Origin of the sequence: Actinotalea sp. Marseille-Q4924, from assembly GCF_916618755.1 — a bacterium.
In the GTDB taxonomy this organism is placed as follows: Bacteria; Actinomycetota; Actinomycetes; order Actinomycetales; family Cellulomonadaceae; genus Actinotalea.
Genome location: NZ_CAKAKB010000004.1, coordinates 54,736 through 168,937 on the forward strand (window position 1 = coordinate 54,736; position 114,202 = coordinate 168,937).

At 75.3% G+C, this 114,202-nt stretch carries 106 protein-coding genes and 1 tRNA gene (2 of these 107 running past the window's edge); 66 read left to right on the forward strand and 41 right to left on the reverse strand.

The genetic code is table 11. The annotated features are described in order from the left end of the window. The 3 genes from LG379_RS13025 to acs all read right to left on the reverse strand — a co-directional run. On the reverse strand, positions 1-1,264 hold the 5' portion of the coding sequence (locus LG379_RS13025; RefSeq protein WP_225755027.1) for an RNA degradosome polyphosphate kinase. The gene continues 956 nt to the left of window position 1, outside the view; the window shows 1,264 of its 2,220 coding nt (coding positions 1-1,264); it begins with the start codon at positions 1,262-1,264; its stop codon lies beyond the left edge, outside the window. 43 nt (positions 1,265-1,307) lie between these two features. Next, entirely contained in the window at positions 1,308-2,291 is a 984-nt protein-coding gene (mshD, locus tag LG379_RS13030; RefSeq protein ID WP_225755028.1) for a mycothiol synthase, read from the reverse strand. Positions 2,292-2,377: 86 nt separating this feature from the next. Next, the gene (gene acs, locus LG379_RS13035; protein ID WP_225755029.1) at positions 2,378-4,408 is read right to left on the reverse strand and encodes an acetate--CoA ligase; all 2,031 of its coding nucleotides are present in this window, start codon (positions 4,406-4,408) and stop codon (positions 2,378-2,380) included. Between the two features lie 254 nt (positions 4,409-4,662). On the opposite strand from acs, the gene LG379_RS13040 reads away from it, so the two are divergent. From LG379_RS13040 to LG379_RS13050, 3 genes are all read left to right on the forward strand, one after another. Beyond that, entirely contained in the window at positions 4,663-6,075 is a 1,413-nt protein-coding gene (locus LG379_RS13040; protein WP_225755030.1) for an OFA family MFS transporter, read from the forward strand. Between the two features lies 1 nt (position 6,076). After that, complete coding sequence (locus LG379_RS13045; protein ID WP_225755031.1) at positions 6,077-6,262, forward strand: hypothetical protein; 186 nt, start codon at positions 6,077-6,079, stop codon at positions 6,260-6,262. A gap of 100 nt (positions 6,263-6,362) precedes the next feature. After that, complete coding sequence (locus LG379_RS13050) at positions 6,363-7,487, forward strand: NADH:flavin oxidoreductase/NADH oxidase (RefSeq protein WP_225755032.1); 1,125 nt, start codon at positions 6,363-6,365, stop codon at positions 7,485-7,487. A gap of 40 nt (positions 7,488-7,527) precedes the next feature. On the opposite strand, the gene LG379_RS13055 is transcribed toward LG379_RS13050, so the two are convergent. Further along, positions 7,528-8,967 (reverse strand): NAD-dependent malic enzyme, encoded by a 1,440-nt coding sequence (locus LG379_RS13055; RefSeq protein WP_225755033.1) that lies wholly within the window; start codon positions 8,965-8,967, stop codon positions 7,528-7,530. A gap of 58 nt (positions 8,968-9,025) precedes the next feature. Here LG379_RS13055 and LG379_RS13060 point away from each other — a divergent pair, with 58 nt between their 5' ends. Continuing rightward, complete coding sequence (locus LG379_RS13060; protein WP_225755034.1) at positions 9,026-9,934, forward strand: Fic family protein; 909 nt, start codon at positions 9,026-9,028, stop codon at positions 9,932-9,934. 295 nt (positions 9,935-10,229) lie between these two features. Here LG379_RS13060 and LG379_RS13065 read toward each other — a convergent pair whose 3' ends face one another. Then, positions 10,230-11,015, reverse strand: a complete 786-nt coding sequence (locus LG379_RS13065; RefSeq protein WP_225755035.1) for an HAD family phosphatase — start codon at positions 11,013-11,015, stop codon at positions 10,230-10,232. 222 nt (positions 11,016-11,237) lie between these two features. On the opposite strand from LG379_RS13065, the gene LG379_RS13070 reads away from it, so the two are divergent. From LG379_RS13070 to LG379_RS13095, 6 genes are all read left to right on the forward strand, one after another. After that, on the forward strand, positions 11,238-11,987 hold the full coding sequence (locus LG379_RS13070; protein ID WP_225755036.1) for a hypothetical protein: 750 nt from the start codon (positions 11,238-11,240) through the stop codon (positions 11,985-11,987). Continuing rightward, positions 11,984-13,183, forward strand: coding sequence for a TadA family conjugal transfer-associated ATPase (locus LG379_RS13075; RefSeq protein WP_225755037.1), 1,200 nt, complete (start codon positions 11,984-11,986; stop codon positions 13,181-13,183). Before LG379_RS13070 ends, LG379_RS13075 begins: the two co-directional genes overlap by 4 nt. A 125-nt stretch (positions 13,184-13,308) precedes the next feature. Next, complete coding sequence (locus tag LG379_RS13080; protein WP_225755038.1) at positions 13,309-14,475, forward strand: type II secretion system F family protein; 1,167 nt, start codon at positions 13,309-13,311, stop codon at positions 14,473-14,475. 158 nt (positions 14,476-14,633) lie between these two features. Then, complete coding sequence (locus LG379_RS13085; protein WP_225755039.1) at positions 14,634-15,005, forward strand: DUF4244 domain-containing protein; 372 nt, start codon at positions 14,634-14,636, stop codon at positions 15,003-15,005. Beyond that, complete coding sequence (locus tag LG379_RS13090) at positions 15,002-15,472, forward strand: TadE family type IV pilus minor pilin (protein ID WP_225755040.1); 471 nt, start codon at positions 15,002-15,004, stop codon at positions 15,470-15,472. Before LG379_RS13085 ends, LG379_RS13090 begins: the two co-directional genes overlap by 4 nt. Continuing rightward, positions 15,469-15,873 carry an Rv3654c family TadE-like protein gene (locus LG379_RS13095; protein WP_225755041.1) on the forward strand — a complete coding sequence of 135 codons (405 nt, stop codon included), beginning with the start codon at positions 15,469-15,471 and terminating at the stop codon, positions 15,871-15,873. The genes LG379_RS13090 and LG379_RS13095 overlap by 4 nt, the downstream gene beginning before the upstream one ends. 5 nt (positions 15,874-15,878) lie before the next feature. On the opposite strand, the gene LG379_RS13100 is transcribed toward LG379_RS13095, so the two are convergent. Continuing rightward, on the reverse strand, positions 15,879-18,512 hold the full coding sequence (locus tag LG379_RS13100) for a DEAD/DEAH box helicase (RefSeq protein WP_225755042.1): 2,634 nt from the start codon (positions 18,510-18,512) through the stop codon (positions 15,879-15,881). A gap of 116 nt (positions 18,513-18,628) precedes the next feature. Here LG379_RS13100 and LG379_RS13105 point away from each other — a divergent pair, with 116 nt between their 5' ends. Continuing rightward, positions 18,629-18,964, forward strand: a complete 336-nt coding sequence (locus LG379_RS13105) for an STAS domain-containing protein (RefSeq protein ID WP_225755043.1) — start codon at positions 18,629-18,631, stop codon at positions 18,962-18,964. 85 nt (positions 18,965-19,049) lie between these two features. Here the strand turns inward: LG379_RS13105 and LG379_RS13110 are convergent, their stop codons facing one another. Then, positions 19,050-19,937 carry an SDR family oxidoreductase gene (locus tag LG379_RS13110; RefSeq protein ID WP_370634520.1) on the reverse strand — a complete coding sequence of 296 codons (888 nt, stop codon included), beginning with the start codon at positions 19,935-19,937 and terminating at the stop codon, positions 19,050-19,052. A gap of 46 nt (positions 19,938-19,983) precedes the next feature. Further along, the gene (locus tag LG379_RS13115) at positions 19,984-20,667 is read right to left on the reverse strand and encodes an HAD family hydrolase (RefSeq protein ID WP_225755044.1); all 684 of its coding nucleotides are present in this window, start codon (positions 20,665-20,667) and stop codon (positions 19,984-19,986) included. Positions 20,668-21,051: 384 nt separating this feature from the next. On the opposite strand from LG379_RS13115, the gene LG379_RS13120 reads away from it, so the two are divergent. Then, positions 21,052-23,349, forward strand: coding sequence for a sodium-translocating pyrophosphatase (locus tag LG379_RS13120; protein WP_225755045.1), 2,298 nt, complete (start codon positions 21,052-21,054; stop codon positions 23,347-23,349). An 87-nt stretch (positions 23,350-23,436) separates the two neighbouring features. Here LG379_RS13120 and LG379_RS13125 read toward each other — a convergent pair whose 3' ends face one another. Further along, a complete protein-coding gene (locus LG379_RS13125; protein WP_225755046.1) occupies positions 23,437-24,231 on the reverse strand; it encodes a hypothetical protein in 795 nt (264 codons plus the stop codon). A gap of 202 nt (positions 24,232-24,433) precedes the next feature. Between LG379_RS13125 and LG379_RS13130 the strand changes: the two genes are divergently transcribed. The 4 genes from LG379_RS13130 (at position 24,434) to topA (ending at position 30,902) form a co-directional block, all read left to right on the forward strand. Further along, positions 24,434-25,093, forward strand: a complete 660-nt coding sequence (locus LG379_RS13130; protein ID WP_225755047.1) for an endonuclease/exonuclease/phosphatase family protein — start codon at positions 24,434-24,436, stop codon at positions 25,091-25,093. Next, a complete protein-coding gene (locus tag LG379_RS13135) occupies positions 25,090-26,724 on the forward strand; it encodes a methyltransferase (protein ID WP_225755048.1) in 1,635 nt (544 codons plus the stop codon). The genes LG379_RS13130 and LG379_RS13135 overlap by 4 nt, the downstream gene beginning before the upstream one ends. 76 nt (positions 26,725-26,800) lie before the next feature. After that, on the forward strand, positions 26,801-27,994 hold the full coding sequence (locus tag LG379_RS13140) for a phosphatase PAP2 family protein (protein WP_225755049.1): 1,194 nt from the start codon (positions 26,801-26,803) through the stop codon (positions 27,992-27,994). Between the two features lie 118 nt (positions 27,995-28,112). Further along, positions 28,113-30,902 (forward strand): type I DNA topoisomerase, encoded by a 2,790-nt coding sequence (gene topA / locus LG379_RS13145; protein WP_225755050.1) that lies wholly within the window; start codon positions 28,113-28,115, stop codon positions 30,900-30,902. A 100-nt stretch (positions 30,903-31,002) separates the two neighbouring features. On the opposite strand, the gene LG379_RS13150 is transcribed toward topA, so the two are convergent. Continuing rightward, complete coding sequence (locus LG379_RS13150; protein ID WP_370634521.1) at positions 31,003-31,341, reverse strand: CDGSH iron-sulfur domain-containing protein; 339 nt, start codon at positions 31,339-31,341, stop codon at positions 31,003-31,005. A gap of 210 nt (positions 31,342-31,551) precedes the next feature. On the opposite strand from LG379_RS13150, the gene LG379_RS13155 reads away from it, so the two are divergent. Continuing rightward, positions 31,552-32,574: an iron-containing redox enzyme family protein gene (locus tag LG379_RS13155; RefSeq protein WP_225755051.1), complete on the forward strand. Its 1,023-nt coding sequence runs from the start codon at positions 31,552-31,554 to the stop codon at positions 32,572-32,574. A gap of 25 nt (positions 32,575-32,599) precedes the next feature. Here LG379_RS13155 and LG379_RS13160 read toward each other — a convergent pair whose 3' ends face one another. Next, complete coding sequence (locus tag LG379_RS13160; RefSeq protein WP_225755052.1) at positions 32,600-33,577, reverse strand: PfkB family carbohydrate kinase; 978 nt, start codon at positions 33,575-33,577, stop codon at positions 32,600-32,602. Positions 33,578-33,644: 67 nt separating this feature from the next. Here LG379_RS13160 and LG379_RS13165 point away from each other — a divergent pair, with 67 nt between their 5' ends. The 6 genes from LG379_RS13165 to LG379_RS13190 all read left to right on the forward strand — a co-directional run bounded on the left by LG379_RS13165 (position 33,645) and on the right by LG379_RS13190 (position 39,714). After that, on the forward strand, positions 33,645-34,652 hold the full coding sequence (locus tag LG379_RS13165) for a Gfo/Idh/MocA family protein (protein ID WP_225755053.1): 1,008 nt from the start codon (positions 33,645-33,647) through the stop codon (positions 34,650-34,652). Between the two features lie 39 nt (positions 34,653-34,691). Continuing rightward, positions 34,692-35,402, forward strand: coding sequence for a dTMP kinase (tmk, locus tag LG379_RS13170; protein WP_225755054.1), 711 nt, complete (start codon positions 34,692-34,694; stop codon positions 35,400-35,402). Further along, positions 35,399-36,535, forward strand: coding sequence for a DNA polymerase III subunit delta' (locus LG379_RS13175; RefSeq protein ID WP_225755055.1), 1,137 nt, complete (start codon positions 35,399-35,401; stop codon positions 36,533-36,535). The genes tmk and LG379_RS13175 overlap by 4 nt, the downstream gene beginning before the upstream one ends. 121 nt (positions 36,536-36,656) lie before the next feature. After that, on the forward strand, positions 36,657-38,246 hold the full coding sequence (locus tag LG379_RS13180) for an alpha/beta hydrolase (protein WP_225755056.1): 1,590 nt from the start codon (positions 36,657-36,659) through the stop codon (positions 38,244-38,246). Between the two features lie 83 nt (positions 38,247-38,329). Continuing rightward, entirely contained in the window at positions 38,330-38,584 is a 255-nt protein-coding gene (locus LG379_RS13185) for a hypothetical protein (protein WP_225755057.1), read from the forward strand. A 107-nt stretch (positions 38,585-38,691) separates the two neighbouring features. Further along, entirely contained in the window at positions 38,692-39,714 is a 1,023-nt protein-coding gene (locus LG379_RS13190) for a GNAT family N-acetyltransferase (protein ID WP_225755058.1), read from the forward strand. Here the strand turns inward: LG379_RS13190 and LG379_RS13195 are convergent. The 9 genes from LG379_RS13195 to LG379_RS13240 all read right to left on the reverse strand — a co-directional run bounded on the left by LG379_RS13195 (position 39,701) and on the right by LG379_RS13240 (position 47,601). Continuing rightward, a complete protein-coding gene (locus tag LG379_RS13195; protein ID WP_225755059.1) occupies positions 39,701-40,468 on the reverse strand; it encodes an ATP-binding cassette domain-containing protein in 768 nt (255 codons plus the stop codon). The two genes, LG379_RS13190 and LG379_RS13195, sit on opposite strands and share 14 nt — an antisense overlap. A 63-nt stretch (positions 40,469-40,531) precedes the next feature. Further along, positions 40,532-41,344: a heliorhodopsin HeR gene (gene heR, locus LG379_RS13200; protein ID WP_225755060.1), complete on the reverse strand. Its 813-nt coding sequence runs from the start codon at positions 41,342-41,344 to the stop codon at positions 40,532-40,534. A 162-nt stretch (positions 41,345-41,506) separates the two neighbouring features. Continuing rightward, a tRNA-Thr gene (locus LG379_RS13205) sits at positions 41,507-41,579 on the reverse strand. A gap of 108 nt (positions 41,580-41,687) precedes the next feature. Beyond that, positions 41,688-42,344 carry an alpha/beta fold hydrolase gene (locus LG379_RS13210; protein WP_225755061.1) on the reverse strand — a complete coding sequence of 219 codons (657 nt, stop codon included), beginning with the start codon at positions 42,342-42,344 and terminating at the stop codon, positions 41,688-41,690. A 108-nt stretch (positions 42,345-42,452) separates the two neighbouring features. After that, complete coding sequence (ligD, locus tag LG379_RS13215; RefSeq protein WP_225755062.1) at positions 42,453-43,535, reverse strand: non-homologous end-joining DNA ligase; 1,083 nt, start codon at positions 43,533-43,535, stop codon at positions 42,453-42,455. Between the two features lie 40 nt (positions 43,536-43,575). After that, on the reverse strand, positions 43,576-46,614 hold the full coding sequence (locus tag LG379_RS17015; RefSeq protein WP_304522472.1) for a helix-turn-helix transcriptional regulator: 3,039 nt from the start codon (positions 46,612-46,614) through the stop codon (positions 43,576-43,578). Continuing rightward, positions 46,611-46,883 carry a hypothetical protein gene (locus LG379_RS13230; protein ID WP_225755063.1) on the reverse strand — a complete coding sequence of 91 codons (273 nt, stop codon included), beginning with the start codon at positions 46,881-46,883 and terminating at the stop codon, positions 46,611-46,613. Before LG379_RS13230 ends, LG379_RS17015 begins: the two co-directional genes overlap by 4 nt. Before the next feature lie 102 nt (positions 46,884-46,985). Further along, positions 46,986-47,279, reverse strand: coding sequence for a DUF2277 domain-containing protein (locus tag LG379_RS13235; protein WP_225755064.1), 294 nt, complete (start codon positions 47,277-47,279; stop codon positions 46,986-46,988). Between the two features lie 49 nt (positions 47,280-47,328). Next, positions 47,329-47,601, reverse strand: coding sequence for a L,D-transpeptidase (locus LG379_RS13240; protein ID WP_225755065.1), 273 nt, complete (start codon positions 47,599-47,601; stop codon positions 47,329-47,331). 439 nt (positions 47,602-48,040) lie between these two features. Between LG379_RS13240 and LG379_RS13245 the strand changes: the two genes are divergently transcribed. Together LG379_RS13245 and LG379_RS13250 are read left to right on the forward strand one after the other, a co-directional pair. After that, on the forward strand, positions 48,041-48,328 hold the full coding sequence (locus LG379_RS13245) for a hypothetical protein (protein ID WP_225755066.1): 288 nt from the start codon (positions 48,041-48,043) through the stop codon (positions 48,326-48,328). Between the two features lie 173 nt (positions 48,329-48,501). Then, on the forward strand, positions 48,502-49,017 hold the full coding sequence (locus LG379_RS13250) for an ATP-binding protein (protein WP_225755067.1): 516 nt from the start codon (positions 48,502-48,504) through the stop codon (positions 49,015-49,017). 597 nt (positions 49,018-49,614) lie between these two features. On the opposite strand, the gene LG379_RS13255 is transcribed toward LG379_RS13250, so the two are convergent. Further along, positions 49,615-49,875 (reverse strand): hypothetical protein, encoded by a 261-nt coding sequence (locus LG379_RS13255; protein ID WP_225755068.1) that lies wholly within the window; start codon positions 49,873-49,875, stop codon positions 49,615-49,617. Positions 49,876-50,075: 200 nt separating this feature from the next. Between LG379_RS13255 and LG379_RS13260 the strand changes: the two genes are divergently transcribed. Then, on the forward strand, positions 50,076-50,609 hold the full coding sequence (locus LG379_RS13260; protein WP_225755069.1) for a hypothetical protein: 534 nt from the start codon (positions 50,076-50,078) through the stop codon (positions 50,607-50,609). Between the two features lie 160 nt (positions 50,610-50,769). Continuing rightward, on the forward strand, positions 50,770-51,018 hold the full coding sequence (locus LG379_RS13265) for a PspC domain-containing protein (RefSeq protein ID WP_225755070.1): 249 nt from the start codon (positions 50,770-50,772) through the stop codon (positions 51,016-51,018). 3 nt (positions 51,019-51,021) lie between these two features. Here the strand turns inward: LG379_RS13265 and LG379_RS13270 are convergent, their stop codons facing one another. Then, positions 51,022-51,252 (reverse strand): hypothetical protein, encoded by a 231-nt coding sequence (locus tag LG379_RS13270; RefSeq protein WP_225755071.1) that lies wholly within the window; start codon positions 51,250-51,252, stop codon positions 51,022-51,024. A 116-nt stretch (positions 51,253-51,368) separates the two neighbouring features. Continuing rightward, the gene (locus LG379_RS13275) at positions 51,369-52,826 is read right to left on the reverse strand and encodes an MFS transporter (RefSeq protein WP_225755072.1); all 1,458 of its coding nucleotides are present in this window, start codon (positions 52,824-52,826) and stop codon (positions 51,369-51,371) included. A gap of 137 nt (positions 52,827-52,963) precedes the next feature. Here LG379_RS13275 and LG379_RS13280 point away from each other — a divergent pair, with 137 nt between their 5' ends. Next, positions 52,964-53,377 carry a GntR family transcriptional regulator gene (locus LG379_RS13280; protein ID WP_225755073.1) on the forward strand — a complete coding sequence of 138 codons (414 nt, stop codon included), beginning with the start codon at positions 52,964-52,966 and terminating at the stop codon, positions 53,375-53,377. A 22-nt stretch (positions 53,378-53,399) separates the two neighbouring features. On the opposite strand, the gene LG379_RS13285 is transcribed toward LG379_RS13280, so the two are convergent. After that, the gene (locus LG379_RS13285) at positions 53,400-54,134 is read right to left on the reverse strand and encodes a glutamine amidotransferase (RefSeq protein ID WP_225755074.1); all 735 of its coding nucleotides are present in this window, start codon (positions 54,132-54,134) and stop codon (positions 53,400-53,402) included. A 246-nt stretch (positions 54,135-54,380) separates the two neighbouring features. On the opposite strand from LG379_RS13285, the gene LG379_RS13290 reads away from it, so the two are divergent. From LG379_RS13290 to LG379_RS13315, 6 genes are all read left to right on the forward strand, one after another. Further along, positions 54,381-54,584, forward strand: coding sequence for a cold-shock protein (locus tag LG379_RS13290; protein ID WP_034228060.1), 204 nt, complete (start codon positions 54,381-54,383; stop codon positions 54,582-54,584). A 219-nt stretch (positions 54,585-54,803) separates the two neighbouring features. Continuing rightward, complete coding sequence (locus LG379_RS13295; protein ID WP_225755075.1) at positions 54,804-55,403, forward strand: RNA polymerase sigma factor; 600 nt, start codon at positions 54,804-54,806, stop codon at positions 55,401-55,403. Further along, positions 55,400-56,905 (forward strand): hypothetical protein, encoded by a 1,506-nt coding sequence (locus tag LG379_RS13300; RefSeq protein WP_225755076.1) that lies wholly within the window; start codon positions 55,400-55,402, stop codon positions 56,903-56,905. Before LG379_RS13295 ends, LG379_RS13300 begins: the two co-directional genes overlap by 4 nt. Positions 56,906-56,910: 5 nt before the next feature. Then, entirely contained in the window at positions 56,911-57,099 is a 189-nt protein-coding gene (locus LG379_RS13305; RefSeq protein ID WP_225755077.1) for a hypothetical protein, read from the forward strand. Between the two features lie 157 nt (positions 57,100-57,256). Further along, positions 57,257-59,734 (forward strand): hypothetical protein, encoded by a 2,478-nt coding sequence (locus LG379_RS13310; protein WP_225755078.1) that lies wholly within the window; start codon positions 57,257-57,259, stop codon positions 59,732-59,734. After that, a complete protein-coding gene (locus tag LG379_RS13315; protein WP_225755079.1) occupies positions 59,731-60,315 on the forward strand; it encodes a GNAT family N-acetyltransferase in 585 nt (194 codons plus the stop codon). The genes LG379_RS13310 and LG379_RS13315 overlap by 4 nt, the downstream gene beginning before the upstream one ends. A 28-nt stretch (positions 60,316-60,343) precedes the next feature. Here LG379_RS13315 and LG379_RS13320 read toward each other — a convergent pair whose 3' ends face one another. Next, on the reverse strand, positions 60,344-61,342 hold the full coding sequence (locus LG379_RS13320) for a polysaccharide deacetylase family protein (protein ID WP_225755080.1): 999 nt from the start codon (positions 61,340-61,342) through the stop codon (positions 60,344-60,346). A 120-nt stretch (positions 61,343-61,462) separates the two neighbouring features. Here LG379_RS13320 and LG379_RS13325 point away from each other — a divergent pair, with 120 nt between their 5' ends. Further along, on the forward strand, positions 61,463-62,317 hold the full coding sequence (locus LG379_RS13325; protein ID WP_225755081.1) for an SDR family NAD(P)-dependent oxidoreductase: 855 nt from the start codon (positions 61,463-61,465) through the stop codon (positions 62,315-62,317). Positions 62,318-62,323: 6 nt separating this feature from the next. On the opposite strand, the gene LG379_RS13330 is transcribed toward LG379_RS13325, so the two are convergent. Both LG379_RS13330 and LG379_RS13335 read right to left on the reverse strand, forming a co-directional pair. After that, a complete protein-coding gene (locus LG379_RS13330) occupies positions 62,324-63,397 on the reverse strand; it encodes a glycosyltransferase family 1 protein (RefSeq protein WP_225755082.1) in 1,074 nt (357 codons plus the stop codon). Further along, complete coding sequence (locus tag LG379_RS13335; protein WP_225755083.1) at positions 63,394-65,967, reverse strand: sodium-translocating pyrophosphatase; 2,574 nt, start codon at positions 65,965-65,967, stop codon at positions 63,394-63,396. The genes LG379_RS13330 and LG379_RS13335 overlap by 4 nt, the downstream gene beginning before the upstream one ends. A 354-nt stretch (positions 65,968-66,321) precedes the next feature. On the opposite strand from LG379_RS13335, the gene ppdK reads away from it, so the two are divergent. From ppdK to LG379_RS13350, 3 genes are all read left to right on the forward strand, one after another. After that, complete coding sequence (gene ppdK, locus LG379_RS13340; protein ID WP_225755084.1) at positions 66,322-69,042, forward strand: pyruvate, phosphate dikinase; 2,721 nt, start codon at positions 66,322-66,324, stop codon at positions 69,040-69,042. A 124-nt stretch (positions 69,043-69,166) separates the two neighbouring features. Next, complete coding sequence (locus tag LG379_RS13345; protein WP_225755085.1) at positions 69,167-70,201, forward strand: DUF368 domain-containing protein; 1,035 nt, start codon at positions 69,167-69,169, stop codon at positions 70,199-70,201. Between the two features lie 148 nt (positions 70,202-70,349). After that, the gene (locus LG379_RS13350; RefSeq protein WP_225755086.1) at positions 70,350-70,787 is read left to right on the forward strand and encodes an OsmC family peroxiredoxin; all 438 of its coding nucleotides are present in this window, start codon (positions 70,350-70,352) and stop codon (positions 70,785-70,787) included. Between the two features lie 75 nt (positions 70,788-70,862). Here the strand turns inward: LG379_RS13350 and LG379_RS13355 are convergent, their stop codons facing one another. Beyond that, positions 70,863-72,068 (reverse strand): zinc-dependent alcohol dehydrogenase, encoded by a 1,206-nt coding sequence (locus LG379_RS13355; protein WP_225755087.1) that lies wholly within the window; start codon positions 72,066-72,068, stop codon positions 70,863-70,865. 189 nt (positions 72,069-72,257) lie between these two features. Between LG379_RS13355 and LG379_RS13360 the strand changes: the two genes are divergently transcribed. Together LG379_RS13360 and LG379_RS13365 are read left to right on the forward strand one after the other, a co-directional pair. Next, positions 72,258-75,209, forward strand: coding sequence for an FAD-binding and (Fe-S)-binding domain-containing protein (locus tag LG379_RS13360; RefSeq protein ID WP_225755088.1), 2,952 nt, complete (start codon positions 72,258-72,260; stop codon positions 75,207-75,209). A gap of 118 nt (positions 75,210-75,327) precedes the next feature. Further along, entirely contained in the window at positions 75,328-76,482 is a 1,155-nt protein-coding gene (locus tag LG379_RS13365) for a hypothetical protein (protein WP_225755089.1), read from the forward strand. 3 nt (positions 76,483-76,485) lie between these two features. On the opposite strand, the gene LG379_RS13370 is transcribed toward LG379_RS13365, so the two are convergent. Genes LG379_RS13370 through LG379_RS13390 form a run of 5 tightly spaced genes read right to left on the reverse strand, consistent with a single transcriptional unit; the run spans position 76,486 to position 81,911 of the window. Further along, positions 76,486-77,526, reverse strand: coding sequence for an alpha/beta hydrolase (locus LG379_RS13370; RefSeq protein WP_225755090.1), 1,041 nt, complete (start codon positions 77,524-77,526; stop codon positions 76,486-76,488). 12 nt (positions 77,527-77,538) lie between these two features. Next, complete coding sequence (locus LG379_RS13375) at positions 77,539-78,510, reverse strand: zinc-binding dehydrogenase (RefSeq protein ID WP_225755358.1); 972 nt, start codon at positions 78,508-78,510, stop codon at positions 77,539-77,541. 38 nt (positions 78,511-78,548) lie between these two features. Next, a complete protein-coding gene (locus LG379_RS13380; protein ID WP_225755091.1) occupies positions 78,549-79,253 on the reverse strand; it encodes a maleylpyruvate isomerase N-terminal domain-containing protein in 705 nt (234 codons plus the stop codon). 49 nt (positions 79,254-79,302) lie between these two features. Beyond that, on the reverse strand, positions 79,303-80,595 hold the full coding sequence (locus LG379_RS13385) for a homoserine O-acetyltransferase (RefSeq protein WP_225755092.1): 1,293 nt from the start codon (positions 80,593-80,595) through the stop codon (positions 79,303-79,305). Beyond that, positions 80,595-81,911 carry a bifunctional o-acetylhomoserine/o-acetylserine sulfhydrylase gene (locus LG379_RS13390; protein ID WP_225755093.1) on the reverse strand — a complete coding sequence of 439 codons (1,317 nt, stop codon included), beginning with the start codon at positions 81,909-81,911 and terminating at the stop codon, positions 80,595-80,597. The genes LG379_RS13385 and LG379_RS13390 overlap by 1 nt, the downstream gene beginning before the upstream one ends. Before the next feature lie 419 nt (positions 81,912-82,330). On the opposite strand from LG379_RS13390, the gene LG379_RS13395 reads away from it, so the two are divergent. Beyond that, positions 82,331-83,680 carry a hypothetical protein gene (locus tag LG379_RS13395; protein ID WP_225755094.1) on the forward strand — a complete coding sequence of 450 codons (1,350 nt, stop codon included), beginning with the start codon at positions 82,331-82,333 and terminating at the stop codon, positions 83,678-83,680. Next, on the forward strand, positions 83,599-83,943 hold the full coding sequence (locus tag LG379_RS13400) for a C40 family peptidase (protein WP_225755095.1): 345 nt from the start codon (positions 83,599-83,601) through the stop codon (positions 83,941-83,943). The genes LG379_RS13395 and LG379_RS13400 overlap by 82 nt, the downstream gene beginning before the upstream one ends. Positions 83,944-84,027: 84 nt before the next feature. Here LG379_RS13400 and LG379_RS13405 read toward each other — a convergent pair whose 3' ends face one another. Next, positions 84,028-84,525 carry an inorganic diphosphatase gene (locus LG379_RS13405; RefSeq protein ID WP_225755096.1) on the reverse strand — a complete coding sequence of 166 codons (498 nt, stop codon included), beginning with the start codon at positions 84,523-84,525 and terminating at the stop codon, positions 84,028-84,030. A 181-nt stretch (positions 84,526-84,706) separates the two neighbouring features. Between LG379_RS13405 and dacB the strand changes: the two genes are divergently transcribed. From dacB to LG379_RS13480, 15 genes are all read left to right on the forward strand, one after another. After that, on the forward strand, positions 84,707-86,113 hold the full coding sequence (gene dacB, locus LG379_RS13410; protein WP_225755097.1) for a D-alanyl-D-alanine carboxypeptidase/D-alanyl-D-alanine-endopeptidase: 1,407 nt from the start codon (positions 84,707-84,709) through the stop codon (positions 86,111-86,113). A 4-nt stretch (positions 86,114-86,117) separates the two neighbouring features. Further along, entirely contained in the window at positions 86,118-87,191 is a 1,074-nt protein-coding gene (locus tag LG379_RS13415; RefSeq protein WP_225755098.1) for a zinc-dependent metalloprotease, read from the forward strand. Positions 87,192-87,245: 54 nt separating this feature from the next. Then, on the forward strand, positions 87,246-88,346 hold the full coding sequence (tilS, locus tag LG379_RS13420; RefSeq protein WP_225755099.1) for a tRNA lysidine(34) synthetase TilS: 1,101 nt from the start codon (positions 87,246-87,248) through the stop codon (positions 88,344-88,346). Continuing rightward, positions 88,333-88,887 carry a hypoxanthine phosphoribosyltransferase gene (gene hpt / locus LG379_RS13425; RefSeq protein WP_225755100.1) on the forward strand — a complete coding sequence of 185 codons (555 nt, stop codon included), beginning with the start codon at positions 88,333-88,335 and terminating at the stop codon, positions 88,885-88,887. Before tilS ends, hpt begins: the two co-directional genes overlap by 14 nt. A gap of 203 nt (positions 88,888-89,090) precedes the next feature. Further along, positions 89,091-91,118, forward strand: coding sequence for an ATP-dependent zinc metalloprotease FtsH (ftsH, locus tag LG379_RS13430; RefSeq protein ID WP_225755101.1), 2,028 nt, complete (start codon positions 89,091-89,093; stop codon positions 91,116-91,118). A 61-nt stretch (positions 91,119-91,179) separates the two neighbouring features. Next, positions 91,180-91,758 carry a GTP cyclohydrolase I FolE gene (folE, locus tag LG379_RS13435; protein ID WP_225755102.1) on the forward strand — a complete coding sequence of 193 codons (579 nt, stop codon included), beginning with the start codon at positions 91,180-91,182 and terminating at the stop codon, positions 91,756-91,758. Between the two features lie 20 nt (positions 91,759-91,778). After that, positions 91,779-92,696 (forward strand): dihydropteroate synthase, encoded by a 918-nt coding sequence (gene folP, locus LG379_RS13440; RefSeq protein WP_370634524.1) that lies wholly within the window; start codon positions 91,779-91,781, stop codon positions 92,694-92,696. A gap of 44 nt (positions 92,697-92,740) precedes the next feature. Continuing rightward, positions 92,741-93,919, forward strand: a complete 1,179-nt coding sequence (gene folK, locus LG379_RS13445; protein WP_225755103.1) for a 2-amino-4-hydroxy-6-hydroxymethyldihydropteridine diphosphokinase — start codon at positions 92,741-92,743, stop codon at positions 93,917-93,919. Next, on the forward strand, positions 93,919-94,407 hold the full coding sequence (locus tag LG379_RS13450) for a DUF3180 domain-containing protein (protein WP_225755104.1): 489 nt from the start codon (positions 93,919-93,921) through the stop codon (positions 94,405-94,407). Before folK ends, LG379_RS13450 begins: the two co-directional genes overlap by 1 nt. 80 nt (positions 94,408-94,487) lie before the next feature. Further along, on the forward strand, positions 94,488-94,976 hold the full coding sequence (locus tag LG379_RS13455; protein ID WP_225755105.1) for a PH domain-containing protein: 489 nt from the start codon (positions 94,488-94,490) through the stop codon (positions 94,974-94,976). Positions 94,977-94,981: 5 nt separating this feature from the next. After that, positions 94,982-96,652: a PH domain-containing protein gene (locus LG379_RS13460; protein WP_225755106.1), complete on the forward strand. Its 1,671-nt coding sequence runs from the start codon at positions 94,982-94,984 to the stop codon at positions 96,650-96,652. Beyond that, positions 96,649-97,611, forward strand: coding sequence for a Rossmann-like and DUF2520 domain-containing protein (locus tag LG379_RS13465; protein WP_225755107.1), 963 nt, complete (start codon positions 96,649-96,651; stop codon positions 97,609-97,611). Before LG379_RS13460 ends, LG379_RS13465 begins: the two co-directional genes overlap by 4 nt. Next, positions 97,608-98,591 carry a pantoate--beta-alanine ligase gene (gene panC, locus LG379_RS13470; protein ID WP_225755108.1) on the forward strand — a complete coding sequence of 328 codons (984 nt, stop codon included), beginning with the start codon at positions 97,608-97,610 and terminating at the stop codon, positions 98,589-98,591. The genes LG379_RS13465 and panC overlap by 4 nt, the downstream gene beginning before the upstream one ends. A 50-nt stretch (positions 98,592-98,641) precedes the next feature. Next, positions 98,642-99,073 carry an aspartate 1-decarboxylase gene (gene panD / locus LG379_RS13475; RefSeq protein WP_225755360.1) on the forward strand — a complete coding sequence of 144 codons (432 nt, stop codon included), beginning with the start codon at positions 98,642-98,644 and terminating at the stop codon, positions 99,071-99,073. Then, a complete protein-coding gene (locus LG379_RS13480; RefSeq protein ID WP_225755109.1) occupies positions 99,070-100,767 on the forward strand; it encodes an L-aspartate oxidase in 1,698 nt (565 codons plus the stop codon). The genes panD and LG379_RS13480 overlap by 4 nt, the downstream gene beginning before the upstream one ends. 15 nt (positions 100,768-100,782) lie before the next feature. On the opposite strand, the gene LG379_RS13485 is transcribed toward LG379_RS13480, so the two are convergent. The 4 genes from LG379_RS13485 to LG379_RS13500 form a co-directional block, all read right to left on the reverse strand. Next, positions 100,783-101,097: a rhodanese-like domain-containing protein gene (locus LG379_RS13485; protein WP_225755110.1), complete on the reverse strand. Its 315-nt coding sequence runs from the start codon at positions 101,095-101,097 to the stop codon at positions 100,783-100,785. A 26-nt stretch (positions 101,098-101,123) separates the two neighbouring features. Beyond that, complete coding sequence (locus LG379_RS13490) at positions 101,124-101,261, reverse strand: hypothetical protein (protein ID WP_225755111.1); 138 nt, start codon at positions 101,259-101,261, stop codon at positions 101,124-101,126. A 94-nt stretch (positions 101,262-101,355) separates the two neighbouring features. Continuing rightward, positions 101,356-101,619 carry a metal-sensitive transcriptional regulator gene (locus tag LG379_RS13495; RefSeq protein ID WP_225755112.1) on the reverse strand — a complete coding sequence of 88 codons (264 nt, stop codon included), beginning with the start codon at positions 101,617-101,619 and terminating at the stop codon, positions 101,356-101,358. Positions 101,620-101,633: 14 nt separating this feature from the next. Continuing rightward, positions 101,634-101,984 (reverse strand): rhodanese-like domain-containing protein, encoded by a 351-nt coding sequence (locus tag LG379_RS13500; RefSeq protein WP_225755113.1) that lies wholly within the window; start codon positions 101,982-101,984, stop codon positions 101,634-101,636. 102 nt (positions 101,985-102,086) lie between these two features. Here LG379_RS13500 and nadC point away from each other — a divergent pair, with 102 nt between their 5' ends. The 4 genes from nadC to LG379_RS13520 all read left to right on the forward strand — a co-directional run bounded on the left by nadC (position 102,087) and on the right by LG379_RS13520 (position 105,386). Then, entirely contained in the window at positions 102,087-102,998 is a 912-nt protein-coding gene (nadC, locus tag LG379_RS13505; RefSeq protein ID WP_225755361.1) for a carboxylating nicotinate-nucleotide diphosphorylase, read from the forward strand. Between the two features lie 117 nt (positions 102,999-103,115). After that, a complete protein-coding gene (gene lysS / locus LG379_RS13510; RefSeq protein WP_225755362.1) occupies positions 103,116-104,576 on the forward strand; it encodes a lysine--tRNA ligase in 1,461 nt (486 codons plus the stop codon). A gap of 53 nt (positions 104,577-104,629) precedes the next feature. Further along, complete coding sequence (locus tag LG379_RS13515; protein WP_225755114.1) at positions 104,630-104,821, forward strand: hypothetical protein; 192 nt, start codon at positions 104,630-104,632, stop codon at positions 104,819-104,821. A gap of 229 nt (positions 104,822-105,050) precedes the next feature. Further along, a complete protein-coding gene (locus LG379_RS13520; RefSeq protein ID WP_225755115.1) occupies positions 105,051-105,386 on the forward strand; it encodes an Lsr2 family protein in 336 nt (111 codons plus the stop codon). A 175-nt stretch (positions 105,387-105,561) separates the two neighbouring features. Here the strand turns inward: LG379_RS13520 and xylB are convergent, their stop codons facing one another. Both xylB and xylA read right to left on the reverse strand, forming a co-directional pair. Further along, on the reverse strand, positions 105,562-107,025 hold the full coding sequence (xylB, locus tag LG379_RS13525; RefSeq protein WP_225755116.1) for a xylulokinase: 1,464 nt from the start codon (positions 107,023-107,025) through the stop codon (positions 105,562-105,564). Positions 107,026-107,094: 69 nt separating this feature from the next. Continuing rightward, positions 107,095-108,282: a xylose isomerase gene (xylA, locus tag LG379_RS13530; protein ID WP_225755117.1), complete on the reverse strand. Its 1,188-nt coding sequence runs from the start codon at positions 108,280-108,282 to the stop codon at positions 107,095-107,097. A gap of 91 nt (positions 108,283-108,373) precedes the next feature. Here xylA and LG379_RS13535 point away from each other — a divergent pair, with 91 nt between their 5' ends. The 3 genes from LG379_RS13535 (at position 108,374) to LG379_RS13545 (ending at position 111,804) form a co-directional block, all read left to right on the forward strand. Further along, positions 108,374-109,567: an ROK family transcriptional regulator gene (locus LG379_RS13535; RefSeq protein ID WP_225755118.1), complete on the forward strand. Its 1,194-nt coding sequence runs from the start codon at positions 108,374-108,376 to the stop codon at positions 109,565-109,567. Positions 109,568-109,685: 118 nt separating this feature from the next. Continuing rightward, the gene (gene mshA / locus LG379_RS13540; RefSeq protein ID WP_225755119.1) at positions 109,686-110,999 is read left to right on the forward strand and encodes a D-inositol-3-phosphate glycosyltransferase; all 1,314 of its coding nucleotides are present in this window, start codon (positions 109,686-109,688) and stop codon (positions 110,997-110,999) included. Positions 111,000-111,063: 64 nt separating this feature from the next. After that, on the forward strand, positions 111,064-111,804 hold the full coding sequence (locus LG379_RS13545) for a phosphoglyceromutase (protein WP_225755120.1): 741 nt from the start codon (positions 111,064-111,066) through the stop codon (positions 111,802-111,804). A 92-nt stretch (positions 111,805-111,896) separates the two neighbouring features. On the opposite strand, the gene phoU is transcribed toward LG379_RS13545, so the two are convergent. Then, a complete protein-coding gene (gene phoU, locus LG379_RS13550; protein WP_225755121.1) occupies positions 111,897-112,553 on the reverse strand; it encodes a phosphate signaling complex protein PhoU in 657 nt (218 codons plus the stop codon). Positions 112,554-112,697: 144 nt separating this feature from the next. On the opposite strand from phoU, the gene LG379_RS13555 reads away from it, so the two are divergent. Continuing rightward, on the forward strand, positions 112,698-113,918 hold the full coding sequence (locus LG379_RS13555; protein WP_225755122.1) for a cell wall metabolism sensor histidine kinase WalK: 1,221 nt from the start codon (positions 112,698-112,700) through the stop codon (positions 113,916-113,918). Further along, a protein-coding gene (locus LG379_RS13560) for a response regulator transcription factor (protein ID WP_225755123.1) crosses the window boundary here: on the forward strand, positions 113,915-114,202 show its start. Its footprint extends 411 nt past the window's final position; only the first 288 of its 699 coding nucleotides appear in the window; its start codon is at positions 113,915-113,917; its stop codon lies off the right edge, out of view. Before LG379_RS13555 ends, LG379_RS13560 begins: the two co-directional genes overlap by 4 nt.

Sequence of the window (114,202 nt, forward strand, 5' to 3'; positions counted from 1 at the left end):
ACAGCGTCTGCTTGATGGCCAGCACCGACGGGTCGGCCGCCGCCTGCGCGAGGAACGTCTGCACCGACGTGGCGAACGAGTCGTACGGGTGGTGCAGCAGGACGTCCCGCCGGCGGATCGCGGCGAAGACGTCGGTCGGCTTGGCGGACTCCACCTCGGCCAGGTGCCGGTGCGTGCCGCCTACGAACCGGCGGAACCGCAGGTCCGGCCGGTCCAGGTCGGCGATGAGGTTGAGGCCCGTGAGGTCCAGCGGCGCGGGCAGCGCGTAGACCTCGGACTCCTCGACGCCCAGCTCGCGGACCAGCAGCTCACGGACGCGCGGGGCGATGTCCTCGGCGACCTCGAGCCGCACGGGCGGGCCGAAGCGGCGGCGCAGGAGCTCCTTCTCCATCGCCTGGAGGATGTTCTCCGCGTCGTCCTCCTCGACCTCCACGTCCTCGTTGCGCGTGACGCGGAAGGTGTGGTGCTCGCGCACCTCCATGCCGGGGAAGAGCGCGCCGAGGTGCACGGCGATGACGTCCTCGAGCGGCACGAACGACGTCGGGCCGCGCTCGGGGTCCGCGGCCTGGGTGCCCGGAGCGCTCGGCCGGCCGAGCGCGTCGACGGCGATGAACCGGGGCAGCAGCGGCGGCACCTTGACCCGGGCGAAGTGCTCCTTGCCCGTCGCGGGGTTGCCGACGACCACGGCGAGGTTGAGCGACAGCCCGGAGATGTACGGGAACGGGTGCGCCGGGTCCACGGCGAGCGGCGTGAGCACCGGGAAGATCTGCCGGCGGAAGAACTTGTGCAGCCGGTCCTGCTCGTCCTGCCCGAGCTCGTCCCAGTGGACGATCGTGATGCCCTCGGACGCCAGGGCGGGCCGCACGTCCTCGATGAACACCGTGGCGTGCCGCGCCATGAGCTCCTGGGACCGGCCGGCGATGCCCTCCAGCACCTGGCGCGGGCTCAGCCCCGACGCGGCCGTCACGGCCATCCCCGTGGCGATGCGCCGCTTGAGGCCCGCGACACGGACCATGAAGAACTCGTCGAGGTTGGAGGCGAAGATCGCCAGGTACCGGGCGCGCTCCAGGAGCGGCAGGGACGCGTCCTCCGCGAGCTCGAGGACGCGCTCGTTGAAGGCGAGCCAGGACAGCTCGCGGTCGGCGAAGCGGTCCTCGGGCAGGTCGGCGGCGTCGTGCCCCGCGGCGCCCTGGTCGGGGAGGTCCGGTGCCGGTGCCGGGGTCGCGACGATCTCCGCGGCCGAGGCCTCGGGGTGAGCGGTCATGTCGACCATCGTGGCATCCCGGTCCGCTGTGCGGGAGGTGCGGTCACGAGCCGGAAGACGCGTGCGCGGCAGCGCCGGGGGCCGACCCGTGGGGGTCGGCGCCGTACTGCACGTCCAGGCGGGACTGCGTGAAGCCGGCGCGGGCGTACGTGCGCACCGCCGGCTCGTTGTCGCCCTCGACGTACAGCTCCGCACGCGCGAGACCCTGGGCCGCCAGGTGGCGCACGACGAGGCCGGTGAGGAACCGGCCGAGGCCGGTGCCCTGCTCGTCCGGGTCGACGCCGAGCGCGTAGAGCTCGCCGGCGGACGCACCGGGCTCGACCTTCATCCACACCGACGCCACGAGCCGTCCGTCGCGCTCGGCGAGCAGGAGGTCGGCCGCGTCGAACCAGGGCTCCCGCTCGCGGGCCTCGAGGTCGGCCCGGGTGAGGCGGCCCTGCTCGGGGTGGCTCGCGAACGCCCTGGCGTTGACGGCGACCCACGCGTCCTCGTCCCGGCCGACGACGAAGGGCCGGATGGTCACGCCCTCCGGGGGCGTCGGCGGGTCCCCCTCGGCGTCGGCCACCGTGAGCGGGCGGGCCATCTGCCAGAGCTCGCGCGTGATCCCGAGCCCCGCGGACCGCGCGAGCCCGCGGGCACCGGGCAGGTCGCCGTGGGCCCACACGACCACGTCGCGGCCGCCCGCGTCGCGCGCCACCGCTGTGGCGGCGTCCAGGAGCGCCCGGCCGACCCCGCGGCGGCGCTGCTCCGGGGCGACGACCAGCTCCGCCGAGGCGGGCGTCGTCGTCGGCCCGCCGAGGTCGACCTGGGCGTACCCGACGACGGCGTCCGCCGCCTCGACCTGACCAGGGGGAGGCGCGCCCCACGCGACGACGTGCGTGACCGGGGCGTGGGGGTCGGTCAGCCACAGGAGCGTCTGCTCGCCCAGCGCCTCGATCCCGTCGTGCTCGCGCGCGCCCCCGGCCATGGCCCGGACGGCCGTGACGACGTCGTCGGGCAGGGACGAGGCGGTCTCCAGGCGCGGCATCCCGCCATCCCACCACAGCGACCGCTCCGCGGCCGGGGGTGCCCCGACGGCCACCCCCGGCCCGCGTCGGTCGGCAGGGTGCCGCCTCAGGGCTCCGTCGGCTTGTCCAGGCCCGACGCGATGAGGTCCATGACCGTGGAGTCGGCGAGCGTCGTGACGTCACCGACCGGTCTGTGCTCGGCCACGTCACGCAGCAGCCGCCGCATGATCTTGCCCGACCGGGTCTTGGGCAGCTCCGTGACGACGAGGATCGACCGCGGCTTGGCGATGGGGCCGATCTCCCGTGTGACGTGCGCCCGCAGCGTGGTCGCGACGTCGGCGCCCTCGCCGGGCCCGTCGACGCGGTCCGTGTACTCCGCGCGCAGGATGACGAACGCCACCACGGCCTGACCCGTCGTCTCGTCGCTCGCACCGACGACGGCGGCCTCGGCCACCATGGGGTGCGACACGAGCGCCGACTCGATCTCGGTGGTCGACAGGCGGTGACCCGAGACGTTCATGACGTCGTCGACGCGCCCGAGCAGCCAGATGTCGCCGTCGGCGTCCCTCTTGGCCCCGTCGCCGGCGAAGTACAGGCCGGGGAAGCGCGACCAGTAGGTGTCCTTGAAGCGCTGCTCGTCGCCCCAGATCCCGCGGAGCATGGACGGCCACGGCTGGGTCACCACGAGGTAGCCGCCGGAGCCGTTCGGGACCGACTTCGCCTCCTCGTCGACCACGTCGATGCTGATGCCCGGCATGGGGGTCTGGGCCGAGCCGGGCTTCGTCGCGGTGACGCCGGGCAGCGGCGAGATCATGGTGGCGCCGGTCTCCGTCTGCCACCACGTGTCCACCACGGGCGTCCGGTCGCCGCCGATCACCCGGCGGTACCACATCCACGCCTCGGGGTTGATGGGCTCACCGACCGATCCGAGGACCCGCAGGCTCGACAGGTCGAACTGCCCGGGGATCTCCTCGCCCCACTTCATGCAGGTGCGGATCGCCGTCGGCGCCGTGTAGAGGATCGTCACGCCGTACTTCTCGACGATCTCCCACCACCGGCCCTTGTGCGGCGTGTCCGGCGTCCCCTCGTAGATCACCTGCGTGGCCCCGTTGACGAGCGGCCCGTAGACCACGTACGTGTGGCCGGTCACCCAGCCGACGTCGGCCGTGCACCAGTAGACGTCCGTCTCCGGCTTGAGGTCGAAGACGTTGAGGTGCGTGAACGCCGACTGCGTGAGGTAGCCGCCGGTGGTGTGGAAGATGCCCTTCGGCTTCCCCGTCGTGCCGGAGGTGTAGAGGATGAACAGCGGGTGCTCCGCCTCGACCCACACCGGCTCGTGCTGCTCCGAGGCCGCCTCGAGCGCCTCGTGCCACCACACGTCCCGGCCCTCGACCCACGCGACGTCCTGGCCGGTGCGGCGCACGACGAGGACGTTGCGGACCGACGTCGGCCCGGCCTCCTCGTCCAGGTGGCCGTGGGGGTGGTGGTGCGGGTCCAGGGCTTCGTCGACCGCCGGCTTGAGCGCGCTCGCGGCGCCCCGCCGGTAGCCGCCGTCGGCCGTGATGACGAGGACCGCCTCGGCGTCCTCCACGCGTGACCGCAGGGCCTCGGCCGAGAAGCCGCCGAAGACGACGGAGTGCACCGCGCCGATGCGCGCGCAGGCCAGCATCGCGACGACCGCCTCCGGGATCATCGGCAGGTAGATCGCCACCCGGTCGCCCGTCCGCACGCCCAGTGCGACGAGGGCGTTCGCCGCCCGGGACACCTGCTGCTGCAGCTCGGCATAGGTGAGGGTGCTCGTGTCGCCCGGCTCGCCCTCGAAGGACAGCGCCACGCGGTCGCCGTGACCCGCCTCGACGTGCCGGTCGACGGCGTTGTGGCACGCGTTGAGCCGGCCGTCCGCGAACCAGCGGGCGTGGGGTGCGCCGGACCAGTCGAGCACCTCCGTGAACGGCGTCTGCCAGGTCAGCAGCTCGCGGGCCTGGTCCGCCCAGAACGACTCCGGGTCCGCCGCCGCCCACGCGCCGAGGTCGCCGTGGGCGTTGGCCTGGGCGGCGAACTCGGGGCTCGGCGGGAAGTGGCGGTCCTCGGTGAGCAGGTTCTCCAGCGGCGTGGAGCTCGGCGCGTCGTGGGTCACGGGTCCTCCGGTCGCAGCAGCGGTGGTGCGTCGGGCCGATGCTATTCCCCTGTCATCCCACCGGTCGCGCCGGGTCCGGCCCCAGCCGTGCTCCGCACGGCCCCGTCCGCGACCAAGGTCCCGCAGCCGGCCGCCATCGGCCGGGAACCATGGGACGACCGCAAGCGCGACCTCGCGGCCGAGGCCCTCCTCGTCGAGCGCGCACCTGCGGCGCCGCAGGCACCGCCATCCGGGCCCGACCGGGAAGGACCCCCATGAACCTGCTCGACCGCCGCCGCACCGTGGCGCCCCCCGGCTACAACCGGTGGCTCGTCCCGCCCGCCGCGCTCGCCGTGCACCTGTCCATCGGCCAGATCTACGCGTTCAGCGTGCTCAAGGAGGCGCTGATCGACCGGTTCGACGCGAGCCACACCCAGGTCGCGATCATCTTCTCGATCGCGATCGTCATGCTCGGGCTCTCCGCGGCCTTCGGCGGGAAGTGGATGGAGCGCAACGGGCCGCGCAAGGCCATGGCGCTCTCGGCGACCTTCTGGGTGTCGGGCTTCCTCATCGGGTCGCTGGGCATCGAGCTGGGCTCGCTGTGGATCGTCTACCTCGGGTACGGGTTCATCGGCGGCATCGGCCTCGGCATCGGCTACATCTCGCCGGTCAGCACGCTCATCAAGTGGTTCCCGGACCGGCCGGGCCTCGCGACCGGCCTGGCGATCATGGGCTTCGGCGGCGGCGCGATGGTCGCCGGACCGCTCACCAACGCGCTCCTCGGCAGCTACGCGGACACCCCGGCCGACGCGCTCGTGCCGACGCTCCTGACGCTCGCGGCGATCTACGCGGTGCTCATGACGGCCGGTGCCGCCGTCATCCGCGTGCCCGCGCCGGGCTGGCGTCCGGAAGGCTGGACGCCCTCGCCCAGGAAGAACGCCATGCAGACGCACGCGGACGTGCGGGTCTCCCGGGCCGTCCGCACGCCGCAGTTCTACCTCCTGTGGGTCGTGCTGTTCACGAACGTCACCGCGGGCATCGGCATCCTCGAGCAGGCCTCGCCGATGATCCAGGACTTCTTCTCCAGCGTGACCCCGGCCACCGCGGCCGGGTTCGTCGGGCTGCTGTCGCTGGCGAACATGGCCGGGCGCTTCGTGTGGTCGTCGACGTCGGACGTCGTCGGCCGCAAGCGCATCTACGTCATGTACCTCGGCGTGGGTGCGGTCCTCTACGGGACGCTCGCCTCCGTGGCGGGCAACGCCGTCGGGCTGTTCGTGGTCGTCGCGTTCCTCATCGTCAGCTTCTACGGGGGCGGCTTCGCGACCGTCCCGGCCTACCTCAAGGACCTCTTCGGCTCCCTCGAGGTCGGCGCCATCCACGGCCGCCTGCTCACCGCGTGGTCCGCCGCCGGCATCGCCGGACCGCTCATCGTCAACGGCTTCGCGGACGCCCGCGCGGCACGGGGGATCGAGGGCGCCGCGCTGTACACCCCGTCGCTCATCACCATGACGGCGGTGCTCGTCGTCGGCTTCGCCGCCAACCTCCTCATCCGCCCCGTCCACGAGCGGCACCACGAGCCGGTGCTCACCGCCGCTGCGCAGGCCCTGTCGCCCGAGCCGGTGACGCTGCCCGCTCCCGTCCCGTCCACCGACGAGCGTCCGCTCGCCCCTGCCACCAAGGAGTCCTGACATGGCCGTGCTCGAGACCTCCACCGACGACGTCGCCCTCGCCACCGAGGTCCGCCCGGCCGACCCGCCGGCCGATCCGGGCGCCACGATCCGCGTCGCCGCCATCGCGCTGTGGGGCGTCGTCGGGAGCCTGCTCGGCTACGGGGTGCTCCAGACGGTCCTCAAGGCCTCCGCGCTGTTCGCCTGACGCCGTGCGACGCCTGCCCGTCGGCGTCGTGCCGGGGCGCCGGCACACCCGGTCCGGCCACGAGGAATGGTGGCCGGACCGGCGCTGTTGGTCGCCTGACGTGACACCGCACCTCTTCCAGCCGCTGACGCTGCGCGGCACCACCGCCCGCAACCGCGCCTGGCTCGCGCCCATGTGCCAGTACTCCTCGACCGACGGGTTCGTCGACGACTGGCACCTCGTCCACCTCGCCTCGCGGGCCGTCGGGGGGTTCGGGCTCGTCATGTCCGAGGCGACGGCGGTCGTGCCCGAGGGCCGCATCACGCCGCACGACGCCGGCCTGTGGACCGACGAGCACGTCGAGCCGTGGGCCCGGGTCGTCCGGGCGGTGCAGGGCGCCGGGGCGCTCGCCGGCGTCCAGCTGGCGCACGCCGGCCGGAAGGCGTCGACGCACCGCCCGTGGTCGCCGGCTCGTGGCTCGGTCGACCCCGCCGACGGCGGCTGGGCGACCGTCGCGCCGTCTTCCGTCCCCTTCGACGGGCTGGCCGTCCCGCACGAGCTCTCGGCGTCCGACGTCAGCGCCATGGTGGACGCCTTCGCCGCGGCGGCGGTCCGGGCCGACCGGGCCGGCTTCGACGTGGCCGAGATCCACGCGGCGCACGGGTACCTGCTGCACCAGTTCCTCTCGCCCCTGTCCAACCACCGGACCGACGCCTACGGCGGGACCGCCGGGAACCGGGCGCGATTCCTGCGCGAGGTCGTCACGGCCGTCCGTGACGCGTGGCCGGACCACAAGCCGCTGCTCGTGCGGCTCTCCGCGACGGACTGGGTCGAGGGCGGGCTCACGGTCGAGGACACCGCCGCGGTCGCGGCCGACCTCGCACTGCTCGGCGCGGACCTCGTCGACGTCTCCAGCGGGGGGAACGTGCTCGCCGACATCCCCGTGGGGCCCGGCTACCAGGTGCCGCTCGCCCACCGGGTGCGCGAGGTGAGCGGGCTGCCCGTCTCCGCCGTCGGGATGGTCCTCGACGGTCCCCAGGCCGAGCAGGTGCTGCGCGACGGCGGCGTCGACGCCGTCATGGTGGGACGCGCCGCGCTGCGCGACCCGTACTGGGTGCTGCGTGCGGCGCACGAGCTCGGCCTGCCGGCTCCCGTCGGGGTGCCTGCGCCCGTCGGGGTGCACGGCGACGCCGACGGGGGAGGGCCGTTGTGGCCCGCGCAGTACCTGCGCGGGACGTGGGGCTGACGGGTCCTGACCGCCTGACGGGTCGTGACCGCCTGAGGGGTCAGAACGCGGCGACGGCGTCGACGGGCTCCTGCGTCGCGGCCGTCCGGGCCGCGCCCGCCCGCGCCGCGTGCTCGACCGCCGCGGCGACGCGCGTGGTGACCTCGGGGTTGAAGACGCTCGGGATGATGTAGGTCGGGTTCAGCTCGTCGTCGGTGACGACCTCGGCGAGTGCGCGCGCCGCGGCGAGCAGGAGCTCGGTCGTCACCTCGTGCGACTGCGCGTCCAGCAGACCCCGGAAGACGCCCGGGAACGCGAGCACGTTGTTGATCTGGTTCGCGAAGTCCGAGCGCCCCGTGCCGACGACCGCTGCGTGCTGCGCCGCCTCGTCCGGGTCCACCTCGGGACGCGGGTTGGCCATCGCGAACACGATCGAGCCCGGCGCCATCCGGGCGATGTCGTCGCCCGTGAGCACGTCCGGCGCGGAGAGCCCGATGAAGACGTCCGCGCCGACCACGGCCTCCTTGAGCGACCCGGCCAGGCCCCGCGGGTTGGTGTTCTGGGCCGTCCACAGCAGCGACTCGTGCAGCGCCGGGCGGGTCACGTGCACGACGCCCTCGATGTCGCAGACCACGACGTCCCGCGCGCCGGCGGCCAGCATGAGCTTGAGGACCGCGGTCCCGGCCGCGCCCGCGCCGGACATGACGATGCGCACGTCGGCGAGGTCCTTCTCCACGACCTTGAGGGCGTTCGTCAGGGCGGCCAGGGCGACGATCGCCGTGCCGTGCTGGTCGTCGTGGAACACCGGGATGTCCAGGCGCTCGCGCAGGCGGCGCTCGACCTCGAAGCAGCGCGGCGCGGAGATGTCCTCGAGGTTGATGCCCGCGAAGACGGGGGCGATCGCGCAGACGGTGGCGACGATCTCGTCCACGTCGGTGGTGTCGAGCGCGATGGGGAAGGCGTCGATACCGGCGAACCGCTTGAAGAGGACCGCCTTGCCCTCCATGACCGGCAGCGCGGCGAGCGGACCGATGTCGCCGAGCCCGAGGACGGCGGTGCCGTCCGTGACGACGGCGATCGTGTTCCGCTTGATGGTGAGGTTGCGGGCGTCCTCGGGCCGGGCGGCGATCGCCTCGCACACCCGCGCGACGCCGGGCGTGTAGGCCATCGAGAGGTCGTCGCGGTTGCGCAGCGGCACCTTGGACTCGATCGAGAGCTTGCCGCCGAGGTGCATGAGGAACGTGCGGTCGCTGACCCGCTCGACGGTGATGCCGACCAGGCCGCGCAGGGCCTCGACGATCTCCTGGGCGTGGTCCTCGCCGCGCGTCGCGCAGGTGACGTCCACCCCGATCCGCTCGTGCTCGGAGCGCGTGATGTCCAGGGCGGTCACCATGCCGCCGGCCTGCTCGATGGCGGTGGTGAGGTCGCTGATCGCCGTCGGGCGCGCCCGGACCTGCAGGCGGACGGTGATGGAGGAGGAGACACTCGGCGCTGAGCTCATGCGCGCCATTGTGCTACGGGCCCGGAGGTGGCCGGCGCCGCCCACCTAGGCTGGCACGGTGCCCGCCCCACACCCGCTGACCGGCCTCGCCATGCTCCCCGTCGGCGACGAGGTGGAGGCCGCCCGTCGCGCGTGCGAGGAGCTGCGGTGGCACCGGGCGCTGCGCCGGCAGTGGGCGGTCGCGCGCGCCGAGGCAGGGGTCCGCGCCGCCCACGCCGGCGCGGTCCTGGAGGGTGTCCGGGTGCCGCTCGAGCACGTGCGCGACCTCGCGCGCGGTGCGGGCACGGCACCCGACGGCGCGGCCGGCACGGTCCTGCTCGGGGCCGTCCGGGCACAGGCCGTCGTCGAGGGGCTCATGGCCGCGCCCGGCTCGACGGCTCGGCGCGCCCCCGTCCCGTTCCGGCAGCTCCTGGCCCGGCTGCACGTGGCCGTCGTCGGTGGCGCAGCGGGTGGGGCGGGTGAGCACGGTCGCAGGCCCGGGGGTGCCGTCGGCCGACCGCGCCGCGGGGAGCCGCTCGACCTGCGCGGCCTCGGCCCGGCACCGGCGCCCGAGGAGGTCGACGCGCGCCTCGACGTGCTGGCTGCGGTCGTCGACGCGGCGTCGTCGCCGGCGGTCCCCGGCGTGGTCCTGGCGGCCGTCGCCCACGGCGAGCTCCTCGCGCTGCGGCCGTTCGAGCACGGCAACGGGCTGGTGGCGCGCGCGGTCTTCCGGCACCTGCTGGTGCGGGAGGGCGTGGACGCGGTCGGCGTCGTCGTGCCCGAGGTGCGGTGGGTGGCGGAGCCGCTGCCCTACGTCGCGACGGCGGCGCGCTTCGCGACCGGGACCGCCGACGGCGTCGCGGCGTGGGTCCGGTGGTGCGCCGGGTCGGTCGTGCGCGGGGCGGAGGAGGGCACCGCCCTCGCGGACGCCGTGCTGGCGGGACGGCTGGACCGGGGTCGAGCCGGGGCGGGCGGCGCACGGACGTAGACGAACGACGGCGGCGCCCCGGGGGACGCCGCCGTCGACAGCACGGGTGACGAGGTATCAGGCGCTGCAGGTACTGCCGCAACGGGACAAGCCCGGTCGGCAGGTCCTCTCGAGGACTGGTCGCGCGTGGGTTCTCGTCGCCCGCTGTGCTGTTGTGAGTCCTTTCTACGCCTCCCGCGCGCGCAGCGGAAGGGCCGTTCTGCCCTGGACACGTCGGCACGGGGGGCGGTGTCAGACCGTGGATGATCACGTCCGCGGGCTGGGACGCGCAGCGCGGTCGTCCCATGACGGGGCGTCAGGCGCCGGTGCCGGCCCGGCGGCGGCGCAGGACGAGGAGGACCGCCGCGGCGAGCACGAGGACGGCTCCCACGGGCACGGTCCGGCGCGGCCGCAGACGGCGCAGCGCGACGGGTCGCGCGAACGTGAGCGAGGCCCAGCCGCGCTCGGCGGCCAGGCGGCGCAGCGCCCGGTCGGGGTTCACCACCGCCGCGTGCCCGACGGCCTCGAGGAGGGGCACGTCCGTGACGGAGTCGGAGTAGGCGAAGCTCTCCGCGAGGTCGTAGCCCTCGTGGTCGGCCAGCTCCCGCACACCCTCCGCCTTCGCCGCGCCGTACGCGTAGGACGTGAACCCACCGGTGTAGCGGCCGCCCTCCACCTCCAGGCGCGAGGCGATGACGTGGTCGGCGCCCAGCATCGCGGCGACCGGCTCGACGATCTCGGTGCTCGAGGCCGAGACGACGACGACGTCCCGGCCCTCCGCGTGGTGACGGGCGATGAGCTCGAGGGCCTCCGCGTAGACCATCGGCTCGATCGACTCGCGCACCGTCTCGGCGACGATCGCGGACACCGTGGCGACGTCCCAGCCGGTGACCATGGTCGACAGGCTGCGGCGCAGGCGCTCCGTCGTGACCTCGTCCGCAGGGCCGAGATGGAAGGCGGCGTGCGCGAACGCGGCGCGCAGCGCGGCCCGGCGGGACAGCAGGCCGCCGGTGTGGAAAGGACGGGCGAAGGCCACCGACGACGACGTCGCGATGATCGTCTTGTCGAGGTCGAAGAACGCCGCTGACCGGCTGCCAGCCATCGTCTCCGTCCGGGGTGGGTGCCGAGCGGGCCCGTGGGACCGCGGCGTCGCGGGTGACGCTGTCCGTGAGGGTAACGACCGACGGCGCCGCGGGACCGTCCCCAGCCCCCGTGGCGCGTCGTCCGTCCCCACCCGCGCCGTCCCGGTCCGGGGCCCCGCGGTGGGCGTCGACCAGGCTCACCCGGCGTGGAGGTGGACGGGGGAGCGGTGCGAGGACAGGTGGTGGCCGTGGTCGGCGCTGCGGGCGGGGTGGGCTCCTCGACGCTGGCGTGCCTGCTCGCGCAGCGGCGAGCGGCTGACGGTGACCGGGTGGTGCTCGTCGACCTCGATCCGGGCGGCGGTGGCCTCGACGTGCTGCTGGGCGTGGAGCAGCTCGCCGGAGCGCGATGGTCCGACCTGCGGCACACCGGCAGCGGTGTCGACGCGGCGGCGCTCGTGCGTGCCCTGCCGCACTGGCGTGGCGTGGCGGTGGTGTCGGGGGACGTCCACCGGACCGGGGAGCGGCGGGACCTCGCCGGTCCGGCCCCCGTTGTCGTCGCGTCGGTCGTCGACGCGGTCGTGGCCGGCGGCGGACTGGTCGTCCTCGACGTCTCCGCCCGCGGCGCAGGCGTCGTGCCCGCGTGGGAGGCCGCGGCGAGGCGTACCGACGCGAGCGTCCTGGTCACGGCGCAGGACGTCGTCGGTGTCGCGGCCGGCCTGGTGGCGCGACCCCTGCTGCCCGGAGACCGGGGCGCCCTCGTGCTGCGGGCGCGACGGGCGCCGGTGGTCGCGCCGCTGGAGGCGTCGCAGGCGCTCGGCCTGCGCCACGTCGCCACCCTCCCGCTCGACCGCTCGGTGGGGCCGAGCACGGACCGCGGGCTCGGGCCGCTCGCGGGCCGGGCGCTGGCACGCGCCGTCGGCCGCGTCGAGGCGTCCTGCCTCACGACCCTGCCGCCCCGTCGTCCGCACGGGCGTCGCGCGAGGTCGGCATGACCCGGGGCGAGGTCGGCCCGCACCCCGACCGGACCGGGGCCGCGGCCACGCCCGAGCTCGTCGCCGCGGTCCGCGACCGCCTCGCCGCCACCGGGCAGGACCCGGACCCGCCCGGGGTCGCGCGCGCGGTCCGGGACGTCGGTGGCGTCCTCGGGCGCGAGGAGCTGGGCCGGGTCGTCCGTGCCGTCCGCGACGAGCTGCTGGGGGCGGGTCCGCTCCAGCCGCTGCTCGAGGCGCCGGACGTCACCGACGTGCTGGTCGAGGGCGGCCGGGTGTGGGTGGACCGCGGCTGCGGGCTCGAGCGCGTCCCCGTCGACGTCGGCGGTCCGGAGCGTGTGCGCGCGCTCGCGGTGCGGCTCGCCGCTGCGGGCGGTCAGCGCCTCGACGACGCGGCGCCCGTCGTCGACGCCCGCCTGCCCGACGGCACCCGGCTGCACGCGGTGCTGCCGCCGGTCGCGGAGCCCGGCACCCTCCTGAGCCTGCGGGTGCACCGACCAGGTGGGTACTCGCTCGGCGACCTCGTGCGGCTCGGCGCCGTCGCGCCCGTGGTCGAGCAGGTCCTGCGGGCGCTCGTCGCACGTCGGGCGAACCTCGTGGTCAGCGGGGCCACGGGGACGGGCAAGACGACGCTCCTCGCCGCGCTCCTGTCCCTCGTGCCCGGCGACGAGCGCATCGTCTGCATCGAGGAGGCGGCCGAGCTGCGCCCCGACCACCCGCACGTCGTCCGGCTCGTCGCTCGGCGCCCCAACGTCGAGGGAGCCGGGGAGATCGACCTGGCGGCCCTCGTCCGCCACGCGCTGCGGATGCGCCCGGACCGCGTGGTCCTCGGCGAGTGCCGGGGGGCGGACGTGCGGGAGGTGCTCAGCGCCCTCAACACCGGCCACGACGGGGGCTGCGTCACGCTGCACGCCAACGCCGTCGCGGACGTCCCCGCGCGGCTGGAGGCGCTCGGCGCCCTCGCCGGCATGACGCCGCGCGCCGTGGCGGCGCAGGCGGCGAGCGCGCTGGACGCCGTCGTCCACCTGCGTCGCACGGCCGGCATCCGGCACGTGGCCGAGGTCGCGGCCGTGTCCGGCGGGGCGGACGGGCTCGTGGTCGACCGCGTCCTCGCGTGCGGCCCCCGCGGCGAGCTGGAGGTCGGGGCCGCCTGGCCGGTCGTCGCCCGGCGGTGGGGTCTCGACCCCGTCGTGACGTGAGGCCCCTCGGACGGTCGCGAGGAGCCGGAAGGGCCCGGCCCCCGTGGAGCGGCTCGGGCTCCGTCGCCCGTCGCCGGCGAACCGGCACCGTCGGCACGGCGTCGTTCGTCGCGGCGGTCGGCACCGTGGCGGCTGCCCTGCGCGTGGGCGCCGGGCCGGAGGCGGCGTGGCGCCGGGTCGGCGTCGGCACCGACGACGGCGTCCCCCGCGCCGCGGACCTCCTCGGCCTCGGCGGCGCCGGCGCGCGCCATGTCTCGTCCGTGTGCGCGGCCGTTCGCCTGTCCCTCCAGGTGGGGACGCCGGCGGCAGCCCTGCTCGAGCGGGTGACCCTCGCCGTCGCGCGCGACGACGAGGCCGAGGGCCGGCGGCGGGCGGCGCTGGCCGGTCCGCGCGCGCCGGCGCGTCTGCTCGCCTGGCTGCCGGCCGTGGGTCTCCTGCTCGGGGCGTCGCTCGGCGCGCGACCGTGGGAGCAGCTCCTCGGCGGCGGTGCGGGGAGCCTGAGCGGCCTCCTCGGCCTGGTGCTGCTCGTAGCCGGCAGGCGGTGGACGACCTGGGAGATCCGCTCCGCGGAACGCGCGGGCTCCCCGGAGGCGTCCGGTGACGAGCGGGCGGGCAGGTCGCGGCCGTGCGCGTCCGGACGCCGGTCGAGGCGGCGCCGTCGAGCGACGGCGCTGCGCGAGCCGCTCCCGGCGGCGTGGGTGCGGTCGACGGCCGAGCGGGCTGCCCGCGGGCCGGGCTTCCCACCAGGCAGCGGCGGGGCGGGGTGGTGGCGGCCGCGAGGCGCACGGCGCGCAGGTCGGGTGGGCCGCCTCGGCGACCGGCCCGGCCCGCGCTCGCCGGTGCGCCGCACGCTCACGGCCCCGGGGGTGGAGGAGGCGGTCCTCCTCGACCTGGTGGAGGGGGCGTGCCTGGCGGGTGTGGGTGTCCCGCAGGCGATCGACGCGGTGGGTGCCGCGGTCGGCGGTCCCGCGGGCGCGGGCCTGCGGCGCACCGCCCGCGCCCTGGGACTCGGGGCGCCCTGGGACGCGGCGTGGCGGGGGACCGGACCCGAGGTCGGCGCGGTCGCACGAGCCCTCCGCCCCGCCTGGGAGGACGGGGTTCCCCCCGCGGGTCTGCTCCGGAGCGCGGCGGAGGCCTCGCGACGTGACAGGGACGCGCGGGCGTCCGAGGCGGCGGCCCGGCTCGGGGTCCGGCTCGTCGTCCCGCTCGGGCTGTGCCACCTGCCGGCCTTCGTGCTCGTCGGTCTGGTCCCGGTGCTCGGGTCGATGGCGGCGACGACGCTGGGTGGCTGAGGAGCGTGCGCGGTCCACAGGCAGGGTCGGCCCCGGCCCCTCCACCGGCCGGTCCGTCCCCGCTGAGGGCCCGACCCGCCGCCCACGCAGTCTCGTCGCACGGCGTCGGACCACGACGCCGCCGGGCCCGCGGACCGGGCGACGAGGGAGGTGGTCCCATGGTGACGACGACGGACAGGCCGAGCCGCAGGGCGGCGCGGCGAGCGAGATCGACGGTGCAGCGGGGTGCGCCGGGTGCGGCCGCGGACGGGCGGACCCGAGAGCCGGCGGAGCGTGGTGCAGTCCACGAGGCGACCGAGGTGGCGGTCGGTCCGCGGGCCGACCGGGTCGTGTCGTCGATCGCACCCCGGGGGCGCGGCGCGACGGCCCCGCGTCCGGCGCGGTGGGACGACGCCGGGATGGCCACCGCGGAGTACGCGATCGCCACCGTCGCCGCCGCGGGCTTCGCGGGCCTGCTCATCGCCATCCTGCGCAGCGACGAGGTGCGGGGCCTGCTCCTGGGCATCGTGCGCGGTGCGCTGTCCCCGTGACCGTCGTGCACGCGCCGCTGCGCGGCCCCCGGCCCGGCGCCCTCGCGCGCCGGGCCGGTGCTGCGGTGCATCGGCCGGGGCTGTCCACCGGTCGGGGCGGCACGGGGCGTCCTGGCGGGCCGCACCCGTCCGACAGCGAGCGCGGCGCCGTGACCGCCGAGCTGGCCCTGGCACTGCCTGCGGTCGTCCTCGTGCTCGCCGTGGTGCTCGCCACCGTCGCGGCCGGCGCGGCGCAGCTGCGGTGCGCCGACGCGGCACGCGCGGGTGCGCGGGCCGCCGCGATCGGCGAGGACCACGCCGAGGTGCGCGCCGTCGCCCGACGGGTGGCGGGTGATCGGGCGGTCGTCGAGGTCGGGCAGGAGGCCGAGTGGGTGACGGTGGTCGTCAGCACCACGGTCCCGGGGGCGTGGTTCACCGGCGGACGACTGACCGTCCGGGGGTCCGCGACCGCCTGGGTCGAGCCATGACGACGGTCCCTGCGGACGACGGAGGTCGGGCAGGGCGTCCTGACGAGGGGGCGGGGTCCGTGCTCGTCGTGGCGGTGGTCGCCGTCACGCTCGTGCTCGCCGGGACGCTCGCGGTCGCCCTCCGCGCGCACGTCGCCAGGACGCACGTCCAGGCGGCCGCCGACCTCGCCGCGCTGGCGGCGGCGCAGTCCCTCGTCGTGCCGACGGGCCTCACCACGGAGACGACGGGTCGGGCGTGCCCCCTCGCGGTCGAGGTCGCCGATCGGCACGGCGCCCGCGTGGTGACGTGCGTGGTGGGGCAGGGCGGAGTGGTCGAGGTCGTTCTCGAGACCGCCACCTCCCTGGGCGCTGCCCGTGCGACGGCGCGTGCGGGGCCGGTTGACGCGTCGGGACCTCGGTGAACCGGTCAGGCCTCGTGGGCGAGGACCGCGTCGAGGAGCCGCACGGCGGCGTCCTTCTCCAGGGGGCTGTTGCCGTTGCCGCACTTCGGCGACTGCACGCACGCCGGGCACCCGCCGGTGCAGCCGCACGTGGCGATGGCGTCGCGGGTCGCCCGCAACCACCGCGCGCCCAGGTCGAACCCGCGCTCCGCGAACCCCGCACCGCCGGGGTAGGCGTCGTGGACGAAGACCGTCGCGCACTCCGTGTCGACGTGCATCGCGGTCGACACCCCGCCGAGGTCCCACCGGTCGCAGGTCGCCAGCAGAGGCAGGAGGCCGATGGAGGCGTGCTCGGCGGCGTGCAGCGCCCCCGGGACGTCGCCGTCGTCGACGCCGGCCGCCGCCAGCACCTCGATGGGTGCGGTCCACCAGACCGCGGTGGTCGGGAGCGTCCGTGCGGGCAGGTCCAGCGGCTCCTGACCGAGCACGGTCATCTCGGGCAGGCGGCGCTTCTGGTAGCTCACGACCTGGGTCGTGACGTCCACGGGGCCGAAGCCCCACTGCACGGGGCCGGCGCGGCGCCCGGCGCGGACGCCGCGGATCTCGATCGACGTGAGCCAGCGCGACCACGTCCCGTAGTCGACCCGCCCGGCCGTCACCATCGCGACGGACTGCTCCAGGTCGAGCTCGTCGACGAGGAAGGTCGCGCCCTGGTGCACGTACACCGCGCCCGCATGCACCGTGGCGTCGGCGGAGCCGGCGTCCACCGTCCCCAGGAGGCGCCCCGTCGCCGACTCGACCACCCGGACCGGTTCCCCGCCGGAGCCCCGCAGGTCCGTGAGGCGGGTCGCGGGCTCCGGGTGCGTCCAGTACCACCCGGACGCGCGACGACGCAGCGCACCGCGGTCCACGAGCACGTCGAGGAGCTCCAGGGTCCCTGGGCCGAACAGCGCCAGCTCGTCGGACCGCAGGGGGACCTCGGCGGCGGCAGCGCACAGGTGCGGGCCCAGGACGTACGGGTTCCCGGGGTCGAACACGGTGGCCTCGACGGGGGCGCCGAAGACCGCCTGCGGGTGGTGCACGAGGTAGGTGTCGAGCGGGTCCTCGCGGGCGATGAGCGCGACGAGACCCTCCGAGCCCGCGCGGCCCGCGCGGCCCGCCTGCTGCCACAGCGACATGCGCGTCCCCGGCCAGCCGGCGATGAGCACGGCGTCCAGCCCCGCGATGTCCACCCCGAGCTCGAGCGCGTTGGTGGTGGCCAGCGCCTGCAGGTCCCCGGAGCGGATCGCCTGCTCGAGGGCCCGGCGCTCCTCGGGCAGGTAGCCGCCCCGGTACGCGGCCACCGTGCGCCCCAGTCCGGGGCGGACGTGGTCCAGGTGGTCCTGCGCGGCGGCAGCGACCGACTCGGCGGCGCGTCGCGAGCGCGCGAAGGCGAGCGTGCGCGCCCCGGCGAGGACGAGGTCGGCCAGCAGGTCCGCCATCTCGGCGGTGGCGGTGCGGTGGGCGGGGGCGGTCGGGGCGTCCTCGTGGTGCGCCTCGACCGGCGCCCCGGCGGACGGCGCCGGCGCGCCGTCCGCCGCCGTGCCCGCCGTGCCCACCGTGCCGGAGGAGTCCTCAGGCGTGCCGTGGTCGTCCACCGGCTCCGCCCCGTGGGACTCGCCCGCCGCGGACAGCAGCGCGTCGTCGTCCGTGCCCGTGACCGCGCGCGGCAGGGTCGCCACCTCCGCGGGCTCCGGCTCGCCGAGGACGACCGCCTGCCCCGGCAGCTCCGGGGGCTGCCACAGCGCGAACGTCTTGCGACCCTGGGGCGAGGCGTCCTCGGTGACGGCGACGACGTCGTCGGCGGCGACGCCCACGAGGCGGGCGGCGCTCGCGGCAGGGTCGGCCGTGGTCGCGGAGGCGAGGACGAACGTGGGCGCGCTGCCGTAGTGGACGGCCACGCGCCGCAGCCGCCGCAGGACCGCCGCGACGTGGGCGCCGAAGACCCCGCGGTAGGCGTGGCTCTCGTCGACGACGACGTAGCGCAGCCCGCGGAGCAGCCGAGCCCACCTGCGGTGGCCCGGCAGCAGGGAGAAGTGCAGGAAGTCCGGGTTGGTCAGCACCACGTCGGCGTACTCGTGGACCCAGCGACGCTCCGTCCGGTCCGTGTCCCCGTCGCACGTCGCGGGGCGCAGGTCGCGGTGGTCCGCGGCGCGGACCAGGCGTTCCAGGCCGGCGAGCTGGTCCGCGGCCAGCGCCTTCGTGGGGCACAGGTACAGCACCGTGCCCCGCCGGGGGCCGAAGGAGCCTGGCGACGGCGCCGACAGCGCCCGCGCTCGTTCGCCGGGCGGCTCGCCGTGCACCGCGGTGAGCGCGGGCAACCAGAACGCCAGGGACTTGCCCGAGCCCGTCGACGTCGCCAGCACGGTGTGGCGGCCCGACCACGCCGCCTCCGCGGCCTGCACCTGGTGCTCCCACGGCTCGGCGACGCCGAGCACCCCGTAGCCCGCCACGAGGCGCGGGTCCGCCCAGACCGGCCACGGTGCCGTCCGGCCCTCACGGGCGGGGAGGCGTTCGACGTGGGTGGCGCGCTCGGCGCGACGGCCACCCGCGAGCAGCACGTCGAGCAGGTGTGCGCTGTCGACCACGGGCGCATCCTCGCACCGGCCCCCGACACCCATCGCAGCGTGCCCCCGCGTCACCCGCGTGCGCGGCCTGTGCGTGGTCTGCGCGTGCTCCGGGCCGGTCTTTGGTTGAATGGCCGGGTTCGGTAGGCCGAGAGTTCAAGGAGGTCGGTGTGGACGTCACCGTCACGAGCCGTGCCAACGGTGACCGCACCGTCGTCGAGGTCACCGGGGAGATCGACGTCTACACGGCGCCGGCCCTCCGCGAGGAGCTGTCCTCCCTCATCGACGCGGAGAGCACCAACCTGGTCGTCGACCTCACCCAGGTCAGCTTCATGGACTCCACCGGCCTGGGTGTGCTGGTCGGCGCGCTGAAGAAGGTCCGTACCCTCGGCGGGGACCTCCAGCTGGTCATCTCGCAGGAGAAGATCCTCAAGGTCTTCCGCATCACCGCGCTGACCCAGGTCTTCACGATCCACCCGACGCTCGAGGAGTCCCTGCAGGGCTGACGGACGAGCGCCGGACGGGCACCCGCACGGCACGAGCCCCGGACCGCGACGGTCCGGGGCTCGTCCCGTGGTCGCCCGGAAGGCGTCAGGGCATCATCTTCCCGCCCGCCACGCCGAGGCGCTGGCCGGTGGTGTAGCTGGACTCCTGCGACGCGAAGAACACGTACGCGGGCGCGAGCTCTGCGGGCTGACCGGGGCGGCCCTCGGGTGTGTCCTCACCGAAGCTCTCCACCTTGCCCTCCGGCATGGTCGCCGGGATGAGCGGCGTCCAGATCGGGCCCGGCGCGACCGTGTTGACCCGGATGCCGCGCTCGGCGAGCTGCTGCGCCAGTCCACGGGTGAAGTTGATGATCCCTGCCTTGGTCACCGCGTAGTCGAGCAGCTCGGGGCTCGGCTGGTACCCCTGGACCGACGACGTGTTGATGATCGTGCCGCCCTCACCCATGTGCTCGAGCGCCGCCCTGGTGAGCCAGAACATCGCGTAGATGTTCGTCTTCATCACCCGGTCGAGCTGCTCCGTCGTGATGTCGAAGATCCCGTTCTCCTGCGCCATCTGGTACGCGGCGTTGTTGACGAGGACGTCGATCCCGCCCAGCTCCGCGACGGCGCGGTCGACGATCTCCTGGCATGCCTCCTCCGAGCGGATGTCACCGGGGACGAGCACGGCCTTGCGGCCCGCGTCACGGACCCAGCGCGCCGTCTCGTCCGCGTCCTCCTGCTCCTCGGGCAGGTACGACAGGACGACGTCGGCGCCCTCGCGGGCGTACGCGATGGCGACCGCACGGCCGATTCCCGAGTCACCGCCGGTGATGATCGCCCGCTTGCCCTCGAGCCGGCCGGAGCCGACGTACGACTCCTCGCCGTGGTCCGGCTTCTCGTCCATGTCCTTCGTGAGGCCGGGGTAGGCGATGGTGTCCGAGTCGGGGGAGCCGTACTGCTCGGTCGGGTCCTGAGGTGTCGTCTGGTCGGTCATGGAGTGCCTCCTGGGTGTGGGGAGCGGGTGGTCGTCGGGGTGCGGGTCACCACGTCTGCGCCAGCGGGCTGTCGTCGAGGTCGTCGAGCAGGGCGGCGACGTCCCGGTAGACCGCCACCGCGCCGGCGTCGCGCAGCTCGGCCTCGCTGACGCCCCCGCTGAGCACGCCGACGCGACGCACGCCGGCGCGCTCGGCCGCCTGGACGTCCCACACGGTGTCCCCGACGAGCACGGCCCGGCCGGGGGCGACGTCCGCGACCTCCAGGGCGGTGAGGACGAGATCGGGGTCCGGCTTGGCCTCCTCCACGTCCTTGGCCGACGTGACCCCCGTGAGCGCGTCCTCGACGTCCAGGACGGCCAGCAGTCGTTCGAGCTCCTCGGGCCCGGCAGACGTCGCGAGCACCGTCCGCGCGCCGCGGTCGGCGATCGCCCGCACCAGCTCGCGCGCACCCGGGAAGGGCCGCTGCAGCTCCGCGAGCTCGGCGTAGTGCTCCGTGTGCCGCTTCTTGGCCCGGTCGCCCAGCTCGTGGACCGCGTCGCCGAGCAGCGCGGCGAGCAGCAGCGAGGACCCCATCCCGATCGCCCGGTGGACCCGCCACGCGTCGACCGGCCGGTCCACCTCCGCGAACGCCTGCACCCACGCGTGGACGTGCAGGTAGTTGGAGTCGACGAGCGTCCCGTCGATGTCGAGCAGGACGGCCCCGGGGGAGCTCTCAGGGGTGGTGGGCATCCCCCAGTGGAACAAGGTCCAGCCGGGCGCGCGCGTCGACGAGCACGTCAGCCGCCGGTCCCGGTCCCGCCCTCGACGCGCTCGGGGGCCGCCTGCTCCGCGACCCGGGCCAGCTCGCCCCCGCCTCCAGCACGGCGCCGTCCGCCATCATCACCCGCCTGCGGCCGCCGGTCGGCCCTCCTGCGGCCGACCGGCTCTGCCCTCACCCTCGTCGACGACCGGACCGGGGAATCGTCGGGGTGCGGTCGTCCCGCCGACCGATCGCCGGGTCCGGCCCGGCTCGCGCCCCTTCCGCTCACCCGTAGACTGCGCGCATCCCGCGGCCCGAACGGTCGCTTGCGCCGTCGGCAACGACGCCGGCCGGCACGTGATCTAGGAGGACGGATGCCCTCGCTCGGAACCTCGAGCCTCATCATCGTCGGCGGCATCGCCCTGGTCGCGGTCGTCTCGCTCGCTCTCGCGGTGGTCCTGCGCAAGCAGGTCCTCGCCGCGGGCGAGGGCACGACGCGCATGCAGGAGATCGCCACCGCTGTCCAGGAGGGGGCTTCCGCCTACCTCAGCCGCATGTTCCGCACGCTGGTGCTGTTCGCGGTCCTCGTCTTCGCCCTGCTGTTCCTCCTGCCCGGCGACACCGGCGTGCGGATCGGCCGGTCCATCTTCTTCCTGCTCGGGGCGGGCTTCTCCGCCGCTATCGGCTACCTCGGCATGTGGCTCGCCGTGCGTGCCAACGTGCGCGTCGCGGCTGCCGCGATGCACAGCAACGGCCGGACCGAGGGCGCGCGGATCGCGTTCCGCACCGGTGGCGTCGTCGGCATGTCCGTCGTCGGCCTCGGGCTCCTCGGCGCGTCGTCGGTCGTCCTCATCTACCGCGGCGACGCGCCGGCGGTGCTCGAGGGCTTCGGCTTCGGCGCGGCCCTGCTGGCGATGTTCATGCGTGTCGGCGGCGGCATCTTCACCAAGGCCGCCGACGTCGGCGCGGACCTGGTCGGCAAGGTCGAGCAGGGCATCCCCGAGGACGACCCGCGCAACGCGGCCACCATCGCGGACAACGTCGGCGACAACGTGGGCGACTGCGCGGGCATGGCCGCGGACCTCTTCGAGTCCTACGCCGTGACGCTCGTCGCCGCCCTCATCCTGGGCAAGGTCGCGTTCGGCGAGCAGGGTCTCGTCTTCCCGCTCATCGTCCCGGCGATCGGCGCGCTCACCGCGGGCCTCGGCGTCTACATCACGCGTGTCCGCGGCACGGAGAGCGGCCTGCGCGCGATCTACCGCGGGTTCTACACCTCGGCCCTCATCGGCGCGGTGCTGTCGGCGGTCGCCGCCTACGTCTACCTGCCCTCGAGCTTCGCGGGCCTGACGCCGATCGAGGGCAGCGACTTCGCCGCCGAGACGGGCGACCCCCGTCTGCTCGCCACGCTCGCCGTCGTCATCGGCATCGTGCTCGCCGGGGTCATCCTCTGGCTCACGGGCTACTTCACGGGCACCACGTCCAAGCCGACGCTGCACGTCGCCCGCACCTCGCTGACGGGCCCCGCCACGGTGGTCCTGTCCGGCATCGGGGTGGGCTTCGAGTCCGCCGTCTACACCGCGGGCATCATCGCCGCGGCCATCTGCGCCGTGTTCCTCATCGCCGGCGGCTCCGTGTGGCTGTCCCTGTTCCTCATCGCGCTCGCGGGCTGCGGACTGCTCACGACCGTGGGCGTCATCGTCGCCATGGACACCTTCGGCCCGGTGAGCGACAACGCCCAGGGCATCGCCGAGATGTCCGGCGACATCGACGCCGCGGGCGCCCAGACGCTCACGGACCTCGACGCGGTCGGCAACACCACCAAGGCGATCACCAAGGGCATCGCGATCGCCACGGCCGTCCTCGCGGCCACGGCGCTGTTCGGCTCCTACTCCGACGCGGTCCGCAAGGCCCTGGAGAGCCTCGGCGACCTCTCGGGCGAGGGCGGGCTGTCCGTCGCGATGCTGTCCTACGAGGTCATCTCCCCGATCACGCTGGTCGGCGTCATCCTCGGTGCCGCCACCGTGTTCCTGTTCTCGGGCCTGGCCATCGACGCCGTGACCCGGGCGGCTGGTGCGATCGTCTTCGAGGTGCGCCGGCAGTTCCGGGAGATGCCCGGGATCATGACCGGCGAGACGCGCCCCGAGTACGGCAAGGTCGTCGACATCTGCACGCGCGACTCCCTGCGCGAGCTCGCGACGCCGGGACTCCTCGCCGCGTTCGCGCCCATCGCCGTCGGCTTCGGCCTCGGCGTCGGGCCGCTCGCGGGCTTCCTCGCCGGGACCATCGGGGCCGGTGTGCTCATGGCCGTCTTCCTCGCGAACTCCGGCGGCGCGTGGGACAACGCCAAGAAGATCGTCGAGGACGGCAAGTACGGCGGGAAGAACTCCGACGCCCACGCCGCCGTCGTCATCGGCGACACCGTCGGCGACCCGTTCAAGGACACCGCCGGCCCGGCGATCAACCCGCTCATCAAGGTCATGAACCTCGTCGCGCTGCTCATCGCGCCCGCGGTCGTCCAGGTGAGCATCGGCCCCGACGCGAACCACACGCTGCGGCTGGGCATCGCCACCTTCGCGGCGCTCGTCGCCTTCGGTGCCGTGGTCCTGTCGCGGTTTCGGGCCGCCAAGGTGGACTCCGAGGCGCGCCTCGAGCACGAGGCGCACCTGGTCTGACCCGGACGACGTCTGACAGGACGCAGGCCCCGGTCCCCTCACGGGGCCGGGGCCTGCGTCGTGCTCGTGACCGACGACGGCGGGCCGTCAGCGGCGGGTGAGCACCTGGGTCAGCGGGTCGAGCTCCGTCTCGCCGGCGTCCGGGGACTCGCTGGGCTCGGGGGACTCGTCGTCGGACGAGTCCTCGCCCGACGCGTCGTCGTCCGGCGACTCCGTGGGCTCCGGCGACGCCGAGGCGTCGAGGTCCACGTCGGCCACGGGCGTCAGCCGCAGCTCCTCCTCGTCGCACGTGAAGGTGAACTCCTGGTCGACCGCGTAGCTGTCGCCACCCAGTGCCTCGACGCCGGGCAGGTCGTACTCCTCGCCGCCGAGCTCCGCCGTCACCTCGGACTCCAGCCCGCTCACGTCGACGTCGGTGACGGACAGCGTGTCGTCCTCGATCGTGTAGGTGCCCTCGAGGGCGCCGTCCAGGCGCACCGTGACCATGATCTCCTGCGCGTCCTGCTCGCCGTCGATCGCGAGCACGATCTCGGTGACCTGGTCCTCGAACTCGGTGGTCATCGTCGAGCCGTCGAACGTCACGACCGTGTCGCCGGAGACGTCCACCTCCGGCTCGATCTCGATCTCGCCGAGGTCGAGGGACTGGACGGCTCGCCGCTCCGCCGCCTCGAGGTCGCCGTCCCACTCGCCCTCGACGCACTCGGCACCGCCGCCGGACGCCGAGGCGTCGTCGTCGTCGGTGGGCGAGGCCGCCGGGCTGGGTGCGGAGGACGGGGACGTGGTCGTTGTCGTCCCGCCCGTCTCGGTCGCGGTGCACGCGCCGAGCGCGAGGATCCCGACGCCGGCCATCGCCGGCAGCACGCGAGTCCTGGTCCTGAGCATCCGTGTTCTCCGTTCCTCGGCGACGGCCCGTCGCGGGGTCGGGGGCTGACCTGGGGCCGCGGTCTGTGCTCCAACGTGGCATGCGCCGGGACGGGTCGCACCCGGGCAGGCGTGTCCCCGAGCGCATCCGGCTCGCCGCCGCGCGCCCTCCCGGATGCGGACGCGCTGGTGCGGCCGCGTGTCGCTGGGGTGGAATGGCCCCGTGCCCTCTCTGCGCGTCGTGACGTGGAACCTCCGTCAGCTCAAGGACGACCGGTCCGCCGTCGTCGACGTGATCCGGGCGCTGGACGCGGACGTCGTCGCGGTCCAGGAGCCGCCGCGCGGCCCGTGGGGTCGCTCGCGCCTGCGCCGGCTCGCGCACGACGCGGGGCTGACGGTCGCCGTCGCCGGTGGCGGCGCCCGCACGACGGCGCTCCTGGTGCGGCCCGGCCTGCCGGTGCACGGCGCCCGGTCGATGCGCCTGGCCTGGCGCCCCGGCCGGACGCGTCGGGGCCTCGCGTTCGCCGAGGTCGCCGGGATCCGGGTCATCAGCGTCCACCTCTCCCTGGCCGAGGCGGAACGGCAGCGCCACCTGGTGCGCCTCGGCCACCTCGTCCGGTCGACCACGAGCAGCGGCGTCGTCCTCGCGGGCGACCTCAACGAGGAGCCGGGCGGGCCCACGCGACGCGCCCTCGAGCGCCACCTGCGTGACGTCACGACCGCCGTGGGCCCGACCTTCCCCGCGCGGCGCCCCCACCGTCGCCTCGACGCGGTGCTCGTCAGCCCGGGGGTCCGGGTGTCCCAGGCGCGTCGGGTGCAGGACGAGCTGACCCGTGTGGCCAGCGACCACCTGCCCGTCGTGGTGGAGGTCTCGTCGCCGTGAGCGCCGGTGCGCCCACGCACGGCCCCGCGCCGCTCCTCGCGGCGCTGCGGGAGGACCTGGCGTCCTTCACCGTCGACGCGGTCGAGGACCTGCTCGGCCCGGTCGCGTCGGCGGCGCTGCACCGGGAGCAGGCCCTGCCGGCGCTGCGGGAGCTCGGCGAGCCGGCCGACCTCGGCGCGTCGCCCGGGCAGGCGGTCGGGGCCCTCGCGGACCCGCTGGGCACGCTCGTCCGCGCGTTCCTGCTGGGCCGGCCTGTCCGGCGGGCCGACCTGGACCGCGCCCTGCCGCGGGTGCTCGCCGACGGCGCGGAGCGGCTGGGTCTGGTGGCCACGGCCGGGGCCTCCGACGACGACGCCGTCCACGCCCGGGTCGACCTGCGCCCCTACCGCGCGGTCGACGGGGCGGGGGCGGTCGACTGGTGGCTGGCGTCCGACCAGGGGGAGGTGGCGACCGGACGAGCCCTGCGGCCGGACCACGTCCTGGGCGTCGGCGGCGCCTCGACGACCCTCGCCCAGGTGACGGTGCGGTCGCCCCGCCGCCGGACCCTCGACATCGGGACGGGCTGCGGGGTGCAGGCGCTCCACGCGGCCCGGCACAGCGACGCCGTCGTCGGCACGGACGTCTCCGCCCGGGCCCTCGCCTTCGCGCGCTTCAACGCGGCGCTCGCCGGCGTCGACCTGGACCTGCGTCAGGGCTCGATGCTCGAACCGGTGCGGGACGGCGAGCCGTTCGACCTCGTGGTGTCCAACCCCCCGTTCGTCATCACCCCCCGCGCCGCGGCGGGTGCCCGACCGGGCCGCGCGGCTCCGGCACGGCGCAGCGCGTCCGGGGACGCCCCGCTGCCGATCTTCGAGTACCGCGACGGCGGACGCGCGGGGGACGACCTCGTCGCCGACCTCGTGCGGGACATCGGCGCGGTGCTGGCGCCGGGTGGCGTCGCGCAGCTGCTCGGCAACTGGGAGCACCCCCGCGGCGAGGACTGGCGCGAGCGGGTCGGCACCTGGCTCGACGCGTCCGGGCTGGACGGCTGGGTCGTCCAGCGCGAGGTCCAGGACCCGGCGGAGTACGCCGAGACGTGGCTCCGCGACGGCGGCACGACGCCCGAGCGGGACGCGGCGGGCTGGGCGGCGGCGTATGGCGCCTGGCTCGACGACTTCGCAGCGCGCGGCGTCGAGGCGGTCGGCTTCGGGCTCGTCCTCCTGCGCAGGCCGGCGGCCGGCGCCCCGCGGCTGCGGCGCCTGGAGGAACGGACGGGCCCCGTGCGCCAGCCGCTCGGCGCGCACCTCGCCGCGGCCCTCGCGGCTCATGACCTGCTCGCCGCCACCGACGACGACGCCCTGCTGGGGCTGGCGCCGACCGTCGCCCCGGACGTCACCGAGGAGCGGCACCTCCGGCCCGGGGCGGTCGACCCGACGGTCGTGCTGCTGCGCCAGGGCGGCGGCTTCGGCCGCGTCGTCCAGGCGGGGACGGCCCTCGCCGGCCTCGTCGGGACGTGCGACGGCGAGCTCACCGTCGGGCAGATCGTCGGCGGGATCGGCGCCATCCTCGACGTGCCGGTCGACGCGCTGCGGGCCGAGCTGCTGCCGCAGGTCCGCGACCTCGTGGCCGACGGGTTCCTGCTCCTCGGCTGAGCCTGCCGCCCTGGGGCGGGCGCCCCGCCCCCTGCTCGACCTCCCCCGTGTCCGTGCGATCGCCTAGCGTGGGAACGTGCCGCCCACCCCCGACCCGCCGCACGCGCCCCGACCCGAACGGCGCGTGCCGGCGGCCCCTGCGTCGGGCCCCATGCCGGGCCAGGCGCCGACCGCTGCACGCACCGCGGCGCGGGTCCCCGGACCGGCCGGTCCGCCCAGCATCCCGCCGGCCCACGCGCGGACCGCCGGCCCGTCGGCGCACGGCAGCGGCATGCGCGGTCCGCGTCCGGTGGACCGTGAGGACGGCGCTCCCGCCACGGGAGCCGGTGGCACGGGTGCCGGCTCGGTCCGCCCCGGACGACGCGCGCCCGCGGTGGCGATGGCGGTCGTCTGCGCGGCCGCCGTGGTCGCGGTGTGGTGGGCGTTCGTCACCACGCGCACCGGTCAGCTCCTCGAGCAGGCGGCGTTCCAGGGCTCGGAGCTCGGCGCCTCCCGGCTGTGGCTCGTCGCGGAGCCGGTCCTGGACGTCATCTCGTTGCCGTTCGTCGGGCTGGTGCTCGTGTCGGCGATGCTGCTGGCCGCCGTGCGGCGCCGTGTGCTCCTCGCGGTCCAGGTCGCCGTGCTCATGGCGGGCGCGAACCTGTCGACCCAGGTCCTCAAGCACGCGGTGCTGGACCGGCCGGACCTGGACGTGGGGGACCGGCTCGCGAACGCCCTGCCGAGCGGTCACACCACGGCGGCGGCGTCCGTGTCCGTCGCCCTGCTGTTCGTGCTGCCGCCGCGGTTCCGGCCGGTGGCCGCCGTCGTCGGCGTCCTCTACACCGGTGCCACCGGCATGTCGACGATGGTCGGGCAGTGGCACCGGCCGAGCGACGTCGTCGCCGCGGTCCTCGTCGTCGGCGCCTGGGCCGGTGTCGCCGCCGCGCTCGGGGTGCGGGCCCGTCCGCGGTCCCCGCGCTGGGGACGCGGGCGCTGGGGCGTGGGCGCGGCCGCCGGCCTGCTCCTGGTCGCCGGGGTGGTGGCGGGGACGGGGGCCCTCCTGGCGCTGCAGCGCAGCCTGAGCCACCTGGGCGAGGGTCAGCAGCTGGCGTCGCGGGCTGACCTCATCACGGCCTACGGGGGCGGTGCGCTGGGCGTCGTCACGGTGACGTGCGTCGTCGTCGGCCTGGTCCTGGCGGTGCTCGACGCGGCCGAGCCGCGGCGCGTCGCCACGTCCCGTGGGCCCACCGCGACGTCCACGGCGGGGGCGGGCCCACCCGACCGATCTTGACGTGAGGACGTAGAGTGCGCGGCGACGGGCCCGATCCGTCCCCCGGCGGTAGTACCGTCGGCACCCCGCACCGGGAGCAGGTACCCGGGTGGGCCGCACCGCAGGAAGCAGGTCGTCCATGCCCACAGGTCGCAAGCTGGTGATCGTCGAGTCGCCCGCCAAGGCGCGCACCATCGCGGGCTACCTCGGTGACTCGTACACCGTCGAGGCCTCCGTCGGTCACATCCGCGACCTGCCTCAGCCGTCCGAGCTCCCCGCGGACATGAAGAAGGGCCCGTTCGGCAAGTTCGCCGTCGACGTGGACCACGGCTTCGAGCCCTACTACGTCGTCGACCCGGACAAGAAGAAGAAGGTCGCGGAGCTCAAGCGCGCCCTCAAGGAGTCCGACGAGCTCTACCTCGCCACCGACGAGGACCGCGAGGGCGAGGCCATCGCCTGGCACCTGCTCCAGGAGCTCAAGCCGAAGGTCCCCGTCAAGCGCATGGTGTTCCACGAGATCACCCGCGAGGCGATCACGAGGGCGCTCGAGAACACCCGGGAGCTGGACGAGCGCCTCGTCGACGCCCAGGAGACGCGGCGCATCCTCGACCGCCTCTACGGGTACGAGGTGTCGCCGGTCCTGTGGCGCAAGGTGCGGCAGGGGCTCTCCGCCGGCCGGGTGCAGTCGGTCGCGACACGGATGGTCGTCGAGCGTGAGCGCGAGCGGATGGCGTTCCGCGCCGCCGACTACTGGGACGTCCGGGGCGAGTTCCACGTCCAGGCCCCGGCCGACGACGCCGCCCGCGGCGCCTTCGCGGCGCGGCTCGTCACGGTGGACGGGGCGCGCGTCGCCGTCGGCCGCGACTTCGACGACCGCGGCACGCTGACCACGAAGGGTGCGGTCCACCTCGACGAGGACGCCGCGCGCACGCTCGTGAGCGGGCTGGCCGAGGCGTCGTTCGCGGTGCGCTCGGTGGAGACGAAGCCGTACTCCCGCAAGCCCGCGATGCCGTTCACGACGTCGACCCTGCAGCAGGAGGCGTCGCGAAAGCTGCGGATGAGCTCCCGGCAGACGATGCGCACCGCTCAGTCGCTGTACGAGAACGGCTACATCACGTACATGCGGACCGACTCGCCGTCGCTGAGCCTCCAGGCGACGGACGCCGCGCGACGCCAGGCCGCCGAGCTGTACGGCCCCGAGTACGTGCCCGACGCCCCGCGGCTCTACGCGACGAAGAACAAGGGCGCCCAGGAGGCCCATGAAGCCATCCGTCCGGCAGGGGACTCGTTCCGCACGCCGGCGCAGGTCGCGCGGGAGCTGTCCGGCGACCAGTTCAAGCTGTACGAGCTCATCTGGAAGCGCACCGTCGCCTCGCAGATGGCCGACGCCAAGGGGTCGACCGCGTCCATCCGCCTCGGTGCGCGGGCGACCGACGGACGGGACGCCGAGTTCTCGGCGTCCGGCACCGTCATCACCTTCCGGGGCTTCCTCGCGGCGTACGAGGAGGGCCGGGACACCGACCGCTACGGCGACGGCGCGGCGGACGGCGCCGGTGCCACGGGCGCCGAGGACGCCGGTGAGGGCGAGGCCAAGGCCGGCCGCAAGGCCGAGACCCGCCTGCCGCGCATGGAGACCGGGGACGCGCTCGCCACGGACGCGCTCGAGGCGGAGGGCCACCGCACGAGCCCGCCGCCCCGCTACACCGAGGCGAGCCTCATCCGGGCGCTCGAGGAGCGGGGGATCGGCCGGCCGTCCACCTACGCGGCGACCATCTCGGTCATCATGGACCGCGGCTACGTGCTGGGGCGGGGCCAGGCGCTCGTGCCGAGCTGGCTCGCGTTCGCCGTGATCCGGCTCCTGGAGGAGCACTTCGACCGGCTCGTCGACTACGACTTCACCGCAGCCATGGAGAACGACCTCGACCAGATCGCCGCGGGCAGCAAGGACCGTGTCGCCTGGCTGACCGAGTTCTACTTCGGTGACGCGGCCCAGGGCGAGACCGGCGAGGGCCTGCGGCGGCTCGTCGAGGACCTCGGGGACATCGACGCCCGTGACATCAACTCGGTGCCGATCGGCGAGGGCATCACCCTGCGGGTGGGCCGGTACGGCCCGTACCTCGAGGGCCCGCCCGGTGAGGGCGAGACGGAGGGCCGGCGGGCGTCCGTGCCGGACGACCTCGCGCCGGACGAGCTGACCGTCGAGAAGGCCAAGGACCTGCTGGAGAACCAGGCCGACGGCGACCTGGTCCTGGGCGAGGACCCGTCGACGGGCACGACGATCGTCGCGCGCAACGGCCGGTACGGCCCCTACGTCACCGAGCTCCTCCCCGAGCCGGAGCTCGACCCGACCCTGTCGGCGGCGGCGAGGAAGAAGGCGCTGGCGGCCGCGCCCAAACCGCGGACGGCGTCGTTGTTCAGCTCCATGCAGCTGCAGACGATCACCCTCGAGGATGCGCTGCGGCTCCTGTCGCTGCCGCGCGTCGTCGGCACGGACCCCGAGAGCGGCGAGCCGATCACGGCGCAGAACGGGCGGTACGGGCCCTATCTCAAGAAGGGCACCGACTCCCGCACGCTGCCCACCGAGGACGCGCTGTTCGAGGTGACGCTCGAGGAGGCGCTGGCCATCTACGCCCAGCCCAAGCGCGGGCGCGGCGCGACGGCCGCGGCACCGCTGCGCGAGCTGGGCGAGGACCCCGTGTCCGCCAAGCCCGTCGTCGTCAAGGACGGTCGCTTCGGCCCGTACGTCACGGACGGGGAGACGAACGCGACGCTCCGCAAGGAGGACGCGGTCGAGACCGTCACGCTCGAGCGTGCGGCCGAGCTCCTCGCCGAGAAGCGGGCCCGCGGCCCGGTCAAGCGGGGTCGGACGACCAAGCGCGCCACGACGACGAAGAAGCCGGCGACGAGCCGGGCGTCGACCAAGAAGTAGGACACCGCCTGCCGCCCGACGACGGAGACGGCCGTCGCCCTCGCCGCAGCCACCGTCCTCGCTGCCTGCGGCGGGCACCGCCCGTCGGGCGGCGTCCGGCTCACGCCGAGCGGAGGCCCCGCGCGGCGGTGCGCTCCGGGGCGGCGGGCGGGTTGGTGCCGTCCGTGCTCTGCGGCTCGTCGTCCGTGCGGAAGCCGATGACCTTGTGGCTGCCGTCGCAGTACGGCTTGATCGCGGACGCGCCGCAGCGGCACAGCGCCACCGTCCGACGGCGGCGTGGGGCGGGCGCACCGTCCGCGAGGAGGACCTCGACGTCCCCGCGCACGAGCAGCGGCCCGTTCGGGCACGCGGTGATGCTGGCCCAGGGCGCGGCGGCGTCCCTGGTGCGCTCGGGACCGCGGGGGTCCCGGTCGGTCGGCGGCTCACGGTCGGTGCTCACCCGCCCAGTCAACCGGGGGTCCGCGGGGACCGCCCGTCGAGCCGTGGCGGCCAGGTGGCGTCGGCCGCCGCCACCTGAGGGCCCGCGGAGGCACTCCGGATGCGGTCCCACGGACCCGGTGCGAGCCTGACGGCGGCCCGCCGTGCACGTGCGGCGGCTGGTCGCGGCCTGACGAGCCGCCGGCCGGACGACCCCGTCGAGGAGGACCAGATGCGCCGCCCCACCCCCCGAGGACCGCTCAGCACCGCCCTGCTGGAGGCGCTCCGCCAGGAGCCGGGACCGGTGCCGCGTCTGGTGGAGGAGGCCGAGCGCGCCGTCGGTCGCACGCACGACGTCGTGGCGGACGACGACATCCAGCTCTCCCTCCTCGTGATGTACGAGCTGCACTACCGCGGCGTGGACGGCGTCGACGACGGCTGGGAGTGGCAGCCCGACGTGATCCGCGCCCGCGGGGTCCTCGAGGTCGCCTTCGAGGCGGCGATCCGCGAGCGCGTGCCGGTCGAGCCGACCGACGCGCGCACCGCGGAGGAGGTCGCGCAGGAGCTCTTCCGCATCACCTCCGAGGACGACGGTCCGAGCGTCTCGCGGTACCTGGCGCGCAGGGCGACGGACGAGCAGCTGCACGAGTTCCTCGTCCACCGGTCGATCTACCACCTCAAGGAGGCGGACCCGCACAGCTGGGCCCTCCCGCGGCTCACCGGGCGGGCGAAGTCCGCGCTCGTGGAGATCCAGTCGGACGAGTACGGCGGCGGACGGCCGGGCCACATCCACTCCGAGCTCTTCGCCGCGACGCTGCGCGCGATGGGCCTCGACGACGCCGACGGCGCCTACGTCGACGTGGTCCCCGGCGCGACGCTGGCCGGCACGACGATGATGAGCATGTTCGGGCTGCACCGGCGCCTGCGCGGCGCGATCGTCGGCCACCTCGCGGCGTTCGAGATGACCTCGTCGGTGCCGTGCGGGCAGTACGCCCAGGGTTTCCGCCGCCTCGGCCACGGCGACGACGCCGCGTTCTACTTCGACGAGCACGTGGAGGCCGACGCGGTCCACGAGCAGATCGCGGGACGTGACCTCGCCGGCGGCCTCGTCGAGTCGGAGCCGCACGTGCTGGCCGACGTGCTGTGGGGCGCCCGTGCGTACCTCGTCGTCGACGGCGCGGCCGGGGCTGCGATGCTCGCGGCGTGGGAGCGCGGGGAGTCCTCCCTGCGCCACCCGGTCCGCCTCGCCGCCTGACGTCCTCCGGCACCGCGGCCGGGGGTCAGCGCGGCAGGGCAGCGCGGTAGCGGTCCACCGCCTGCCGGTCCGCGGTCCACCCGCGGGCACCGGCGGCGGCGCAGGAGGCCGACGCGACGTCGACCGCGAACCGCAGCGCGTCGATGGTCACACCGCCGGCGTCAGCGGCGTCGTCCGCGCTCGGAGCAGACCCGGTGGGGCCCCGGTCGGCGGCCGCGCACGCCAGCCACGCCACGGCCGCGCCGTGGAGCACGTCGCCCGCCCCGAGGGTGTCGACGACGTCGACGAGGGGCACCGGCACGGCGTCCGTCCGGCCGGCGTGGCGCACGGTGACGGCGTCGGGACCGTGCGACTGCGCCACCGCCCGCGGGCCGAGGGCGCGCACGGCGTCGAGGAGGTCGCCGCGGTCGTGGTCGTCGGGCAGCCGGAAGTCCGCCGAGAGCACCGCCACGTCCACGTGCTCCAGCAGCCGCTCGAGCCCCGGCTTCCACGAGCCCCCGTCGAGCAGCACGACGACGCCGCGTGCACACGCGGCACGCGCGACGGGGACGGCGAGGTCCAGGTGGTGCCCGTCGACGAGCACGGCTGTGACGCCGTCGAGCGCGGCGTGCACCGCCTCGGGCCCCCCCGCTGCCGGGCCGCCGCGCGACGGTCGCGTGGCGTTGACCGACGCGACCGCGCGCTGGCCCGTGGCCGCGGTGACCAGCACGGTCGACACGGCGGGGGCGTCGTCGGGCGCGGCGTGGTCGACCAGCTCGACCCCGAGCCGGAGGAGCTCCTCGGTGACGAGGCGTCCCGCCGGCGCCCCGCCCACCCGCGTCAGCAGGCGCACGGGGACGCCCAGGGCGGTGGACGTGGTGGCCGCGTTCGCCGCCGGGCCGCCCACCTCCACCGCCAGGTCGCGGGCCACCACCTTCTCGTCCGGACCGGGCACGCGGTCCACGGTCTGGCGCACGTCGAGCGTGGTGAGGCCGCAGGCGAGGACGAGCGGTGAGGAGGGCACGCGAGCAGCGTAGGTCGCCGTGCGGAGGGCCTGCCGCGGTCCGCCGCGGACAGGTACGTTCAGCCGCATGACATATCCCGAGGACCCCCGCACCGCACCGCCGATCCGTTGGGGGATCCTGGCCCCGGGGGGGATCGCGCACACCTTCGCGCAGGCCGTGCTGGGCCACACGCGGTCGACCGTCGCGGCCGTCGGGTCCCGCAGCCTGGCCCGCGCCGAGCAGTTCGCCGCCGCCTACGACGCCCCGGCCGCGTACGGCAGCTACGAGGAGCTCGTGGCGGACGACACGGTCGACGCCGTCTACGTCGCCTCGCCGCACTCCGAGCACCGGGACCACGCGCTGCTGGCGATCGGTGCCGGCAAGCACGTGCTCGTGGAGAAGGCGTTCGCCCGCAACGAGGCAGAGGGCCGTGAGGTGCTCGACGCCGCCCGGTCCGCCGGCGTGTTCTGCATGGAGGCGATGTGGACGCGCTTCCTGCCGCACGTCGTCGCGCTGCGCTCGGTCCTGGAGCGGGGGGAGGTCGGCGACGTCGTCGCGCTCCTGGCCGACCACGGGCAGGCGTTCGGCCACCTGCCGCACACGCACCGCCTGCACAACCCCGACCTCGCCGGCGGTGCGCTGCTCGACCTCGGCGTGTACCCGGTGTCGTTCGCCCACGACGTGCTCGGCCGCCCCGACCGCGTCCACGCGACGGGTTCCCTCACGCCCACGGGCGTCGACGGTCAGATCAGCATGGCTCTCGGGTTCGGCGACCGCGTGCAGGCCTCGCTGCACACGACGCTCTGGTCGCGCACCGCGACGACGGCGGTCGTGGGCGGCACCGACGGACGGGTCGAGCTGGCGAGCGACTTCTACCGCCCGACGACGTTCCGCGTCGTCCGCAGCGACGGGTCGCAGTGGGAGTTCGAGCGCCCCGTCGACGGCGGCTTCCAGTACCAGGCGGCCGAGGTGGCCCGCTGCATCACCGACGGCGCGACGCAGAGCCAGGTGATGAGCTGGTCCGACACGCTCGACGTCCTGCGGACGATGGACGAGGTGCGCCGTCAGGTCGGGGTGACGTACCCGGGGGAGTGAGCCGACGGCCGCGTCGGTGGTCCGCACTACCCTGACGCCGTGACGACCCCACCACCCGAGCCGCCCCCCGCCGCGCCGACGGCGACCGGGCACCCGGGCCTGTTCGTGTCCTTCGAGGGCGGGGACGGCGTGGGCAAGTCGACCCAGCTGGAGCTGCTCGCCGCGTGGTTGCGCGAGGCCGGGCACGAGGTGGTGACGACCCGAGAGCCCGGGGGCACGCCCCTCGGCCGCCAGCTGCGCGACGCGGTGCTGCACGGTGACCACATGGGGGCGCGGGCCGAGGCGCTGCTGTACGCCGCGGACCGGGCGCACCACGTCGAGACCGTCGTGCGCCCCGCCCTCCGGCGCGGCGCCGTCGTCCTCACCGACCGGTACCTCGACTCCTCCGTGGCGTACCAGGGCGACGGGCGGCTGCTCGGGGCGCGCGAGGTCGAGCAGCTGTCCCTGTGGGCCACCGAGGGGCTGCTCCCGGACCTCACCGTGCTCCTCGACCTCGACCCCGCGGTCGGCCTGACCAGGCTCACCGGTGCGCCGGACCGCCTGGAGAGCGCGGGGTCCGACTTCCACGAGCGGACCCGGCGCGCCTTCCTCGCGCGGGCGACGACGCCGCGGTGGCTCGTCGTCGACGCGGGCCGGGCGGTGGAGGCGATCCAGCGGGACGTGCGCGCACGGGTGTCGCGGCTGCTCCGGGCGGACGGTGCTGCTCCCGGAGCCGGAGCCGGTGCCGTCGGGGGCGGGGGGCGCGCGTGAGCGTCTGGGACGACGTCGTCGGGCAGGAGCGGGCGGTGTCCGTGCTGCGCCGGGCGTCGGAGGACCCCGGTGCGATGACGCACGCGTGGCTCATCACCGGTCCGCCCGGGTCGGGCCGCTCGAACGCCGCGCGGGCGTTCGCGGCGGCGCTGCAGTGCCACGCCGGGGGCTGCGGGCACTGCCAGGACTGCACGACGACGCTCGCCGGCACCCACGCGGACGTGACTGTCGTGGCGACGGAGAAGGTCACGTTCACGATCGACGAGGTCCGGCGGCTCGTCGGGCTGGCCCAGCGCTCCCCGGCCGGCGGTCGGTGGCGCGTCATCGTCCTCGAGGACGCCGACCGCATGACCGAGCGCACGTCCAACGTGCTGCTCAAGGCCATCGAGGAGCCCCCGCCCCGCACGGTCTGGCTCCTCTGCGCGCCGAGCCCCGAGGACGTCGTCGTCACCATCCGCTCCCGGTCCCGCCGGGTGTCCCTCCGGGTGCCGCCCGTCGAGGCGGTGGCGGCGTTGCTCGTCGAGCGTGACGGTGCCGCGCCGGAGGTGGCGGACGCCGCCGCGCGTGCGGCGCAGAGCCACATCGGCCTGGCCCGGCGCCTCGCACGGGACCCGGAGGCGCGTGAGCGGCGCGACCGGACCCTCACGCTCGCCGCCACGATCCGCGGGGTCGGGGACGCGGTGATGACGGCCGCGGAGCTCGTCGACGTCGCGACGGCCGAGGCGAAGGCGGCGACGGCGGACCGGGACGCCGCCGAGCGCACGGCCCTGCTGCGCAGCCTCGGCGCCGAGGACGCCCAGACGCTGCCGCCCGCGCTGCGCGCGCAGGTGCGGCAGCTGGAGGAGGACCAGAAGCGGCGCGCCACCCGCGCCCAGCGGGACGTCCTGGACCGTGCCCTGGTGGACCTGCTGTCCCTGTACCGCGACGTGCTCGTCCGGCAGCTCGGTGCCCAGGTCGACCCGGTCAACGTCGCCCACACCGAGGCGGTCGAGCGCCTCGCCCGCGAGGGCAGCCCCGAGCAGACCGTGCGCCGCATGGACGCGATCGGCGAGGCGCGGACCCGCATCGAGGGCAACGTGGCGCCGCTGCTGGCGATGGAGGCGATGGCGGTGGCGCTGCGGCCCCAGGGCTGAGGCGGTGCGCAGCGATGCTGGGCCGTCGACGCCGCAGCGCCGCCGGGCCGCCCAGGCCGCCGGGCCGCCGGGCCGCCGGGCCGCCCAGGATGGTGTCAGCCCGAACGGTTACCGTGACCTCGTGCCTGCGTCCTCCGCTCCCGTCGCGCCCGCCCGCGCGCGCCTCCTCGTGACGCGCGCGGTGGGCGCCGCCACCGCCGTGGTCCTCGCGCTGGGCGCGTGCGTGGCCCCCAAGGAGCAGAGCTCGCCGCAGGACGCGGCGCCGCAGCCGACCAGCGACGCGACCGCCGGCCCGGAGGCGGTCACCGGCGGCGTCGAGGCGTTCTACGAGCAGGAGGTCGGCTGGAGCGCCTGCGGTGCGTTCGAGTGCGCCACGGTGCAGGCGCCGCTGGACTGGGACGACCCGGACGCCGGATCCGTCGACCTCGCGCTGCGCCGGGCACCGGCCACGGGTGGCGACGGCGAGCGGCTCGGGTCGCTGCTCGTCAATCCCGGCGGACCCGGCGGCTCCGGCGTGCAGTTCGTCGAGTACGCCCAGGACTCGTTCAGCCCTCGCGTGCTCGAGGCGTACGACCTCGTGGGGTTCGACCCACGCGGCGTGGGCAGCTCCAGCGCCGTGTCGTGCGGGGACCCCGCCACCGTGGACCGCTACCTCACCGGTGACATCCCGGTGGAGGACGCCGCAGGGCTCGAGGCGGCACGGGACGCCGCGCGCGCGTTCGGGGAGGCCTGCGCCGAGGCCACCGGCCCGCTCCTGGGCCACGTCGACACCGTCAGCGCCGCGAAGGACCTGGACCTCCTCCGCGGCGTCCTCGGTGACGACCGGCTGCACTACGTGGGCTTCTCCTACGGCACCCTCCTGGGCGCCACGTACGCGGAGCTCTTTCCGGAGCGCGTCGGCCGGCTCGTGCTCGACGGGGCGCTGGACCCGTCGAGCAGCACGGAGGAGCTCGTGGTCGGCCAGGCGGTCGGCTTCGAGGAGGCGCTGCGCGCCTACGTCGAGTACTGCCAGGGTGGCGCCGCATGCCCGCTGGAGGGCGACGTCGACGACGGGATGCAGCAGATCGCCGACCTCATGGAGACGATCGAGGACCGGCCCCTGCGCGCCGGCGACGGACAGGAGCTCAACTCGACGATGGCGTTCTACGGGCTGGTCGTCACGCTGTACGACGACCAGTCGTGGACATACCTCACCCTCGCGCTCGAGGAGGCGCTGACGCAGAGCAGCGGCGCCATCTTCCTCGAGCTCGCGAACCTCTACCTGGAGCGGACGCCGGACGGGACCTACGGGTCGAACCAGATGGTCGCGTTCACCGCGATCAACTGCCTCGACTACCCCTCCGAGGAGCTCTCCTACGACGAGCTCGACCAGCTGGCCCAGGTCGTGGAGGAGCAGGCGCCGACGTTCGGCCGGGACTTCGTCATGTCCGCCGGGTGCGAGACCTGGCCGGTCGAGAGCGTCCGGGAGCCGGCCACGGTGACCGCCGCGGGAGCCGCGCCGATCCTCGTCGTCGGCACGACCGGGGACCCGGCGACGCCCTACGAGTGGAGCGTGGCCCTCGCCGAGCAGCTCGCCTCCGGCGTGCTGCTGACGTGGGAGGGCGAGGGGCACACGGCGTACGGGCGCGCGGGCCAGTGCATCACCGACGCCGTGGACGCCTATCTCCTCGAGGGTGCGACGCCGGCCGAGGGCACCGTCTGCAGCGGTTGAGCGCGCAGGGACGTTCGGTCCTCGTCGGGCGGGGGCGGTCGGTGCAGCGTGGTGATGAAGGTCCTTCGGAGATCGGAGTCGCCATGAGCGCCACGCGCAACCCTCGCCAGCACCGGCGGTGGTCCGACCTCAGCGGCCGGCAGAGAGCCTCGGTCGTCGCCGGGGGAACCGCCCAGCTCGCGCTGGCCGCTGCGGCGTGGGTCGACCTCGCCTGGCGGCCGGGGTACCAGGTACGCGGCCGCAAGCCCGTGTGGGCAGCGGTCATCGCGATCAGCTGGGTGGGACCGGTCCTGTACTTCCTGCGGGGGATCTCCCACCACGCCGAGCCGATCCCGTGAGCGGTCGCCGGTCCCGCGGCCGGTGAGGGTGGGACCCGCCGAACCGGGTGCCGCCGCCCCGTGGACCGTGCCTGGCCGTCACGGCGCGCATGCGGGATGCTGGGTGGATGCGTTCTTTGCCTCTCGATGACCTGACGCTGCCCGAGGGCTGGTCGGTGCGCGCACCCGGCCCGCCTGACGTCGACGACCTGCACCGGGTCGCCGCCGCGCACGACGTCGCGGCGGCCGGGGTCTCGACGACCTCCCGAGCCTCCGTCGCGGCCCACGTCGTCGGTGACGGCTCGAGCGCCCGGATCCACGCCGTCGTCACGGAGCCGACGGGTCGGGTCGTCGGCTGGGCCTCGGTGCACGACCGCGCTGCCGGGCGGGTCATCGTCGGTGTGTCCGTCGACCCGGGGCTCGACCACGCAGTGGCGGACGTCGTCGGCGCGGCGCTGTACGCCTGGGCCGAGGGGGAGGGCTGCCGGCTCGCGGCGGAACGGGGCCTGAGCAGCACCCAGCTGGACGCCGGCGCCTTCGCCGGCGACGCGCGTCAGCACCGGTGGCTCGCCGCGGCCGGGTACGAGCGCGTCCGGACGTGGTGGCAGATGGCGCGGGCGGTCCTGCCGGCCGAGGGGGAGCCGGGCGCGTTCCCGGACCCGCAGCAGGGCGTCGTCGTCCGGCAGGTCGTCGGCGACGACGGCGAACCGTCCGGCGCGGACCTCCGGGCCGTGCACGACGTGCTCGAGACCGCGTTCACCGACCACTTCAACTACCACGAGGAGTCCTTCGACGAGTTCGTGGAGCGGCAGCAGCAGGAGGTCGGGCACGCCTGGGACCACTGGTGGCTGGTCGAGGTCGAGGACGGCGAGCCGGTCGGCGCGCTCATCGGCGAGCGGTCCGCCGGCGGTGCCGGTCCCGACAGCACGTACGTCGCCTACCTGGGCGTCACCCAGGCCGCCCGCGGCCGCGGGGTCGCGACGTCGCTGCTGCGTGCCGTCATCGCCGACGCGGCGTCGCGTGGCCGCGACCGCGTGACCCTCGAGGTGGACGCCGACTCGCCCACCGGCGCGGAGCGGCTCTACGCCTCGATGGGTTTCGAGCAGCGCTACTCCACGGAGTCCTGGCACCGCGACGTCACCTGCCCCTGAGAGGGCCTCCGCGGTACGCACCAGGAGGAAGCGCCGCGGGTCGGTTGCCGGTGCCCGCTGGGCGCTCTGTCGCGGCCTCCTCCAGGCTGTCGTCCGTCCGGACCGTCGCCGCCACCAGGGCGACGTAGGCGGACGTGTAGAAGTCGACGGCGCCGACGCCCTCCCACACGGACGGGTCCGCAGGCTGGCCGCCGAAGACCCCGTTGAGCACGTACAGGATGACCACGGGCAGGACGAGGACGAAGAGGACGGTCATCGGGTCCCGGGCGAACAGCCTCAGCTCGGTGGCGGTCACCGCGGCCAGCGCTCTCACGTGTCCGGACCCTGCTGCCCGGGCGGGACCTCGGGAGCCCCGGCCGTGAGGCAGGTAGGCGTCCTCGAGGGTCCGGACCTCCCCGCGCAGGTCGACCGGCTCGAGGCCGCGTGAGACCCACGGGCGGCTGCCGGCCCGGATGGTCGAGCAGAGGCGCAGCGCTTCACCCACCCGGAGGCGGTCGGGCAGGGCGGAGTCCTGCAGCTGGCTCCCGACGGCGCGGCGTACGGCGGCCGGGTCGGCCCGGGCGTCGAGACCGAGCACCTCGAGCGTGCCGTCGTCGGCGTGCCGCAGGCCCTGGAGGCACTCGACCGTCGTCGTCCTGCCCGACCCGTTCGGGCCGAGGAGGCCGAAGATCTCACCGTCGAAGGACACGTCCGCGACTGCGACCGTCGAGCCGTAGCGCTTCTGCAGGTGCTGCACCGAGACCGCGGTCCCCACGCGCCCACCTTCCTCCGGGTCCCTGCCCGAGGCAAGGGTCCCGGACACGGCCTCGCCGACGCCTCAGGTGGGGATGAGCGTGTTGGCGAAGATCTGCCACGCCAGCAGCGACTTCGCCACGAGGCTGGCGGTGATGTACGCGCGCTCGCCGACGAGGTAGTCCGCGAACCGGCCGACGCGCCGGTACTGCAGCCACTGGATGAGGGCGAACACGTTGAAGAACAGGAAGATCGAGATGACGATGCCGTAGACGAAGCCCGGCGGCTCCGCCCCGCTCGTGGAGCCCGGGGCCACGACGTAGACGAGGATCGCGAGCCACGGCACGACGCCGGCAATGCAGCCGAACCAGAAGGGCAGCAGCCCGCCGTCCCCGGGGGTGTGGTACTTCTCCTGCAGCCAGCCGAACAGGATCATCGACGCGTTCGCCCCGGCGAGCCCCAGCAGGGCCGCGACGTCGGTGATCCCGGTGACCTGGGCGATGAGGACGATCATCAGGGTGCTGGACAGGGAGTACTCGACCCAGCGGAAGACGTTGCGGCTCTGCGCGAGCCCGGCGGTGTACCGGGGGAAGGACCACGGCGAGGCGACGATCGCGTGGAACAGCGCGGAGAGGGCGAAGAAGGCCGCGACCGCGGGCCCGAGCGGCAGGTCGAGCAGCACCACCTGCTCACCGCCGGGCGTCCCCGGGGGACCGTCGAGGTACGTCCCGGTGACCGGAAGGGCGAAGTCGTTCGAGAGCACGACGACGGCCGCGGCCTGGGCGGCGTGCGCGACGGCAGCGAGGACGTTGTAGCGGCGCAGCGACCGGAACCGCGGGACGAGGTCCGTCCCGCCGGCGCCGGGCGCGCCGGTGGGCGGGTCGACGGTCCTGGCCATGGCTGCTCCTGCTCTCGCCCGCCGTGCCACGTCCGTGGCGCGTCCTGCCGGCAGGTTATCGGCCGCCGCCGGTGCCCGACGGTGACACGGGACGCGCAGCTCGCCGAGGCGTACGACAGAGGCCCCGCGCCGGCGACTGCCGGTGCGGGGCCTCTGCGTGGGAGCCGCCTAAGGGAATCGAACCCTTGACCTTCTCATTACGAGTGAGACGCTCTGCCGACTGAGCTAAGGCGGCGGGACTGCGGGTGGTGCTGGCGCCGGCCACGTCCCCGCGGCGAGCGCGCCCTACTGTACCCACGCTCGCGTCGGGCACCAAAGCGGGGCACCGGCGATCGTCAGGACGTCAGGCGGCGCCGTGGAGCGCCGTCGGCCGCAGGGCGTGCAGCGCCTCCGCCAGCACCCGGTTGAACGCTGCGGGGGCGCAGAGGTTGACGTCGTGACCCACCCCCGGGACCACCGTGAGCGTCGAGCCGGGGTGCGCCGCGAGGAACCGGCGCTCGTCCAAGCGCAGGAGGTCCCGGGCGCCGTTGACGAACCAGACCGGCACGAGGAGGCGCCGCAGGTCGGCGAGGGACGAGTGGCCGTGGACCGACGTGAGCATGTCCGTGACGACGTGCCAGGACGTCGTGGACGGTCGGAACGTGCGCACCAGCTGCGCCGCGACGCGTCGGTAGAGGCTGAGCGGCTTGCCCCGCGGCTCCGTGGTGCAGCCCGCGAGCACGAGGCCGGCGAGCTTCGGCTGGTGCAGTGCGGCGTAGGCGAGGGACATGTATCCGCCGAGGGACATCCCCACCAGCAGCGGCGGCATCGCGCAGGTCTCCACGGCCTCGTCGATGGCACGGTGCGCAGCCGCGAGGCTGAAACGCTCGTGGGCGCGCGTGCCGTGGCCCGGCAGGTCGACGGTCACCACCGGGTGGCCCGCGCGCTCCATCGCGGCCACCTGCTCGGTCCAGATGGCCGAGGAGGTCCGCACGCCGTGCACGAAGACGACGGGTCGCATGCACCCTCTTCACTGTCGGCCCCTGCACGGTCCCGTCCGGGACCCACGCCTCGACGGTAACCCCGGCGGGCGGACTTCTCTTCCCGAGGCGCTCAGCGGGCGGACGGCTCAGGCCCCGGCGTCGTCCTTCGGCCGGTCCCGGTCCTTGGACGGCTGCACCCGCTTCGGCTCGCCCGGCATCTTCGGGTACTCCGGCGGGTAGGGCAGGTCGCCGGCCCCGTGCTCGGCCTCGTCCCGGTCGGCCAGCTCCAGGAGCGGCTCGAGCGAGAAGCGTGGCCCCGCGCCGGCCACGAGGGGGGCGTACAGGTCACCGACCTGCGCGAAGCGCGCCGGGACCGTCGTCACGTCGAAGTCGTCCGGCTCGACGTCGGGCAGCTCCTCCCACGTCACCGGCGTGGACACCGTCGCGCGGGGGTTCGCACGGATCGAGTACGCCGACGCGATGGTCCGGTCGCGGGCCATCTGGTTGTAGTCGACGAAGATCTTCTGCCCGCGCTCCTCCTTCCACCACTTGATGGTGACCTCGTCCGGCAGCCGGCGCTCCAGCTCCCGGCCCAGGGCGATCGTCGCCCGCCGCGCCTGCGTGAAGGACCACCGCGGCTCGATCGGCACGAAGACGTGCACGCCGCGCCCGCCGGACGTCTTGGGCCAGCCCTCCATGCCCATCTCGTGGAGGATCTCCCGCACGTGGGGCGCGACCCGCGCCGCGTCGGCGAAGTCGGTGCCCGGCTGCGGGTCGAGGTCGATGCGCAGCTGGTCCGGGGCCTCGACGTCCTCCCGCGTGACCGGCCAGGGGTGGAACGTGATGGTCCCGAGGTTCGCGGCCCACGCGACGACGGCGAGCTCGGTGGGGCAGACCTCGTCGGCCGTCCGCCCGCTGGGGAAGGCGATGCGCGCCGTCTCGACGTACCCGGGAGCGCCCTGCGGGACCCGCTTCTGGTAGAACGCGTCGCCGTGGCTGTCGGACCGGGTCGCCATGACGGCGCCCTCGAACACCCCGCGCGGCCAGCGCTCGAGCGTCGTGGGCCGGTCGCGGAGCGCCCCGAGGACCCCGTCGGCCACGGCCACGAAGAACTCCACGACGTCCAGCTTCGTCAGGCCGCGCGCGGGGAAGTACGGGCGCTCGGGGTTGCTGACCCGGACGGTCCGTCCGTCGACCTCGAGCTCCACCGCCGGCGTCGTCGCTGCCATGGGGTGCACGCTAGGGCCGGGCGATCACGGACGCGAGCCTTCAGGCGTCGGCGAGCAGCCCCCGCCGGTGCGCGACCGCGACCGCCTCGGCCCGTCCGGACACCGCGAGCTTCGCCAGCACGTTGGAGACGTGGACGCTGACGGTCTTGGTGCTGATGAAGAGCGCCTCGCCGATCTGCCGGTTGCTCAGCCCGCGCGCGACGAGGTGGAGGACCTCGGCCTCGCGCACGGTGAGCACCTCCCCGCCCACCCGCGAGCCCGGCAGGTCCAGGCGCCCACGCCGGCCCGACGCCTCGACCGCCGCCACGAGCGGCCGGGCGCCCATCCCGCGGGCGACGTCCAGGGCGGCGCCGGCCTGGTCACGCGCCTCGTCCCGCCGCCCGGCGGCGAGGAGCGCCTCGGCCCAGCGGAAGCGCGACCGCGCCTCCTCGTACCGGTGCCCGTAGGCGAACGCCGCGGTGGCCGCCGCCCACAGCTCGGGGTCCCCCGCTCCGCCCGCGCCGCGGAGCCGGCTGTGCTCCGCATGCGCCCGGGCGACCCATGCGCGCCCCTCGGGCCCGAGCCGGCCGCCTCGGGGACGACCCCGCTCCGCCGTCGCCACCGCGCGGGCGAGCAGCTCGTCGCCCTGGGCCCGGAGGCGCCCGACGTCGACGGGTGGCGGCGTCCGCCCGGCCTCGGGACCGCGGTGGGCACGGCCGTCGTGGGCGGCATCGGCGACGACGTCGGCCAGGGCAGCCAGGGCGAGCGCCGCCAGCCAGATGCCGCCCAGGAACCAGTCGTCCCACTGACGGCTCAGGTGGTCCAGGAGCCGCACGGCCCGCGCGACGGCCTGGCTGGGGTCGCCCGCGAGCGTCAGGGCGTCGACCTCGCAGCCACCGGCGACGAGCGCGACCTGGCCGTCCGTCGCCCACGTCGGCTCCAGCGCCCGGGCGCGCTCCACGACGTCGTCGTCGCCGCGGGCGGTCGCGGCGTACAGGCCGACGGCGGTCAGCACGGCTGCGGCGCCGGGCGGGGCCCCCTCGGGGGCCGCGGGCGGGGCGCCGAGGTCCCCGGTCGTGAACCGCACGACGTGGTCCAGGACCTGCAGCTGCTGGGCGAAGACGTCCCAGGTGAGGCCGGCTCGACGGGCCCGGTCGAGCGCCTGGTCGACCTCGCGCCGGGCGTCGGCCAGCCGTCCCGCGTAGAAGTGCGTCGCGGCGAGGTTGTACCCGCAGCGCAGCTCCGTGACGAGGTCGCCCGCGGCCGACGCGCGGTCGCGGGCGGCGGCGAGCAGCTCCGCGGCGTGCTCGTCGTCGTCGACCAGCAGGACGGCGAGCGTGGCGAGCGCATCGGCCTCCAGGCCCGTGTGACCCCCGGACCGGGCGATCGCGACGGCCCGGTCCGCGCTCGTCCGCGCCACGGCGTCACGCTCGAGCGCGAGGGCGCACCGCGCGTGCACCGCGTGCACCCACGCGCTGACGCGCGACGCCGACGGGCCGATCGCGCTCTCGTCCCCGCCTGCCGTGTCACCAGGCCCGTCGGGGTCGCCGGCGGCGAGGACCTCGGCGAGCGCCTCCTCCGCGGCCGTCCACGCGTCCTGGCCCCGGTCGAGCGTCAGCAGGTGGCGGGCCACGTGCGCGCGCAGGGACGCGCGCTCCGGACCGGGGCTCGCGAGGTCCACGGCGCGGCTCGCCAGCGCGAGCGCGCGGTCGTGCAGGCCCGAGCGGGCGGCGGCGCCGGCGGCCCGGGAGAGGACCTCCACCACGGTGGTCGACGGGTGGTCGAAGCCTGCGGTCGCCTCCCACAGCTCGAGCGCGGCCTCGAGGTGCCGCAGCTCCTCCTGGGGCGCGAGGAGCCGTGCGGCGTCGTCGGCGGCCCGCAGCGACGCGGCGAGCGCTGTCGGGAGGTCGTGCGCGGCGCGCGCGTGGTGGGCGAGCTGCGCCGCGGAGCCCAGGGCGTCGTCGTCCGCCAGGGCGTCGCGGTAGGCGCGGTGGACGGCGACCGTCTCACCGGGCAGCAGGTCCGCGGCGACGACCTCGGCGAGCAGGGCGTGGCGGAACGCCAGCCGGTCGCCCTCCGGGGCGAGCACGTGCGCGGCGACCGCCTCCCGGACCGCGCCGTCGAGGGCCGCGTCCGACGGCGTCGCCCCGCCGCTGCCGCCGCCCGGACCGCCCTGGCCCCCGGCGCCCGACCACCGTCGCCAGACGGCCCGCAGCAGGGGCTCGGCGACGGTCCGCCCGGACACCGCGACGAGCCGCGCGACGTCGACCACGACCGGGTCGAGCGCGTCGAGCCTGGCCCGCAGCACGTCGCCGAGCGACCACGGCACGGCGTCGCCGTCGGACTCCAGCAGCTCCTGCGCGAAGTACGCGTTGCCCTCCGACCGCTCGAGGACCGTGCGGAGCCGCGGCTCCGGGACCTCGTGACCCGCGACGGCGACGGCGAACGCCGCGAGCTCGTCGGCGGTGAAGGGACGGAGCTCCAGGTGGTCCACGCTGGGGTGGCGGGCGAGCTCCGCGACGACGGGGCGCAGCGGGTGGCGACGGTGCAGGTCGTCGGTCCGGTACGTGCCGACCACGACGACGTGCTCCGTGCGCAGCCGCGCGACGAGGTAGCGCAGCACGTCGCGGCTGGAGGAGTCGGCCCAGTGCAGGTCCTCCAGAACGAGCACGAGCGGCGCGCCCGCCCGGCCGCTCGCCGCGAGCACGGCCGCGAGGCCGTCGAAGAGCTGCAGGCGCGCCCCCTCGTCGTCGCGCGCCACCGGGTCCGGCGGTCCGCCCGAGGGCGGCACCAGGCGTGCGAGCGCGGGCCGCTCCTGCAGGAGCCGGTCGACCGCGGCCCCGCGGGCGCGCAGCCGACCGAGCGCCTCGGCGAAGGGGAGGTAGGGCACGCCGACGTCGCCGAGGTCCACGCAGGCGGCCGTGACGACCGAGGCGCCGCGGTCCGTGGCGAGGTCCGCGAGGTGCGCGACGAGGCGCGTCTTGCCGACGCCCGCGTCGCCGCCCAGCAGGACGGTCGACGGGTGGCCGGCGGCCGCCGCGTCGACCGCCGCGAGGAGGCGGCCCACCTCGGCGGACCGCGCCACGAACGGTGTCGTCATCGGCACACGACGGAGTGTCCCAGCGGGAGGTCCCGCGGCGGAAGGGCCGCCGCGGCGGCGACGTCCGCCACGGTGCGACGCGTGCGGGCGCGTCCCGCGCCGCTGGGTCGCGTGGCCGCACGGGTGCGGCGCACGGCGTCGGCCAGTCGGCCGAGGGATCCCGCGACGTCCGGGAGGACGAGCGGGCGCGCCGCGTCACGCAGGACCTCGCGGCGGTAGGCGTGCTCGGCCGCGAGGACGCGGCGGTCGGGGAGGGTCGAGGCGTTCACGGTGTGCTCCTGGGGGTCGGTTCTGCTGCTCCGACCCTCACGGTGCGCGTGAGGCCCCCGGCCGGGGATCGGCCGATCTCCCGATCTTCCGCCCCGGCGACCTCAGACGACGGTCTGAGGTACCTCAGACCGTCCGTACCGCTCGGCGGCCCGCGCCCGCCGGCGCGCCTCCTCGACCTGACGGTCCTTCGGCGGCGCCTGGGTGACGAGGTCGGCGAGCAGGTGCGCCGTGACGTGCGCGACCTCCTCCACGGCGCGGTCGAACACCTCCTGGTTGGCGCGCGACGGCTTGGTCATCCCGCTGACCTTGCGCACGTACTGCAGGGCGGCGGCGTGGACCTCGTCGTCCGTCGTCGACGGCGCCATGTTGTGCAGCGTCCTGATGTTCCGGCACACGGTGACCTCCGTGGGGCCTGCGGCGGGACGGTGTCACGTCCCCGGACGTCTAGGAGATCACGACCGGCGTGCCGAGCGGGAGCAGCTCGGTCAGGGCGGTGATGTCGGCGGAGGCCATCAGGATGCAGCAGTGGCTCCCGCCGAACTCGTTGAGGACTTCGGAGTACGTGAACAGCCCGTACGCGAAGCGCCCGTAGCGGGGTTGGTCGGCGTGACCCGCCGCCACCGGGAAGGTGCGGGTCTCGACACCCTCGCGCAGCAGCGTCAGCTCGTTCGACGTGGTGGAGATCTCCAGCCGGTACGGCACGGCGGCGAGCTCCACGGCGTCGGCGGGAACCCACCCCCGTGGTCCCGTTGGGGCGGACGGGGAAGCTGGACCTCGACCCAGCCGTCCTGCTCCTGGAGCACGAGGAACGTCAGGGGAGCGCCGTTGACGTCGGGGTGCGCGAAGGTCTCGACCGGTGCGCCGTCGGACGCGTCCAGCGGTGACCTCGGCGGCCACGGCGATGGCGGTGAGGGCGGGCTCCCAGCCGGACTCGCTCGCCTCGGGCCGGTCCGCGCCCGCGTCGGCGGAGGTGGCGCCCGGCTCCGCCGCGGCGTCGACCGTGGCGCTCATGGTCGGTGCGTCGACCGTCGGCGCCGACGAGCAGCCGCCCGCGACGAGGACGGTCGTGATCGCGAGCCGGTGTAGGTCGCCCAGCCCTCGACGGCGGTCGCCGTGGGGGCCCGCGCGCGCCGTTCGCGAGTGGTAGAACCGTCCCGTGAGCACCTCGGAGCGGGACGGCGGCCGGCGCGTCCCCGAGCCGGTCAGCGCGGCGCTGCGGGACGCGAAGGAGCGGGCCCGCGCGACGCACTACACCGTCGGCACGCTGCGATCGGACCCGGACGGCACCCTGTGGCTCGAGTGCTCGTGCGGGACCGTCCTGCGCAACGGGCCGACGTGGAGCCTGGACGAGCACGTCCGGCTGCACCGTGCGGAGGCCAAGTACCTCGAGCTGTCCGCGGCCGCGCCGCCCGGGATCCCGCGACTCATCGACCCGGGCCGCTGACCCGGCACCGGCCTCGCCGGCAGCACGTCCGGATCTCCGGGGCGGGGGGCCCGTCGAGGTGCGAGACTGGCAGAGCGCGGAGCGCCGGGAGGCGCCTCGCGGCGGCACTTGGCAGGGTGGTGGTCGGCGGGCGCACCCGCGCCCGGCGATGTCTCGCATGTTCTGGAGGGCAGATGACCGGCGACCGTGCACGACGCACGTCGTCCGGTCGTACCCTCCGGCTCGTCGCGTCGGACGGGGAGACCACGGCGACGGCGCCCGAGCGCGAGGACGCGGACGTCGTCGGCGTGCCGCCCGACGTGGACGTCGACAGCATCCTCCTGCCCGGGGAGCGGCAGTCCGTCGCGATCGGGCGCCAATGGGTCGTGCGCACCGCGGCGACGCGCGGCGCGGTCGGGATGACGAACCAGGTGCTGGAGCTGCTGTCCAGCGAGCTGCTCGCCAACGCCGTGCTGCACGGCCCGTCCGAGACCGGGATCGGGCTGCAGGTCGTCGTGACGGAAGAGGTCGCGCGCGTGTCGGTGAGCGACGGCGCCGAGTCGAGCCCCGTCGTCATGCGCACGGACCCGGCCGCGTTGAGCGGTCGCGGGATGGCGATCGTCGAGGCGATGTCCTCCCGCTGGGGCGTGGAGATCCACGAGGATGGTGGCAAGACCGTCTGGTTCGAGCTGGACCTCGACGACTTCTGAGGTGCGGGCGGCGGCTCCCGGGGCGTGACGGGGACGCTGGTCCCAGGTCGTGGCCGCTCCTGCGGCCGATGATGCGAGCATGGCTGCGCGAGCAGGTCGACCCGTGCGGGCGGGGGTCCCCTCGGGTGCGCCGGCCCTGCTCCTCACCCTCCTGCTCGGGCTCGCGCTGCTCCTGGCGCCCGGGGCGGCCGGGCCGGCGGGCGCGGCCCTGCCGTGGGCACCGTCGTCCCCGGCCCTGCCCGGCGCGACCGGTCCGGGGGTCGCCGCAGGCACCGGCGCGGCGGCCGACGGCGCCGAGGTCGAGCTGGTCCGGTTCACCGGTGAGGGCTGCGCCAAGTGCGCGGAGCAGTCGGCGTGGCTGGCGCAGGCTGCCCCGCGCTACCCGGGGCTGGTCGTCGTCGAGCACGAGGTGTGGTCCGACGCCGAGGGTCGAGCGCTGTTCGTCGAGACGGGGGAGCGGCTCGGCTTCGAGGCGTCCTCGGTGCCGACGACGGTGCTCGGCGAACGGGTGTGGATCGGCTGGACGGACGCGATCGCCGACGACGTCGCCACCGCGCTGGACCTCGCCGTCGCGGGGGAGCCGGTGACGGCGGGCGTCTACGGGACGCCCGGCGCGGGCACGTGCTCCCAGGACACGCTGACGTGCGAGACGGGCTCCCGGACGGTCGTGGACGTGCCGCTGCTGGGCGAGGTGGACCTCGGGGCGAGCTCACTGCTCGTCTCGACGCTGGTCATCGGGTTCGTCGACGGCGTGAACCCGTGCTCCCTGTGGGCCATCTCGGTGCTGCTGACCATCGTGGTGCGCACGGCGAGCCGGCGCCGCGTCATCGCGGTCGGCGGCACCTTCCTGCTGGTCACCGCCGGGATGTACGCCCTGTACATGGCGGGGATCTACTCGGCCCTGACCGTCGCGACGCACCTCGCGGCGGTGCAGGCGGTCGTCGCGGTCGTGGCGGGCGTCGTCGGGGTGGTGAGCGTCAAGGACTACGTCGCCTTCAAGCGCGGCATCTCCTTCACGATCCCCGACTCCGCCAAGCCGGGGCTGTACAAGCGGATGCGTGCCGCGGCCGGCCAGGACCGGCTCGGCCCCGGCGCTCCTGGCGACGGCAGCGCTCGGTGTCGCGGTGTCGCTGCTGGAGACGCCCTGCACGGCCGGCTTCCCGGTGCTGTGGACCGGTCTCCTGCAGCAGGCCGGCGTGCCCGCCGGGGAGGCCGCGGCGCTGTTCGGCGCGTACATGGTGCCGTTCCTGCTCGACGAGATCCTCGTCGTGGCGGTCGCCGTCGGCACGATGCGTGCCCTGCGCCTGCAGGAGCACCACGGCCAGCTGCTCAAGCTCTTCGCGGGCGTGACGATGCTGGCGCTGGCCGGCGTGATCGTCGTCGCCCCCGAGATCATGGAGAGCCCCCTGCAGGCGCTCGCCGTCTTCGCCGCCGCGGGCGCCGTCAGCGCCGTCGTGCACCTCGTCACCACGCAGGTCCGACGGCGGCGCGCCGCCCGGCCCGGGGCACCGGGCGCTCCGGGCGCCCCTGCTGCGCCCGCGGAGCCGCCCGCGCCTCCCGCTGCCTCGACGCCGGTGGCCGCCGGGCGCTGATGACGGCGCGCCCCGCCCGGGTCGGTGATCGGGCCCTGACCGCGTGCGCCTCCGGACCAGGGACGGACCAGGGTCGGATCAGGGTCCGTACCGGAGGTGCCGCGGCCGTCCTGCGGCGGACGATGGTGACGTCAGATCGACGACGTCAGGAGTGAGGACCGTGAACATCCACGAGGACATGCGCCGCCAGGGTCTCGTCCGTCCGCAGCAGGACCGCGTGATCGCCGGCGTGTGCGCCGGCCTCGCGCGCAGGTTCGGGATCAACCCGTGGGGGGCTCGGCTGCTGTTCGTGCTGGCGCTCATGGTGCTGCCCGGCAGCCAGCTCATCGTCTACCCGATTTTGTGGGTCCTCATGCCCGCGGAGGACCGCGTCGTGTACCCGGCCCAGCCGTACCGGCCGCAGGGCTGAGCGTCAGGACGCGGCCGGCAGCGGGGTGCCCGCGGAGGGCGGGAACTCCGGTGCCGGGCCGCCGACGAAGCAGCGGCAGGGACCGTCACGGTGCACGAACCGGGTCGAGGGGCGTGCGGCACACGGCACGGCCATGGCCGCCGACGGCGCCGGCAGCGTCAGCAGGAGCTCGGACGGCCAGGACTCCGGGGCCGCAGCAGAGCCGCCGAAGGTCAGTCCCGCCGTCGTGAACATGATCACAGCATCGGTCACCCGGCGCGCTGTGTGAACGCTCACAGGGCGTGTCGGGCGCGATGAATCCGAATCGTGATGTTCGTTGCTCCGGACGGGTGGCGGTGACGGCAGAACCCTCAGGCGGTGCGCACGCGGCCGCCGACGAGGAGCCCCGCCACGGCGAACGACCCGGCCACGGCGAAGGCCGTGACGAACGCCGTCGTCGTGTCGCGCGCCAGGAGCGCGACGAACAGCGGACCGCTCAGGGCGAGGACGACGGCGATCGTCAGCGACTCCATGACCTGAAGCGCCGAGGAGTTCGCGCCCTGCTCGGCCGGCGGGGACAGACGCAGCGTCAGGACCGACAGCGTCGGGTACGTCAGCCCCATGCCGAGGCCCGCGAGGGCCCACCCGGCCAGGCTCGCGGCGACCGGCACCGCCGGGAGGACCGCGGCACCCGCGACGGCCGTCCCCACGATGATCGTGGCCGCCCCGGCGCGCACCACGTGGCCGGGGTCCCAGCCGTCCTTGCGGCCGCGCAGCCAGGACCCCGCGGACCAGGCGAGCGCGGCGCCGGTCAGCGCGAGACCGGCCTGCGCCGGCCGAAGGCCGCGCTCCGACGTGAGCAGCAGCGGCAGGTAGACCTCCGCGGCGAAGAACGCCGCGCCGAGCAGGCCGCGCACGAGGATCACCGTGGGCAGGCCCCGCACGGCGCGCAACGTGCCCGCGGGGACCAGCCCGGGCAGGGTGGCGGCGACGGCCACCGCGCCGACGACGAGGCCGGTCACCGCGACCGCGCCGTCCTGCTGGCCCGCCCAGTGCAGGAGCAGCGCGCCCGTCCCGGCGACGACCGCCAGGAGGAGGCGACGACGGGGTGTCGTCCCGCCGGCGCCGGCGCCGGCGTCCGCAGCGGAGTGGGCGACGCCGTCGAGCGAGCGCAGGGTCGGCTGCACGGCGAGCACCGCGGGGACCGCGAGCACGGGGACCGCGAGGAAGACCCATCGCCAGCCCAGCTGCTCCGCGACCAGCCCCGCGATCGCGGGACCGACGACGGACGGGAGCACCCACGCGGCGGCGAAGGCGGCGAAGACGCGGGGACGCAGGTCGTCCGGGAACACGCGCGCCACCACGACGTAGATCGCCACGATGAGCATGCCGGAGCCCAGCCCCTGCAGGACGCGGCCGGCGACGACGGTCGCCATGGTCGCCGCCGTGCCCGCGACGACGAGACCCACGGCGAACACCGCGACCCCGGCGAGCAGAGGTCGGGCGGGTCCGGCCCGGTCGGTCCAGAGCCCGCCCCCCACCATGCCGACGACGCCCGTGGCGACCGGCCCGGCGAACGCCATGGCGTACAGCGACAGGCCCCCGAGCTCGGCCGCGACGATGGGCATCGCCGTCGTCACGGCGAGCGCCTCGAAGGCCGACAGGGTGATGAGCGCGACCATGCCGAGCGTGACCGCGCGGTACGGGCCGCTCAGGAGGGGGCTGCGGCTCGTGCTCCTGCTCGTGGTCGTGCGCGTCGACGTGCCGGGGCGGTCCTGCGTGGCGGGCTCCGGGACGGACGGCGGCGTCGTGGTGGGGCCCGCGGTCATGTCTCCTCCTGGTTCGGCTCAGGGTGCGCCCGGGAGGCGTCCCTGCTCAAGGGAGTTCTCTGTGGCGTCCCTCACCGACAACCGCACCGGGGGCGGATAGCGTCCCTGGGACGCACACCGCCGCGAAGGAGCCGACAGTGCCGACAGCTCAGGCAGGGCCGACAGGGCCGACGCCCCCCGCGGGGCTGCGGCTCCACATCGACCCCTCCTCCGCGGTGCCGCCCTATGAGCAGGTGCGGCGCGAGGTCGAGCGCCAGGCCACCGAGGGGGTCCTGACGCCGGGGGCCCGGCTGCCCACGGTGCGCCGCCTCGCCGAGGACCTGGGGCTGGCCGTCAACACCGTCGCCCGGGCGTACCGGGAGCTCGAGCAGGGCGGCGTCGTCGTGACGCGCGGGCGCAGCGGCACCTTCGTGGCCGTCCGTGGTGAGGACCGGGAGCGGGAGGTGCGGGTCGCCGCGACGGCGTTCGCGCGACGGGTCCGCGAGCTGGAGGTCGACCCGGACGTCGCCGTGCGGCTGGTGCGCGAGGCCCTGGGCGCGGACGGGCGCTGAGCGGCGCTCGGTCCAGCGCAGCTCAATCCCGCGCGTACCGGCGCACGAAGGCCGCCACCGCCAGCGGCGGGTGCTCGACGACGGCGGTGCTGATCTCGGCGACGACGCGGGCGAGCTCGTCGGCCGGGAAGTAGCCGGCGTCCCGGTAGACCTGGACGCGGGCGACGATGCCCGGAACGTCCAGCTCCGGGTGGAACTGGGTCGCGTAGAGGTTGTCCCGCAGGCGGAACGCCTGCACGGGGCACGCGCTGGAGGTGGCGAGCACGACGGCACCCGGCGGCGGCACCCGCAGCGCCTCCTTGTGCCCCACGAACGCCTGGAACCGGGCGGGCAGGGCGCCGAGGACCGGGTCCGCCGCGCCGTCGTCGGTGAGGCGCACCTCCACGGCGCCCACCGGCTCCCCGTAGGTCCTGTCCACCACCCCGCCCTGGTGCACGCCCAAAGTGCCGATGCCGTAGCAGGCGCCGAGGAAGGGCATGTCCCGGGCGACCACCTCGTCGAGCAGCCCGGCGAGCTCGGCCTCGACGCGTCGCTGCACGGGTGACTTCTCGTCCGGCGGGTCGCTCGTGCAGAACGGGCTGCCCCCGACGACGACGCCCGAGTAGGCGTCCAGGTCGATCGGCGGCAGCGGCCCGGCCTCCAGCCGGACGCGGTGCAGCTGGTCCTCGGTGAGCCGGCCGAAGCGCCGGAAGGCGGCGTACTCGCCGTCGGCGGCGTCGTCCTCCGCGCGGGTGGCGAGCAGCAGGAACGGCTTCACGTCGGGAGCGTAACCGTGCGGCGGCCGGCCCGTGGGCGGTCCACGCACCACCCCGCGCATCCCAGGGCTGGTGCCACGGTCCCGCGTGGGCTAGAGTCACGTGCGAAGTTGCAGTGCTTGACGTCTTGACACGCCGAGGCCCTTGCTGCCGAGGCGTTTTTCTCTTTCTGGGAGAGCGGACGCACGAACACCGCGATGACGGGACCCGAAAGTCGGGTCCGGCACGTACTCCTGAAGGAGAACATCATGGCTACTGGCACCGTGAAGTGGTTCAACGCCGAGAAGGGCTTCGGCTTCATCGCCCCCGACGACGGCTCCGCCGACGTCTTCGCCCACTACTCGGCGATCAACTCGAGCGGCTACCGCTCGCTCGAGGAGAACCAGCGCGTCGAGTTCGAGGTCAACCAGGGCCCCAAGGGCCCGCAGGCCGCGAACGTCGTCCCGCTCTGATCTGACACCGACCCGGGCCGTCGCCCCGGAGCGCACAGCGTGCCCTCCGGCCGACCGGCCGCACCGGTGACCGGGAGCCCCCGTCCGTGAGGACGGGGGCTCCCGTGCGTCTGCGGCGCGGCACCGCCCGCGCGTCGCCTGCAAGCACGGGGTGTCTCACGACACAGTTCCGGTAGGCGACCCCGTGCCCGGGGCCACCCCGGACGACGGGAGTCCACCGTGCCCGACGCTCAGACGGCCGCGCCGCCACCCGCGTGGGACGCGTGGTTCGAGGACCTCTTCCGCAGCCACGCGACGGCGCTGCACCGGTACTTCGCGCGCCGGGCACCGGCCGACGACGTCCAGGACCTCACCGCCGAGGTCCTGGCCACGGCGTGGCGCCGGCGCGACGACGTCCCTGCCGGCGCCGAGCTGCCGTGGCTGTACCGGACGGCCGGCTTCGTCCTGGCGAACCACCGGCGCAAGGCGCGGCCCGTCCCGGTCGCGGTGCTCCCCGACGAGGCCGACGACGCCGACCCCGCGCACCTCGTGCTCGCGGACGAGCAGGTCCGCCTGGCGCTGGCCGCCCTGTCCCCCCGCGACCGTCGGGTGCTGCTCCTGCACGCCTGGGACGGTCTCGGCGGCGCCGAGCTGGCCGACGTGCTCGGGATCGGACGCGGGGGCGCGGACGCTGCGCTGTCACGGGCGCGCGCACGTCTGCGGGAGGCGTGGTCCGCCACCGACGGCACCGCCTCGGAGGGCGGGCACGGCACGCCGGCACCCGGCGCCGCCCGAGGCGGCGGTGCAAGCACGAGCGCCTCGGCGACACAGAAGAGATGAACGACGCCACGACGCCCGGTCCGCCCGGCCGCGACCCGCAGGAGGTCACCGTGAACGAGAGCAGCAGCCGCGGTCCCGAGGACCCGGCCGCGCCCGTCGCCGCCGACGCGCTGCACGAGGAGGCAGGTGCCTCGAGCCACGGGGTGACCGACACCGACGACCCCGCGCTGGCGCGGCTGCGCGCCGCCGACCCCGCCGCGTCGGCCCTGCCGGACGTCGCCGCCCTGCGGGAGGCGGTCGGTGCCCGCCTGGCGCCGGCCGACCCCGCCGCGAGCACGGACGAGCTGGCGGAGCGACGCCGTCGTCGCTGGCCGCTGCGGGTGGCGGCCGTCGCGGCCGGTGCCCTCGTGGTCGGTGGCGGGGGTGGCTACGCCATCGGTGCGGCCGGTGGGGACGGCGACGCGCCCAGCGAGCCGGCCATCGCGGTGGCCGACCCCGGCGGCGCGGGTCTGCCGGGCATGGGAGGGCCCGGCGGTGACATGGCGACGACGGAGGCGGCCCGCGGCGGGGCCGCGGGCGACGCTGCCATGTCCTGGCCCGGCTTCTTCGGGCGCACGGTCTTCACGGCGTCGGGCCTGTCCGGGGAGGGCGGGACGGCGCAGGCCTGGGCGTTCGACCCGGCAGGGGCGTTCAGCGCCGAGACCGCCGCGGCAGCGGCCGCCGCCCTCGGGGTGCCCGGCGAGCCCCGGCAGGAGGACATGTTCTGGACGGTGGGCCCCGCTGACGGGACCGGCCCGAGCCTCCAGCTCTTCGCCGACGGGACGGTGTCCCTCAGCTACTACGACCCGGCCAAGGACCCGTGGCTCTGCGCCGCGCCGGACGCCGGCGGGGGCACGACCGGCAGCAGCGAGGGCACCGAGGGGGGCGCGGACGCCCCGGTGCCAGAGCCGTGCGAGGAGCGCGACCTGGGAGCCGCCCCGCAGGGGGAGGCGGCAGAGGCCGAGCTCCGCGGCGTCCTCGAGGCGCTCGGTGAGGACGCGGGCGGCTACGAGCTCGTCGCCGAGAGGGCCGACGACGAGCGCTGGTCGTACGTCACCGCGTACCAGGTGGTCGGCGGTCAGCGGACGGGCCTGGCGTGGGGGGCGTCCTTCACCGGGGCGGGCCTGCAGTCCCTCAACGGCGCGCTCGCGGACCTCGTCGACCTCGGCGAGTACGCGGTGGTGAGCCCGCAGGAGGCGGTCGAGCGGCTGGGTGATCCGCGGTTCGGCGCCGGGGGCGGTCCGGTCGCGTACCGCGAGGGCGCCCTGGCGGGCGAGATGGACGCCGCGGTCCCGCCGACCGGCCCCGGTGAGCTGCCGCAGCCACCGTCGCCGGGCAGCCCGGTGCCGTGGCCGGTCGCCGAGGTCACCATCACCGATGCCCGCCTCGGTGTGGCGCTGCAGACCCAGCCCGACGGCGCCGCCCTCCTGCTGCCGACGTACGAGCTGACCGGGGCGGACGGGTCCGTGTGGTCGGTCCTGGCCGTCGCCGAGGAGCACCTCGACCTGGCGGCCGGACGGTGACCGCGGTGCGGGAGACGGACGTGGCGGGTGGGACGGGCGCCGGCAGCGCCCGTCCCACCCGCGCGCGTGCGAGCGGGTGGGACGGCCTCGACCGGGACCTGCGCCGGATGGCGCTGCTGCAGCGGCGGGCCGTCGTGGCCCGGCTGCGCCGGCAGCGAGGCGTCCGGCGGCCGGTCCTGGGAGCCGGTGCCTGAGCGGTGCCGTCGGACGAGGGACGGGTCCACCAGTTGTGCACGGCGGCGTCACTCGGCGTAGGTTCGGTGCCGCGCGCGTCCACCTCCCGCCACGGTGCGCGCCGTCGTGCCGTGGCCCTGATCGAGCCGGGCGCGCGCTGACGACGGGAGCGTGTGGGTGGACGACAACCGCGAGGAGCGCCCCGGGGCGACCAGCGCCCCGGACGTGACGACCCCGCCGCCGCGGCGACCCACGCGACGGGAGCTCCGCCTCGCCGCGCAGGCGGCGGAGGCCGCGCAGTCGGCTGCCGTGCAGACCCCGGACGCAGCGCGGGGACCGGCTGCCTCGCAGGGCGCGGGCGCCTCGCAGGGCGCGGCTGCCCCGCAGCCCCCGGAGGCAGCGCAGACCCCGGACGCCTCGCAGCCCCCGGAGGCAGCGCAGACCCCGGACGCGCCGCAGCCCACGGACTCAGGCCGGGGTCCGGGTGCACCGCAGGGCCGGGAGGCGCCGCGGGCACCGGGTGCACCGCAGGCACCGGCCGTCGAGCGGCGGGACGAGGGCCCCGTCCGTCCGGGCCGGAGGGCCGCAGCGGCCGCGCCGGCGGGGCCCGCCGCACCCGTGGTGCCCTCCGGGCGCGCGATCGGGCAGCTGGCCCGTGCCGGGCTCGAGGGGGGCGCGGCGGGCGGCACCGGCCCGCTCCCGACGGCCTCCCCGAGCTGGACACCCGTGCGCGCCGAGGACGCCCCGGAGCCGACCCGCGATCCGGGCGGTGCGGCGCAGGGCCGGCAACCCGAGGGGACGGTGGCTCGACCCCCGGCGACGCGTCGGCGCGTCCGCGAGGCCATCCGCGACGCGCCCCCGCCGTCGACCACCGCTCCCATGGCGCCCGTGCCGCCGGTGCCGCCCGCGCCGCCGGCGACGGCTCCGCCGGTCGCCGATCCGGCCGTTCCCGCCCCGCGCACCTCGGAGGAGGACGCCGCGGCGGCGCCCGGGACCACCTCGATCGACCCGCCGGCGGCGGACGAGCCGGCACGGGACACCGGCGCCCAGGGCCGTGCCGCCCACGAGTCCACGGCGCCGGACGCCGCTGTGCCAGAGGGCGCCGTGCCTGACGCCGTCTCCGACGACGCCGTCAGCGACGAGGCTGTGACCGAGGCACCCTCCGATGCGGCGCCCTCCGACGAGGCGCCCTCCGATGCTGCGCGACCGGCGGACCCGTTGCTCTCGCGGACCCTCCCGACGGCCATCCCCGAGGAGCCGGACGTCGACGACGTGCGGTGGGACGGGCCGCTGCCGCCGAGCCAGGTGGTGCGCGCGCCGCTCACGCGTCGTGCCGCTCCGCGCGTCGCGCCTCCACCCGACGACGTCGAGATCACGGGCCCCGTCCCGCCGGTCCGGCCGGCCGGCCCGCCGCCGGCGCACGTCCCGGCGGTGTCCTCCGGTCCGACACGGGCGGTCCAGGGTCCGGACGCGGGCGAGCGGACCGCGGACGCGACGGGGCGCCCACCCGGTGCCGCACCGGGCGGCGCGGGCACGGAGATCCCGACGGCGGTCCCGCAGCCGGCGACGCAGGCGGCCGGACCGGCAGCACCGACCGGCCGGACCGGACCGGCCGGGCCGGCGTCCGGCGTTCCGGGGGCCCTCCCCGGAGGCGTCGCCCTGCCCGGCCACGAGGTGCCGGTCCTGCGCGTTCGCGCGGCGGAGGGCTACGGGCCCGGTGACGGCCTGCCGACGCTCGACGACCTCCTCGCCTCCCGCCCGCGACCGGCCGAGGGGCCGGCGGAGCTCGGGTGGCGTGCGGTCGTGCGCCGCGCGACGGGAGGGCTCGTCGCCCTGGCGCCCGGCCCCGAGGAGCTGCGGGTCCGGGAGTCCGTCGCCGCCGTGCAGCGTCCGCTCGACGGAGCCAAGACGATCGTCGTCATCAACCCCAAGGGCGGCGCGCACAAGACCACCGCGACGCTGCTGCTCGCGGCGACGTTCGGGAGCCACCGCGGGGGCTCGACGCTCGCGTGGGACAACAACGAGACCCGCGGCACGCTCGGCTGGCGCTCGGAGCACGGCGCCCACCAGCGCACCGCCGTGGACCTGCTCGACGACCTGCACCGGTTCGAGGACCCGACGTCCGCGCGGGTCGGCGACCTGGACACCTACGTCCGCGGGCAGTCGGCGCAGTTCGACGTCCTCGCCTCGGACGAGGACGCCGCCTCCGCCGCCTCGATCGACGCGTTCGCGTTCCGCTCGCTGCACCGGACGCTCCAGCGGTTCTACCGCGTGATGGTCGTGGACACCGGGAACAACATGCGCGCCTCGAACTGGCAGGCGGCGATCGACGCGGCCGACCAGGTCGTCGTCGTGTCGACGGTCCGGGAGGACACCTCGCAGTCCGCCGCGTGGGCGCTGGACGCCCTGCGGGCCGCGGGCAAGGAGGACGTCGTCCGGCGTGCGGTCACGGTGCTGTCGGACCCCGCCACCCGGCGCGACAGTGCGCTGCACGAGCGCCTGCACGACCACTTCGGCCGGCTCACCCGGGTCGTCCTCGACGTGCCGTACGACCCGGCGCTCGTGGCCGGCGGACCGCTCGACGTCGACGCCCTGTCCCGACAGACCCGGGAGGCCTGGCTGCACGTCGCCGCCGCCGTCGCGGACGGACTGTGAGCGACGTCCTCGAGACGCTGCCCGGGCCGCCGGAGGACGTCGTCGTCCAGCCGGACGGCCAGCCGATCCGTGCCGCGACCACCGACGACGCGGATCAGGTCGCGGCCCTGGTCCATGCCGCGTACCGGGGCGAGGAGAGCCAGGAGGGCTGGACGACCGAGGTCGGACTGGTCGCGGGGACCCGGACGGACGCCGAGGCCGTGCGGGCGCTCGTCGAGGCGCCCGACAGCGTCGTGCTGCTCGCGGAGGACGACGAGGGCCTGCTCGCCTGCTGCCACCTCACCAAGCACGACGAGCACGCCTACTTCGGCATGTTCGCCGTCCGCCCGGGGCACCAGGGCCGGGGGATCGGCCGCCGGGTGCTCGACGCCGCGACGCTGTGGGCGCGCGCGTGGCACGTGCCTGACCTGCGGCTCAGCGTCCTCAACGAGCGCCACGAGCTCATCGCCTGGTACCAGCGGCGCGACTTCGTCCTCACCGGGGAGAGCGTGCCGTTCGGGGCCGACGACGAGCTGGGTCGTCCGCTGCGCGACGGGCTCGCGCTGCTGACGATGTCGCGCCCCGTCGAGCTGGACGGCTGAGCACCGCCGGCTCGTCCCGGTCCGCGCCTCAGCCGAGGAGCCGGTCCAGCGTGACGAACGAGTACCCGCGGCTGCGGTAGCCCGCGATGATCGCCGACAGGGCGTCCGCGTCGAAGGTCGTGCCGTCGTCGGGGTTGGCGCCGACGTGCAGGAGGACGATCGCGCCCGGTGTCGCCGCACCGACGACCCGGTCGACGACGCCCTGGACGGTCATCCGCGACGTGCCGGTCCACCCGAGCGAGTCCACCGTCCACCGCACCGGCACGTAGCCGGCGTCGTTGACCGCGGCGATGTCCGCCGACGTGCGGTCGCCGTAGGGGAACCGGAAGAGCGGGCACACCTTCGCCGCCCCGGCGGCGCGGATGGCGCCCTCCGCGGCCGACAGGTCCGCCGCGATCTGCGCGTTCGTCAGCTGGGGGTAGTGGGCGTGGTCGTCGCTGTGGTTGCCCATCCGGTGCCCGGCGGACGACATGGCCGCGACCTGGCCGGGGTACCGGCGCGCGAAGTCGCCGGTGACGAAGAAGGTCGCCACCACGCCCTCGGAGCGCAGGGTCGCCAGGATGCTCGCGACCCCGGCGTCGCTCGACCCGCCGTCGAACGTCAGGGCCACGACCTTCGCGGTCGTCGGGATCCGCTCCCAGTCCACCCCGCGCAGCGCGGCCGGCGCGGCGCACGACGACGACGGCGGGGGCGCCGGGGGTGCGGAGGGGTGGTGGTGCCGGGGCGGCGCTGCCGGCTTCGGCGGCGCGGGAGGCGGTGCCGGGGCGGCCGTCGGGGGTGCGGGTGGCTGCGCGGTCGGCGGGGTCGTCGGAGGTGCCTGCGCGCTGGGCTCCGGGCTCGGCTCGGGGCTCGGCTCAGGGCTGGGCTCCGGCGGGTGCGTCCGCGTCGCGTCGGGGGTCGGCTCGACCGTCACGACGGCCGGTGCCCCGGTGGGCGCGGCCGTGGGCTCCTCGGCCACGCCGCAGCCGGCCGTCCCGACCGCGAGCGTGAGGCCGAGCAGCAGCACCCGCCACGCCGGCGTGGGCACCGACCGCCTCACACCTCCAGCATCCTCCCGCGACGCGGCCGGCACCAGGGTCCTGCGACGGATCGCAGAACCGTCCATCGAGCAGCACGCCGCCCGCCGCGGATCCGGCACGATGGGGGCATGACTGCACCCCGGATCTCCGCCCCCCGAACCGCCGTCGTCACGGGCGCCGGCCGCGGCATCGGCCGCGGGCTCGCCCTCGGTCTCGCCGAGCACGGCTACGCCGTCGCACTCCTGGGTCGCACGGCCGAGCACCTGGAGGCCGTCGCGGAGGCGATCGCCACCGCGGCCGCGGACGCGGGCCGCGACGCGCCACCGACGGTCGTCGTCCCGGTCGAGCTCACCGACGCCGGATCAGTGGCCGGGGCCGTGGAGCGCGTCGAGGAGGCCTTCGCGGACCTCGGCGGCGTCGGGCTCCTGGTCAACAACGCCGGGGTCATCGAACGCGTCGAGGCGCCGCTGCTCGACACCGACGTGGAGGAGACGTGGCGGGTCGTCGAGACCAACGTCCGCGGGCCGCTGCTGCTCACCCAGGCCCTGCTCGGCGGGATGCTGCAGCGGGGCGGCGGACGCATCGTCAACATCAACTCCGGTGCGGCGTACGGGCTGTCGAGGTCCTACACCGGGTACGGCATCAGCAAGGGTGCGCTGGCACGGCTGACCACGCTGGTCGACACGCAGTACCGCGACCAGGGCATCCGCGCGTTCGACCTGGCCCCGGGCGTCGTGCGCACGGACATGACCACGTCCATGCCGCTGCACGACGACCGGGAGCACTGGACGCCGGTCGAGGCGAGCGTCGAGCTGCTCGTGGCCGTCGGCGACGGCGACCTCGACCCGCTGTCGGGCCGGTTCCTGCGGGCCGGCAGCGACACCCCGCACAGCCTCGAGCAGCACGCGTACGACATCCTCGTCACCGACTCGCGCCGGCTGAGCGTGACGCCGTACGGGCACGACGACCCGATCGTCCGCTGACCGCGGTCAGGCCCCCGGGACGACCGCCGGGACGTCGCCGAACCACTCGTGCACGCGGTCGGCGATGGCCCGCTCGAACAGGTCGTCGTCGTGCCGGGCCCGCAGCCAGGCCTGGAAGTCCCCGCCGCACACGGCGTCGACCTCCTCCAGACAGGTGGCGGGGTCGGTGACCGCGCGCAGCAGCATCTCCTCCGCCTCGGCGGCCGTCCGGTACAGGAAGGGGTAGCCGGCCGGCAGCAGGGCGTGCACCCACGGGCGGTCGGGGAAGATGCCGACCGCACCTGCCACGAGGGCCTCGACGTACTCGAGGCCGTACGACTCCTCGACGGCGGTCGCGAGGAACGCCGTCGTGCGCGCGAGCGCGTGCCAGTAGTCCTCACGGGACGCCGTCAGCGGGCCCACCCACGCCCAGCGCTGCCGGGAGAGCCGCATCGCCTGCTCGGAGATGAGGTGCGACTCGTGCAGGCGCGCCTCGACCCGGATCGGTGTGCGCCGGGCGACCCGCTCGACGACGTCGAGGAACAGCCGGGGGTTCTTGCGCTCGGACAGGTAGATCGCGGGGTAGAGCACGACGGGCTCGTCGGTCGCGGACCGGGGCTGCACGTGCTCGAGCCGGATGCCGAGGTTGACCCACGCGATGCGCGCCTTCTCGGCGACCTGGGGCACCGTCCAGAAGCTGACGATCTCGCGGATCTCGCTCGCGGTCCGCTCCGAGTTCGCGAACGTGGGGAAGCTCGCGCAGGACAGCGCCAGCGTGGAGCGCTCCACCGGGTGGCGCATCTGCGAGGTGCTGAACCACACGAAGTTCATCAGCCGGGGCTCCGGGTGGCTGCGCCGCAGCGTCTGCCACACGCACAGCGAGTCGGTGACGTCCATGTCCAGCACGACGGTGTCCGCCGCGTCGACGAACTCCAGGGGGAGGACGTCGAGGTCCGGGTACCGACGCGGTCCGCTGCCGACGATCTGCGCGCCGGGGAACACCCGCAGCAGGCGCCGGACGAGGGTCGCGCCGGCGTCGTGACCGGCGACCATCCCGTCCGGGTCGACGACGGCCGAGTCGTACTTGATCGCGAGCTTCATCGCTGCTCACCGGCTCCCTGCTCGGCCAGGGCCGAGGTGGTCGTGGACGAGGTGCTGGACGAGGACGGCACGCCCCGGCCGGACGCGCCCTGCGGGGCGGGACCCCCGGTGGCGGGCTCCGGCTCGTCCTCCAGCGACGTCCGGATCCGCATGCCGTAGAACGACCGGTGGACGAAGAACAGGGCCGCCGCGAAGAACACCGCCGCGAGCGTCGTCACGAGCGTCTGGCGGCCCTCCGTGGTGAGGCTCACCGCCAGCTCGACGGCGAGCAGCCCGAAGAGGGTCGTGAACTTGATGACCGGGTTGAGCGCGACCGAGGACGTGTCCTTGTACGGGTCGCCGACGGTGTCACCGACGATCGTCGCGTCGTGCAGGGCCGTGCCCTTGGCGTGCAGGTCCACCTCGACGATCTTCTTCGCGTTGTCCCACGCTCCGCCGGCGTTCGCCATGAAGATCGCCTGGTACAGCCCGAAGATCGCGATCGAGATGAGGTAGCCGATGAAGAAGAACGGCTCGACGAACGCGAAGGAGAGGGTCAGGAAGAACACGCCGAGGAACATCGTCAGCATGCCCTGCTGGGCGTACTGGGTGCAGATCTCCACGACGCGGCGGGAGTCGGCCTCGCTCGCGCGGGTGACGCCGTCGAGGCGGATCGTCGTCCGGATGAACTCGACGGCCCGGTAGGCGCCGGTGGTGACTGCCTGGATGGACGCGCCGGTGAACCAGAAGATCACCGCGCCACCGGTGATGAGGCCGAGCAGGAGAGGGGCGTGCAGGAGGGAGAGGTTCTCCAGCCCGGTCGTCAGGGAGTCCGTGAGCGCCATGACGATCGAGAAGATCATCGTGGTCGCCCCGACGACGGCGGTGCCGATGAGCACCGGCTTGGCGGTCGCCTTGAACGTGTTCCCGGCGCCGTCGTTCTCCTCGAGCATGAGCTTCGCCCGGGTCCACTGCGGGTCGACGCCGTGCTCGCGCCGGAGCTCGTCGTCGATGCCGGGGATCTCCTCGATGGTCGACAGCTCGTAGACGCTCTGCGCGTTGTCCGTGACCGGCCCGTAGGAGTCCACCGCGATGGTGACGGGGCCCATGCTGAGGAAGCCGAACGCCACAAGGCCGAAGGCGAAGATCGCCGGGGCGACCATGACGGCCTCGAGGCCCAGCCCGCTGATGAGGAACGCCCCGCCCATGAGCCCGACGATGGCGGTGCCCAGCCAGAACGCGGAGAAGTTGCCCGCGACCAGGCCCGAGAGGATGGTCAGCGACGCCCCGCCCTGGCGCGAGCTCTTGACGACCTCGCGCACGTGCTTGCTGTGCGTGGACGTGAACACCTTGACGAGCTCGGGGATGAGGGCGCCGGCGAGGGTGCCGCAGCTGATGATCGTCGCGAGCTTCCACCACAGCCCGTCGGTGGTGCTCGGTGCCAGGACCGCCCACGTCGTCAGGTAGGTCGCGGCCATCGACACGATCGAGGTGAGCCACACGAGCGACGTCAGCGGCGTCTCGAAGTTCATGCGGTCCGCGCCGGTCCAGCGCGCACGGGTCCAGGCGTCGTTGGCGAGGTAGGACAGGGCCGACGCGACGACCATGACGGCACGCACGACGAAGATCCACACCAGCAGGGAGGCCTGGACGGCCGGGTCGCCCACCCCCAGGAGCACGAAGGTGATGAGGGCGACGCCCGTGACGCCGTAGGTCTCGAAACCGTCGGCGCTCGGGCCGACGGAGTCGCCGGCGTTGTCACCGGTGCAGTCCGCGATGACGCCGGGGTTGCGGGCGTCGTCCTCCTTGATCTTGAAGGCGATCTTCATGAGGTCGGAGCCGATGTCCGCGATCTTCGTGAAGATGCCGCCGGCGATGCGCAGGGCCGCCGCGCCGAGCGACTCGCCGATCGCGAAGCCGATGAAGCACGCGCCGGCGAGGTCGGCCGGCAGGAACAGCAGGATGATGAGCATGATCAGCAGCTCGAGGCTGATGAGGACCATGCCGATCGACATGCCCGAGCGCATCGGGATCTGGTGCACCGGCAGCGGCTTGCCGCCGAGGGAGGCGAACGCCGTCCGGGCGTTGGCGAGGGTGTTGACCCGGATCCCGAACCACGCCACCGAGTACGAGCCCGCCATGCCGACGAGGCTGAAGGCGATGACGACGGCGACCCGCCCCCAGGGCAGGCCCACGAGCACCCCGTAGTAGGTGACGATGACCGCCGCGATGAAGCCCCACAGCACGAGGAGGAACCGGCCCTGCTGCGTCAGGTACGCCTTGCACGTCGACCAGATGAGGTCGGCGACCTCGCTCATCGAGCGGTGCACGGGCAGGCGCCGCAGCTGCAGGTACACCAGCAGCCCGAAGACGAGGCCGAGGCCGCACACGCCGAGGCCGAGGAGCAGCAGCGTCCGGCCGGACATGCCGCCCAGGACGGTCACGCCGGACAGGTCCGGCAGGACCAGGCTGACCTCCCCGCCGTGCCCGCCGCCGGCCTGCCCGTCCTGCGCAGCGGCGACCCCGCGGACGGCGGGTGCGCCGGATCCCGCGAGCGCCCCCACCTGCTGACCCACCCAGACGTGGACCATGACGTCCCTCTCGAAGAAGTCCGGCGGGCCAGCCCTGGTCCCGGTCCATCGACCCGTCGGTGTGTCGCGCACTTCCACGCTAGGCGCGGGCAGAAAGCGCTCCCTGGGACCTCCGGCGCAGGACCGACGTCCCGGCCGGACGATCCGCCGGCACAGCCCCGTCCCGTCGATCTCGCCCCGTCGGAGGGCTGTGCCGACGGGAGAGGCCCACCCCGGCGGCGGCCACGGCGCTGAACCGCCCGGGGCCGTGAGAAATCGGGCCCTTGGTCCCCGGAACGGGGCGGACGGGGGTTGCACGCTGGAGGCCTGACGACGGCAACGAGGCCGTCGTCCGGCACGAGAAGAGGACCTCCGGTGGCGAAGTACGTCTACGACTTCAGCGAGGGGAACAAGGACCTCAAGGATCTTCTCGGCGGGAAGGGTGCGAACCTCGCCGAGATGACCCGACTGGGCCTTCCGGTCCCCCCGGGATTCACGATCACGACCGAGGCATGCCGCGCCTTCATGGCCGACGGCCAGCTCCCGCCCGAGCTGCGGGTCGAGGTCACCATGGCGGTGCGCCGCCTCGAGGACGCCATCGGGCGCAACCTCGGTGACCCCTACGACCCCCTGCTCGTCTCCGTGCGCTCCGGCGCCAAGTTCTCCATGCCCGGCATGATGGAGACCGTCCTGAACATCGGCCTCAACGACGCGAGCGTCCAGGGCCTGGCGAAGTTCTCCGACGACGAGCGCTTCGCGTGGGACTCCTACCGCCGGCTCATCCAGATGTTCGGCAAGACCGTCCTGGACATCGACGGCGCCCTGTTCTCCGGTGCGCTGGACGACCTCAAGGCCGCTCGCGGCGTCAGCGGCGACACGGACCTCACGGCCGCCGACCTCCAGGAGCTCACGGGCACCTTCAAGGACATCGTCCGCGAGCAGTCCGGCCGGGACTTCCCCCAGCACCCGCGCGAGCAGCTCGACCTGGCGATCACCGCCGTCTTCAACTCGTGGAACACCGACCGCGCGCGCCTGTACCGCCGCCGCGAGCGCATCCCCCACGACCTCGGCACGGCCGTCAACGTCGTGTCGATGGTGTTCGGCAACCTCGGCACCACCTCCGGCACGGGCGTGTGCTTCACGCGCGACCCCTCCACCGGCCACTCCGGCGTGTACGGCGACTACCTGCCCAACGCGCAGGGCGAGGACGTCGTGGCGGGCATCCGTAACACCCTCACGCTGGCGGACCTGGAGCAGCTGGACCCGACGTCGTACGCCGAGCTCCGGCAGGCGATGCGTCGCCTGGAGACCCACTACCGCGACCTGTGCGACATCGAGTTCACGATCGAGCGCGGCAAGCTGTGGATGCTCCAGACCCGCGTCGGCAAGCGCACCGCGGCCGCGGCGTTCCGCATCGCGACCCAGCTCGTCGACGAGCACCTCATCACCATGGACGAGGCGCTCGACCGGGTCACGGGTGCGCAGCTGAGCAAGCTGATGTTCCCGCAGTTCGACGCGGCCGCGGACGGGCGCACGCTCCTGGCGACCGGCATGGCGGCATCGCCCGGTGCCGCCGTCGGCATGGCCGTGTTCGACTCGGCGACCGCGCAGCAGTGGGCCGCCGAGGGCAAGGACGTCATCCTCGTGCGGCGCGAGACCAACCCGGACGACCTGGGCGGCATGATCGCCGCCGTCGGCGTCCTCACCTCCCGCGGCGGCAAGACGTCGCACGCGGCCGTCGTGGCGCGCGGCATGGGGACCACGTGCGTCGTCGGTGCGGAGAAGCTGGACGTCGACGTCCTGGCGCGAGTCATGCGGGTCGGCAAGCGGGTCGTCAAGGAGGGCGAGGTCATCGCCATCGACGGCTCCAGCGGCGAGATCTTCCTCGGCGACGTGCCCGTCGTGCCGTCGCCGGTGGTCCGCTACCTCGAGGACGGGCTGGACGTCGCCCTCGACGTGGCGGCCGACGACGAGACGCGCGAGCTGGTCAAGGCCGTCGACCGCATCCTCACCCACGCGGACACGGTCCGCCGTCTGCGGGTGCACGCCAACGCGGACACCCCCGGCGACGCCCACCGCGCGCGGCTGTGGGGCGCGCAGGGCATCGGCCTGTGCCGCACCGAGCACATGTTCCTCGGCGACCGCCGCGTGCTCATCGAGCGGCTCATCGTGGCGCAGGACGACGCGGAGCGGCACGCCGCCCTCGACGCCCTCCTGCCGCTGCAGCGGTCCGACTTCGTCGAGATCCTCCGCGAGATGGACGGGCGTCCGACGACGATCCGGCTCATCGACCCCCCGCTGCACGAGTTCCTGCCGGACCTCACGGAGCTGTCGGTCAAGGTGGCCCTCGACGCCGAGCGTGGCGCGACGGGGCCGGAGGTCGAGCGGGACCGTGTGCTGCTCACCGCCGTCAGGCGGATGCACGAGGCGAACCCGATGCTCGGCCTGCGCGGCGTCCGGCTCGGCATCGTCGTGCCCGGGCTCTTCGCCCTGCAGATCCGTGCGGTCGCGGAGGCGGCGGCGGCCCTGCTCAAGGAGGGCGGCCGGCCCCACGCGGAGATCATGGTGCCGCTCGCGGCGTCGGTCATGGAGCTGCACCTGGTCCGTGACGAGGCGGAGCGGATCCTCGCCGACGTCGCCGCGGAGCAGGGCGTCCAGCTGCACATCCCCATCGGCGCGATGATCGAGCTGCCGCGCGCGGCGCTCACGGCCGACCGGATGGCGCAGGCGGCGGAGTTCTTCTCCTTCGGCACGAACGACCTCACCCAGACGACCTGGGGCTTCTCCCGCGACGACGTCGAGGGCGCGTTCTTCGCGGAGTACACCGAGCGCGGCGTCATCTCCGTGTCCCCGTTCGAGACGATCGACCGCCGTGGCGTCGGCCGGCTCGTCCGGATCGCCGTGGAGGAGGGGCGCTCCGAGCGGCCCGACATCGTCCTCGGCGTGTGCGGGGAGCACGGCGGCGACCCGGAGTCCATCCACTTCTTCCACGAGGTGGGCCTGGACTACGTGAGCTGCTCGCCGTTCCGCATCCCCGTCGCGCGGCTCGAGGCCGGTCGTGCCGCCGTCAGCGCAGCAGGGAGCGACTCGCGCTGAGCACCTGAGCTCCTCGGCGCACGACCAGGGCCGGGTCGGCAGCACCACCGGGCTGCCGACCCGGCCCGCCGTCGTCCCCGCCCGGGTCCCACCCGACCACGGGACGCGTCACTAGGCTCCTCGCGTGACCGACGACAGACCCGCCAGCACCGTCGAGCCCGCGACCGGGGCGCTGCCGCCCGCGCCCGTGACGCCGCACCACGCGGCGCCCCGCGGGTGGCTCGACCGCCTGGGGCTGGCCGGACGGGGGGCGCTCATCGGCGCGGCCGAGATCGTGCCCGGCGTCTCGGGCGGCACCATCGCGCTCATCGTCGGCGTCTACGAGACGCTCATCCGCTCGGCGGGTCACCTCGTCCGGGCGGCCGTCGGCCTGGTGCTCGTGGCGCTCCGCCGCCGGGACCGGGCGACCGTCCGGCACCACGCGCGCGAGGTGCGCTGGGACGCCGTCCTCCCCATCGGCATCGGCATGCTCGCCGCCGTGGTCGTCGGCGCGGCCCTCCTGGAGCCGGTGCTCGAGGAGTACCCGGTCCAGGCGCGGGCGCTCTTCGCCGGGCTCATCGTCGCGTCGCTCGTCGTGCCGGCCCGGATGGTCGGCGGCCGCTGGACGATCCGCGAGGTCGGCGTCGGCCTGCTCGCCGCGGCCGCGGCCTTCTTCCTCACGAGCATCCCGCCCGCCGCGGACCAGCAGCCGACGGCGCTCGTCGTCTTCGGGGCCGCGGCGGTGGCCGTCTGCGCCCTCGTCCTGCCGGGCATCTCCGGCTCGTTCCTCCTGCTCACCCTGGGCCTCTACGAGCCGACACTCGGCGCGGTCAACGACAGGGACCTGGGCTACCTGGGCGTCTTCGTGCTCGGTGCGATCTTCGGCCTGTCGGTGTTCGTCGCCGGTCTGCAGTGGCTCCTGGAGCACCGGCACCGGATCACCCTCGTCGTCATGACGGGCCTCATGGCCGGCTCGCTGCGGGCGCTGTGGCCGTGGCAGGACGACGACCGCAGCCTGCAGGCGCCCGGGGAGTCCCTGGGCGCCGTCGTCGGGCTCTTCGTGCTGGGGCTCGTCATCGTGCTCGGGCTCGTGCTGGTGGAGGACCGGATCCAGGCCCGCGCCGCCGAGCGCGACCCGGCCGAGCCCCAGCACAGGGCGGAGGAGGGCCCGGACGCCTGAGAGCGAGCGGCACCGGACGGCGGGCTCGGAATGCCCCGGCGTCGCGGACTGGTTAGCGTCGACAGGGGCGTGCGACCGACATGCGTCGTGGCGCGCGCCCTCGTCGTCGCAGCACCAGCCCGCACCAGCCACAGCACACGGAGGTCTCATGTCCACCCGTACCGCCCGCACCGCCTGGAACGGCTCCCTGCAGGACGGCTCCGGCCAGGTCGAGCTCACGAGCTCCCAGGTCGGCACCTTCGACGTCTCCTTCCCGCGCCGCACCGCCGACGACCCGAACGGCGTGACCAGCCCCGAGGAGCTCATCGCGGCGGCGCACTCCTCCTGCTTCGCGATGCAGATGTCGGGCGTCGTCGGCCAGGCGGGCGGCACCGTCCAGTCCCTCGAGGTGACGGCCGACGTCTCGCTCACGCCCGACCCGGACGGCGGCCTGCGCATCGACGCCATCCGCCTCACCGTCACGGGTGAGGTGGACGGCCTGGACGAGCAGGGCTTCCTCGCCGCCGCCCAGAAGGCCAAGGACACGTGCCCCGTCAGCAAGGCCCTCACCGGCACGACGATCACCCTGGAGGCGTCGGTCGCCTGACCCGACCACCGATCGACCGATCGACCGATCGACCGACCACGCCCCGCCCGGACCCCCGGGCGGGGCGTCGTCGTCTCAGCCGGCCTTCGGCAGCGCCGGGTCCAGCACGACCTTGATGCAGCCGTCCTCCTTCTTCTGGAACGTCTCGTACATCGCCGGCGCGTCCTCCAGGGACGCGCGGTGCGTGCGCAGGTCGAGCACCCCCAGCGGGTCGTCGTCGCGCGCGACGAGCGGCAGGACGTCGTCGATCCACTTGCGGACGTTGGCCTGCCCCATGCGGACGGTCACCTGCTTGTCGAAGAGCTCCATCATGGGCAGCGGGTCCGCCGAGCCGCCGTAGACCCCGGACAGGGACAGCGTCCCGCCGCGGCGCACGGACGAGATCGCGGTGTAGAGCGCCGCGAGGCGGTCCACGCCCACCGTGTCGATCATCTTCCGGCCGACCGCGTCGGGCAGGAACGCTGCTGCCTTCATCGCCGTCTCGGCCACCGGCGAGCCGTGCGCCTCCATGCCCACCGCGTCGACGACCGACGCGGGTCCGCGACCGTCGGTGAGGTCCCGCAGCGCCGCAGGGACGTCGTCGACGTCGCGCAGGTCGATCGTCTCGACCCCGTGCCGCCGTGCCATCTCGAGGCGCTCGGGCACGAGGTCGACGCCGAAGACGCGACGGGCGCCGAGGTGCGCCGCGATCCGGCACGCCATCTGCCCGATGGGCCCGAGCCCGATGACGGCCACGTCACCCCCCGGCTCGACGTCGGCGTACCGCACCGCCTGCCACGCGGTCGGGACGACGTCGGACAGGTACAGCCAGCGCTCGTCGGGCGAGCCGTCGTCGGGGACCGTCACCGGCCCGAACTGCGCCTGCGGCACGCGCAGGTACTCGGCCTGCCCGCCGGCGACGTGGCCGTAGAGCGTCGTGTAGCCGAAGAGGGTGGCGCCCTTGCTCGCGTGGCGGTTCTGCGTCGTCTCGCACTGGGTCGACAGCCCGCGCGAGCACATGAAGCACGACCCGCACGCGATGACGAAGGGCACGACGACCCGGTCGCCGGGGGCCAGGTTCGTGACGCCCGGGCCGACCTCCTCGACGACGCCCATGGGCTCGTGGCCGAGGATGTCGCCGGACTCCAGGAACATCCCGAGCGTCGAGTACAGGTGCAGGTCCGACCCGCAGATCGCCGTCGACGTCACGCGGATCACCGCGTCGGTGGGCTCCACGATCTGCGGGTCCGGCACGGTCTCGACGCTCAGCTTCTCGGTGCCCTGCCAGGTCAGTGCGCGCACGTGGTCCTCCTGTCGTCGAACGGCTGGGCGCTGCCGCTGCCGACGACGCCCCCGGGCCGTGCGGCCCGCCGCCCCCAGGCTCACCCGACCGGGAAGGGCCCGCACCCGGGGGCGCGCCCGGCGACGGGGGCGCGTCCGTGCTGCGATCGTCGCGGCCGGGTCCCGGCCCGTGCGTGGCAGGATCGCGTCGTGCTCACGACGTCCGGGCCGGGGACCGCCGGCGCCCCCACCGCCGACCTCGTGCGCGGGCTGCGGCGCGTCGTCGCCGGCGAGGTGGACGACGCCTCCCGACGCCGGGCCGAGTACTCCACGGACGCGTCCAACTACCGGGTGGTGCCCCAGGTCGTCGTGTTCCCGCGCGACACCGACGACCTGCTCGCGGTCGCGGAGGTGGCGCGGACGACGGGCACCCCCCTCACCCTGCGCGGCGGCGGCACGTCGGTCGCCGGCAACGCCGTCGGTCCGGGGATCGTCGTCGACACGTCGCGGCACCTGCACCGCATCGGTGGGATCGACCCGGAGGCGCGCACCGCCGTCGTCGAGCCGGGCGTCGTCATGAGCGCCCTCCAGGCGGCCGCGAAGCCGTACGGCCTCCGCTTCGGGCCCGACCCGTCCACCCAGGACCGCGCGACGCTCGGCGGCATGATCGGCAACAACGCGTGCGGCCCGCACGCCGTCGCGTACGGCCGGACGGCCGACAACGTGGTGGCGCTGGACGTGGTCGACGGCCACGGGCGCCGGTTCACGGCCTCGTCCGGCGGCGGCGCGATGGACCACGTCCCCGGGCTGGCCGGCCTGGTTACGGCGAACCTGCAGACGATCCGCACCGAGTTCGGGCGGTTCGGCCGCCAGGTCTCGGGGTACTCGCTCGAGCACCTCCTCCCCGAGCGCGGCACGGACCTCGCGAGGTTCCTCGTCGGCACCGAGGGGACCCTCGCCACCGTCCTCGGCGCCACGGTCCGCCTCGTGCCGATCGCGGACGCCGCCGTGCTCGTCGTCCTCGGCTACGCCGACATGCCGAGCGCGGCCGACGCCGTCCCCGCCCTCCTTGCGCACGAGCCGCTCGCGGTCGAGGGCCTGGACGCGCGCCTGGTCGACGTCGTGCGCCGCCACCGCGGCGAGGCGCACGTGCCGGCGCTCCCCGAGGGTGCCGGCTGGCTCATGGTGGAGATGGGTGGGGCCACGCGCCAGGAGGCGCTCGCGCGCGCCGAGGCGATGGTCGCCGACGCCGCTGCCGTGTCGGCGCGCGTCGTGCCACCCGGGGCCGAGGCGTCCTCGCTGTGGCAGATCCGCGCCGACGGCGCCGGGCTGGGCGGCCGCACGCCGTCGGGCGCGCAGGCGTGGCCGGGCTGGGAGGACGCGGCGGTGCCGCCCGAGCGCCTCGGCGCGTACCTGCGCGACTTCGACGGGCTCATGGCCCGGCACGGCGTGGACGGCCTGCCGTACGGGCACTTCGGCGACGGGTGCATCCACGTCCGCCTCGACGTCCCGCTCGAGCGCGCCGACGACGTCGCGGGGTTCCGCGCCTTCATGACCGAGGCCGCGGAGCTCGTCACCTCCTACGGCGGGTCCCTGTCCGGCGAGCACGGCGACGGGCGTGCGCGCTCGGAGCTCCTCCGCCACATGTACACACCCGCCGCGCTGGACCTGTTCGCGCAGGTCAAGCAGCTCTTCGACCCGGCGGACGTGCTCAACCCGGGCGTCGTCGTCCGGCCGCGGCCGATCGACGCGGACCTGCGTCGGCCGCACGCCCCGCCCCTGCCGCGGGCGACCGGCTTCGCCTTCGCGCACGACGGTGGCGACGTCACCACGGCCGTGCACCGGTGCGTGGGCGTGGGCAAGTGCCGCGCGGACACGTCGGCGTCCGGCGGGTTCATGTGCCCGTCCTACCTGGCGACGCGGGACGAGAAGGACTCGACCCGCGGCCGGGCCCGGGTGCTCCAGGAGATGGCGAACGGCTCGCTGGTCGACGACGGGTGGCGCTCGGCGGAGGTCCACGAGGTCCTCGACCTGTGCCTGTCCTGCAAGGCGTGCTCGAGCGACTGCCCGGCGGGCGTCGACATGGCGCAGTACAAGTCGGAGGTCCTGCACCGCACCTACGCCGGGCGGCTGCGCCCGGTGACCCACTACGCCCTCGGGTGGCTGCCCCGGTGGTCGGCGCTCGTGGGGCGCCTGCGGCTGGGGCGCGCAGTCAACCGCGTCCTCGGGGTGCGTCCGGTCGCGACGGCCGTGCTGGCGCTCGGCGGCATGGACACGCGCCGCCGCATCCCCCGGTTCGCCGAGGTGCCCTTCCGCACCTGGTGGGCGCGGGAGTCCCGGACAGGCCGCACCCACCTCAACCAGGGCGTCGGAGAGGCGACGACGGCGGCCGCCTCCGCCCACGCGACCGGTGGGGTCGACGCGGTCCGGCGGGTCGTCCTCTGGTCGGACTCCTTCTCGGACGGGTTCGACCCCGACGTCCCCCGCGCCATGATCGCCGTCCTGCGCGACGCGGGGTACGAGGTGATCGTCCCCGACCAGCCGGCCTGCTGCGGCCTCACCTGGATCAGCACCGGCCAGCTCGACGGGGCGCGTCGTCGTCTCACGGACCTCCTGGCCGTCCTCGCCCCCTACGCGGTCAACGGCATCCCCGTCGTGGGCGTCGAGCCGTCGTGCACGGCGGTCCTGCGCTCCGACCTGCTCGACCTGCTGCCCGACGACCCCCGTGCCGTGGCCGTCGCGCACGCCACGCGCACCCTGGCCGAGCTCCTCACCGCGCCCGCACCGCTGGGCCCGGTCGGCTGGGCGCCCCCGCGGCTGGACGGCGTCGAGGTGCTCGCGCAGCCGCACTGCCACCACCACTCGGTCATGGGCTACCAGCAGGACCTCGCGCTGCTGCAGGACGCCGGCGCCCACGTGCGGGCGCTGGCCGGCTGCTGCGGGCTCGCGGGGAACTTCGGCATGGAGAAGGGGCACTACGACGTGTCCGTCGCCGTGGCCGAGCGGGCGCTCCTCCCCGCGCTGCGCGACCTCACGCCGGGGACGGTCCTGCTCGCCGACGGCTTCTCGTGCCGCACCCAGGCCGACCAGCTCGGCGGAGCCACCGGCGTCCACCTGGCCCAGCTCCTCGCCGACCGGCTCGACGGACCGCGCGGGGCGTGAGCGACGCGCGTCCTGCGGACGGGTGACCCACCGGCGTTTCGCGAGACACGCATATCGTCCGCAATGCGGCACCCCCTACGCTGGGCACCGCCACGCCCCCGACCGCGAAGGTGCCCCGGTGACCTCGCACGCGCTGACTCCCGCCCGCGGGTTCGCCCTGTCCGCCGTGCCGTCCCGGACCGCCGCCCCGCGCCAGGTCTCGCTGCCAGGGGCCGCGAGCAGGCACACCCGCGCCGACGTCGGGGACCAGCTCGACGCGCTGCTCGGGGAGCACCTGCTGCCCGTGCGCACCCGCACCCCGGGCGCCGACGAGCCGCACCTCCTCGCGGTCGACGCCTCGGGGCGCCCGGTCGTCGTCGAGGTGGTCGGGCGCCTGGACGAGGCGGCGTGCCTGCGCGCGCTGTCCTACGCCGGCCGGGCGGCGCGGATGTCCACGCAGCAGCTCGCCGCCGCCTACAGCGGCGGTGCGGCCAGCTTCGAGCCCCACCTGGAGGCGTTCCGCCGCACCGTCTCCCCGTCGTCGCTCCTGCGTCCCTCGACGGGCGGCGGCGCCCGCCTGCTGGTCGTGTGCACCGAGATCGCCGCCGGGGTCGACGACGTGCTGGAGTTCCTCGTCCAGCCCGGCCACCACGTCGAGGTCCTGCGGGTGCGCGTCACGGCCGACCCGGCGGGGGGCCGCGTCGTCGACGTCGTGCCCGTCGACCGGTCCGTGCCGGTGCACGAGGCGGCCGGCCTGCGGTCGGAGGACCTGCCCGTCCGGCGCCGCGACCGTCGTGAGGGTGCGGCAGCGGAGCCGGAGCGGCCCCGCCCGACGGTGGTGCCGCCGCCGTTCGCGGCCGTGCGGACGGCGCCCACCGCGCCGTCGGGACCCACGGCCCCGTCCGTGTCGTCCGTCGTCCCGCCGTCCGGGCCGCTCCCGCTGGGCACCCCGGTGGCCGTCGTCCAGGGCCTGGGTGGTGCCCCGGCGTCGACGGCGCAGCGACGCCACGGGCCGGACCCGCGGCTGACGGAGATCGCCGCACGCCGCGAGGGCCCGACCCGGCTCGTGTGGGTGCGGCGACGGCGGGGCGAGCGGTACGAGGCGGTCCTGCACCCGGACGGCGTCGTCGAGGCCCACGGCAAGCGGTTCGGCGACCCCGACCGCGCGGCCGCGTTCGCCTCCGGCGGGACGGTCGTGGACGGGTGGGCGGTGTGGCGCGCGGGCAGCGAGGACGGCCCGAGCCTCCGCGACCTCCTGCGGGAGCCGCACCGCGACGGCGGCGCCGGACGCTGAGCCTCAGGCGCCGGACCAGCCGTAGGCGCTGAGCCACCGCGTCACCTCGGCGTAGAACCGCTCGCGCACCGGCGCGGGGGACAGCGTGAGGTCGTGCAGGCCGCCGTCCACGCGGAGCACCGTCACGAGAGGCCCGAGCAGCACCGCTCGCCGCGCGAGGAGGTCGGTGTCGAGGACGACGTCCGCGGCGCGCATCTCCTCCCGCCACCGGGTGCCGACGACGCTGCGTGCCGAGGCCGCCATGAGGACCGGTGCGTCGATCGCGAGACCACGGGCGATGCGCGCATGCCCCTCGAGGACCGCCTGGAGCCAGCCCGCGCGGATGGGGAAGAACGGGACGGGCCGCCATGCCTCGTCGTACTCCCACTCGCCTCCGTGGCGCGTCAGCAGGGTGCGGGCGTAGAACCCCGGGTCGCGGGCGATCATGGGCGTCCGGGGGTGCAGGCGGGCGATCTGCTGGACGACGGGCGTGCTGAGCAGGCGGGCCACCGAGGAGCCGGTGATCTCCAGCCACGGGCTGTTGAGGACCAGGCCTGCGAGCCGACCGGGGTTCCGGTCGGCCCAGAGCGCCGCGACGAGCCCGCCGGTGCTGTGCCCCATGAGGACGACGCGGGCGTGACGGCCCAGGTCCGCCCGCACCTGCTCGAGGGCGAGCCCGAGCTCCTCGTCGTACGTGGCGAGGTCCTCGACGTGGTTGGGGGTGTGGTGCGGACGCAGGCTCCGCCCGTACTTGCGCAGGTCCAGGGCGTAGAACGCCGCGCCGTGGCCGTGCCAGAACTGCGCCAGCCCGACCTGGAAGAAGTAGTCGTTCCAGCCGTGCAGGTAGAGCACGGCCCGCGCGGGGCGGAGGGGCTCCGGCTCCGCGGGGCGGTACCGCACGAGCGTCGCGACCACCTCGCCCTCGTCGTCGTCGGCCAGCGGGAGGGTGCGCGCCAGGAAGTCGGGGCCGAGGACGTCGGGCGCCCAGCCGTCGTCGGTCGGCTCGGGCGCGTCGGTCGGCGGGTCCGTGCCGGTGACGGTGCCCTGCGGCGTGACGTCGGTCATCGTGGTCCCCGGTCAGCCGACGGTCACGACGACCTTGCCGACCTGCTCGCCGGACGCGAGCCGGGCGAAGCCCTCGGCTGCCTGCTCCAGGGGGACGGTGCGGTCCACGAGCGGGCGCACGCCGGTGCGCACGAGCATCCTCAGGAGGGCCTCGAGGTCCTCCTTGGAGCCCATCGTCGCGCCGAGCACGGAGATCTCGGTGAAGAAGATCCGGGCGATCTCCATGGGGGCCGGGTCGCCGGTCGTGGCGCCGGCGACGACGATCGTCCCGCCCGGGCGCACCGACCGCACGGAGTGCGACCACGTCGCGGCACCCACGGTCTCCAGGACCGCGTCGACCCGGAACGGGAGGCGGCCGCCCGGCTCGACGGCGACGGCGGCGCCGAGGCCCAGCGCCCGTTCCCGCTTGGCGGCGTCCCTGCTCGTCACCGCGACGTCGAGGCCGGCGGCGGCCCCGAGCAGCACGGCAGCCGTCGCGACGCCACCACCGGCGCCCTGCACGAGGACCCGGTCACCGGGGGAGAGCGCCGCGCTCGTGAAGAGCATCCGGTAGGCGGTCAGCCAGGCGGTGGGCAGGCACGCGGCCTCCGCGAAGCTCAGCTCCGCGGGCTTCGGCACGAGGTTCCAGGCCGGGACCGCGACCTGCTCCGCCAGCGTGCCCGGGTACTTCTCCGACAGCAGCGACCGGCGCTCGCCCGGCCCCACGCCGTGGCCGGTCGCGCCGACGACGGCGTGCACGACGACCTCCCGGCCGTCCGCCGTCACCCCCGCCGCGTCGCAGCCCAGGACCATCGGCAGCGCCTCGTCGGGCAGGCCCACACCGCGCAGGGACCACAGGTCATGGTGGTTGAGGCTCGCGGCGCGCACGTCGACGACGGACCAGTGCTCCGGGAGCGCGGCGGCGTCGGGCCGCTCCACCTGGCGGATCTCGAGCCCGGACAGGGGGTCGGCCTGGCTGGTGCGGGCGGCGACGGCGGCGAGCATGGTCATGTCCGCCACCGTAGGCGGTCCGCCGGCCGTCGTCAGAGGAGCGGCAGCGCGCCGGTGAGGTCCGGGGTGGAGTCCGAGGTGTGGCGCGGGCGGACCGCGGCGCCCACGGCCTCGGCGCTCAGCGGCGTGCGACCGCAGGCGAGCCGGACCCAGGCGCGCGGCTCGACGACCTCGAGGTCCCAGGCGCCGCGTCCGGTCAGCACCTCCAGGAGGGCGGCCGAGACGACCTCCAGCGCCTCGTCGAGCACGATGTCGCCCGGCACCGCCGGCAGCGACCGGTCGAGGTCGTCCCCGTGGACGACGAGCTCGAGCAGACGGGTGAGCAGGAGGTCGGACAGGCGGATGGGTGCCATCCGGGCGCGGACGACCACGTCCGGGCCCATGCCGCGCAGGTCGTGCAGGTGCGCGAAGGCGTCCTCCGCCTCACGGTCGAGGGCACCGAGGGGGTCGTCGACGATCTCCTGCGCCAGCCGGCGGGCCGTGGCGTCGACGCGGTCGGCCTGCTGCGTCGCGAGCCGGAGGTACTGGCCGAGGCTCAGAGCGTCTCCGTCGTCGGGCTGGGCGACGGCCAGGGCGTTCATCACTCGACCGACGTGGGCCACGAGCTCGGCGACGGTCCAGCCGGGCAGGACGCTGGGTGCGGCGGTCGCGTCGTCGTCGAGCTCGACGAGCCACTCCCGCAGCCGCAGCCACTGCGCGCGCAGGAGACGGTCGGTGGTCGCGACGTCGGTGCCCATGGTCGGCATCGTAGGGAGGGGCACGGGCGCGCGCAGGGCGCGCGGCCGCTCAGCCCAGGAACTCCCGGACGAGGTCGCCGAGCTGGTCGAACTCGATGAGGAAGCCGTCGTGGCCGTAGTCGGAGTGGATGACGTGGCTCCGGTCCGCCCCGGGCAGCGCGGCCGCGACCCGCTCGGACTGCTCGGGCAGGTAGAGGCGGTCGGAGTCGACGGCGACGACGAGCGCCCGCGCCGCCACGGTGGCCAGCGCCGCCTCGACCCCGCCGCGCCCGCGGCCGACGTCGTGGGACAGCATGGACTCGGTGAGGACGAGGTAGGAGTTGGCGTCGAACCGACGGGCGAGCTTGCCGGCGTGGTGGTCGAGGTAGGACTGCACCGCGTAGCGGCCACCGCCCCCGAGCGGCTCCTCGGTGCCCTGCGGTGCCCGGCCGAACCGCGCGTCGAGCTCGACGGCCGCGCGATAGGTGGTGTGGGCGATCTGGCGCGCGATCCCGAGCCCGACGTGCGGGCCCTGGCCCTCGGGCAGGTCGTAGTAGTCCCCGCCGTGCCAGCCCGGGTCGCTGCGGATCGCCTCGAGCTGCGGGTGCGCCCAGGCGATCTGGTCCGCCGTCGTCTGCGCGGTCGTGGCGATCGCACCCAGCGCCCGCACGCGCTCCGGGGCGGTGACCGCCCACTCCAGCACCCGCATGCCGCCCATCGACGCGCCGACGACGAACGCCCAGCTGCCGATGCCGAGCGCGTCGGCGAGCGCCAGCTCGGCGCGGACCTGGTCGCGGGTCGTGACGAACGGGAACCGCCCGCCCCACGGCCGACCGTCGGGGGCGGCCGTGGCCGGCCCCGTGGTGCCCTGGCACCCGCCCAGGACGTTGGGGGCGACGACGAACCAGCGGTCGGTGTCGATCGGGCAGCCCGGGCCCACCAGCGTGTCCCACCAGCCGGCCGTCGGGTGGCCCGGCCCCGCGGGGCCGAGGACGTGGGAGTCCCCCGTGAGCGCGTGCAGGACCAGCACGGCGTTGTCGCCGGTGGGGGAGAGGGTCCCCCACGTCTCGTAGGCGAGGGTCACGTCGGGCAGCGTCTCGCCGCCCTCGAGCGTCAGCGGACCGATCGGCTGCAGCCGCCGGTCCCCGAGCGGGTCCCCCTCCCGCCACGCGGCGCTGGCGCGCACGGGCGCACCGCCGGCCCACACGGGCTCGCGGCGGGCCGCCCCTGGGGGGGCGTCCGTCGTCGTCGGGGTCTGCACGACGCGCCAACCTACGTCGCTCGCGCGGCGCCGGCCGGGGGTGTCCACGTCGTGCGCCTCGTTCGCGGCCTGCGGCGCGACGCGGCGGGAGGGGGTGCTCATCAGGCGCCCTTGGCGGCCCGGAACCCGGCGTCGAGGTCCGCGAGGATGTCGTCGATGTGCTCGATCCCCACGGCGAGCCGGACGAGGCCGGGCGTGATGCCGGACTCGAGCTGCTGCTCCGGCGTCAGCTGGCTGTGGGTCGTGGAGGCCGGGTGGATGACGAGCGACCGCACGTCCCCGATGTTGGCGACGTTCGAGTGCAGCTCGAGCGCGTCGACGAACCGCTTGCCCGCCTCCGCGCCGCCCTCGAGCTCGAAGGCGACGACGGCGCCGGCACCGCGCGGGGCGTACTTCTGGGCGTTCGCGTGCCAGGGGCTGGACGGCAGCCCGGCGTAGTGCACGCTGCTCACGTCCTCGCGTGCCTCGAGCCACTCCGCGACCGCCTGGGCGTTCTGCACGTGCCGCTCGATGCGCAGCGACAGCGTCTCCAGGCCCTGGGCGATGAGGAACGCGTTGAAGGGCGAGATCGCCGAGCCGAGGTCGCGCAGCAGCTGGACGCGCGCCTTGAGGATGAAGGACAGGTTGACCCCGAAGGCGCCGCCGACGCCGAGGTCGCGGGCGTACACCAGGCCGTTGTAGCTGGGGTCCGGCTGGTTGTAGTTGGGGAAGCGGTCCGGGTGCTGGGCGAAGTCGAACGAGCCGCCGTCGACGATGACCCCGCCGATCGCCGTGCCGTGGCCGCCGAGGTACTTGGTCGCGGAGTGCGTGACGACGTCCGCACCGTGCTCGAGCGGGCGGATGAGGTACGGCGTGGCGACGGTGTTGTCGACGACGAGCGGGACGCCGACCTCGTGGGCGACCGCCGCGACGGCCTCGATGTCGAGGACGTCGGCCTTCGGGTTCGGGATCGTCTCGCCGAAGAAGAGCTTGGTCTCCGGGCGCACCGCGTCGCGCCACGCCTGCGGGTCGTGCGGGTCGGTCACGAAGGTGACCTGGACGCCGAGCTTGGGCAGCGTGTGGTGCAGCAGGTTGTACGTCCCGCCGTACAGGCTCGGGCTCGCCACGACGTGGTCGCCCGCCTCGGCGACGTTGAGGATCGCGTACGTCGTGGCCGCCTGCCCGGAGGCCAGCAGCAGCGCGCCGACACCACCCTCCAGCGATGCGATGCGGTCCTCCACGGCCTGCTGCGTGGGGTTGCCGATCCGGGTGTAGATGGGGCCGAGGTCCTGCAGCGCGAACCGGGCCGCGGCGGCGTCGGCGTCGGGGAAGACGAAGGACGTCGTCTGGTGGATCGGCAGCGCGCGGGCGCCGCTGGCGTCGACGGTCTGACCGGCGTGGATCTGGCGGGTCTCGAAGGACCAGCTGGGATTCGTCATGGTGGTCTCCTGGGGTCTCGGGGGGCGAGCCGCGGATGACCATCACCAGTGCGCCACTGATCCTGGCCAGCCGCGATCGGCTGGGCGGGGGAGGCACGTGGGGAGCGACGCCGCCGGGCCGCGTTCCGGACCGCTCGCTACCGGGTCGGCAGGGGGGTCAGGAGGCCTCGGGGCACACCACCGGACGTGCGCGGATCAGCGGCACATTCGGCGGGACATGACCCGGACGTTACGACCGCGGTCGCCCCGGCGGGAAGCCCGGCCCGGATGGTGAGACGTGACGGGGACGGGGCGCTGCTCCCTTCGGGTGACCGCGGGTGCCCTGTCGTGCCCGATGTGTCCGAAGTGACCGATGTGAATGCTGTGATCTGTGTGACTGGTGTTCTCTTCGGCGTGCTGCAGGGCTAGCGTCGGGGACCGTGAGCACCGGCCTGCACCCCCGCCCGGCGCGACGGCGTCGTCGCGCGCTCGGCGCGTCGGCCGCTGCGGTGCTCCTCGTCCTCGGTCTGGCCCCCACGGGAGCGGCCTCGCCGGCGCCCGGTGGCGCGCCGTCGTCGCGCACCGCACCCCTGGCGCCGTCGGACGACGACGTCGAGCGGGCCCGGGCCGCCGAGGCCTCGACCTCGCGCACCATCGCCGCGCTCGAGAGCGAGCTGTCCGCGGCGAGCGCGGTCGCCGACACCGCCTGGGAGACCGTCGCCACCGCGGCGGAGGACTACGCCGCAGCCACCGTCGCCCGCGACGAGGCGCGGGCGACCGCGCAGGACGCCGCGGACCGCGAGCTCGCCGCGCAGGCCGAGCTCGAGGCCGCCCGCGCCGAGCTGGGCGTCCTCGCGATGGAGGCGTACCGCTCCGGCGGTGCCATGGACACCCTCGGCGCGTTCCTCTCCGCCGACGGCTTCGAGGACCTCCTTGCCCGCACCGAGGCCGTCGAGCGCCTCGGCACGCGGGCCGACCGGGCCGTCCAGCGGTTCCGCGCCGCCGACCTCGTCTCCCGCACGCTCGCCGCGCGGACCCAGGAGGCGCTCACCCGGGCCGAGACGTCCGCCACCGCCGCGGACGACGCGCTCGCCGCCGCGCAGGCGGCCCAGGCCCACGCCGAGGAGCAGGTCGCCTCGGCGGCCGCCGAGCGCGAGCGGCTCATCGTGCTGCTCGCCGAGCAGCGCCGGACCACGGTCGACGTCGAGCGCGCCCGCCAGGACGCCGTGGACGCGGACCGCCGGGCCCGGGAGGAGGCCGTGGCTGCGGCGTCCCGCGGGGTGCCCGCTCCCGGACGGCCGGCGGACCCCGCCGCACCGGGCGGCGGAGCGGCCCCGGTCACCCCGAGCGGGCCGACGGCGCCGCCCGCCGCCCAGGCCGGGGGCGACGCGCCGCCGACCACGCCCGCCGCACCGAGCACGCCGGCCCCGAACCGTCCGCCGACGGCGCCTCCTGCACCGCCCGCCCCGCCGACGACACCGCCGCCGCCGGTCTCACCGCCGCCGGCCGACCCGCCGCCGGTCAGCCCGCCGCGCCGCCGGTCGTCGCCCCGCCGCCGGTCGTCGCGCCGCCGCCGCCGGTGGTCGCACCGCCGCCGGTGGTCGCGCCGCCGGTCGTCGCCCCGCCGCCGCCGGCCCCGCCCGCGAGCGACCCGTACGGCCTCGGCACCGGGTCGCAGCGCGGCTCGGCCGCCCAGGGGCAGGCCGCCGTGGACTGGGCCCTCACGCAGGTCGGCAAGCCGTACGTCTGGGGCGGCACCGGCCCCGACGGCTACGACTGCTCGGGCCTGACGTCGCAGGCGTGGCGCGCTGCCGGCCTGTCGATCACCCGGACGTCCCGCGACCAGTACAAGCAGGTCCGCAAGATCGAGCACTCGTCGCTGCGACCCGGGGACCTGATCTTCTACGGGCGTGCCAACGACCCCGACAGCATCTCCCACGTGGGGATGTACGCCGGGGGCGGCCAGATGGTCGAGGCGTCCCGCCCCGGCGTCCCCGTCCGGCTCACGCCCGTGCGGTGGTCGGGGACCATGCCGTTCGCCGGGCGTCCCTGACCTCGCTCCCCGCGCCACGACGACGGCGCCCGGTCACCTGCTCGAGGTGACCGGGCGCCGTCGTCGTGGGTGGGGCGGCGGACGTCAGATGCTGTGGTGGCCCGCCTCGCGGGCGCGCTCGAACGACCGCACGATCTCGGCCTCGGCCTCCGCCTTGCCGGTCCAGTGCGCACCCTCCACGGACTTGCCGGGCTCGAGGTCCTTGTAGACCTCGAAGAAGTGCTGGATCTCCAGGCGGTGGAACTCGCTGACGTCGTCGATGTCCTGCCGCCACGACGCACGGGTGTCGCCGGAGGGCACGCACAGCACCTTGTCGTCGCCGCCCGCCTCGTCGCGCATGCGGAACATGCCCAGGGCGCGGCAGCGGATGAGGCAGCCGGGGAAGGTCGGCTCCTCGAGGAGGACGAGTGCGTCGAGGGGGTCGCCGTCCTCGCCGAGGGTGCCGTCGATGAAACCGTAGTCGTCCGGGTAGCGCGTCGAGGTGAAGAGCATGCGGTCCAGGCGGATGCGGCCGGACTCGTGGTCGACCTCGTACTTGTTGCGCTGACCCTTCGGGATCTCGATCGTGACGTCGAACTCCACAGCGTTCCTCCTCGGCCCGGCGGGGCCTGCTCGTCGGCCACGCGCGCAGGGGTGCTGGGGGCGGGGTGACCGGTGATGTCAGACGGGGTCACTAGTGTGACGCACCGACAGTCCCACGGACCCGCCGGTCCGACCAGAGGGACGATCAACGTCGCAGGGCACGTCGACGGGGGGTGGGCTGATGGCACGAGGAGCACGCGTCGGTGCGGCGCTCGTCGCCGTGCTGCTCGTCGGAGCCGGTGGCTACGGGGCTGCGGACGCCTACGACCGCGTCCCCGGGCTCCTCACGCTGGCCCCTCCGCCACCCAGCCCGTCGCCCTTCCCCACGCCGCCCGCCGCGGTCCCGCCCCCCGCGATCCAGGTCGGTGCCGACGCCGCGACGGACGCACCCGTCCCGGACGCCGCGGTGGTCCAGGCCGCCGTCGACGCGGCCGTCGTGCACCCGTGGATGGGCTCGTCGGTCGGCGCGCTCGTGGTGGACCAGCTCACCGGCGACGTCCTGGCGGGGTCGAGCGCGGAGGTGCCGCGCGAGCCCGCCTCGACCGCCAAGATCCTGACCGCCGTGGCGGCGCTGCGGGCCCTCGGTCCCGAGCGCACCGTCGAGACGGTGGTCGTGCAGGAGGGCCCCGGCCGCATCGTGCTCGTCGGGGGCGGGGACGTCATGCTGGCCGCCGGCGCGGGCGACCCCACCGCCACGAACGGGCGCGCCGGTCTCGCGGACCTCGCGGACCAGACGGCTCGCGCCCTCGGGCTGGCCGGGGTCGCCGAGGTGTCCCTGGGGGTCGACGAGAGCCTCTTCAGCGGCCCCGCGGTCTCCCCGGGGTGGGACCCCGCGGACCTGTCCCAGGGGTTCGTGGCGCCCGTGACGCCGCTGCAGGTGAACATCGCCAAGACGCGCGAGGAGCCGTACCCGCCGCGGCACGCCGACCCCTCCCTGCACGCGGCCGGCGTCTTCGCCGGTCTGCTGGCCGAGCGCGGGATCGCCGTGACCGCCACCGAGCGGCGCACCGCTCCCGACGGCGCCACGCGCATCGCCGTGGTCGAGTCGGCGCCCGTCCGGGACGTCGCCGACTACCTCCTGCGGACGTCGGACAACACGGTGAGCGAGGCCCTGGGCCGGCTCGTGGCCGTCGAGCAGGGCCTGCCCGGCAGCTTCGAGGGGGCGACCCGCGCGATCCTGGTGGAGATCGGACGGCTCGGCGTCGACCCGGCCGGGGCGGTGCTCGTCGACGCGAGCGGCCTCGCGGAGGGCTCCATGCTGTCGGCGCGCCAGCTCGTCGAGGTGCTGCGCGTCGCGGCGCTGGACCCTGCCCTGCGCTCGGCCGTGGTGGACCTGCCGATCGGCGGGTGGGAGGGCACGCTGGAGGACCGCTTCACCGAGGCGCCCGCGCTCGGGCTCGTCCGCGCCAAGACGGGGAGCCTGACGGGGACGACCTCGCTCGCGGGGACCGTCGTCACGGACCAGGGCCGCCAGCTCGTGTTCGCGGTGCTCGCCGACGCGACACCGCCCGGAGGCCAGCTCGGCCCCCGCCGGGTCATCGACGCCCTCGTGCAGCAGGTGGCCGGCTGCGAGTGCCCGCTACCGTGACGCGATGAGCGAGCCCACCCAGCGCCGGCACGTGCCCGGCCTCGACGTCGACTGGGACGCGGCCGGTCGGCTGGCCGGCCGGCTCGTCGCGCCGGGGCCGACGGGCAGCCGCGGGGCCCTGGTCCACGCCGTCGAGGAGCTGCGCGACGCGGCGGAGCGCGCACGCCCGCTGGCGATGCGGGCTTCCCGGCTGGGCCCGAGCATCGAGGCGGCCGGGACCGGGGACGTCGCGGCCCGGGTGCTCGTCGTGGACCGGCCGGGGTGGGCCCGGGCGGCCGCGCAGTCCTTCTCCGGCCTCCTCGGCGACGTCGGGACCCAGCCGGCAGGGCGGCGGGTGCCCACGGGGGCCACCGCCCAGACCGCGTCCCTCATCGGGCTGCTGGCGGGCCGGGTGCTCGGCCAGTTCGACCCCTTCGGCGCGAGCGATCCCGGCGGCAGGCTCCTCCTCGTCGCCCCGAACGTCCTGCACGTCGAGAGGGCCCTGTCCGCGGACCCCGTGGACTTCCGGCTCTGGGTCTGCGTCCACGAGCAGACGCACGCGCTGCAGTTCGCCGCCGCTCCGTGGCTCGCGGACCACCTGCGCGGTGAGGTGGCCGCCCTGGCGCAGGACCTCGCGGGCACGGAGACCCTCGGCGACGTCCTGGCGGCGGCGAACCGCGGGGTGCGGGCCTGGCGCGAGGGACGCCTGGGCGAGGACTGGTCCGTGCTCGACCTGGCCCTCGACGCGGAGCACCGCGACCGCGTGGAACGGATCACCGCCGTCATGGCGCTCCTCGAGGGGCACGCCGACGTCACGATGGACGCCGTCGGGCGCCGCGCGATCCCGAGCCTCAAGCGGTTGCGCGCCAGGATGACCGCCCGGCGCGGCCGGGCGCGCGGCGTCGAACGCCTGGTCCGGCGGCTCGTCGGGATGGACGCCAAGCTCGCGCAGTACGCGAACGGCGCACGGTTCGTCCGCGGGGTCCGCCGCAGCGGCGGCCGCTTCGCCCTCGACCCCGCCTGGCAGGACCCGGCGGCCCTGCCCACGCCGCGGGAGCTCGCCGACCCGAGCGCCTGGGTCCGGCGCGTGCACGGCTGAGGTCGGGTCGGTGACCTCGCCGAGGCGCGGGCCGGCGCGGCGGCGGCCGGAGCCGTGACCGGGCCCGACCCCGCGGTGGCGCGGCAGCGGGTCCTGGTGCGTCGCGCCCTCGCCGGCCTGCCGCTGGACGCACTGGTCCTCGTGGCCTGCTCCGGCGGGGCGGACTCCCTCGCACTCGCCGCGGCCACCGCCTTCGTGGCGCCGCGTGCCGGCCTGCGGGCGGGCGCCGTCGTCGTCGACCACGGGCTGCAGCAGGGCAGCGACGCCGTCGCCCGGGCTGCGGCGCAGCAGTGCGCGGGTCTGGGCCTCGCCCCGGTCCTGGCACGGCGCGTCGTCGTGGGCCCGTCCGGCGTGCACGGCGGGCCGGAGGCCGCGGCCCGGGCGGCGCGCTACGCCGCGCTGGAGGAGGTGGCGCGGTCGGTCGGCGCCGCCACGGTGCTGCTCGGCCACACGCTCGACGACCAGGCGGAGACGGTCCTGCTCGGCCTGGCGAGGGGCTCGGGCGCCCGCGCGCTCGCCGGCATGCCCCCCCGCCGCGGCCTGGTCCGGCGGCCGTTCCTCGGGGTGCGCCGCAGCGAGACCGAGCAGGCGTGCCGGGCGCTCGGCCTCGAGCCGTGGCATGACCCGACGAACGGGCCGGGCGCGGCACCGCTGCGCAGCCGGGTGCGGCACGAGGTGATGCCGGTGCTGGAGGGGTTGCTCGGACCGGGGGTCGCGGAAGCGCTGGCCCGCACCGCGGACCAGCTCGCCGGCGACGACGCCGCCCTGACCCACCTCGCCGAGGGCGTCCTCGCCCGGGCGCTGGTGCCCCCGACGACGGCGGGTGCCACGGCACCGGGCCTCGACCTGGACGTCACGGTCCTCGCCGGTGCGCCGGACGCCGTGCGCCGCCGGGCGCTGCGGGCGGCGCTCGTGCGCGCGGGGGTGCCGGACGGCGCCCTGCACCGGGTGCACGTGCTGGCCGTGGACGCGCTGGTCACCGACTGGCACGGGCAGGGCGCCGTGGCGCTCCCCGGCGGACGCGCCGCGCGCCGCCGATGTGGCAGGCTGACGGTCTGCCCAGCCGGAGCCCAGGACGAGCGCGGGCAGGAAGCGCAGGACGGGCACGACGAGCACGACGAGCAAGGACGGGGAGCCACCGGTGGACGCGGCTGACATGGGGCAGGACCTCGAGCGGGTGCTCCTGTCCGAGGAGGAGATCGGCTCGCGCCTGGACGCGCTGGCCGCCGACATCGACGCCGACTACGCCGGGCGCGACCTCCTCCTGGTGGGTGTCCTCAAGGGTGCCGTCATGGTCATGGCCGACCTGGCGCGGCGCCTGCACTGCCCGGTGGAGATGGACTGGATGGCCGTGTCGTCCTACGGCGCCGGCACCACGTCGTCCGGTGTCGTCCGCATCCTCAAGGACCTCGACACCGACCTGACCGGCCGCCACGTCCTCATCGTCGAGGACATCATCGACTCGGGGCTGACGCTGTCCTGGCTCCTGTCGAACCTCCGGACGCGCGGCGCGGCCTCCGTCGAGATCGCGACGCTGCTGCGCAAGCCCGAGGCCGCCAAGGTGGACGTCGAGGTGCGCTACGTGGGCTTCGACATCCCCACGGAGTTCGTCGTCGGCTACGGGCTGGACTACGCGGAGAAGTACCGCAACCTGCCGTTCGTGGGCACGCTGGCGCCCCACGTCTACAGCGACTGACCTGACGCCGGGGTCCGCCCCTCGGTCGACGCGGGCCGGACTCGGGTGAGGCGGTCGACGGCCACCCCACTACGGCCGGCCGGGCGCCGCCGGATGCGCGTCGCGCCCTGGGCGAACAGCCGGGGGTTTCCCAGGGTGCAGCGGGTAGCGTGCGCTGCAGATCATCCTGCGACCTGGAGGGACGAGGGCCCCGCCCGCTGCCCATGAACCTGAAGAAGCTCACCCGCGGACCGGCCCTGTGGATCCTCGTGGCGGTGGTCATCCTGTGGATCGGGGCGACGTCGTTCATGGCCCCGGGCGTGCAGCGCGTCGACACCTCCCAGGGTCTGGAGCTCCTGGCCGGCGACACCGTCGAGCAGGTCCGGATCGTCGACGGCCAGCAGCGCGTGGACCTCACCCTGTCCGAGGAGTTCGAGGACAAGGGCACGAGCGTGCAGTTCTACTACGTCACCCCGCAGGGGGAGGACGTGGTCGACGCGATCGTCGACGCGGAGCTCGAGGGCGGGTACGACTCCGAGGTGCCGCGCACGTCCTGGTGGCAGAGCCTCCTGGGCCTCCTCCTCCCGTTCGTCATCATCATCGCCCTGTTCTGGTTCTTCCTGTCGCGGATGCAGGGCGGCGGGTCGCGCGTCATGCAGTTCGGCAAGTCCCGCGCCAAGCTCGTCTCCAAGGAGAACCCGCAGGTCACGTTCGCCGACGTGGCCGGGGTCGACGAGGCCGTCGAGGAGCTGCAGGAGATCAAGGAGTTCCTCGCCGACCCCGCCAAGTTCCAGGCGGTCGGCGCGAAGATCCCCAAGGGCGTCCTCCTCTACGGCCAGCCGGGCACCGGCAAGACCCTCCTCGCGCGTGCCGTCGCGGGCGAGGCGGGCGTGCCGTTCTACTCGATCTCCGGCTCGGACTTCGTCGAGATGTTCGTCGGCGTCGGTGCGTCCCGCGTCCGCGACCTCTTCGAGCAGGCCAAGCAGAACGCCCCGGCGATCGTCTTCATCGACGAGATCGACGCCGTGGGCCGGCACCGTGGCGCCGGCATGGGCGGCGGGCACGACGAGCGCGAGCAGACGCTCAACCAGATGCTCGTCGAGATGGACGGCTTCGACGTCAACGCGAACGTCATCCTCATCGCCGCGACCAACCGTCCCGACATCCTCGACCCGGCCCTGCTGCGCCCCGGCCGGTTCGACCGGCAGATCTCCGTCGACGCACCGGACCTCAACGGGCGCGAGCGCATCCTGCGCGTCCACGCGCAGGGCAAGCCGATGGCGCCCGACGTCGACCTGCGCGCCGTCGCCAAGCGGACGCCCGGCTTCACCGGTGCCGACCTCGCGAACGTCCTCAACGAGGCCGCGCTGCTCACCGCCCGCACGGCCGGGACGCTCGTGGGCAACCACGAGCTGGACGAGGCGATCGACCGCGTCATCGCCGGCCCGCAGAAGCGGACAAGGCTGATGAACGACAAGGAGAAGAAGATCACCGCGTACCACGAGGGTGGGCACGCCCTCGTGGCGGCCGCGCTGCGGTACACGGACCCCGTGACGAAGGTGACGATCCTCCCGCGCGGCCGCGCCCTCGGCTACACGATGGTCATGCCGTCGGAGGACAAGTACTCCACGACCCGCAACGAGCTGCTGGACCAGCTCGCCTACGCGATGGGTGGGCGCGTGGCGGAGGAGATCGTCTTCCACGACCCGACCACCGGCGCGTCCAACGACATCGAGAAGGCGACCGCGATCGCCCGCAAGATGGTCACCCAGTACGGCATGAGCGAGAGGGTCGGTGCGGTCAAGCTCGGCCAGGCCGACGCCGAGCCGTTCATGGGGATGGACCGCGGGCACGGCCGCGAGTACTCCGAGCAGGTCGCCTTCATCGTCGACGCCGAGGTCCGGCGGCTCATGGACTTCGCGCACGACGAGGCCTACGAGGTCCTGCAGCAGTACCGCGAGGTCCTCGACTCCCTCGTCGTGGAGCTGCTCGAGCGGGAGACGCTCAACCAGGCGGAGCTCGCCGAGGTCTTCGCGCGCGTGACGAAGCGCGACCCGCGCGACGTGTGGCTGTCGAGCGACGCGCGCCCGGTGTCCGACGTGCCGCCCGTCCGGACGGCCGCCGAGAAGGCGGCCGGCAACGGTCACGTCGTCCCGCAGGACGAGGCGGCGGCGGCGAAGGACGAGCACCCGGCGAACCCCATCGGCGAGGTCCCGCCGGGGGGGACCGTCGACCCGGGCCGGACCACCTGAGATGTCGCACACGGCCGACGACCTACCACTCCCGGGGGGGACGACCGACGAGGAGCTCTCGATGACCCCCCTGCCGTACGACGCGGAGCGAGCGGAGCGCGCGGTGCGCGAGCTGCTGCTGGCCGTCGGCGAGGACCCGGACCGCGACGGCCTCCGGGAGACGCCGGCCCGCGTGGCCCGCGCCTACGCCGAGCTCTTCGCCGGGCTGTACCAGGACCCGTCGGACGTCCTCAAGGTCACCTTCGACATCGGTGGCCACGACGAGATGGTGCTCGTCAAGGACATCGAGGTGTACTCGACGTGCGAGCACCACCTGGTGCCGTTCCACGGGGTCGCGCACGTGGGCTACATCCCGGGCGACGACGGCCGGGTGACCGGGCTGTCGAAGCTGGCACGACTGGTCGACGTCTTCGCGCGCCGGCCGCAGGTCCAGGAGCGGCTGACGACGCAGATCGCCGACACGCTGGTGGAGGTGCTGCGGCCCAAGGGTGTCATCGTCGTCATGCAGTGCGAGCACCTGTGCATGTCGATGCGGGGCGTCCGCAAGCCCGGGTCCAACACGCTCACCTCCGCCGTCCGTGGCCAGATGCGGGACGCCGCGACGCGCGCCGAGGCCATGAGCCTCATCCTCAGCAGCTGACGCGCCCCTAGGCTGGTCCGGTGCCCTCGACGCCCTCGTCCCCCGCGACCGGGGCCCGGTCGACGGGTCCGGAACCGCTGCCGGCGCACCTGCGGGCGGCGGCAGCCGAGCGCGCGCTGGTCATGGGCGTCGTCAACGTCACCCCCGACTCCTTCAGCGACGGCGGGCGGTGGTTCGAGCCGGGAGCCGCCGTGGCGCACGGCCTGCGGCTCCTCGAGGAGGGCGCGGACCTCCTCGACGTCGGAGGGGAGTCGACGCGTCCGGGGGCGGACCGCGTCCCCGTCGAGGAGGAGCGCCGCCGGGTCCTCCCGGTCGTCACGGAGCTGGTCCGCGCTGGCGCCGTGGTCAGCGTCGACACCACGCGCAGCGCCGTGGCCGCCGACGCCGTCGAGGCCGGCGCCGTGCTCGTCAACGACGTGTCCGGCGGCCTCGCGGACCCGAGGATGGCCGACGTCGTGGCGGCTGCGGGCGTCGCCTACGTGGCCATGCACTGGCGCGGGCACGCCGACGTCATGGACGCCCTGGCGACGTACGACGACGTCGTGACGGAGGTCCGCGACGAGCTCGCCCGGCGCCTGGACGACCTGGTCGCCGCGGGGGTCCGTCCGGAGCAGGTGGTGCTCGACCCCGGCCTGGGCTTCGCCAAGCGCGGCAGCGACAACTGGCCGCTCCTGGCGCACCTCGACGTGCTGCGCGGGCTGGGTCGCCCGGTCCTCGTCGGCGCGTCCCGCAAGCGCTTCCTCGGCCACCTGCTGGCCGGGCCGGACGGCGTGCCGGCGCCCCCCGAGCGACGCGACGCCGCCACGGCGGCGATCAGCGCGCTGGCCGCGGCGGCGGGAGCCTGGTGCGTGCGGGTGCACGACGTGGCGCCGACGGCGGACGCCGTCCGGGTCGCCGCGGCATGGACGGCCGGCGCCCACGTGCGGGCCGGCCGGTGAGGGACGGGAGCGCGATGGTGCGCAAGAACGGGTCGGGAGGACCGGTGCACGACGACGACACGGCCGCGACGTGGGAGAGCACCCCGACGGCGGACGCCGGCGCGTCCGGCGCCGCGGACCGGATCCGGATCAGCGGCATCACGGCGACCGGCCACCACGGGGTCTTCGAGCACGAGCGGCGCGACGGGCAGACGTTCGTCGCCGACGTCGTGCTGCACGTCGACACGCGCCCCGCGGCGGCGCAGGACCGGCTCGACCTGACGGTGGACTACGGCGCCGTCTCCTCCGCCGTCGCGGCCGTGCTCTCCGGCGACCCGGTGGACCTCATCGAGACCGTCGCCGAGCGGGTCGCCGCGGTCGTCCTCGAGCACGCCGGCGTGACCGCCGTCGACGTGGTGCTGCACAAGCCGCAGGCGCCGATCCCCGTGCCGTTCTCCGACGTCACGGTCGAGATCCACCGCGGCCGCGCACGGCCGCCCGTGGTGGGGCGGCGGGCCGGTCGCCACGCGGCCGGCGCGCCCGAGGACGGCACGACAGGCGACGTCGAGCGGGGCGGCGCGGCCCCCGAGCGCGGGCCCGACACCCCGGCCGCGGACGGACCCGGTCTCGTCGTGCTCGCGGACGTGCTCGCCGCCGTGGACGTGGCCTCGCTGCCGACGGTCCGGCAGGAGCCGGGGGACCACCTGGACGTGCCCCCCGCCGAGCCCGTCGACGTCGTCCTGGCGCTCGGCTCCAACCTCGGCGCCAGCGAGACGACGCTGCACGACGTGCTCCAGGACCTCGCCGCCCTCGAGGGGCTCGAGCTCACCGCGGTCTCGCCCCTCGTCAGGACCGCGCCCGTCGGCGGGCCGGACCAGCCGGACTACCTCAACGCCGTCGTCCTCGGGCGCACCACCCTGGCCCCGCGGGCGCTGCTGCGCGCGTGCCAGGCGATCGAGGCCGGGCACGGGCGCGAGCGGCTCGTGCGCTGGGGCCCCCGCACGGTGGACATCGACATCGTCCTGCACGGCAGGACCCTCGCGGTGACGGACGACCTGGAGCTGCCGCACCCGCGCGCGCACGAGCGGGCGTTCGTCCTCCAGCCGTGGGCCGAGGTCGACCCGGACGCCGTGCTGCCCGGCCTGGGCGGCGGGCCGGTGGCGCTGCTCGCGCGCACCGCCCCCGACCGCCAGGGGATCCGGTGGATGGCGCTGGACTGGTGGAACGCCCCGGAGGCCGGCTGATGCGCAGGACGCCCTGGACGCGCCTGCTGCTCGTCGCGCTCGTCACGGCGGCGCTCGCGCTGCTGGTGCTGCGGGTCGTGGAGAGCCGCGGCGGGACCGTGCTCGCGATCCCCGTCCTGTCGGCGGTCGTGGTGGCGCTGCTGGCCGCGGTCGTCCTGGTCCTCGGCTGGCAGGTCCGCCAGGTCCGCGAGGGGCGTCGCCGCGGGACGGACCCCATCGTCGCCGCGCGCACCGTCGTCCTCGCCACCGCGTCGGCCCACACCGGTGCGCTCCTCACCGGTTGGTACGCCGCCCACGCGCTGCTGGTCGTCGGCGACCTGGCCATCGACGCCCGCCGCGAGGTCGCGGTGTCGGCAGCGGTGGCCGGGGGCGGTGCCCTCCTGCTCGTCGTCGCCGGCCTCGTCGCCGAGCGGTGGTGCGAGATCCGGGACAGCGACGACGACGACGCGGACGGCCCGGACGGGACGGTGACCGAGGGCGCCGTCTGAGGGCGCGGTCCGAGGGCGCGCCCGACCCGGGGGTCGAGGGGACGGTCCGGGGCGCTGGTCCCCGGTGCAAGGATGGACGGATGAACGACGGTCCTTTCGACCCGCAGGGGGTCGTGTGGCAGCCGGTGTCGCCCCGGCTGACCACGGTGCGCCTCATCTCGACGGCGATCGGCCTCGCGGTGCCGTTGCTGATCACGCTCGCGATCGCGGTCCTCGCGCCGGTGACCTGGACCTGGGTGCTGCCGGCGGCCGTGGTCGCCGTCGGGCTGTGGGCCGCGGTGCTGGTGCCGCGGCAGGTCCGGGCGCTCGGCTACGCCGAGCGGGACGAGGACCTGCTCATCCGTCGCGGCATCCTCTTCCGGGCCCTCGTGGTGGTCCCGTACGGGCGCATGCAGCTCGTCGACGTCCAGGCCGGCCCGCTCGACCGGTGGGGCGGCATCGCGAAGCTCCAGCTGCACACCGCGGCGGCCTCGACCAACGCCGTGATCCCGGGACTGGCGCCCGAGGAGGCGGCGCGGCTGCGCGACCGTCTCGCGGCGCGCGGCGAGGCGCGGCTGGCGGGTCTGTGAGCGGCGTGGCCGGTCCCGCCCCGGTGGACGTGGGGACGGCGGGGGCCGACGACCAGCTGCGATGGCAGCGGTTCCACCCCGTGACACCCGTGGTCAAGGGCTGGAAGATCTTCGTCGTCCTGCTCTTCGTGGCCGGTCAGCAGGTGTCGGTCAACGTCACGTCGGCCCAGCGCGCCGTGGACGCCGTCGGCTGGTGGCCCGTCCTCGCCCTCATGGGCCTGGTGCTCCTCGCCGGCGTCGGGTACTCCGCGCTGGCGTGGCGGATGACGCGGTACGCCATCGGCGACGAGGCCGTCCACCTGCGCCAGGGCGTGCTGTTCCGCCAGCACCGGGCCGCACGGCTGGACCGGATCCAGGCGATCGACGTCGTCCAGCCGCTGCTCGCCCGCATCATGGGCCTGGCGGAGCTGAAGGTGGAGGTCGCGGGAGGGTCCGACTCCGGCGTCGCCCTGTCGTTCCTGCGCGAGAGCGAGGCGCAGGAGCTGCGCGCGGAGATCCTGGCGCGCGCGGCCGGGGTGCGCTTCGGACGCACCGGTGCCGGCGGTGAGGGTGCTGCCGGTGTCGATGGTGCCGGTGGTGACGCCCCCCGTGGCGGCGGGGGTGCGGGGGCGGCCCGGGTGCTCGCGCCCACCGCGCCGGAGCGCGAGCTCATCGCCGTGCCGCCGGGCCGGCTCGTCGCGTCGATCGTGCTCTCGGGCGCGGCGATCGCGGCGGCGGTCACGGTGGCGGCGGTCCTGGTCGTCGCCGTGGTGATGCGTGAGGTGGGGCCGGTGCTGGCCGCCTTCCCGGTGCTGCTGGCGAGCGTCGGCTACCTCGTGCAGCGCTTCAACAGCGAGTTCGGCTTCCGGGCGGCGCTCTCCCCGGACGGCATCCGGCTGCGGCACGGGTTCACCTCGGCGCGGGCGCAGACGCTGCCGCCCGGACGCGTCCAGGCGGTGAGCCTCGTCCAGCCCCTGCTCTGGCGCCGACGGGACTGGTGGCGGGTGCAGGTCAACGTCGCCGGCTACGCCGTGAGCGAGCAGCAGGACGAGAGCGTGCTGCTGCCCGTCGGCGACCGGGAGGACGCGCTCCTGGCGCTCTGGCTCGTCCTGCCGGACCTCGGGGCGTCCGACCCCCGGGCCGTGCTGGACCAGGCGCTGTCCGGGGACGGTGCCGACGGCGGCTTCGTCACGAGCCCCCGCCGCGCCCGGTGGCTGGACCCGCTGGCCTGGCGGCGCAACGGCTTCGCGCTCACGGAGCGCGCCCTGCTGGCGCGCAGCGGTCGCATCGTGCGTCGCCTGACCGTGGTCCCGCACGAGCGCACGCAGTCGCTCGGCCTCGTGCAGGGACCCTGGCAGCGTCGCCTCGGCCTCGCGTCGTTCGCGCTGCACTCCACGCCGGGACCCGTCTCTCCGCAGGTGCCGCACCTCGACCACGTCGTCGCGGGCGACCTCATGCTCGAGCAGGCCCACCGCGCGCGGACCGCCCGTGCCGCCGCGGGTCCCGAGCGCTGGATGGACCAGCTCCAGTCGGAGGCGGACCGTCAGCCCGCGGAGGTCCGCGAGGCGGTCGCCCTGGTGGCCGAGGACGCCGCGCGGCCGGCGCCGCCCGCGGACCCCTCCTCACCGGTCCCTCCGCCGTCGCCGTCGTCCATCCCGCCCTCCGACCCGCCGGGGCCACCGGCGCCGCCCTCGTGAGCTCGGCACCCGGCCGGCTCGGTGTCGGCGTCGTCGGTGCGGGGCGCGTCGGCGCGGTCCTCGGCAGCGCGCTGCGCGCCGCGGGGCACGCCGTCGTCGGCGCGAGCGGCATCTCGGCGGACAGCCGGGAGCGGATCGCGACCCTGCTGCCGGGTGTCGAGCACCTGGAGGTGCCGCAGGTCGTCGAGCGCGCGGAGCTCGTGCTGCTCACCGTGCCCGACGACGCCCTGCCGGACCTGGTGCGCGGGCTGGCGACCCTCGGCGCGTGGCAGCCGGGCCAGATCGTCGTGCACACCGCGGGCGCGCTCGGGACGGACGTCCTCGCCCCTGCGCGCGCGGCCGGGGCGATCCCGCTGGCTCTCCACCCGGCGATGACCTTCACGGGCACGTCGCTGGACCTCGGTCGCCTGGTCGGCTGCACGTTCGCCGTCACCGCGGCGGGGCCGGTGCTGCCCATCGGGCAGGCGCTCGTCGTCGAGGTGGGGGGCGAGCCGGTCGTCGTCGCGGAGGAGATGCGCCCGCTCTACCACGCGGCCCTCGCGCACGGCGCGAACCACCTCGTCGTGCTCGTCGCGCAGGCCGCCCAGGCCCTCGCCGCGGCCGGGGTCGAGGCGCCGGACCGCGTCCTCGGGCCGCTGCTCTCCGCCGCCCTGGACAGCGCGGTGCGGGGCTCGGGCACGGCCGGCGACGGCACCGCCGTAGGGTCGAGCGGCGTCTCGTCCCTCACCGGCCCGGTGGTGCGCGGGGACGCCGGCACGGTCGCCGCCCACCTGCGCGAGCTCGCGGCGTTGGCGGGGAGGGACGGCGCCGCCGCGGACCTGCCCGGCACCTACCGGGCCCTCGCCCGTGCGGCCACGGGTCGCTCCCTCACGGGGCACCGCATCACCACCCAGCAGGCCGAGCGGCTGCTCGACGTGCTCGCCGAGCCGCGGGCCGGCGGTCAGGAGGACCCGACATGAACGACAGCGCCGCCCCCGCCGCGCCCCCCGTGCCGACGGGCCCGCCCGGCGCCGCACCCAGCGCGCCCGTGCCGGGTGCCGCACCCACCGCGCCCCTGCTCGTCCGGACGCGGGCAGAGCTCGGCGCGGTCCTGGGCGCGCCGGGGGAGGGCCGCCGCCGCGCCGTCGTCATGACGATGGGCGCGCTCCACGAGGGGCACCTGGCGCTCGTGCGGCTCGCGCGGGCGCACGCCGACGAGGTCGTCGTGACGATCTTCGTCAACCCCCTGCAGTTCGGCCCCGCCGAGGACCTGGCGCGCTACCCCCGCGACCTCGACCGCGACGTCACCCTGCTGGCGGCCGAGGGCGTCGACGTCGTCTTCGCGCCGGACGTGCACGAGGTGTACCCCGACGGCGGGCCGGTCGTGCGCGTCAGCGCCGGGCCTCTCGGGGACCGGCTCGAGGGCGCCCACCGTCCCGGCCACTTCGACGGCGTGCTCACGGTGGTGCTCAAGCTGCTCCACCTCGTGCGGCCCGACGTCGCCGTGTTCGGCCAGAAGGACGCGCAGCAGATCATGGCGGTCCGGCGGATGGTCCGTGACCTGGACGTCCCCGTCGAGGTCCTCGCCGGACCCACCGTGCGCGACCCGGACGGGCTCGCGCTGTCCTCCCGCAACGCCTACCTCGGGCCGGCCGAGCGGGAGAGCGCGCTGGCGCTGTCCCGCTCGCTGCGCGACGCCCAGCGGGCCGTGGCGGACGCCGGCGCCGGCCCCGACGCGGTCCTGGCGGCCGCCCGGCGTGTGCTCGACGGCGAGCCGGGCGTGGTCGTCGACTACCTGGCGCTCGTCGACCCCGTCGACGCCCACGACGTCCCCGCGACGCACCGCGGCGAGGCCGTCCTCGTCCTGGCGGCGCGCGTCGGCAGCACGCGGCTCATCGACAACGCGGTCCTGCGCCTGGGCGAGGACCGGATCTCGGGACAGGACGGGACCGGACAGTGACGCAGCACGAGCCGAGGCAGCAGGGCCTCACCACCGGAGGGCTGCGACCCATGATGGTGGGGAAGATCCACCGCGCCACCGTCACGGCCGCCGACCTGCACTACGTGGGCTCGGTCACCGTGGACCTCGACCTGCTCGACGCCGCCGACATCCTCCCGGGCCAGCAGGTCGACGTCGTCGACGTCACCAACGGTGCCCGCCTGACGACCTACGCGCTGGCCGGGGAGCGCGGCTCCGGCGTCGTCTGCGTCAACGGCGCGGCCGCCCACCTCGTGCACCCCGGGGACGTCGTCATCCTCATCGCGTACGCCCTCCTGCCGGACGCCGAGGCGCGGGCGTACGCACCCCACGTCGTCCACGTCGACGCCGCGAACCGCCCCGTCGAGCAGGGTGCGGACCCGGGGGCGGCCGCGGACGGGGTGCCCTCCGGGGTGGCGTCCGACCGGCTCCTCACCTCCGCCCTGCCCTGGGGAGCACGGTGAGGCTGGCGCGGACGCTCGCCGCGCCGGCCCCGGGCTGGGTCGCCCGGGCCGACGTCGTCGTCGTCGGGTCCGGCATCGCCGGGCTGACGGCGGCCCTCCGCCTGCGCCGCCGGGTGGACCGCGTGCTGCTCGTGACCAAGGGCCGGCTCGCCTCCGGCTCGACCGTGTGGGCCCAGGGCGGGATCGCGGCCGCCCTCGACCCCGACGACTCGCCCGCCGCGCACCGCGCCGACACGCTCACGGCGGGCGTCGGGCTGTGCGACCCCACCGCCGTCGACGTGCTCGTCTCCGAGGGGCCTGTCCGCGTCCGGGAGCTGGTCGCGGCCGGCGCGCGGTTCGACACCGACCCCGACGGCCGCATCTCCCTGACCCGTGAGGGCGGGCACGGCGCGGACCGCATCGCGCACGCCGGCGGCGACGCCACGGGCGCGGAGATCTCCCGTGCCCTCCTCGCCCAGCTCGAGGCGGTCCGCACCGACCCGGGCATCGAGGTGATCGAGCACGCGCTGGTCCTGGACGTCCTCACCGCCGCGCCCGACGCGGACGGCCGCCCGGGCCCGGCGTGCGGGGTCACGCTGCACGTCATCGGTGAGGGCAGCCGAGACGGCGTCGGCGCGGCGCTGGGGCGTGCCGTCGTGCTGGCCACGGGCGGGATCGGCCAGGTGTACGCCTCCTCGACCAACCCCGCCCAGGCCACGGGCGACGGGCTCGCTGCGGCGCTGAGGGCGGGTGCCGCCGTCGCGGACGTCGAGTTCGTCCAGTTCCACCCGACGGTCCTGTGGCTCGGCGCGGGCGTCAAGGGGCAGCTCCCGCTCGTCTCGGAGGCGGTGCGGGGGGAGGGCGCCCTCCTGCTCGACACGGACGGCGTCCGCTTCATGCCCGCCCTGCACCCGATGGCCGAGCTCGCGCCGCGGGACGTCGTGGCCCACGCGATCGTCCGGCGCATGGCGGAGACCGGGGCGGACCACGTCTTCCTCGACGCGCGGCACCTCGGCCCGGACTTCCTGCGCGGGCGCTTCCCGACGATTCACGAGCGCCTGCTCACCGAGGGCATCGACCTCACGACCGACCTCGTGCCGGTCGCCCCTGCCCAGCACTACCACTCCGGCGGTGTGCTCACCGACCTCGACGGCCGCACGACGGTGCCCGGCCTCTACGCCGCGGGCGAGGTCGCCTGCACCGGGGTCCACGGCGCGAACCGGCTCGCGTCGAACTCGCTGCTGGAGGGCGTCGTCTTCGGGCACCGGGCGGCGGAGCGGATCGCCCGGCACGTCGTCGGAGTGCCGCAGCGCGACGCCGTCGACCGCCCGGGTGAGCCGGCACTCGTGGCGGCCACCGTCCGCCCGCGTGTCCAGCGGCTCGCGCAGTCCGGCCCCGGCGTCATCCGCAACGCCGCCGCGCTCGCGGGCGCCGCCCAGGGTCTCGCGGCCATCCCGACCCGCGCCGACGCCGTCCCGGGGGTGGTCGCCGCACCGCAGGTCGCCGAGTGGGAGACGACGAACCTCCACCAGGTCGCGGTGCTGCTCACCGACGCCGCGACGCGCCGCACCGAGTCCCGCGGCGGCCACTTCCGGGAGGACTTCCCCGCGGCCGACGACGCGGCGTGGTCCCGGCGGCTCGTCGGCACGCTCGACCCCGACGGCGCGCTCCGGTGGCGTGACGGACCGCTGACCTCCGCAGGCCCCTTCGACTGACGGGCCGACGGACCGTCAGGGGTGGTCGACGGGGAAGCCGTGCGCGCGCCACGCGCCGGTCCCGCCGGCCACGTTCGTCACGTCGTACCCCTGCTGGCCCAGCCACGCGGTCACCTGCGCCGAGCGCCCGCCCGACTCGCAGATGAGGAGCACCTCGCCGGGCAGCGTGGTGACCTCCTGCACGCGGTCGACGAGCTGCGACAGCGGGACGTTGCGCGCGCCGGGCACGTGGCCCGCCGCGAACTCGTGCTCCTCCCGGACGTCGACGACGGCGGGGGGCTGCGGGGCGGCGAGGCGCGCGGCGAGCGCGTGGACGTCGATCTCCTGCACGGTGGTGGCCTCCGAGGGTCGGTGCGTCAGCCGCGCTCGAGGACGAGGTCGGGCAGCGCGGCACGGAGGGTCAGCATGCCCCCCGACAGCATCGCGCTGTCCAGCCCGGCCTGGTCGAGCACGCGGTGGGCGAGGTAGGAGCGGAAGCCGCTCTGGCAGTGCACCCGGACGGGGCGCCTCTCTTCATGACGGTGTCCTTGGGGGTGGTGCCGGGCAGCGCGGCGCGGGGGGACCGTCGAGCGAGGGTCCGCCGAGCCGTCAGGCCAGCGAGAGGAAGAGCTTCTGGAGCTGGGCGCGGTTGGCCTCGGCGTCGTCGCCGCCCTCGCGGAGGCACTGCTCCAGCCCGGTGGCGATGATCGCGAAGCCGGCGCGGTCCAGCGCCTTGGACGCGGCCGAGAGCTGGGTCACGACGTCGGCGCAGTCGGCGCCCGACTCGAGCATCTTGATGACGCCGCTGAGCTGGCCGTTGGCCCGGCGCAGGCGGTTGATGACCGGGGTCATGTCCTCCGGGTCGAGCTGCATGGGGGCGTCCTCCGTCATCTCGTCACGCGCCCTCCGGCCGTCCGCCACGCGGCGAGCCCCCCGGAGAGGCTGGTGGCACGGTACCCCGCCGCGCGCAGCTGCGCGGCTGCACCGCGCGACCGCATGCCGGAGGCGCACATGACCACCACGGGGACGTCCTTCGGCAGGCGCCGCGACTCCGTCTGGAGCCGTCCGAGCGGGATGTGCCGCGCCTGCGGGGCGTGGCCGGTGCGCCACTCGTCCTTCTCCCGGACGTCGACGAGGACGGCGCCGTCGTCCAGCAGGTCGATCGCCCGGTCCACCCGCACCGTGTGAGGCAGGGCGTCGGGGTCGCGGTGCAGGAGGCGGTCGAGGAAGCCGGGCATCGGGGGTCCTTCCGGGGAGGGGGGAGCGGCGTCGGTGCAGGAAGCAACTATACCCCCTGGGGTATCAGTACGGCGACGGTCCCCTACGGTGTCGGGGTGGACATCGCCGCCTCCTCCTCCTCCCCGGGCGCTCGCCTCGACCCCGCCTGGACCGCGCGCACGGTACGGATCGCCCTCGACGAGGACCTGGGGCCGGCCCCGGGTCGGGACGTCACGACGCAGGCGACCGTCGACCCCGCCGAGACGGGCACCGCGCGCCTCGTCGCGCGCGCGGACGGCGTGGTGGCGGGCCTGCCCGTCGTCGCAGAGGTCCTCGCTCAGGTGGCCGAGCGGCTCGGTCTCGCGGTCCCGGAGGTGGAGCTCCGCGCCGACGACGGCGCCCGCGTCGCCCGCGGCGACGTGGTCGGGGTGCTGCGCGGTCCGGTGCAGGTGCTGCTCGTGGGCGAGCGCACCCTGCTCAACCTGGTCAGCCGCGCCTCCGGCGTCGCCACGCACACCCGCCGCTGGGCCGACGCCCTCGCGGGCACCGGCGCCCAGGTCCTCGACACGCGCAAGACGACGCCCGGCCTGCGCGAGCTGGAGAAGTACGCCGTGCGGTGCGGCGGCGGCACCAACAAGCGCATGGGGCTGCACGACGTCGCGATGGTCAAGGACAACCACGTCGTCGCGGCCGGGTCCGTCGCTGGCGCCGTTCAGGCCGTCCGGCGGATGTTCCCCGACGTCCCGGTCCAGGTGGAGGCCGACACGCTCGACCAGGCGCTCGAGGCGCTCGACGTGGGCGCCGACTTCCTCCTGCTCGACAACATGCCCCCGGAGCGTCTCCGGGAGGTCGTCCTGGCGGTGCGAGCCCGCGACGGCGGCGAGCGGGTCGAGCTCGAGGCGACGGGGAACCTCACCCTCGACCGGGCGGTGGAGGTCGCGTCGACCGGCGTCGACCACCTCTCCGTCGGCGCCCTGACGCACTCCTCGCCGATCCTCGACCTGGCCCTGGACCTGGTGGAGCGCGACGGCTGACCCGCCGCGCAGGGACGGGCCGCAGCGACCGGGCGCCGGTGCGCCCGCCGGTAAACTCGCGCGGTGACCACGGCCGAGAACACCCCGCTCCACATCGAGGACGACCTCCCCGAGCAGATGCGCGTCCGGCGGGAGAAGCGCGAGCGCATGCTCGCCGAGGGCCGCGAGGCCTTCCCCGTCGGTGTCCCGGTCACGCACACCGTCGCCCAGGTCCGTGCCGACCACGGTGACCTGGAGGCCGGTGAGGAGACGGACGTCGTCGTCGGCGTCGCGGGCCGGGTCATGTACCTCCGCAACACGGGCAGGCTGTGCTTCGCGACGATCCAGGACGGCGAGGGCAACCGGCTGCAGGTGATGCTCAGCCAGGCGGTCGTGGGCGAGGAGGCCCTGGACGCGTTCAAGGCGGACGTCGACCTCGGGGACCACCTCTTCGCCCACGGGACGGTCATCTCCTCGCGCCGCGGCGAGCTGAGCGTCTTCGCGGATGCCTGGCGCCTGGCCGCCAAGGCCCTGCGTCCGCTGCCCGTCCTGCACAAGGACCTCTCCGAGGAGGCCCGGGTCCGGCGGCGGTACGTCGACCTCATCGTCCGGCCGCAGGCGCGCGACACCGTGCGCCTGCGCGCCGCCGTCGTCCGCTCGCTGCGCGAGAACTTCCACCGCAGGGGCTACGTGGAGGTCGAGACGCCGATGCTGCAGGTGCAGCACGGCGGCGCCTCGGCCCGGCCGTTCTCGACCCACATGAACGCGTTCGACCTGGACCTGTTCCTGCGGATCGCGCCCGAGCTCTTCCTCAAGCGCGCCGTGGTCGGCGGCGTGGAGCGCGTCTTCGAGATCAACCGGAGCTTCCGGAACGAGGGCGCCGACTCCACGCACTCGCCGGAGTTCGCGACCCTCGAGGCGTACGAGGCCTACGGGGACTACGACACGATGGCTGCGCTCACGCGCGACCTGGTGCAGACGGCGGCGCTGGACGCCCTGGGCACGACCGCCGTCACGCTCGCCGACGGCACCGAGTACGAGCTCGGTGGGGAGTGGACCTCGTTGAGCCTGTACGGCTCGTTGTCCGAGGCGCTCGGTGAGGAGATCACGCCGCAGACCTCCGTCGAGCACCTCATGCCTCTCGCCGAGCAGTTCGACGTGCAGATCGACCCGCGCCGGATGAATCACGGCAAGCTCGTGGAGGAGCTGTGGGAGCACCACGTGGGCGACCACCTGCACGCGCCCACGTTCGTCCGCGACTTCCCGGTCGACACCAGTCCCCTCACGCGGGACCATCGCAGCATTCCGGGTGCGGTCGAGAAGTGGGACCTGTACATCCGCGGGATCGAGACCGCGACGGCGTACTCGGAGCTCGTCGACCCGGTCGTGCAGCGGGAACGGTTCGAGGCGCAGGCGCGGCTCGCGGCCGCAGGCGACGACGAGGCCATGCCCCTGGACGAGGACTTCCTCGAGGCGATGGAGCACGCGATGCCGCCGGCCGGTGGGATGGGCATGGGCGTCGACCGGCTCCTCATGGCGCTCACGGGGCTCAACATCCGCGAGACCATCCTGTTCCCGCTGGTCAAGCCGCTCGCCTGAGGAGCGGCGCGGGCGGGTGCCCCGCCGTGCGTGGGGCGCCGTACCATCGTCGGGTGGACGGGCTCTGGCAGGTGGTGGCGGCGCTGATCCCCTCGATCGGGGTGGGTCTGGTGTTCTGGTTCGTCATGCGTGCGGTCATCCACGCGGACCGGCGCGAGCGCCAGGCGATCGCCCGCCTGGAGGCCGAGGAATCCCGCAGCCGGCATTCCGGCGCCGTGGACGAGGCCGGTCGCGTCGAGCGCTGACTGCGCCTGCCGCCGCATCGCAGGGGCGTCGTGAGCGCCTTTCCGGTGCGCATTCGGGACAGCGTGTCCCGGTCCCGCAGGGTCGTTATCGCCGGCCTTGCGCGCGGACGGGGGATGCTTTTCCCAGCACAATGGGGAACGCCCTGTGCATTCCGGCGCCCGATGACGTGAATTCGCTGTATGGTGCGTTCGTCAGGACCGCTGGAAACGTCTGAAGGAAGTTGACCCCATGGCTCAGAAGAATGTCGTCATGCTCATCGACGACCTCGACGGTGGCGACGCCGACGAGACCGTCTCGTTCTCGCTCGACGGTGTGTCGTACGAGATCGACCTCAATGCGGAGAATGCCGCGAAGCTGCGCGACGCTTTCGCGTCCTGGGTCGGCCACGGCCGTCGGGTCGGCGGCCGCACGCGCAGCGCCGGGCGGCGTCCGGCCCGCTCGTCCGGTGGCGCCGGTGGGGGGAACAGCACGGAGATCCGCGAGTGGGCCCGGTCGAACGGCTACACGGTGAGCGACCGGGGTCGCATCCCGGCCGAGGTGAAGGCGGCGTTCGACAACCGCTGACCGCCGGTCGCGCTCCCGCGCGCACGAGGACGACGAGGCCCCGTCCGGTGGACGGGGCCTCGTCGCGTCCCTGGGCCCCGTCGGCTCCCTGCCGTCGGCGGAGCCGCGGGACGGGCCCGCGGTGCGGTCCCTGGTGCTCATCAGGACCGCGCCGCGGACCGGCTGGGGGGCGGGGTCAGGCGCCGGGCCGGGTGGCCGTCAGCTCCTGCACCGCCGCGTACTGCTCGCGCACCTGCGGTGCTGCGGGGGCGCTGAACACCTCCGTGCCGGACGCCGCCCACCGCGGTGCCTCGGCGGCCGGGTCCGTCGCGACCGCGAGCGTCCAGGCCGCCTGTCGCGCGGCGCCGTCGGCGACGTACTCGCCCGCCTCGGGGACCTCGACGTCCGTGCCGAGCACGGACGGTGCGATGCGCCGCACCGCCTCGGAGCGTGCGCCCCCGCCGATGAGGAGGACCCGCTCGACGTCGACGCCCTGGTCCCGCAGGGCGTCGAGGCCGTCCGCCAGCGCGCAGAGCATGCCCTCGACCGCGGCGCGGGCGAGGTGGGCCGGCGTGGTGTTCGCCAGGCGCAGGCCGTGCAGCGCGCCGGTCGCGTCGGGCCGGTTCGGGGTCCGCTCGCCCTCGAGGTAGGGCACCAGCACGAGGCCGTCGGCGCCGGCGGGTGCCGACAGCGCCAGGGCGCTGAGACCGGCGTGGTCGACGCCGAGGAGCCGTGCCGCCGCGTCGAGGACGCGGGACGCGTTGAGCGTGCACGCCAGGGGCAGGAAGGCACCGGAGGCGTCGGCGAAGCCGGTGACGAGCCCGGACGCGTCCGTGGTGGCCCGCCCGGTGACCGCCGAGACGACGCCGGAGGTGCCGATCGACAGGGCGACGTCGCCGGGCCGCATGCTCAGCGCCAGCGCGGCGCCGGCGTTGTCCCCGGCCCCGGGTCCCAGCAGTGCCTGCCCGCCGGCGAGCCGACCGGCCACCTCGGACGGCCCGAGGACCCGTGGCAGGACGACGTCGTCGCGCCCCAGCGCCAGGGCGAGGAGGTCGCGGCGGTAGTCCTCCGTCACGGGCGACCAGTAGCCGGTCCCCGAGGCGTCCGACCGGTCGGTCGTCAGCGCCGCGAGGTCACCGTCCTGCTCGCCCGCGGGGCCGTGGCCGGCCAGGCGCCACGTGAGCCAGTCGTGGGGGAGCGCGACGGCTGCCACGCGCGCCGCGTTCTCCGGCTCGGCGTCGCGCAGCCACCGCAGCTTCGTGACCGTGAACGAGGCGACCGGGACGGACCCGACGGCCTCGGCCCAGCGCGCCGCACCGGCGACCGCGTCACCGTCGCCGAGCTCGGTGACGAGGTCCGCCGCCGCCCCGGCGGATCGGGTGTCGTTCCAGAGGAGGGCCTCGCGGACGACCTCGCCCTGCGCGTCCAGCGCCACCATGCCGTGCTGCTGTCCGCCGACGGAGACGGCGGCGACGTCGTCGAGCCCGCCGGCGTCGGCGATCGCCTCCTGCAGCGCGTCCCACCAGTGGTGGGGGTGGACCTCGGTGCCGTCGGGGTGCGCCGCCCGGCCGGAGCGCACGAGCGCACCCGTCGCGGCGTCGCGGACGACGACCTTGCAGGACTGGGTGGACGAGTCCACACCGGCGACCAGAGGTGCCATGCGTTCTTCCTTCCGAGGCGACGGGCGCCGCTGCACCAGCGGCGCCCGTCGACGATCCTGCGTGGTGGGTCAGCGGGCGCCGAGCGCGTGCTCGAGGGCCAGCTGGTTGAGGCGGACGAAGCCGAAGCCGCGCTCGGCGACCGACTCGACGTCGAGGTCCTCGAACGCCGAGCGGTCGGCGAGCAGGTCCTCGAGCGTCTCGCCCTCGGCCAGGGTCGGCTGCGCGAGGTCGAGCACGCCGGCCGCCTCGAGCGCCTCCTGGACCTCGGGGTCCGCGCGGAAGGCGAGGGCGCGCTCCTTGAGCAGGAGGTAGGTCGACATGTTGGCCGCCGCGGAGTCCCACACGCCCTGCATGTCCTCGGTGCGCGAGGGCTTGTAGTCGAAGTGGATCGGGCCGGTGTACCGGGGCCCGCCGCTGGGGAAGCCGTTCTCGAGCAGGTCGACCGTCGCGAACGCGGAGAAGAGGTCGCCGTGGCCGAACACGAGGTCCTGGTCGTACTTGATGGACCGCTGGCCGTTGAGGTCGATGTGGAAGAGCTTCTCCGCCCACAGCGCCTGCGCGATGCCGGTGGTGAAGTTCAGCCCGGCCATCTGCTCGTGACCGACCTCGGGGTTGAGGCCGACGATGTCGCCGTTGTCGAGGCGGGCGATGAGCGCCAGGGCGTGGCCGACCGTCGGCAGGAGGATGTCGCCCCGCGGCTCGTTCGGCTTGGGCTCCAGCGCGATGCGCAGGTCGTAGCCCTTGCTCTTGATGTAGGCGGCGACGGTGTCGATGCCCTCCGCGTAGCGCTCGTGCGCGGCGTAGAGGTCCTTCGCGGCGTCGTACTCCGCGCCCTCGCGGCCGCCCCACATGACGAACGTCTTCGCGCCGAGGTCGGCGGCCAGGTCCACGTTGCGCAGGACCTTGCGCAGGCCGTAGCGCCGCACCCGGCGGTCGTTCGACGTGAACGCGCCGTCCTTGAAGATCGGGTGCGTGAAGGTGTTGGTCGTGACCATCTCGACCTCGATGCCGGTGTCCTTCAGGGCCTGGCGGAAGCGGTCGAGGATGCGGTCGCGCTCGGCGTCGTCGGAGCCGAACGGCACGACGTCGTCGTCGTGGAACGTGATGTACGCGGCGCCGAGCTCGGCGAGGCGGTGCACGGACTCGACCGGGTCGAGGTCCGGGCGCGTGGCGTCGCCGAACTGGTCGCGGGCGGACCATCCGACGGTCCACAGACCGAACGAGAACCTGTCCTCGGGGGTGGGCTGACGGACCATGGGGGCCTCCTCGTCGAGAGCGGCGTCACCGGGTCCCGGCGACATTTGTTGTGTGACTGAACTTATCGCGGCCGACGGGTAGGGTCAAGCCATGAGCACCTCCGCTGTGGCGCGACCCGCGCGCCAGGAGAGCCTGCGCCACCACAACCTCGGCCTCGTCCTGCGGCACGTCGTGGACGCGCCCCGGCCAGTCTCCCGAGCAGACGTCGCCGCGGCCACCGGGCTGACGCGGGCCACCGTGTCCGCGCTGGTGGACCGGCTGGTGGAGGCCAGGCTCGTTGCCGAGCTCCCGCCGGTCGCGGCGCAGCGGGCCGGTCGCCCGGCCGTCCCCCTCGTTCCGGCGTCGGGCGCCGTCGTCGGCGTGGGCCTCGAGGTCAACGTCGACTACCTCGGCGTGCGGGTCCTCGACCTCGCGGGCTCCGTGCTCGCCGAGGAGGTCCGTCACGCCGACTTCCGGCGCAGCGACCCCACCCGGGTGCTGGGCGCGCTCGCGGAGCTCGAGCGGGCCGTCGTCGGCCCGGTGCGCGCGGGTGGCGCGGTCGTCGCCGGCTCCGCCCTCGCCCTGCCCGGGCTCGTGGACCGCATCACCGGTCCGCTGCGCGTCGCGCCCAACCTCGGCTGGCGCGACGTCGACGTGCTGGCCCTGCTCGCCGGCCACCCCGCGTCCGACGGCGTCCTGGCGCCCTGGCTCGGGAACGAGGCGAACCTCGCCGCACGTGCCGAGGCCCGTGCGCGGCGGGAGACCGGCCCGCAGAGCTTCGTGTACGTGTCGGGCGAGGTGGGCATCGGCGCGGCCATCGTGCTCGACGGCGAGATCTTCCCCGGCCGGCACGGCTGGAGCGGCGAGATCGGCCACACGGTCGTCGACCTCACGGGCGGGGTCACGCTCGAGTCGCTCGCGGGTCAGGACGCGATCCTGGACCGCGCGGGCCTGCCCCGGGAAAGCCCCGTCCGGGCCCTGTGCGACGCCGCGGACGCAGGAGAGCCGCGCGCCCTGGAGGCGTTGGCCGTCGCCGGCCAGGCCCTGGGTGTGGCCCTCGCCAACGTCGTGAACATCGTCGACGTCGAGGAGGTCGTCCTCGGCGGGACGCACGCCGTGCTCGCGGCGCACCTGCGGGGCCCGGTCGAGGACGCGCTCGCACGGCACGTCATCGTCGCGCCGTGGGCCCCCGTCGAGGTGGTCGTGGCGCAGGCCGGGGCGTACCCGGCGCTCACCGGTGCGGCGCTCGCGGTCCTCCAGGCCGTCGTCGACGACCCGGTCGCCTCCGGCGTCGTCGTCGGCTGACGCGTCCGTTCGTCGCACCCGTCCCGGACCGGCAGAATCGACCGGGAATGCCCCGGCCGCCGACGGTGGTTCCCCTGGGGATGTGGCCACCCGTCGGCGCCCGCGGAGGAGGAGTGCAGTGAGCCTGGACCAGCCGCGCGTCGCGATGCTGTCCGTGCACACCTCGCCGCTGGACCAGCCGGGCGTCGGGGACGCCGGCGGCATGAACGTCTACATCACCGACCTGGCCCAGGCGCTCGCGCGACGCGGCGCGCAGGTCGAGATCTTCACGCGGGCGACGAGCTCGCGACAGCCCGAGGCCGTCCCGATGGCCGACGGCGTCCTGGTGCGGCACGTGCCCGCGGGACCGTACGAGGGGCTCGACAAGAACGAGCTGCCCGGGCAGCTGTGCGCCTTCGCCGCCGGCGTCCTGCGCGTCGAGGCCGCCCGCCGGCCCGGCTGGTACGACGTCGTGCACTCCCACTACTGGCTGTCGGGACAGGTCGGCTGGCTCGCCGCCGAGCGCTGGGACGTGCCGCTCGTCCACACCATGCACACGCTCGCCAAGGTGAAGAACGCCGCGCTCGCCCCCGGCGACCGGCCGGAGCCGCGCGGCCGGATCATCGGCGAGGAGCAGGTCGTCGCCGCCGCCGACGGCCTCGTCGCCAGCACGGCCGAGGAGGCGTCGGACCTCGTCCGCCTCTACGACGCCGACCCGGCGGACGTGCACGTCGTGGCGCCCGGCGTCGACCTCGAGCTGTTCCACCCCGACCTGGGCGAGCGGTCCAGCGGGGCGCCGTCGCGACTGCTCACCACCCGGGAGCTCGACGCCGCCCGCGCGCGGGCCCGCGTCGCGCTCGGCCTGCCGCTCGACGACGACGTCGTCCTCTTCGCCGGCCGGGTGCAGCCGCTCAAGGGGCCGGACGTGCTGGTGCGCGCCCTCGGCGAGCTGCGCTCCCGAGGAGGGCGTCTGCCGCGGCTCGTCGTCCTCGGCGGGCCCAGCGGCAACCCGGCCGCCCTGGACGACCTGCGCGCGCTGGCCGCGGACCTCGGCGTCGCCGACCGCGTCGACTTCCGGCCCCCGGTCGTCCGCGCCCGTCTGGCCCGCTGGTACCGGGCCGCGGACCTTGTCGCCGTCCCGTCCCGCAGCGAGTCGTTCGGGCTGGTCGCGGCCGAGGCCCAGGCGTGCGGCACCCCGGTGGTCGCGGCCGCCGTCGGTGGCCTGCGCACCGTCGTGGTCGACGGCGTGACCGGCGCGCTCGTGCCCGGCCACGACCCGCGGCAGTGGGCGTCGGCGCTCGCGGGCCTGCTGGGCGACCAGGGGCGTCGGGCCGCGCTCGGCGTCGGGGCGGCGCACCACGCGCGTCGGCTCGGGTGGGAGTCCGCCGCCGAGGCCGTCGTCGGCGTGTACGACCTCTGCCGCCGCCGGACGCCGTCCCGCGCCACCGCCTGAGCGGCCCCGCTCCCGCGCGGGACGTCCCGGGAGCGGCCCGGGACCATGCGGCAGGATGGCCACCATGACCTACACCCTCGTGCTGCTCCGCCACGGCGAGAGCGAGTGGAACGCCAAGAACCTGTTCACCGGCTGGGTGGACGTCGCGCTGTCCGAGAAGGGCGTCGAGGAGGCCGAGCGCGGCGGCACGCTCATGACCGACGCCGGCGTGCTCCCCGACGTCGTGCACACCTCGCTGCTGCGCCGCGCGATCACCACCGCGAACCTGGCCCTCGACGTGGCCGACCGCCACTGGATCCCCGTCCGCCGCCACTGGCGCCTCAACGAGCGCCACTACGGCGCGCTCCAGGGCAAGGACAAGAAGCAGACGCTCGCGGAGTTCGGCGAGGAGCAGTTCATGCTCTGGCGCCGCTCCTACGACGTGCCACCGCCGGAGATCGAGCTCGGCTCGGAGTTCTCCCAGGACGCCGACCCCCGTTACGCCGACGCCCCGGTCGTGCGGACCGAGTGCCTCAAGGACGTCCTCGAGCGCGCCCTGCCGTACTGGGACAGCGACATCGTGCCGGACCTGCGGTCCGGGAAGACGGTGCTCGTCGCGGCCCACGGCAACTCGCTGCGCGCGATCATCAAGTACCTCGACGACATCGACGACGAGACGATCGCGGGCCTCAACGTGCCGACCGGCATCCCGCTCCTCTACGAGCTGGACGAGGAGACGCTGAAGCCGGTGACCACCGGTGGGCGCTACCTCGACCCGGACGCCGCGGCCGAGGCCATCAAGGCGGTCGCCAACCAGGGGCGCTGACCCACGACGACGACGCCCGCCGGCCCCTGAGGGACGGCGGGCGTCGTCGTCGGTTGCTCGGGCGGGCCCGGGTCCGGGCCCTTCCGCAGGGGTCAGGGACCGCCGTGCTCGTCCAGCTCGCCGGTGACGAGGTAGACGATGCGCCGTGCGACCGAGACGCCGTGGTCGCCGAAGCGCTCGTAGTAGCGGCCCAGCAGGGTGACGTCGACGACCTGCTGCGGCGTGAGGGTGAGATCGCCGCCGAGCGTCGCGGTGAACGTGGAGTGGTGGAGGCGGTCCAGGAGGTCGTCGTCCCGCTCGATCTCCTCGGCCAGCTCCAGGTCGTGCGAGCCGAGCACCGTCGTGACGCGCTGCGCGACGCGGACCGCGCTCTCGTGCATCTGCCGGAACAGCGGCTCGATCTCCGCGGGCATCGCGCGACCCGGGTAGCGCAGCCGGGCCACCTCGGCGACGTGCCGGGCGAGGTCGCCCATGCGCTCGAGCGACGCGCTCATCCGCAGGGCGGTCACGACGATGCGCAGGTCCCGGGCGACCGGCTGCTGCTGGGCCAGGAGCGCCACGCACCGCTCGTCCAGGTCCCGCTCGATCGCGTCGATCGTGCTGTCGTCCGCGATGACGTTCTCCGCCAGCGCCACGTCCCCCTCGAGGAGTGCCGTGCCCGCCGACGTGATCGCCGACTCGACCAGTCGGCTCATGGCCTGGAGGTCCTCGCCGAGCTGGGTGAGCTCGGCCGTGAAGATGTCCCGCATCAGTTCCCTCTCGTCGCAGTGCCGGGACAGGGTCGCAGCGCCGGGTGAACGGTTCTCGTCCGGACGGTGAACTTCTGCCGTCCTGGAGCCGTCGTCACCCGTGGCGTGGCACCCGACCCCTGTTCGCGAACATACCCTGACCTGGTGATCGACGTTCCGCTTCCCGACGGCGTGGCTGCCGTCGGCCTCGTGGCGGCCGGCCTGCTGCTGGTGGCGCTCGGCGCCCTCGTCGGCGTCCTGGTCACGCGCGGTCGCCGGGGTCCCGGACCCGCCGTGGCGGCGGTCCCGCAGCCGGACGGTCTCGACCGCGGGGCGACCGAGGTGCTCGCCGCGCTGCGGTCCGCGGCCGTGGTCGCCGAGACGAGCGGGCTCGTCGTCCGGGCCAGCCCGACGGCGCGGACGGTCGGCCTGGTCCGGGACGACCGCTTCCAGCACCCGGTGCTCGAGCGGATGGTGCTGGACGTGGCCGGGGACGGGCGGGCGCGCGACGAGGAGCTCGAGCTGCCCCGCAGCGCCGTCGGCGGCGGGACGCTCGTCATGCAGGTGCGGGTCGCGATGCTCGGGGACCACCACGTCCTGCTGCTGGCGGAGGACCGCACCGCGGCGCGCCGGCTCGAGGCGATCCGCCGCGACTTCGTGGTCAACATCTCGCACGAGCTCAAGACGCCCGTCGGCGCCCTCGCGCTGCTGTCCGAGACCGTGCAGGACGCGGCCGACGACCCGGACGCCGTGCGCCGGTTCGCGGGACGCATGCAGACCGAGGCGGCGCGCCTCGCGGCGCTGGTGCAGGAGGTCATCCAGCTCTCCCGCCTCCAGGTCGCCGACCCGCTCGTGGCCGCCGCGCCCGTCGCGCTCGCCGACGTCGTGCACGAGGCCGCCGACCGCGCGCGCACGGCCGCCGCCGGCAAGGCGATCGAGGTCGACGTCGGCGCGGTGCCGCGGGGAGCCGTCGTCCTCGGCTCGTTCGACCTGCTGGTCACCGCGGTGCGCAACCTCCTGGACAACGCGGTGGCGTACTCCGAGCCCGGCACGCGCGTGGCGGTCGGCACGACGCTGCGCCCGGAGGCGGACGCGGTCGAGGTCGCCGTCGTGGACCAGGGCATCGGCATCCCGACCGACGCCCTGCCCCGGCTGTTCGAGCGGTTCTACCGTGTCGACCCGGCACGGTCGCGCGACACCGGCGGCACGGGGCTCGGCCTGTCCATCGTCAAGCACGTCGTGGCCGACCACGGGGGCGAGGTCTCGGTGTGGTCCCAGCTCGGCCACGGCTCCACGTTCACCGTCCGGCTGCCCCTCGCGCCGGACACCCTGCCGACCGCCGCACGACGCACCGCCGGCCCGCCCGACGAAGGAGCCGCTCGATGACCCGCATCCTGGTGGTCGAGGACGAGGAGTCCTACCGCGACCCGTTGTCCTACCTCCTGCGCAAGGAGGGCTACGACGTGTCCGTCGCCGCGGACGGGCTCTCGGCGCTGGAGGAGTTCGAGCGCGGCGGCGCGGACCTCGTCCTGCTCGACGTCATGCTCCCGGGGCTCTCGGGCACGGAGGTCGTCCTGCGGCTGCGGCAGCGCAGCACCGTGCCGGTGATCATGCTCACCGCCAAGGACTCGGAGATCGACAAGGTGGTCGGCCTCGAGCTCGGCGCCGAC

Coding starts and splice junctions, on each gene's coding strand:
- LG379_RS13165 (WP_225755053.1), top strand. CDS start 33,645: ATGACATATCCCGAGGACCCCCGCACCGCACCGCCGATCCGTTGGGGG.
- LG379_RS13450 (WP_225755104.1), top strand. CDS start 93,919: ATGCGCAGGACGCCCTGGACGCGCCTGCTGCTCGTCGCGCTCGTCACG.
- ligD (WP_225755062.1), bottom strand. CDS start 43,535: ATGGCAGCGACGACGCCGGCGGTGGAGCTCGAGGTCGACGGACGGACC.
- LG379_RS13455 (WP_225755105.1), top strand. CDS start 94,488: ATGAACGACGGTCCTTTCGACCCGCAGGGGGTCGTGTGGCAGCCGGTG.
- LG379_RS13275 (WP_225755072.1), bottom strand. CDS start 52,826: ATGACCGCGGGCCCCACCACGACGCCGCCGTCCGTCCCGGAGCCCGCC.
- LG379_RS13250 (WP_225755067.1), top strand. CDS start 48,502: ATGACCGGCGACCGTGCACGACGCACGTCGTCCGGTCGTACCCTCCGG.
- LG379_RS13370 (WP_225755090.1), bottom strand. CDS start 77,526: ATGACCGACGTCACGCCGCAGGGCACCGTCACCGGCACGGACCCGCCG.
- LG379_RS13210 (WP_225755061.1), bottom strand. CDS start 42,344: ATGCGACCCGTCGTCTTCGTGCACGGCGTGCGGACCTCCTCGGCCATC.
- xylB (WP_225755116.1), bottom strand. CDS start 107,025: ATGGCACCTCTGGTCGCCGGTGTGGACTCGTCCACCCAGTCCTGCAAG.
- LG379_RS13535 (WP_225755118.1), top strand. CDS start 108,374: ATGAGCACCTCCGCTGTGGCGCGACCCGCGCGCCAGGAGAGCCTGCGC.
- LG379_RS13040 (WP_225755030.1), top strand. CDS start 4,663: ATGAACCTGCTCGACCGCCGCCGCACCGTGGCGCCCCCCGGCTACAAC.
- LG379_RS13155 (WP_225755051.1), top strand. CDS start 31,552: ATGCGCCGCCCCACCCCCCGAGGACCGCTCAGCACCGCCCTGCTGGAG.
- folE (WP_225755102.1), top strand. CDS start 91,180: ATGACCCCCCTGCCGTACGACGCGGAGCGAGCGGAGCGCGCGGTGCGC.
- LG379_RS13115 (WP_225755044.1), bottom strand. CDS start 20,667: ATGCCCACCACCCCTGAGAGCTCCCCCGGGGCCGTCCTGCTCGACATC.
- LG379_RS13095 (WP_225755041.1), top strand. CDS start 15,469: ATGACGACGGTCCCTGCGGACGACGGAGGTCGGGCAGGGCGTCCTGAC.
- LG379_RS13325 (WP_225755081.1), top strand. CDS start 61,463: ATGACTGCACCCCGGATCTCCGCCCCCCGAACCGCCGTCGTCACGGGC.
- LG379_RS13380 (WP_225755091.1), bottom strand. CDS start 79,253: ATGGGCACCGACGTCGCGACCACCGACCGTCTCCTGCGCGCGCAGTGG.
- LG379_RS13125 (WP_225755046.1), bottom strand. CDS start 24,231: ATGCTCAGGACCAGGACTCGCGTGCTGCCGGCGATGGCCGGCGTCGGG.
- LG379_RS13385 (WP_225755092.1), bottom strand. CDS start 80,595: ATGAGCACCCCCTCCCGCCGCGTCGCGCCGCAGGCCGCGAACGAGGCG.
- LG379_RS13330 (WP_225755082.1), bottom strand. CDS start 63,397: ATGAAGCTCGCGATCAAGTACGACTCGGCCGTCGTCGACCCGGACGGG.
- dacB (WP_225755097.1), top strand. CDS start 84,707: ATGGCACGAGGAGCACGCGTCGGTGCGGCGCTCGTCGCCGTGCTGCTC.
- LG379_RS13290 (WP_034228060.1), top strand. CDS start 54,381: ATGGCTACTGGCACCGTGAAGTGGTTCAACGCCGAGAAGGGCTTCGGC.
- LG379_RS13350 (WP_225755086.1), top strand. CDS start 70,350: ATGTCCACCCGTACCGCCCGCACCGCCTGGAACGGCTCCCTGCAGGAC.
- topA (WP_225755050.1), top strand. CDS start 28,113: ATGCCCACAGGTCGCAAGCTGGTGATCGTCGAGTCGCCCGCCAAGGCG.
- LG379_RS13545 (WP_225755120.1), top strand. CDS start 111,064: ATGACCTACACCCTCGTGCTGCTCCGCCACGGCGAGAGCGAGTGGAAC.
- ftsH (WP_225755101.1), top strand. CDS start 89,091: ATGAACCTGAAGAAGCTCACCCGCGGACCGGCCCTGTGGATCCTCGTG.
- LG379_RS13500 (WP_225755113.1), bottom strand. CDS start 101,984: ATGCCCGGCTTCCTCGACCGCCTCCTGCACCGCGACCCCGACGCCCTG.
- LG379_RS13270 (WP_225755071.1), bottom strand. CDS start 51,252: ATGTTCACGACGGCGGGACTGACCTTCGGCGGCTCTGCTGCGGCCCCG.
- phoU (WP_225755121.1), bottom strand. CDS start 112,553: ATGCGGGACATCTTCACGGCCGAGCTCACCCAGCTCGGCGAGGACCTC.
- LG379_RS13065 (WP_225755035.1), bottom strand. CDS start 11,015: ATGGCTGGCAGCCGGTCAGCGGCGTTCTTCGACCTCGACAAGACGATC.
- lysS (WP_225755362.1), top strand. CDS start 103,116: ATGCGCGTCCGGCGGGAGAAGCGCGAGCGCATGCTCGCCGAGGGCCGC.
- LG379_RS13190 (WP_225755058.1), top strand. CDS start 38,692: ATGCGTTCTTTGCCTCTCGATGACCTGACGCTGCCCGAGGGCTGGTCG.
- panD (WP_225755360.1), top strand. CDS start 98,642: ATGATGGTGGGGAAGATCCACCGCGCCACCGTCACGGCCGCCGACCTG.
- panC (WP_225755108.1), top strand. CDS start 97,608: ATGAACGACAGCGCCGCCCCCGCCGCGCCCCCCGTGCCGACGGGCCCG.
- LG379_RS13110 (WP_370634520.1), bottom strand. CDS start 19,937: ATGACCGACCAGACGACACCTCAGGACCCGACCGAGCAGTACGGCTCC.
- LG379_RS13300 (WP_225755076.1), top strand. CDS start 55,400: ATGAACGACGCCACGACGCCCGGTCCGCCCGGCCGCGACCCGCAGGAG.
- LG379_RS13415 (WP_225755098.1), top strand. CDS start 86,118: ATGAGCGAGCCCACCCAGCGCCGGCACGTGCCCGGCCTCGACGTCGAC.
- LG379_RS13045 (WP_225755031.1), top strand. CDS start 6,077: ATGGCCGTGCTCGAGACCTCCACCGACGACGTCGCCCTCGCCACCGAG.
- LG379_RS13100 (WP_225755042.1), bottom strand. CDS start 18,512: ATGGGTGTCGGGGGCCGGTGCGAGGATGCGCCCGTGGTCGACAGCGCA.
- LG379_RS17015 (WP_304522472.1), bottom strand. CDS start 46,614: ATGACGACACCGTTCGTGGCGCGGTCCGCCGAGGTGGGCCGCCTCCTC.
- LG379_RS13075 (WP_225755037.1), top strand. CDS start 11,984: ATGACCCGGGGCGAGGTCGGCCCGCACCCCGACCGGACCGGGGCCGCG.
- LG379_RS13055 (WP_225755033.1), bottom strand. CDS start 8,967: ATGAGCTCAGCGCCGAGTGTCTCCTCCTCCATCACCGTCCGCCTGCAG.
- LG379_RS13390 (WP_225755093.1), bottom strand. CDS start 81,911: ATGACGAATCCCAGCTGGTCCTTCGAGACCCGCCAGATCCACGCCGGT.
- LG379_RS13520 (WP_225755115.1), top strand. CDS start 105,051: ATGGCTCAGAAGAATGTCGTCATGCTCATCGACGACCTCGACGGTGGC.
- LG379_RS13375 (WP_225755358.1), bottom strand. CDS start 78,510: ATGCTCGCCGCCGTCGCCGCCCGCACCAGCCAGGCCGACCCCCTGTCC.
- xylA (WP_225755117.1), bottom strand. CDS start 108,282: ATGGTCCGTCAGCCCACCCCCGAGGACAGGTTCTCGTTCGGTCTGTGG.
- heR (WP_225755060.1), bottom strand. CDS start 41,344: ATGGCCAGGACCGTCGACCCGCCCACCGGCGCGCCCGGCGCCGGCGGG.
- LG379_RS13495 (WP_225755112.1), bottom strand. CDS start 101,619: ATGCAGCTCGACCCGGAGGACATGACCCCGGTCATCAACCGCCTGCGC.
- mshD (WP_225755028.1), bottom strand. CDS start 2,291: ATGCCGCGCCTGGAGACCGCCTCGTCCCTGCCCGACGACGTCGTCACG.
- LG379_RS13185 (WP_225755057.1), top strand. CDS start 38,330: ATGAGCGCCACGCGCAACCCTCGCCAGCACCGGCGGTGGTCCGACCTC.
- LG379_RS13335 (WP_225755083.1), bottom strand. CDS start 65,967: ATGGTCCACGTCTGGGTGGGTCAGCAGGTGGGGGCGCTCGCGGGATCC.
- LG379_RS13120 (WP_225755045.1), top strand. CDS start 21,052: ATGCCCTCGCTCGGAACCTCGAGCCTCATCATCGTCGGCGGCATCGCC.
- LG379_RS13085 (WP_225755039.1), top strand. CDS start 14,634: ATGGTGACGACGACGGACAGGCCGAGCCGCAGGGCGGCGCGGCGAGCG.